Here is a 115,343-nt window from a genome sequence, read left to right on the forward strand (position 1 = left end):
AAGTGCGTCTATAAAAAAACAGGTGCATATTACGGTACTTGGTGAACGTCTGGATACAACAACCAATTCGGTTGAAGAAGTAAAAATGATGTATGCGATCCGGCAGAATGAACAAGGAGATTGGGACATCTATACCATTGATTAATGTCATTAAACTGATCAGTTGTCAAAATACATACTTATGCTTCCAATACGTAAAACCACGTTGATCTCACTTCCTTAACGAACAAATTCACGAAACTTATTTAAGTCACCGACAGCTCAACAAAAAAATGAGCAGGCTGCTAATCTGCAGATTGCTCATATCTTTTCAACTAACTTTTCCCTTTAGTTAAGGACTCTTTGCTCAACCAATTTGTATTGTTTTAAACATTACCCCTGGTTTAATTACAATATCAGCTGCTCTTTCACAGTTTCTGCGTTGCCTAATGCGGTAAAAGTACGATCAAGTCAAGTCTCCCATTTGTATTGCATTGTGCACAATTATATCCTACCCGTCAGTCTGAAATTTTGCTCTTGACTTGGAGTGTACTCCAAGATGTATCGTGATCTTCAGTAAGTAAATTTTACCTCAAGGAGACTTAATCATGAACCAAAAGACTGTTTTGATAACGGTTGGGAATAAAGGGATCGGGTTCGAGAGTGCCAGACAATTGGGCAAGTTGGGATTTACAGTTTTAATTGGTAATGAGACATAGTGAAAAAAGCTACCGCATCGCGTACGTGAAGGAATGCAGCCTTTCCCTCAGGCGATCAATAGTTACTCGCCTCTAATTGATCTACAATAGAAGCTATTTTAGAAAATGCATCCTCAATTCCTATATCTGCTGACGAAATCACATGCATATTGTAACACTCGCCTACCCTCCGATAGCTGGTCAAACTCTTCTCCAAGTGTTCGCGCTCAACGTAGGAATCTTCAAAGCTTTTACGTTGTTTTATCCGCGCTATACTAGTTTCTAAATCAACATCCATAAGAAATGAAGCATGGGGTTGACGGATGGATGGAAGTATCTCTTCTAACCATGGTTCTGGCGAATTCCCACGTGCTACCATTGTTGCAAGCATTGTAAAAATATAACGATCACTAATGACATAACCCCCTTTACGGAGAGCAGGCTCTATGACTTCTTTATAGTGTTGGATACGATCTGCTATCATATACATCTGCAGCGCATTATAGTCGACAAGATGTCGTTTGTCGGGTTCATAAATAAAAGTTTTGAAAATCTGCAGTTGCCTCATTTCTGGCGTTGGCTGCATAGTTATGAGAACTTCTTTACCTTCGTTTCGAAACTTATCTGCAAGCATCTCAATCATTGTGGTCTTTCCTGCGCCATCGACACCATCAAATACAAATAATCTACCTTGATATTCATTTGTTATTGGACTTAATGCTGGAAACATAACTTTCACTCCCTATACCAATCGATTGGGCCGTAATGCTAATATCCACAAGAACAGATGCCGAACCCTTTGCTAAAAAACACAAATTCAATGAGGCACACTCATAGCCCTATAACTCTTTATTCATTTTATTGAGCTATCGTTTCCCGTTAGCTTAATCATGTATCATACGAATTCAATTAACTTCCTATCTATTTCTGCAATATCACCAATCTCCGATGTACCATCCCAAAGGATAATTGAAGAAGCTTCATCGTTTTCAACAAAATCATCAAGTTGGTACAGTTCACCCATGAACAGAGCTCCATATTCTGTCCGTTCAGGTCCATGAAAACTTGGCTGGAGTCTAAACTTCATTAGCCCTTTGAATTCAGCCGTGTCAATATTTTGATTGGTTTCCTCAAACAATTCTCTAATTACACATTGCTCAGCATTCTCTCCAGCTTCAATAATACCTCCTGGAAGTTCCCAATTGTTTCTCCACTTATTATGCATGAATAGGCACTTTCCTTGGCACTTCACCACAATTAGAGCATGTGTTAGTGGAGCATCCAGTGTGCTTGTAATGACCTTATCATACTCGATACGAATAAATTCCAAAAAAATGTTACCTCTTGAATCTGTCACGATTGCCATTATTACTCCTCCATTTCTTTTGTAACAAAAATAAAAAACGCGCTAGACCTAAGTCCTGCGCGTTCATATATCGCAGGATGGGAAGCGCGAATAGCGTTAACCCATCCCAATTTTTTTAGGAATGGATTAACGCTTTCCATGATGGTGAGATTGTTTTAATTCTAAAATTAACATCGGCCATTCTCCTAATCATCAATATATGGAAATAATACCCATCATAGTACTTTAGAGTCAAGTATATAATTTGCTCATTTACAATAACATACCTGCCCGTTGTTGAATCCCCTGAAGTCAAATCAATAATCATTTTAAATTCTCATATAATTTCATTCTTTCATAAGGAAAATGACTGCATTCCTCATTCATAGAATTCATAAGCTCTTGCTTTTTCTCCACGAAAAGGTTCTCAAAATTATCATCTGATCCCCCTCCCATCTCACTCCAAGAGTAGGGATGAGTTAAAATTTGGATTCGTTTTACACCTTCAAGCCTCTCTGTGCTGGGATACCCGAATTTCCACTTATGTTGAGAATCCGATAGATAAAATATTTTTGACTTGTTGGTATTAATTAAATTATTGTCAGAGCAGTAGTTAAAATATCTGCTAGCATAGCTGTTTATTAAGTTGTCTATTTTTATATCCAAAGACAAAACCAACTTAGTCGGTCTATGGAACGAAAAACGGTCTACCGTGGTCTCAATAAAATTTGAGAAAATATCTATTTCTTTTTTTATTCCTTCTACAATGTTGTGGGTGCTATTCTTTGGTAAATGATAATGTAATCCAACTCGATGGCCCATACGAATGATATCCCTTATTATTTGTATGTTCTCTTCAGAAAAGGGGTTATAACAATTATTCGATATTTGAATAAAATATGAAGATTTAATCTCGAGGTGATTCGACTCAAAATAGGCTAGTTTATGTGCTCTAGATAATGAGAATTCAACATCATGTCTGAGAATAACAAATTTTTTTGTCTCTTCAGTAATCTCTTTATAATCTAAAAAAGGAAGCCCCGTATCTCTGAGTCTTTGTATTATCTCTCCATATTCTTTATAAGTGAACATTGTTACACCATCCAACGTATGTTATTTATTAATTCTAATCATTTTATGTAATTTCTTTAGTTCAACAAAATTCGTGGTTTAGAAAAAAATACCTTTATTTTCAAATAATAATTCAAAATGGTGAGGGATAAATGCGTTTCCTTTTAAGGCGCAAAGAAATTAGTCATCTTTATCTAACCTCTATTACTGATATCCAGTCCTCTTCAATATGGTTTGTAGAATCTTCATCTGTATTTCCATCTTCATAAAGAATCAATCCAAATGACTCACTACATTCATGCTGCTAAATCTCCAACCTTCCAATCCCTTCTCAATCGTATGAACACTGGTATGATCGATAGGATGAAAGCTCGATGTATTGCTCCATTCCCGCTTATCGAGCAGATAATAGAGGATGTTAATCACTCCGCCGTGTGTAACCAACAGAACGTTGGACTTTATCTTTTGCTCCTCAATATCTCTGCATAGCATTTCGAAAGATGTACAGATTCTGTTATAAAAGTTTCTTGGGCTTTCTCCTCCTGGAAAAGGGGAATCCATCTCAAGAGAGTTGAAATAAACTCCTGGGTAATTCATTTCAGCCTCCTCGTGGAGCATGCCTGCCAGAACCCCGTTATTCATCTCTCGCCAATCTTTCACAAAGCTGCCCGGAATATTTAACTTCCTCGCAATCTCCCTTGTAGTCTGTGCTGCACGAGGAAGATCACTGCTTAGAATCGTATCGATAGCATATTCCTCAGCATGCTGATGCAGATAATTGCCCAGTTTTCCTGATTGAATAATTCCTTGTTCCGTGAGTCCTCGCTGGCTCCATCCGCCTCGATATCCTTCCTCGTCCATACCATGCCTTACCAGAAAAATTTTCAAGATCATTCCTCCTTATTGAATTCATAAAACAAACCCCGACCTCAGATGGTTTTTATTCCAAGATCGGGGCGTATGGTTATCACAATTTATTTTACAAAAGTATTATGAACTCGTACTGACTTGATAAAGTATGGAATCCAGATCGCACAAGTGAGAACTGACTTCGCAATTTCTCTCATCGAGCTTCCATCTTCAAGATCTCTCGCCATCGGAATCTGAAGTAACAACAGATAATCAATGATGCCAACGACCAAACTGACACTGTAAAACATGATCATAAGACGTGGCAAAATCGCTTTTTTATTATAAAACGCAAAAACCGTATACAAACTAAACAATAGGAATAACACGTTATACACCATTTCAAAAATGAGGACTGGTCCCCATAACGGATGATAATAATCAGATTGTTTCGAAGTCAGCAATTCCCATGTTTCTGTCGTAAACATGGGCAGGATTTGTTGGATCAATTGCACTACGAGCAGAATAATCGTAAGAAAAAGACCAATCTGGATGAGAATCAGCCATCCTCCTAGTCCAGAAACGCCTAACGGTCGATAGTCCCTCTTCTGCTCTTCAATAGGTGGTTCCACAAGTAACACTTCCTTATAGGGTTTTGTCATTCTGAGATGAATCATTCCTCGTATTTCACAAAATCTACGGGTGCTTCTCTCCATTACTTCTCGTACGTTCTATGTATAGGCAGCTTTTCCATACAGCTACATATCTCACCTTCCTCAGCCGTAAAAATTTGCACATCTTCCTTATTATACTACGGGAGTAAACAATGGGATATAGAATTTAACAAACAGACTTCATATGCTGTTGGGGCAGAAAGGGACGTTTGTTCTCAAGAAAGAAGCCAGGACGACTGACGAAGGGGAAGAAGATTGAGTTGGTCAATGAGTTCGATAAGCCATTCAAGCAGGCACGGCAAGAACTCCCGCCATCACCGTCGCTCCTGAGTGAAGGGAATTTATTGTTTGAGGTGACCATCGAGGAGTTAGTTTCGGGTCTGGATTAGTGGTAATTTAGTGGAGAGGGAGAGTATTATCTCGTAAACGACAATCCCTCTTCCTCAAGTGCTTGTCTAAGCTTTGGCATTGCTGATGGCCCTATGCCGTGCAGCTTCAGGATCTCTTTCTCCGTATACTCCGAGAGTTTAGCCAACGTTGTGATCCCTTCATTCTCCAAGGCACGTCTGGCAGGAGCAGACAACAAGGTCAAAAATCCTTCTTTTGGTTTCCGTTCAGATTCGCAAGTTGGACAAGTTGGGCAGTCACTTTTTTTGTAATACGAATGTCCATGTTCACATGTTCTCAGTGTTCCTTTATCGTTTACCATGTGGGCAATCCTTTCTGAATTAGATATTCATCCAGTTCTCAACCTCTGGGATTATACATGTTTCTCTAACCACTCTTTTGCCTCTTGCAGCATACCCAACGTTATTTGATGATTTACGCCCTCATACTCGACGAATTTAAGTGATTTTTGATTACCTTTTCCAGACATGCGCTCCATAAAGTATCGCTGACTTTCAATAGAAATGGTTGTGTCTTCTCTTCCATGCAGCAAGAGTAATGCTTGGTCATCAGAAAAGTTAATATTAAATAATGGATCATACTTCATGATGTTTCCGACCTCAAGTGCACTCATCGGACTTCTCCCATCATTTTCACGGAAAATCTCCTCAGACCTTAACCAGGCACAAGAAGCATTCATTATCACTGTAGATTTTACATCTAAATTACTCGCGGAAACTCCACCTGCAATAAATCCACCTGCGGAATTCCCAATAATGCCTATAGGACTGTCTGCATTCAGGATTTCTGCGACAATGCTGCCTGCCTCTTCAACTGCTTGTATCACGACTGGCCAAAAGTATTGTTGTAAAATACCTTTATCATAATACACTAGATTGCCACGTTCACCGTGATGAGGCAGCTCAGGGATAATCACTCTGTATCCCCAATCGGAGATCATCGATCCAAAGAACTGGTAGTCTCGGACATGGGAACCCCAACCATGGTATAGCAGGATTGTACCTCGATGCGGTAAGTATGAATCTATCTTTAAACAGGGTACTCCAGCGATAATATGTTCATTTGTTCTCTTCATAATCCCCCGCCATGGTTGCTTATTAGGAAAAGCATATCGTAAATATGCTGCAAATTATTTTCCCACACTACGATTTAGTATGTTCATTACTTCTTCTTCGCTTTTGGATAATTGCCCCATCATGTTCTTAACCAAATCATCTGAAAAGGCGATCTTTCCATTAAAAGTCTCCATATGTTTTGTGTATGATTGAACCGCTTCATTGAGGTCAATGGGTTCCTTGAAGTGTATCTCGCCGACTTCCATATCTAGAAACTTGCGACAAAATAAGGTTACACATTCTTCTATAACGCCGATATCAATTCCTCGATTCGGATGCCACATCTCCAAACCTCTTGGTTTTACTCCTAATTCATTTGTAGGAAGATCGGTGTATGGTAACTCATAAAAGTCTTCATCCGATGGATTATCGTAGTAGTAATGAAAGTGAATTTGGTCATCTGCTAGATACGTTCTGATACTGTTCACAAAATCAAGCTCCTCCGGATCACTTTCCATATCCTCTAGTCCGTGTTCAAGATAATTCTTGGTACATATACATACAAATCCTATCCTATTCTCGCCGTTTGCATCACTGTAGATCCGAATATCCTCCCAGCCTGTAAGATGACTCAGTCCATATACTCCCCACCACAGGTCGTACGAATTTGTTCTCACATAAACTTTAGAATGTTTTTCCTGAATCGACTTCATCATATTCGTCCCCTTAATAGTTCTTGCTCCTCGTAAGTCAATAATTTATTCTCTACTAAATAGGTGGTTAGTGACGCCAGGTATTCTTTGCATGTCGTAATATAGTCTGGCTCGTTACCCTGAGATAGACCCATACATCTCCATCAACCATGCAGCGAACTGCTCCTTCTCCTCAAACTGCGGATAATGGGCCGAATGTTCAAATACCACAAAATCTTTGATTGGCGCCTCCAGTACAGCGAAATAGTTCCGCGCAGCATTTACCGATGTCATATAATCGTATTTCCCCATAACAAAGTAAGTCGGGATCTCCAGCCCTTCTACTATATCGGGTAAGTGTTGGCCGGATTCTTCATTCAAAAGAATTTCCTGTGTAGCCTGAATCCCCATGAAATAGCGAATGACATCAAGTGCATTGTATTCGGGACCAAACAGAAAACCGAGTATATAATCCGTGTTTTCATCGATCTGCCTGGCTGCACCGCCGTATTTGCGAACCATATTCCTTGGCGTATGCTCCTCCCCTCGCTCAATCGAACCTCGTAAACGCTCCAGACTTGCCGCGTCCTCTGAATGACCAGCCTGCTTCGCTTGTGCAATCGTATAATCCAGACTGTCCAACTCGCTCTGTGTGTTATCTGCTACTTGCCCAATACCGATGTAAGCATTGAATTTGTCCGGTGCCTTGGCGGCAGCCTTAGTCCCTATGTATGTACCAAATGAATGAGCAACCAAACTGACCTTCTCTTGTCCAAGCTCTGCAGTCACATAATCGGTTAAAGCCAATAGATCATCTACGAGCACATCCGTCGTCAACCCCGAATAATCCTCGAAAAAGTGATAAGACTTTCCACTCCCGCGTTGGTCATAATGTACAATGGTAAAATGCTCTTCCAGCTCCTCTTGATACTTCCTAACATAAGGAATTTCGGAGCAGCCCGGACCACCGTGTACAAAGATCAGGATGGGATTCCCCCGATCCCTTCCCCGAATCATCACCTCATGATCGGCACCGTTGATCTCGACTTGTCCTAATGTGCTGATGCTATTCTCACCTTTAATACCAGGAGTCCATGTCGGAAATATTAGAGAGAGTATTGCAATGAGCAGAACCACGACCATGAAGAGTTTAGTTACTTTAACGAGCTGCTTACGCACTGGGATGTCTCCTTTTGCACATTGATTCGTTTGAATTGAATTCAGTTGGTTAACTGTTATTCAGGTTTTCTTACTTTATAAAAATATGGGCCACACATGTCTTCGTGAGTATGTACGTAGGTCCAGGTAAACTCTCGGTCGAAGATATAGATATCTTGTTCCGAATCAAAGTCCGCTGCAACGACTGCATTCGCATTCTCATATGCCTGGATGAACGGCGTATGTTGATACATGACATATAAGTCATTTTTGAGTTCGGCATCAAAAGCCTCTCGTGCTGTATCGCCCATTAAACACTCTTGTTTCTTATAACTAAACATATGCCATTTATATTCGCTGTAGTAGATAGCTTCTTTTGCCTCGTCATCAACGTTGCTTGCAAATACATTATCCCACTGCTGGGCAATGCCCTCGGATTCCTCGCACAACTCTGTCACCTGGACGCGCTTATTCTCCAGATTTTGCTCAAACATATATCTACGGTATACAAGCTCGATCCGCGAGTACGCCACATTCAGTTCACTTTCAGGCAAAACGTCCAACATTTGATTGATTTGTTCTCGAATCACGTTGACCTCCGTTTGGAATTAAATTAGGTATCTTGGACCTGGACCATCATCCTGTTCCTTACCGTCTACCTTCTTCCCGCAATACATAAGCCAATTTGTACATCTCCGCAATATCATTTCTATTTTGTTCCTGGAATCTCCGAACGGCTTCATCGATCTCTACAGTCTCTACCGCAACAACCTGCTCTCCGTCCACCGGATTCAGCGGTTTGCCGGCAAGTTCAACCTCTCCATATCCAATCAGTCTCACAAAATGAGGATGCGGAATATGTGGTCTATACGGTTCCAAAGCACCTGATGTGCAATAAAATTGACCGAATATCTGATACGACTGCAGTTCTGCGCCCAGTTCCTCCATCACCTCTCGTTTTAACGCATCCGGATAGCGTTCTCCAGGTTCCAAGGTTCCACCCGGCAGCTCCCATTTTCCATTGTCCAGTTGAAAAACAACACATTGATTCCGGACGAACGGGATAATGCTAACGTTGCTCACCAGCGCTTCATTCACGATATCGTTCAACCTGAATTCCGCCTCAATAATTCCCCAATGAATTGACGTACTTAGCGCCGGAAATTGTTCTCTACTCAAACTTTTCATCCTCTATCCGACCTCTCTAGGAAAAAGTAAAATCTTCCAACTCATCCTTTCACTCATTATAGATGATAACGAAGAAAGAAGGCCACCTTCCCATGTTGGGAAACACGTACCTTCTGATTTTACCGAAAATAGGCTAACTCCATTTTTAAAAAAGACGACTTATTTGTGTACCAGTTTCCCGTTTTTCCAAAAAGAGAACCCATCCGCGGACGCCGCAGTCATGTTTATATCTTCTCAAATCTGGTTGACACTATTATTAGGCGCATCTATAATAAAACCATAACATATGAACAAGCGCTCATATATTCATTCTTTAAAATGGGATATGTACTTCAATCCTAATTCACAATAGAAATCATACTTACATAACGGAGCAATGCTCCAAAGGAGAGGATCTCGTATGTCCGGACATCACCACAATCACGACCATGGACACCATCATGCTCATCCCAATAATAAGAAAGTACTCTTGTTTTCCTTCATCATTATTACAGTTTATATGATCGTTGAAGCCGTTGGCGGTTTCATTACCAACAGTCTGGCTCTTATCTCCGATGCAGGCCATATGCTGTCCGATGCCGTTGCTCTGGGGATTGCGTTACTGGCGTTTACCTTTGGTGAGAAAGCGGTCAATACAGGCAAAACGTACGGGTACAGACGGTTTGAGATTTTGGCTGCTACCTTAAACGGAATCACCTTGATCGCCATCTCCCTGTACATCTTTTACGAAGCGATCGGTCGCTTCATCCATCCGCCGGAAGTTGCAACGTTAGGCATGCTGATCATCAGCATCATTGGATTGCTCGTGAACATTCTGGTCGCCTGGATCATGATGCGCGGCAGTGACACGGAGAATAACCTCAATATGCGAGGTGCCTACCTCCACGTCATCAGTGATATGCTGGGATCCATCGGTGCGATTATCGCTGCACTGCTGATGATGTTCTTCGGCTGGGGCTGGGCGGATCCACTCGCGAGCGTAATTGTGGCTGTGCTTGTGTTGCGAAGCGGTTTCTTCATAACGAAATCCTCCCTGCATATTTTGATGGAAGGCACCCCGGCGAATGTGGATGTCAACGACCTCGTGCAAACCATTAAAAAGGTAGACGGTGTCCATGGCGTTCACGATGTGCATGTGTGGTCCATTACAAGCAACCTGAATGCACTGACCGCTCATATCGTGGTTGATGGAACATTGAGTATTTATGAAGCCGAAACGCTCGTCCATAAGATCGAACATATGCTGGAGCATAAAGATATCAAGCATGTCACCTTGCAGGTGGAGTCAGAAAAGCATCTGCACGACAGCTCCGTATTATGTACTGTAAAAGGCGATGCACCAGACGCACATGCGCACCATCATCATTGAGATCAAGAAAACGTTAGCTGTATATGAAAACAGGACTGATTCCCAGTAGTGGAATAGTCCTGTTTTTCATTTTTGTAAATTAACTATCTTTTATCAGGTTGGTTAAATCTTTAACTTTCCGAAACTCCTGGATTACTTGTACTTAGAGAGCAGTTTCTGTTTCTTTTGATCAAATTCAAAGTCAGTAATGATATTTTTTTCCTTCAACTCACCTAATTGCAAAAGTTGTTCATGATAATTAACAGGCGGCTTCGTTAACTTATTAGCTCTAACCAAAACAACAATTGAAAAAGGTATTGCGTACAACATGGTTAATAACGCCAAGAATGCCGCGTTATCTGGATCTTCTGGCCCTAAACCGAGTATCATAAAAAACGTTAATGTGAACAACACGATCCCAATGGTCGATAATACTTTCAATACAATTCCTCCCAATGATTATGTAACTTTCCTATTTTGAAATCTTAAAGACTGGTAAGATAACTAAATATCTACTTCATTTCGGTTCATAATGACATAACCAAGCTGGAACAAGAGGATTTAATACAACTGATGTTAATCATGCAGCTTGTTTTTGAATCTCTTGGCTTGAGCCTACATTTAAGAAGGTCTCTAACTTCCATTGTTACATAAAATGCAGCCATGGCATGACAGGTACACTTCATGTTTTGCGCATTTCGGATATCCTGGCGGGATCGTCGGTCGATCATCATCCTCTTCAATCTCGGACCACTCCAGGTAGTTGCTCAGATTAACGTGTTGTTTCACGAAGGCTTGAATCATTATCCGAAATTGCTCCAAACAGTATAAAACCGACTCTTTGCGTGGTTCATAACTTAACTTCTCCCACCCTGCTTCAGCGATTGCATTTGCAATCATGCGCAGCATAAAATCTTTCTCTTCATCAAAGGTGTCTACGGTCCAAGGCATCTCATCGATGTCGAAACCAACCGTCCCGATCCCTACGATAGACTGATCCTCCTGCGCCAACCAGATCGTCATTTCTCTCTCCCGGTTCGTCTTGGCCAGCATCGAGCCACTGATGGATAGCACCTCTATAAAAACGGACGTTAACCCATTAGACATGCCTATGGATTCAATACAAGACTCTACATCATGAGGCATGGATATCGTGTTCGCCATGCTGTCTCACCCCTTAACTAACCTTACTCGTTTTCATCCGATTCAGTCCAGATTGCAAATGCGCCGTACCCCAAATACTCACGCACTTCAAGAACTTTATTACCATGTACCATGATTTCCATGCCATTTTCAGCGTCCCATTCGGTACCACCGCCCAGAATCGCTCCAAAAATATCATCGTTCTGATCATAAGGATTACGAAAAAGTTCAACTTCGCCAACTGACATGAACTCCAAAATGTCCCTGCCCTCAGCTTCAGCCAAACCAGTAGGATATTCTACTGTATCACTCGACATTTTCTCAGTTTTCCATTCATATGCTAGCTTGCATATGTCGTTAATCGTTTCATCCGGCAAGCGATTCAGCACATCCCGGATATATAGCTCTGCTTCTTCCAAACTCATGTCTTCCGTGTTAAACCGATACTCAACCTCGCATTGGAACAAATTAAGCAGACCATATCCGGACATCCGGTTCTCATCTGAGGGGTCTTCTGCGCCGATACGTTCCAAATGAAATCTCTCAGTCATACTTTATCCTCCTTCATTAATCTCCACCACCGCCACAGGACGAACAGCTGGATGAGCTGCAAGAAGAATCGGAAGATCCTGAGGATGATCCGGAATCTCCCGAAGAACCACTGCTGTCTGTACAAATATCCGCATAACAGCTGGAACTGCTCGAACAACTGCTGCTTGACGAAGCCCCAGAGGCTGTTTTTTCCTGTGGAAGAATTTCCTGCTCCAGACGACCCATGTGCACCCCGTATGTCGCTTCATGATGCATGGAGTGGTACACCATGGCACTCGCCATAATGAGAGCCACATCGACCGTACCCGAAGATTCGAGGGATAGCTCATTTTCGTTTAGACTTGCCGATCTTTGTAGTTTTTCAATTAAATAAGTAATAACCTGCGCAGCTTCAGGATTCTCCTGCATGCGTCTGGTATGAAAGAGTTGATTCACCAGTTCAGATTGATCCCCTTGTGTAATCAGCTTCTTCATATCACCGGATAACGGATAACTGAAGAAATCACCCCAGATCGCGGAACTATAGGGAGTGAATTCGAATAATTGACAGTACACCCAGTCAAACCACGCCCGTGCTCCTGGATTCTCACGGCGGGTAACTGCCGGCTCATGATGCACCGTGGAGCCCATAAATTCTGCACAAAAGTCAGTGTAGGATTTCGTAAACATCAGCATTTCATGCCAAAACTCGTCTACCTCCTCACTGAACATGGGTACCTGCTTAAGCAAAGAAGCCATAACGAAATATCTCTTTAACTCCAGCAGTTTCCATCGATACTCCAGCTTTTGGATGTGAGGATGTTCCTGCTCGATCCGGAGCTTAAGTTTATTTGAATAATGTTTATTAAAGCTCTTCTCCAATTGCTGAATGGTTTGCTCATAGGAAATTTCATCACGCAGTCCAAGATTCAAAGGTAACTTTTTGCGTCGATACGTAACTTTTGTGTTCCCCCTTCGGCTCCCTGCTGGACGAAAAATTCTGATTTTTCGCCGAATCAAATATACTGCAATAACCAATAAAACTGCTCCGATGTAGTAGTAGATAGGCATAGTTGAGCCTCTCCTCTCCGTTGATCGTTTCTATGTATGGGTTAAACTCCCATTAGTATAATTGACGACCGGCAATTATTAAAAGAGCCCTTAGGCATAAATGCCAGGGCTCTTGTTTTAAAGTTACTTCAAGAAGCACACGCCATGCAGCATGGATATATTACATATGCACGTTAAACTGTCTATCTTTGCTTTGACTGCAATCGTTGATCGTTAACAAACGCTTTTAAAAAGAACATCTCATTTTCATTGGGAGTCCGCTGATGATCTTTTTCAAAGGTTTCAATTGCGCTATCTAATGATGTGGATGTCACAGCTCTACAACAGGAGGTAAGTTCTCTCCAAAACACATCCATCTCATCCAAATCGCAAATGGATTCATGCCCAAGTAAGAAATGATCCGCATCATACTTTTGGATATCCTGTATCATTGGCAGCAAGAGAGCTTGCTTGAAATGAAATAGTGAATTTGTAGTTGTTCCATACGCACTATCTCCCAGGAAAATGGTCTTTTCATCTGGAATATACACAATGGTTGAGTCATCCGTATGAGTACTTCGAATCCTCTCAAGAATACAAACTTTATTCCCCAAATCAATTTGGAGAGAATCTTCAAAAATGATATCAGGAGCATTTAATTTAAACGAGTCTCTCATCGGTATTTCATTTTGTATGATCTCCATACATTGTGAACTCATCTTGTTTGACTTAACATACTCATTGAGTGAATAATCATCATACGAATAGTTTCTCCAAACATTGATCAATTGATTGGTTAGTCTATTAACAATGATCGTCGCATTAAATTCATTCATTCCTAAAAAATGATCCCAATGAGCATGTGTAATGGCCAAGTATTTAACGGGTGGTACATTTAAACGGCTTATTTCCTGCAAAAAGTCTTTAGCATGTTGAACCGAATTCCCGCCATCAATCACAAGACTGTGCTGATCCCCGCATACTAACCCTAATGTCGGTCTATCTTTATCATTTTGGTTAGATAAGTAATAGATCGATTCACTTAATTTATTTAACATGTCAATTCTCCCCTATTTATAATTTGGATAGTAAGAGAAAAATCGCATGTCATTATAGATTTAAACCATGGATTTTTCTCATTTTATTGTTTTACCAATGGAATCACCCCTTTAAATCAATGAATAGAATCGTTATTTATGACAAAGCAATAATTATACTTGTGATGAGCAGCAGTATCGTTACAGGTGCCCATATTCTTCGTTCCCATACACTTCTCGTAATAAGATTTAATATTGTCCCAAGCACCAAATACGCAACGATAATCCAAATCGCTGTATCTGTAAACGCAGACCAACCAGGTAGGAGCAGCCCCGATTTACTCAGGACAACTAAACCAATGAATACGAGGATGGTGATCTGGAGCAAACAGGCATAACGCATGGATGTGGGATATTTCCCGGGAAACTTGCCTCCCATGGCAGCCTCTCCCCACGGCATACCTGCAGCGAGTGCAATCTGAAATAGAATGACAATCAGAATCAGGACGGAAAACAATAGCGAAGACACTAATACCACCTATTCACATCCCCACATCTATAATGTAGTTTCTCCTTATACTTTATTGATGCAAACAGATTAGTATTCTTCAAACCAATATCGATAAAATTCTTCTGAAAACCAGAACCATGTGATCCCTAGTATCACCATGGTGCACCCTAATACTTTCAATATCACTTCTATAGACTTAGGGATTTCTGTGTTCGGCAAGTTTTCTTCAAATTCACTATTCGGTTTTATTCCTCTATATCTCATCACAACAAACAATTTATAGAGGATATCGGGAAAGAAATAAAACACAATACCCATAACAAACACCGGAATGGACAAATAACCAAAAGTACTGGTCGTCCATTCCATCTCGAAGCTTCCAAGTTTCTTCCCATATATGTACATTGGATTATTTGATAAAATGTGCACGTTCTTCTTGGTTGGAACTAAAAATATAATTCGGATACTTGTTTTCAATGGTTGGAAGATCACCCTCTTGGAAAAATTGAAGGTCCTTCATCTCTTCATTATTATTTGATGTTAGTTGCCCCGATTGGATCCTGCATTCAAATACAATGGTTAAGTATTCAACCTGATGACCATTATGATATGTAAAACGTTGATCTTCACCGCCGTAGACTCCAATAATCTTATCCGGTACAATTACAAGCCCCGTCTCCTCGAATGCTTCTCTGACCATCGCTTGAGCTGGTGTTTCTCCAATCTCAATTGCTCCTGCAATTAACCCCCAAGTTGATTCATTGTGTTTACGCCCGAACAGGATCTCTCCATGTTCATTTCGAATAATTGCAGCCACACCTGGCATAAATATGAGCTCGTTTCCGATCTTTTCCCTGAGGTTTTTATAGTAATCAGACATCCCCATTTAGTAGTACCTCCCTTTCAATAGAGTTAATAAAAATTACTGCTGCTTGCAACGATCACACTTCGTTCTGCCGGTCCCTCTTCTTCTACAACAATATCCTGGCACTGAATAATCAGTTCTGACATCTCTGCACAATCAAAAAGCATATGTACTTCATATCCATTCTCGATACAATAAAGTTCTTGATAAAGCCAGTAACTACCGACAATGTGCTCCTCTTGCTTGATGATCTCGGGTGCAACAAACGTGATTTTATTCAAATTCGTGAAGCCTCCACGTGTATCAAATCGAATGACCAAGTCCGTATCCGAGACCAACTCCGTCACAGTGCAATCATGGAAATGGACCTGATTGCGAATATGTTCGGGAATAGGTTCAGATAGCTGCGCCTCCCTATATTCCTTTGAGATAAGCTGCATTTGTACTTCATTTATTTTGCTCTGTTTTTTCAACTGGCGCATAACCTCTCTAGTGCAATAACCTAGGCCAAATACACGTATATCCGCAATTTGGTCATAGATCTCTTTCGGTAATCGTGCAATCTTGTTTTCGCAATTCCATTCCAGGTTACTTTTAAATTCTTGCCTGCTGCTCAACTCGTCAAAAGGCGGCCTCGCATCATAATCTGCAATTAATTTCTCTATATGCTCTCTTTCTTCAGGCGGCATATGATAAACCATCGTATCCTCTTCCAATACCTCATCCCCGCTAATAAATTTCTCCGCACGCACAAGAACCGCACCATCCTGCTCCAGCATGTAACGTGGGTCGACATTATAAACATCTCGTTGAAACTTCACATGCTCTTTTTCTTTTCTTTTATACAGTCGCAAATAAAGAGCTTCATCCAGTTGATGAGCTCCGCTATGTACTCTCATACCAAAGTGCAGGCTGATCTGTTGGCATAGTTCATACCATTCCTTTGTAAGATATTTCATGAGTACCCTCTCCTATTGCAAATTCTTCAGTTTGGTTTAAATATGTTCCTTCATTGCAGACTTACCTCCGTTGAAGTTCCTAGGGCAATCTTGTCGTTACATGCGATATCATTGTTGACTTACAAACTTCTGCTTCTATAAGTTCTGCCAATCCATCAGGTACCAGTTTTATATTCTCATTGTCTTTTATATCATTTAGAGATTTCCATACAGCGTAGTACGTTTTATCTCCTTCCGTGCCCTTGATTTCTTCCTGCTTATACAGACTTGTCTCCATAAGTGTTGCTTCATATATGAAGTCTATTTCATGCCCGATTTGATCTTGAACCTTAAATATATTCTCAATTACACCAAGTAATTTAGGTTCACTAATTTCTGCATTGATTTCTTCTTTCACCTCACGGATTACCGTTTGTCTGCTATTTTCACCAATTTCAACTGTACCGCCAACTGGACGATAATAGGTTGTACTCGTATTCTTATCAAACGTTTCTTCAAGCAATATTTCGTCTCCTCTTCGGATAACACAAAGCGAAACCGTCCTTATCATTCTGCTCCTCCACGATCTACCCAGAATAGTGAATATATTGTTATATGATGTCCTAACTTTATAAAGCCTTAAAGATTGCTTCCATTAATGATCCAGTGTACTGCATCTAAAATATCTTCTGCTATGTAGTCAGGTTCCGTCTCTATCCACTTATTTCTGTATGTTGTTAATGAGGATTCTCCCCAACCTGTTCTTACCATGATCTTTTTCGCTCCTACTGCGTTTGCAGCCAGCATGTCGGTATCCCCCACGTCACCAATAACGATACACCTCGATAAGTCTAAATGGTGCTGCTCTGCCGCTTCTAACAACATGCCAGGTTTCGGTTTTCTACAACCGCATTCTTGTTCATGGGGGCATATATAGGATTGGTCGAATCCATATTCACTAAATTGTTCTTCGAAATCTTGAACAGTAGCCTCTCCACGTGAAATTCTATACTGATTCGTAACTGCAAACACCTTGATTCCATTTTTCTTTAAAAGAGTTATAGCTTCCTGAGCATTCGGGTATAACTTGAAATCCCTGGGATGGATAAAGTGACCTGTACCCCCAATCGTCCCATCTCTATCCATAAAGACCGCTTGAATGTCCAAATTTTGTTTAGTCATGGCTTACTCCTTTCTGAGTAAATTCCTTATGGGTTGCTGATCATCCAGCTCTCACCGTACCACCCTGCACTATTTCATAATTCATACTTAAGGTATTCTATTTCGTTAAGACTCGTACCATACTTCGTAATCTTTCTATTGAAGATCTCATTCTCTATGATTTGAAATATTATGGTTTCTCCCCATTCATCTATTGCCTGAATACCCTTAGAATTTAGATATTTTAGTCCTTCATCTATACCAACAACTTCGCTTTTTAATCCGCCTTTTTTCAAGAAATCGAAATAATAATCTCTATATATGAGCTTCTCCGATATCCAAAACGTTTTAACTTTATACTGTTTTGATAACTGCAGCGGAAAACTCACGTCATTGATAAATCGACCTTGTGTATCTACAATTATTATCCAGGGCTGCTGTTCCCCAACCCCAAGAGCGTCTTCCATTAAAAAGGAAGTAACGTCTTCAAAATGTAACCCCTCTTCCGATTTGTAAAAGACATCTAGAATATCATCCACTTTATTTAATTCTGTTTTAATACAAAGTAATCCAATATTCCAAGCCATATCTTCACCTCATAAATATATATCTTCCGCTATACATGTTAGCTAATTAAAACCTTCGTTGATTTAACCCATTATTTAACGCACAATATAATCCTTCTTAATTAAAGCATAAATGGCCGTATCAACAAATCGATTTTTCCAATAATAGTGTTCTTTCAAAATCCCTTCTTCTCTGAAGCCTATTTTCCATGATCTTATTCAGTCGTATGGTAATACCCAATATTTTATATTGCAATGGGAGATTTTCATGGTAAACTAATTTTTATTACGAAATACTTCACCACTGTGAAGCGAACAAGTTTTTCCATTTTTAAATCCTGGAGGGAAATCATGCTTACATTGCTACACAAATGGAACCGGTTAAGTTTGGTTAAACGAATTCTAGTAGGAATTATAGTAGGGGTACTTCTTGCTTTGGTCTTTCCCCGTGCTGCCGGACTCAGCATTTTTGGTTCCGTGTTTGTATCTGCGCTAAAGGCAGTTGCACCCATATTAGTGTTCCTCCTCGTTATTGCGGCTATCTCACAGCATAAAAAGGGCAGTCCAACGAACATGAAATCAGTTATTCTTCTCTATGCTGTAAGTACCTTTTTGGCAGGTCTGACTGCTGTTGTGGCAAGCTTTCTCTTTCCAGTTAAGTTGTCACTTATAGAAGGTACCGAAGATCTGACTCCGCCTGGCGGGATTGCAGAAGTTCTTCAAACGTTGCTTCTTAATGTGGTCGATAATCCGATCAGTGCCCTGATGAATGCCAACTATATCGGGATTCTTGCCTGGGGGATTCTTCTAGGAGTTGCTTTGAAAAGTGCCAAGGACAGTACCAAAACCACCATATCCAATCTCTCGGATGCAGTGTCCATGATCGTCAAATGGGTCATTAACCTCGCACCGATTGGCATTATGGGATTGGTATATGAATCCATTACAGCTAATGGACTTCAATCACTGCTTGATTACGGAAAGTTACTTCTTGTTCTTATTGGATGCATGTTGTTTATTGCCCTAGTGGTAAACCCGGTGATTGTATACCTGGCCATTCGCCGCAATCCATATCCACTCGTCTTCAGCTGCCTGAGAGAAAGTGGGGTCACTGCATTCTTCACACGCAGTTCCGCTGCAAATATTCCGATTAACATGAAGATGTGTGAAAAGATGAAGCTGAATCCTGATACCTACTCTGTATCCATTCCTTTAGGCGCAACGATTAATATGGGTGGCGCTGCAGTGACCATTTCAGTTTTGACTTTGGCTGCCGTTCATACCCTTGGAATTGAAGTGGATTTTGGTACGGCGATTGTCCTCACTCTATTATCTGCTGTTTCCGCAGCAGGCGCCTCCGGCGTTGCCGGCGGCTCACTTTTGCTCATTCCGCTCGCATGCAGCTTGTTCGGTATTCCGAATGAAGTTGCGATCCAAGTCGTTGGAATTGGCTTTATCATCGGGGTGCTGCAGGACTCTGCCGAAACGGCTCTGAACTCCTCTTCAGATGTATTGTTTACGGCAACTGCCGAATATGCAAAGAACCGAAAGGAATTCGGAAATGCTTGAGATCATTGCTATCTATCGCAAACTAAATCTAATTCAGATAAACCCGTAATTAAGTGCTACAGCTGAACATCCTTTTGCAACTAAAACCTAAATTAAAATGTAGACCATTTCTAATGGTATCATCGTAGTAAAAACCAAATAAACCAAACTAGAGCATATGATATTCGCTTTAGCTTGGTTTTTTTTGTCCGAAAATTTCACCACTGCCAGCTATTAATGAAGATTTCTTATATTCTACTAAAGCTACTGCCCAACTCTTCTTTTTGCCGTTCCAAACACATTTTTATCAACGATCTAATCTTCATACGTTTGATTTCTGGATATTTAAAACCAATAATAAGCCAAAGGCAACTTCTACCAAACGTTTCCATCGCTAATTCCTCCCCTCCAAATGGATCTAAGTTTTTTACCCACCTCATCTCTTGAACGTTCAACAATGAAAGGGTTTTCAACATAACAAGTTCTTATCAAACACTAGCTCTTCTTCCTTACTATAGCCTGCTTTTTCATATGTCTTAATAGCATTTGTATTCCTTATTCCGGTCAAAATTTTTATGTGTTTCACTCCAGAATTTTTAAATATTCTTTCCAGTTGTTCGATCATCATTGTAGCCAAACCATTTCTTCGTGCAGATTCTTGTATGTACATTTCAGTAATCTCAGCCTGATGCTCTGCATAGCAGAACGATTTATAGATCTGTCCGCATGCGAATCCGACGACTCGCTCTTCCATTACAGCTACTACAATCGTTTCTCTTGTATTCAATAAATCCGTTTCCACCTCTTCTTTGCTTCGCTGAACCCCATTAAACTGGTGATTCAACTCTATCAAAGACGGCACATCCTCTTTCACGGCTACACGAACGAGCAAATTAGGAACTGACAATGTAATACCTCCTTATCATGTTAAGAACATAGTATCGACTCACCATGGATATTAGATAAAGTCTCTAATTACAGTTCAGATCCAACTCCTTTCATGAAATTTGTCATATATCTTTAATTAAGTTACTCTCTAACTAAGATCCGATAAGGAACATTCGAAAACATGAAAATAAGTACCTTTCCCATATCCATCCTTCACTTCATGCAAATGAATATGTTGAAAACCATTAGTTCTAAGAACGTCTTCAAACTCCTTCATATCATACAGACGAAGAGGAAAGTCCATAACCTCTATCTTTTCAATTATGTCGTCTTTAACCAACTGATACTTCAGCTCCGTTACGAGCATGGATTGGTCTTTGTGATATTGAACTTTTTTATACAAGACAATTAATTCATTGTTCACAACCTTTCGATCCGTTTCTCTCCATTCGGGGATGTCTTCAACGTCATTCCCTTTTAACATAATCGTTAATAAAAGTCTTCCTTCAACCTTAAGCGCAGCTTTTAGATTAGCCAGGCTTCGGTTAACCAATTCACTGGGCAGAAGCGAGAACGATCCAAACGGAATCATAATCAAATCGTATTTATTGGGACTAGTGAGATCTTCAATCTTTTGATAGTACACATGAGGCTTCAGATTTAATCGTTCGCCTTTTTCTCTACACACTTTAAGCATATCTTCGGATATATCGAATCCCTCTATTTGTATTTCATGCTGCATAAAAGGGATCAGCATCCTTCCGTTTCCACACATGGGCTCAAGCACATGCAAATCTTTTCTGTCACAAACGAAAGGTAAAAATCAAGCTCTTTGCCTTCTGCTAACGATTTATCGCTTTCATATATCTTCGTACAAAGTTCTCCATAATAACTGTTCACTGGGTATCCTCCCCATGGGGTTTTATAATAAAACCTACTTTTTCCGTTCGCCAGACTTTAAGTCAGAATCAGTTATCTTGCAATTGATCGTCAATCGCATGAACAGCCAGTTCCAATGCTTGAATTCTCCTTTTCAGAAGAGTTTTTTGAGGACCACCTTCCTTTGACTTAGCAAATGCATTTTCAATTGATGGGAATAAACCAGTAAGAACATTGCGAGCTTCGGTAAGATCTCCCTGGGTATATGAATGAGGCTTTTGATGCCACACATTCTCCAGCATCGATAAGCCAATATGAAGAGCCTTGAGTCTCTTCTCTATTAAGGTCTTCTTTGCACCTTTCTGCCTCATCGCGTCAAGGCATTCTCGATTTCCGGATTGTTGATTGGAGGGATTGTATGGATTGCAATTGAAGTGGTTCCGATACGTTTTCCATAAGTGAGCTGTCCTCCTTTGATCACTGGTTTTACACTTTTCATACGTAGGTAGATATCACCTTCAAATGTTATAGATCTTCCATGTATTTACTAACCAGGTTTCCAAATGTTTTAATATCCTCTAGATAATCATATCCTACTGGATTGGGTCCGGTTTGATTATACATTCTAACGGCTACAGTTCTATATTTAGGGATGACAAGACAGGCACAACCGGTGACACCCAAGGATTGAAAAGAACCGGTTGGAAGCTCATCACCTAATTCTGTCAAAACACGCGGCTCATCTTGCACAAACCAAAAGAAACCGTTTCTCGGTAATGGTTGTTCCAGATCTGGAGGACTAATGATTGTCGTCGCTTGTTCAAATACTTCTCTGGGCAGTATTTGCTTCCCGTGAATGGCTCCCCTATTCAAATGCAAATAACCCCAGTATGCCAATTCCTTGGTACTCACAAATAAGTTGGCTTCATCGCCTTGATCATCTTTATAATGTTCATTGAGCCATACTAACTTTTCATTCCGTTCTTTTCTCCATCCTGTTTGACTAAAACCCATAGGTGAGAATACACGTTCTTCGAGTAATTTGGATAACGGCATATGATATAATTTCCGAATGATTTTAATGAGCAAATTGACTCCAATATTATTGTATTTCCAGTTCGTCCCTGGAAGGAACAATCGATGATGCAGATCACCTAAACCATGAGTATGAGTTAGCAAATGCCGTATCGTTGTATCGCCTAATACCTCCATATCCACATCGTTCAAGTAGTCGGCAACAAAATCATCTATGCTGCTGATCTTCCCCTCATATAATGCAAGACTAATAGCAAGTCCTAAATAGGTCTTTCGAATCGATGCCACATGAAATTGCGATTCTTCATCCACTAATCGACTACCTTGAGAATTGTTATGTACTCCTGAATACCATTCATTCATGATACGATCATGATGAATAATACAGGTCGCAGATGCTGTAGCAGATAACACATTCTTAACCCGTAAAACATAATCATTCAGTTCATTGAGTGTTTTATTATTCGATTTTTGTAGGTTAAGCAAAGGGGATCACACCACCATTCTTCATTTTTATCAGTTAACTAGGTAAGGTTAGGATCTTGGTCTATCGCCTTCAATATGATTTCTACAATTTTGTTAGTCTCAAGATCGTCCGTAACAATGTGTATTCCAAACTTATCATCCTCCAGAGCATGAACAACCTTCGGCGCTTGCTGATACTGCCAGCCTCCAAATTCATCTCCGCGTTTAGCTAACCGCTTGTATATGGTCTCTTTTGTAGCCAAGAGAGAAAAATGATACACATCTTCGTCAATCGCTTTGAATCCGTTATAGATGTGATTAAAGTTCTCTTCTTTATAAATGGTCATGGGAACGATGAAGTGTTTATTATATTTTCGCTTAACTTCTAGAGCCGTCTTCACGGTTAAAATTCTCCATAGTTCAATATCTTGAAAATCATCTGTTCGCTCATTCTCATCCCTGCAATCCTCTGGAATGAGTTTTCTGATCATATAACCTATTTCTTCAGGGTCGTATATCATACTGTTGTTGATCAAGGGTTGGAGCATTTTTGCTGCCGACGTTTTTCCGGAGCCAAACGCTCCGTTAATCATTATGATCACATGATCACTCCATTTTCTAGAATAGTTAATTCGAGTTACATTCTCCCTTGATCATAATGAGGGATCTCGTTTCCTTCGATAAGACCTCGCACCCCATTTTTATAATAGGGCATTAGCTCATCGGCTCTGTCCAAATCCATCCAGGCAATTTCAGATATTTCATTAGGCCTTATAATCTCTAGCGTTCCTCCAATGACCTCGGATCTGAGGTGAATGCTCCATATAAGGGAAGTACAATAGCTTCTAATAAGTCTTTTCCTTGGGTATCCCAATAAAAGCTGTTTGTTTCATAAACACTGTGCTTGTTTAACTTGATGCCCTCCTCTAATATAAATTTTGTTACACTGGCAGTTATTTTCTTATGAGTTGTTTATGAATTTGTCCATAATAAAGGAACCCCAATAAGTAAAAGAGTAGAACCAGTTATACTGACTGCGCTTGCAAAATCAAATTATTTTAATAGCTCTTGAGCAGTTGTTTGTACTTCTTCAAGTTCTTCTCCTTTCGTTGGCCTGTATGCAATTCTCTCAATATCTTCTTGTAAGCTCTGTAATAATTCAGTTGGTAATTCCATTACAAAATATCTTAAACACCATTCTTTCCAGATATCATCCTCACCAGCAATAACATTTCTTATATACGGTATTGTTTCCTGAGGGACAGTTAATAGTAATTTTGATATTTCTATAGCAATTGGACAGTTGATATCCTGCAGCCACTCTAATAATTCTGGTATTAGTTTTATAAGGTCTAGTTGATCTATATTCTTTAAATCATTTACTCTTTCAAAATCATGTCTATCTCTTGGTAAGAGAGTATGGAGATCGCTCATGGTATTAGATCCTTTCATGTTCTCGGCTTAACAATACTACCCGCTGGACCACAGGCTTATGCCTAATGCGTTATGGATGCCTTTGCTCTTCGAAATACTCAATAATGCTCTTTAAATCTCTTAATCCACCAATCTCTCTTCAATAAATACTCCGTTTTAATTGGCATGATCATAAATTGTTCATTCACTTCAATCGGTTCTCTTAAACCTGTATATACTAAATCGATATCTAACTTAAATGGTTTAATCTTTCTTCCAACATGACTTTCGAATTCTTGCACAAAAGCTAAAAGATCTGGGGCACCTTCCCAATAGTGCATCGCAATTTGGCCGCCTGCAGGCATGTTCCACCATTTAATGAATGATGGCCACATATTAATTAGAACAGTCCTTACGTCCTTTTCTCTAATCATTGAAAATTCGGGGGGATCCATTAACAAACTTTTCATATCCCCCCTTTTACGAAGTCCCTTTTTATAGATGCATTGCTCCCATAGCTCTTTCCATTGCTCTTTGAATTTCTCATTGCTTCGTTCACCATTTAAAGATTGACTAGTAGGCCACGTACCTTCTTCGAATTCTTCTGTTAACAGTCCATGGGCACTAGCCACAAACATAAGAAAATTCAAGTCATAATCTCCTGATATACAAATGGACCATGAGTTGTTCATTGCAATGAAGTCCTTTCAATCTGTATTTAGAAAGCATGTGTCATTGAAATACTATGACTCGTTTGAATAATAAGTAGAAAAGTATGATTTTAGTAATCGTGAATCTGATTTTTCTCCATAAACTAAATCCATCAGCTCTCTCCACTGTTTTTTAATTTCATTATAATCAGCATCAACTATTCTCTGCTCACTAGTATTATTTTTAATAATCTCTAATATCTCTTCTAACTCCATCACGCTCTTAACTAGTACGGAGTAATCTTTTTCAGTGTTAATAATATCAAGTAAATTAGTGTGAATACTCTTATAAAAATGTGAAATTTCACTTACCGAATCATATCGATTTTGATCTCCTATGGTAGTATTCCAATGAGTAGCCGCAATCGATGATGTTTCTTCAGCTATTTTCATATTAGTGACAACTTCATTAAGCCAGACTCTTATCCCTTCTTCATCCATTGTTTCATTCTTGATTCTTTCATTAATTAAATGTGTGTAGTCATAACTAAGTAATATCCCATATGAATAAAATCGATTAACTAACAAACGATAGGTTTCTGTTTCTGCTTGTCTAACGTCCCTGTAATTCGTAAAGGTTAAAATATTCGTTAGAATTAGAATCAGTATGATAACTATACTGATTATTTTATATCTGTTTGTCATTCACTTCTCACCCTCTTTATGATTTTGATTCGTGTCTGTTCTTGAAACACACAAGCTCTTATTTGCTACCTTCTGAAAAATCCTCCAACACCTTAGATTTGTCTCCGTACACCTTTTCCAGATGCTCTTCCCCCCAGTAACACAAATGGTCTAGGGCAGGCTTTAATCCCCAGCCGTAGGCCGTCAGTTCATACTCCACTCTAGGGGGAACCTCCGAATACACCTTCCTTTGCACAATCTCGTCTTTTTCCAAACCTCTTAGCTGAGTCGTCAGCATCTTCTGCGTAATTTCAGGTATTAATTTTCTAAGCTCAGACGTGCGTTTCCGTCCAGTCATCAAGTGATAGATAATCAAAGGCTTCCATTTTCCGCCCATAACCTCCAAGGCCGCCTCCACACCTACTTTATATTTTTTGGGAGCGTTCGTTCCATGTTCCGACATTTTGTATCCCTCCATGATCAGGCTATGTCTGAGATAATACATACCCCTCTTACTTTTTATCATTCCTTTATTTAAGCCATTTTGAGGCATCAATATAGGGTACTTTCATGTTCCTATGGTACTTCATTCTTCCTATAGAACTTCAAAGTGCGTTCTTCCAAAATATTTCATACCTGTTTATAATAGCATCAGCCATGAAGCCATGGCTACCAAACAGCGCTGTAGAAAGGTAGTGAAATGCATTATGAACGTGTTAGTGGTTGTGTCGCATCCGAGAAAAAAATCCCTGACCTTTCAGGTTGCCGATCGTTTTGTGCAGGGTCTTACCGAGGCTGGTCACGGTTATGAGATATTGGATTTGCACGAGGTCAGCTTCGACCCTGTTCTTCGAGGCATGGATGAACCAGACTATACCCAAGAACATCAGGTGTTCTCCCCTGAGATTGAAACGGAGATGGAGCGATTGAAAAAGCATGATGCTGTGGCTTTTGTGTTTCCTCTCTGGTGGTGGCATCTGCCAGCCATGTTGAAAGGGTACGTGGATCGTGTCATGAACAACGGTTTTGCTTACGGTACGAACAAACTGCACCATCAGCAGATATTGTGGATCGCACTTGCCGGAGTTACCGAAGAACAGATGCAGAAGCGCAACTATGATGAATCGATCACGAATCTGCTTAATGTGGGTATTGCAGATTACTGCGGCGTGTCTAATTCCAGAGTTAAATTTATATATGAGACGTTGGATGCCAAGCCTGAGCATTATGAAACGCTGCTCAACCAAGCGCATCACTTGGGACTGAATTATGCCAAGAACCTTACGATCGAAGATGGAGTATCACGGGTCTGATTCGATTCCTGAGTGCTATTGAGAAAATGGATCAACCTTATATCATGCTAAACAATAACAAGTATGGCATGAGAATTGAACTTCCCATAATCCAAGCAAAAAAGGTCGCTCCGGAGAGCGACCCTGTTCTGTAAACTTAGAATTATTTTACTGTTGAGAGAAGAAACTTCTCCAGCATGGTGATGTCGGTGATGCTATGGTTGCAAGCATTGCTATCCATGCATACGTACTGGCCAATGGAAGAAAAGTTGTCCGGCGAATGGCCCTTGGTCTTCACGTTAAAGAATCCAAGTTCCTGATGCCGATTACAGAACATGCAGTATCCTTTTTTGTTCGTAGCCGTAATCCGTCCCTCAATTCCGAGGAACTTCCCATCGTACGGGTACACGATGAACAGGCGGCTCGTCGCAATGTCCGTCCATCTTAGATAGGTTGTATGTGCGTAATCGACCGTTTCCAGATCCGGCAGTTTGAGCTTCTTCGCCTTCGGAAACAGCTTCTGAATCTGCTTCGCAGACACTTGCGGAAATGGAATCAGATATTCCTCAAGCTGGTTCAGGTACAATTGCACGTCATGCGGCGTATCATACGTGGATAACTGCTCCAGCAGCTCCTTCTGTTCCGGAGTCAGTTCATTGAATATGCCAACCGCATTCGTTCCAACCGTATAACGGACGGTCTCCAGTACTTTTCGATCCACGACCGAGCGAAGCGTTTTAAGCAGGAAATCAGCTTGTTTTTGAATAAAATTAAATTGATGATTTTGAATAAATGGTGTTTGCATGGCGTTCAGCCCCTTATTTTTATTGGACAAACAAATAAGGTGCAAAGCCTGCAGGGTGAAACATGATGATGCTTTCAGGGCGATCGATTTTATTGTCGTCGCGCCCTACACAAAGTCCGCCCCTATTCAGGCTTTGCGTAAGGCATTTCTAGCGAACGAGCAATCCGGCACTGCCAATATTGCCACGGTATAACCCCCAATGCAGTAGATATACCGGAATTATAACAGGATTGGGAGTGTATGGGCAACGGGCTTCGTTTCAATCTCCACTTTTCAGAGATATAGCCTATAAATTATACTTTATCTTTATATACCTCATATTCAATAATCCCATATCGACTGATGTCTCTAAGTATCCAACGATCTGGTTAAACGTAAAAACATTAAGATTCTCATTCAATATTTCGTTATCATAATCCATATCCCCCAATACATATGGAACGAAATTTCCCACATCTTTTGGTTTAACCTCATCTAATTCAGGTATGGTAGGAAAGTATTTCAGCGATCTTCTTAATTCATCTGTGTATCCATAATGCTCTAATAACTTCCCATTCAACATTCTGAAATCATCATGATACAGTTTATATAATCCAGCGTCTGCATCCATTCTGTTTTTTAACCAAGGCAGATTGAAACCTTTCAACCAAATATCATCAGCAATCAAATGCGTAAAATAACCAAGTACATATAAGTCTTCTGCTTGCGATCTATATTTATGTATAAAGCCTTTGTAGTCAACGTTTCTTGAATAATCTTGCACTTCACCAGCAAAGAAATGTGACGAATCTTTAGATGAAACAGCATCCGGAGCGATACCTCCAAGTAAAAAAGACGTCTTATCTTTGATTGATAGGCTATCAGCAATTCTATTTGCTATGACCAGATGCATTATTCTTGAACCCATATATTCTCCTACCCTTCAACGAAATATTTGAGGTCGAGCCTGGATGTTTTCAGTTTAACGAAGTATCGCTTAATGTTCCTATATTAACGCCCCCAGCGAATGCTGGATGTGTTCGGTTGCTTCCTAGCTTCCCTGGAAATCATTCTTCCATACCAAAACATTACATCCATAAGACACTCCTATAAGTCCATTCTGCCCTCCCTTCAATTCTGTTCTTCAAAGTCTATTTGTCCGCATAAAAATTATGGCTAGTGATTTTTCGAAGTAATTTGAATCATGGTCTGACCAGTATTTGATTCCCAGTGAACCTCCATACCGTATGCTTCACTAATTGCTCTTAGCGGCAAATAAACTCTTCCATCTAGCATTACTACTTTACTCTTTAGATCAATTTGCTTGTCGAACTCGGTAAAATAGCTTTCTCCCACCTTAAAGGCTAACCTTGGCTTTGGGTAATCGTCTTTGTCGACATATGCAAATATTACACTTTTGGCCTCGTTATCCCACCATATCCCTTTTCCAGGCACATCGAAATCTAGTACATTCGTAATATAGCCTGGCGAAACAAGTATATGGCCTTCGGAAATGATAAAATCATTCCCCTCAACTAATTGAAAGGTTTCCAAGTCAATCGTAACTTCAATTGATTTCTTGTGAGCTTCAGAACCTGCTTGAGTCTTAACTATGTCGATCTTTTTCGGTGCACTTGTGGCTGTAAAAGCAATGGATGCACTTAATAACGTCAAAGCAAGGGTAACAACCATAATTTTCTTCACTTTGTCTCCATCTCCCTATTAACAAATGACTCACGCTCAGAATCATCTCCCATAGTACCATTTTATTCAAATAAAGGTAATATACTTCTTTTCCACAACAAAAAAGAGCCCCTCCCTGGCCTTCCCCAGTTCAGTGACTCCATTTTCACAACCTTATTCTACACCGCTATACTACAGCTACTCCTTCACAGCCCCCACCACAATCCCCGTTACAAAATAGCGTTGCAGGAACGGGTACACAAGCAGAATCGGCAGCGCGCTGATAAAGATCTGGGACGCCCGAATCGTCCGCTGCGACAGGTTCGCAATCGCTTCCGGATCAAGTTTCGTCATGTCGGCCTGCACGATGATCGTTTGCATAAACGTCGCGAGTGGCAGCTTTTCCGAATCACGGATATAGATGATCCCGTCAAAATATGCGTTCCAATGTCCAACCATCATGAACAGAGAGACGGTGGCGATAACAGGCACGGAGACGGGGAGATAGATTTTGATAAACGACTGAAAGTGTCCTGCTCCATCGATAAATGCGGCCTCCTCCAGATCCTTCGGCACCGTACGGAAGAAATTCAGCAGCAGAATAATGTTAAACACCGCCACTAGTCCCGGCAGAATGAGTGCCCATAAGGTATTCATCAGCCCCAGCTTCAGAATGAGGATATACCCCGGAATGAGCCCCCCGCTGAACAGCATCGTGACGACAAAATACCACAGATAGATGTTACGTGCGCGGAACACACGTGTCTCCTTGGAGAGCGCATAGGCAGCAATTGTATTCACGATGAGTGCAAGCCCGGTTCCCAGCACCGTCCGCTCCACAGATACCCACAGGGAGGACAGGAAATTGGCGTTATCAAACGTCTTGGCATATGCTTCGAGCGTAAATCCAATCGGCCAGAACGTCACCAGACCGGCATTCGCAGGTGCAGACGCGCTAAGCGATACCATCAGCAAGTGATATAAAGGCAGCAGACAGAGCAGCGAAAGGATGGTCAGGAACACATTGTTGAAGATGCTGAATATGCGATAGGGCAGCGTTTTATGATACATGGCTCGTCATCATCCTTTCTAGAAAATTCGGTATCCGGCGAATCGGTAGGCCAGTCGATAGGAGATCACGATGAGGATCAGACTGATGACCGATTTGAACAGATTCACCGCGGTAGCGAAGCTGAACTGCCCACTCAGCAGACCTTCCCGATACACGAACGTATCGATGATATCCGCTTGCTGGTAAATTAATGGACTATATAAGTTGAAGATTTGGTCGAAGTTGGCGTTAAGCACATTCCCCAGGGCCAGTGTCGCGATCACGATTCCGATGGGAATCAGCGCCGGGATCGTGATATAGATAGTCTGCTTCCAGCGTCCCGCCCCATCCACTTCAGCTGCTTCATACAGTGACGGGTTAATGCCGGACAATGCTGCAAGGAAGATAATTGTGTTGAAACCAAACTCTTTCCAAACATCACTCGCAATGATCGTAAACCGGAACCAGTTGCCATCTCCTAGGAAGAAAATCGGCTTGATACCAAATACCGAGACAAGGAACTGATTGAGAATACCCGTCTGTGCCAGAATGTCGATCAGAATGCCGGACAGCGTTACCCAGGACAAGAAGTGTGGCAGATACACGAGTGTCTGAATGGTTCTTTTGAGCGCCATCTTCCGTACCTCATTGAGCAATAACGCGAAGACAAACGGAATGATCAGATTCATGATGATTTTGGAGCAGGCAAAGAACAGCGTGTTCCACGTAATTTGCAGGAAATAATCATTTTCCCACATATACCTGAAGTGCTTCAGTCCCACCCATTCCGAACCCGCGAAACCGAGCGCAGGCTTGTAATCCTGAAATGCCATCAAAATTCCGGACATCGGAATATACGAAAAAATAAAAACCATAATGGCCGCCGGCAGCACCATGAAGTGCAGAACCCACGGCTGTTTGTAACGTTTCTTTCTCTTCTGTTCCAGCTTGTTCCCCACATTCGCCTGTGGGACCCGTTGACCCTCCAATTTAGCCTCCATAGTGCCTTCTCCTGTTCCCAAAAAAAGTTTTTGTGTGTAATGGGGTTCTCTGCTATAAATAGTATCAGGCCATTCTGAGCTCTGACTATATAACATTGTTAGGCCGGATAGGGTTTTGTTAGGAATCTCGTGTAAACCTGATTTTTCGAAAACGAAATTGAAGGAGACTTTTCATGCATATATGGAAGCGCTTTATATTATTCGAAAGAAGTGCCCGTTCCCGGTTTAGTCTGTTTGCCAAAATCAACTGCTTAATCGTGTTGTTGTTCATCCCCATTATCATCATGTACACCTACTCGAACAACGTCACCTATAACGTGGTCAGCAAAGAGCTGCAGATTTCGAATACGAAACAGCTCACGTTTCTAGCCAGTCAGATCGATTCCCGCATTAATCAGATGATGGATTTCAGTCTGATCCTTTCAAGAGATCCCAATGTCCGGGCATTTAACGGTTTGAACATATGGGATGATCGGTATGATCAGATGCAGACCCGCTATGCCATTCAGGAAAAAATGGTGCTCCAATCTGGCGTCACGGATATATGGAACACCCGGTATGCCGTATACTCGCAACAGAATCAAGATGTTATCGCCAACTACAACCGCTCTTCGGGGTATGACGAGGATTACTTGAAACGGAATATGAGCGGACAATGGACATACGGGGATCAAGGGGCGGAATCGCTGGAGGGCATGCAGTCCTTTTACTGGTTTTACACCGATTCCTTGGCTCAACCAGGCATGTTGACTGGCAGCAATCTCGTCATTGAGGCCAGCTTCAGTTATGAGAACATTCAGAACATGCTCGATACATACAAGGCAGGTGGGCAGGGTGATCCTTTCCTTTATCACAAGGGCAATGACCCCATTCTGAATCGCAGTGCAGACAAGCAGTTATCGGAGGAACTTATTCGTTATCTGGATACGCACTCCCCGGAGGATACTACACAGGATGTTGTGAAACTGAACGGGAAAAAGTATCTGGTCAGCGCGGTAAAATCCTCCTACCTGGACTGGCATTTGGTCGACGTGGTCCCGCTGTATCAGATTCTGCAGCCCATTTCACTCAGCCGCAATTTGTTCTATCTCTTTATGACCCTGCTGTTTGTGGTAGGCATTTCCGCTTCCATTTTACTGTACAGAAACATTCAATATCCGATTAAAAAGTTAATCCAGGGCTTACGCCGCGTACAGCGCGGAGACTATTCCGTACGTCTTCATAGCAAGGATCAGAATGAGTTCTCATTCCTATTCCATCGATTCAATGATATGTCCCACCAGATTCAAGACCTGATCGAGAATGTATTTCACGAGAAAATTAGAGCCAAAGAAGCTACGCTGAAGCAGCTGCAGGCCCAGATCAATCCCCATTTTCTATATAACTGTCTAGGCTATATCATCAACATGGCCCAGATGAAGGACGAACAAGCTGTTGTCTCCATGGCGCATAACCTAAGTGCATATTATCGCTACACCACCCGCATGGAACGGGAGACGTCTTCACTCCAGGAAGAGATTAAGCTGCTGATCAACTATCTGGATATCCAGAAGCTGCGCAATGGGCGAATTGAGTATCACATCGATATCCCTGAGGACATGCTTGCCCAGACTGTACCACGATTAATGCTTCAACCTATGGTCGAGAACTCCGTTATACATGGTGTCGCGAAGTCCTATTCATCCGGAGAGATTCGAATTACCGGGGAGAGCTCAGACGGTTTCGGCAGAATCTACATCGACGACGACGGCCCCGGCCTAAGCCCAGAACAATACGAAGCGCTGAACCTGAAAATGCAGGAGCCACTGCAGGAGGAAATGGGCTGTGGTCTCTGGAATACGAACCAACGAATCATGCATCTGTTCGGCAGCCGATCCTACCTTCTATTCGCACCATCCCCACTTGGCGGATTCCGAACCGAGATCATCTGGGAGTTGCCGAAGGACGATACAAATTCTGAGTGAGATACCGACATTAATAGAAGTTGAGCCATTTCATTGGAAAGAAACATGTACACGTGAACGTAGAGGAAAGAAAAAACCTGAAGAAGCGAAGCTAAAGGATTGCTACAGGAAAGCTTCATTGGAAGGAAGCATACGCTGTACTTTTATTACAATTCCATCTTTATATAAAGCCTTGTTTCAAATAAAGGGTTAGACGTTATGTGAACCAAAGCGAAGGATTGAAGGGATTCTGTAGAAACGAAGTGTTCGCCTTTCAAGCCCCATTTCAACCTTACCACCATCTAATCCGGAAACGGGGCTTGAACAGCGATCGAAAGAACCCTTCGAAGCCGTAGCGACTTCGTTCACAAGAAGTATCCATTGATTTTCATTCTAGGCCTTATATTTACACCACCAAGGGAGACGAAGAAGTATGCAAATGATAATCGTAGACGACGAAGCACACTGGGTCGATAACCTGTCCATGACCAAGCCCTGGCACACGCTGGGGATCGACCAGGTACATAGGGCGTACTCTGCTCATGAAGCCTTACAACTGATTGACACCCACCCCATTGATATCGTGATCTCGGACATTCAGATGCCGGAAATGACAGGTATAGAACTGATCGAACGCATCCGGATCCGGGACAAAAAAATAAAATGCATTCTGTTATCGGGTTATTCCGAATTCGATTACGCCAAAAAAGCCATCCAGTACGAGGCCGTGGACTACCTGCTCAAGCCGCCGACAGACGATGAATTAATGGGCGCCGTGCAGAAGGCCATCGACCAATTAAACAACGAATGGGAACTCATCAGTTCACTGAGTCGAACCCAGTTTACTTTACGAGAAAACCTGCCACACTTGCGCGGACGACTGCTTCTGGAGGCATTGCAGGGACATCGGTATTCAACCAGCGAATGGGATCGGAAACTCGCTAATTACGATCTTCCCTTTCACGCCGGGGACGCCGCACTTATGCTCGTTCGATTGGATGAAGAATTTGGACACTACGACAGCCATGATCAGACCCTGATCGAGTATGCCATCATCAACATGGCGGAGGAAATTATGGGTGAGTTTATGCACGTGTGGGGTGTGAAAGAGGAGCACGGGTATGTAGTGTTTTTACTGCAGTTGAAGGAACGGAATGACGATATTGGAAAAGAAACCATTCTGGAAAAGCTGTCCATTCAGCTTCAATCCAAAGTAAAACAGTTTCTGAAAGGCTCCCTCTCCATTGTCATGACCGAGTGGTTCACCTTTCCGGACCAGCTCTACGATCGCTTCCGTCAGGCCTCCGCGTATTTCCGGCAGATCGTTGGGGACGAGCGTGAATTCGTGATGCGGGTCAGCGATGTGGAGACCCCTACAGCTCAAGGTCCGCTGGACGTGCTGTACACTCCGCCCACCTTCATCCATCTGCTGGAAAGCGGACAATGGGATGCTGCCGAGGAGAAAATACTCGCCGTCTGCGCAGAGTTGGATGAGAAATGGTCCGAATCGTGGGAGCATTGCATGGAGGCTGGTTTTCTCATCACGGCTTCGTTCACTAACCTCGCCCACCGGAACAAGCTGACCCTGACGAGCCTCATGGGCAGCGATATTGAGTATCTTCAGAGCGGGGAGGCCTTCTCCACCATCGGAAAACTGCGTAAATGGTCACTTGGTGTACTCGCCAAACTCAAGGAAGGCACGTCCAATGAGGTCAAGGATACCCGGTCCGAATATGTGAAGAAGATTCAGGAGTTTACGGATAAAAATCTGCATCTGGATGTGTCTCTGCGTGTGCTCGCCGATCATGTGAACCTGCATCCGACCCATCTGTCCAAGATTTACAAGATCGAAACGGGCGAAGGTATCAGTGAATATATCTCGCGCCTGCGCATGGATCGGGCCTGCCACAAGCTGGTCACGACCACCAAAAAAGTATATGAAATCAGCATGGAGATTGGCTATATGGACCCGGCGTATTTTATCAAAGTGTTCAAGCGTCAGTTCGGTGTTACGCCCCAGGAATATCGAGACCAGCATTAAACAGCATAATAGAGTCCTATCGAAACTAACAAACTCATATAGATGCCCTCCCGCCCAACTTGGTACAGTTACACTTGTAAAGATCATACATCGTAGGGGGATTGAACAATGATCAAATTCAAAACATGGTGGTCCTTGCTCATGGTCATCGCACTCATCACCATCACTGCGTGCGGCAGTGGCGATTCAGCCAGTGAGAATGGTACGGACGATACGCCGGCGACAGTCGGGTCAGCCGAAGCAGAAGCTGCTTTTGCCAAAGGAAAATATGATCCGCCCATTGAGTTCAGTTCGGTTCGTATGCCGAAGAAATACGTTCAGGGCGATACCAAAGAAAATAACGTACACGACCGCTGGATGCTCGAAACGCTGGGCATGAAGCATAAGGATTCATGGTATCCGGCTAATGACGATCAATACAGACAGAAGCTGCAGCTGGCCATTGCTTCAGGCGAGAAATTGCCTGATTTCGTATCCGTTCCAACGAACGCGGTACTCACCAATCAGCTGATCGACTCCGGTCAATTCATCGCCATTGATGAACTGTTCGACAAGTACGCCAACAAAATTCTGAAGGATCACGCTGCAGCGCATCCCGAGCTGTGGTACCCGTTCACCAAGGATGGCAAGAGATACAACATGCCGATCCTGGAGTACACCGATAACGACGATACCCTGCTCTGGCTCAGAGAAGACTGGATGGAGAAGCTGAACCTGGAAGCACCTAAGACCATCGCAGATCTTGAGAATATCATGGACAAATTCAAAAACGAGAACCCGGACGGCCTGTCTCCGGATAAAGTATTCCCACTCGCGATCTCGCTGAAAAATAACACCAACACCTGGATGGGTTCGCTCGACTGGTTATTTGGCGCATACGGCACCATCCAAGAACAATGGAACAAAGACGCCAACGGCAATCTGGAGTACGGCTCCATTAATCCTGGTGCCAAACAAGCCCTTGCCAAGCTGAATGAATGGATGAACAAAGGGTATATCCATACCGACTCTGCCCTGTGGGACGAAGGCAAATCCGCCGAAAGCTGGACCGCTGGCACCGCTGGCATCCTGCCTGGAGCCAACTGGGTACCAGACTGGCCTGCACCAGACCTGCTCAAGAACGTACCTGGCGCGAAATACAAAGCCTACCCCATCCCTGCTGGTCCAGACGGCAAAATCGGTACGAAGTGGCAGAACTCCGGCGTCAACGCCAGTATCATGATCAACAAGGATGCCAAGCATCCGGAAGCCATTTTCCTATACTACAACTACCTGCTCGATAACCTGGCCAACCCGGCTGCGGGCAGTCCATATGAGTACGGCTTTGCCAAAGGATACGACTGGGATATCATTGACGGTAAACCGACCAGTGACAAAGAGAAGATCAAAGACTTCTCCAACGAGTTCCCGTTCCTGACTGGCCCGGCCCGTATCCCGGATCTGTACATGAAAACCCTCGTGAAGCTGGCTGACGGCGAGAAGCCCGAAACCCCATACGAGAAACAAATGGCCGAGTTCCGCAAACCCGAAAACTGGGCCGCAGCCAAAGTCGTGATGTCGCAGATCGACATTCGTAAACAAAACTACTTTACCGGTGCAGCCACACCAACCATGGTGTCCAAATGGAACCTGCTCCGCCAGTCCGAAATGGAAACCTTCAATAAAATCATCTACGGCAAACTGCCGATCGATGCCTTTGACCAATTCGTCGCCAACTGGAAATCTAACGGCGGAGATCAGATCACGCAAGAAGTGAATGATTGGTTTAAGTCGGTAAGTGCGAAGTAGGATTGGGTTAGAGTTTAGTTGAAAAGTAAACAAATAAAACAAGCCGAAGCGTACGTTAGACGCTTCGGCTTGCTTTTAGTTCAAGATTAAGTTAGCTTCCCTTTGTTTTCAGAGTTCGTGAGTGGATTGAAGAATGAAATTTATTATTTACCGGTCATTTCATACCAAGTCTCGTATCCCTCAATGTTTGTTCCTGAGTGATCACTAGCGTCCGACGTCTTAAAATAGCTAGCAAATCAAAGGCCGAACTGCCTGCAACGTAGACACTTTGTTATCAGATGCCTCATTCTTCCTGAAATACACTTTAATATCTTGGTATTCATTCATTATTCTCTTAATAAATTCTGTCTTTCCAGCAGTATAGGCTTGGCGATTGTTTCTGTATTTATTAGCTAGTTGGAACTTTAAATTCGCATACTCAGTTACTAATAAGGGATGCTTTCTTAGTATATCTCTAAACATTATATGTCTTTTCAATTCTTCACTTTCCCTATTGTATACGTATAGATGATGTTCGTGCTTCTCATTGCCTTCACTAGTGTAGGGTACATAAACGTCCTTTCTTGCAAATGCTTCTCTGTTTTTAATCCCCAAATCACCTTCATAAATATATCCCAATTCTTCTAGATTTCGGATTACCTGTGGCAGGCAGTTCATAGATTCAATTACTACATCTATATCAATAATTGGTTTGGCTGAAAGACTCGGGATTGATGTACTTCCAACGTGTTCAATTCGTAATGCCAGACTATTTAATTTGTTGGATATAACCGATTCTATTATATTGAACGCTCTTGGCCATTCATTATTGTATCCTTCTATAATTACTGGTTTTTGCTTCTTCATTGAAATGCTCCTTGCGTAAATTATTATTTACGAAGATTTCTCATAACGTTCTTGTATACACTAAACGACCCAGCTTTAGATAGCTCTTATCTTAGGCTGAGTCGTTTGTTGTCCGAGTGTTCTTCCATGATTATACATCTGAAAACCAAGGGGCGGTATCCCCACAGCGTGAATACATTGTGATGCGCCGTAACTGTCTTCGAAGTATCACCTAAAAACCTTTGATCAAGATTCCAACTTTATTTTTCACTTTGGTATACAAACTCAACTTCACCATCTAGCAAATATCGATATTCAAATAATTGCATTGTTCTTTCCCTAATTCTCTCCCGTATAACCGTGGTTAGGCTTACTGGTCCTTTTGATCCAAGATAACCATTATAAATAAATGTCTCCTCTACAAATTTTGTTTCCCTTAAGTGATATTGTAACCATTCTTTCTGCGATTCAATTAGTGCTTCTCTTGGTTCTCTATCCAACTTAGAAAGAAGCGTTTTATATATTTGATTCAACTCTTTATCCCAAATCTCTGTATATTTGCTTTCAAATGCCCCCCATTCCAATGTTGTAATAATCTCTTTGGAATTTTGAAATTCATTAAATTCCAATTCATAATCATGATCTATTGGATTACGAAGCATTTCATCATAAAATTCTCCTTTCGAATCAAGCTTTCCAATGCTCATGGGTAATACTTTATTGTTAGCAGTATCTGATCGACCTTCCGTTATTTCTTTTGATTCTGTTCCATCACCTGTACTCACTACATCAGAAGGCAGTTCAGAATTCTTTATTGAATTAGTTTCGCTGTTCAAAGTAGTCGATTGACTACTATTTTGACAAGAAGAACAAATTATCGTCATTAAAAATAATAAGAGTATCTTAGCTTTCATAAGTTATCTCCTTAAATATTATCTTTACTATACACCGGTAATGGTGCATAACTTTACTGTATCCACGGCGTCCCACCGACTTAAGGGATCATCGGGAGCGGCCTCGATGCGGTTAGTCGGTGCAGATGTGTCCGCCTGATTCCACTTCCCTGCTTATCCCTTCGAGCGGACCGAGGAGCCGTCAGGCTCCGATGCGTGGTTATAGTCGAACTGCCACCTGTTAACATGCGGATGTCAAAAGGGGAAAAGAGTATCCACTAATCGAAAAGAACCGGCGTATGTCGGTTCTCTCCATGCCCTATGCCCTTGAGATCCTGGTCTTCCTCTTTTCTCTTTCAAGAAGGTTTTACATTACCTATTTCTTGGATTTTGGCTCCGTGGCGGATGTTAAGCGACAGCCAGGAACGTAGAGCGCCTAAAACCGGGTGGAGTAATCCGACAGCGGTGCGTACCGGCTCTTTGAGGGCCGCTCTGGCCGCCTTAGAGCCGGTAGCATTAAGCCCCTGATGAAATAAAAAAAGACCTCTATAAGAAGGTCTCTATCCAGCAATACTGTGTTACGGTTAATCCGATTTTACGCCTATATTTAGCTGATTCTTTTGTTTACGCGAATCATACTAGAGAAAATCTCTCGGGTTCATTTGCTTCTTTTGACTTTAAAGTTGGCCAACTGTTAAGTCTGGAAGTGCCACTTATTCAATAGCATCGAAAAGCTCTGTCATCCGGTCTGCTAATTCCGATTGCGGCTCCATCCGCTGATGATTCATATCGGTAGGCGTCATATATAACATTTCTTTCCCCTGTTCAAACATAGTGACATGAAACAAAACCCCTGTTGCATCTTCTTGGTCCGGATCAAGTACGATTTTTAAGTGCCGCACCTTTTCAATCCATTCTTGAATTTGTGCTTGATCTGTAGTTGTTTTTTTTGTGCCATCACTGCCACTCATTATTTCAATAGAATCAACCTGTGTAATGTCGCCAGGATAGAAGGTTTCTAATTCCTTTGGTTCCTTGCTTACTCCCGCCTGATCGGACTGATTAGAATTTTGGCAGCTGCTAAGAATCAAGATCAATAATGAAGCACAAATTAAGGTGTAAAGTGAATATTTTTTCATCATATCCCCCCTTAATCTTTAAACGAAATTTACATTTGAATTGTTCCATCTTGTTTAATAAAAAAACGCTGGGTATGACCAGCGTTTAACTAACACAATTTCTTTAATCTTTGATCTTCCACATATCAGTAACCGAACCATACTGCCCTAGTAGAAGGTAAACATTTTCCCCAGTGCTTGCCCAATTGTCATGTACAATTGCATATTGAGGGTTCGACCAGTCACTGGTATCTGTGTATGTCTCATAACCAACCAAATTCACTAAATGACCTCCATCTGAACCTTCAGGAGTATATCCATAGTTCACTAGTCGTAAGAATGGAGGAGTTTTAGCATTAACTTCGGATTTCATTTTATTAAAAGTTGGTGATGAGTCCCATGTTGTAGTGAAGTTCGAGTAGCCTTTCTCGGAGGTATATGAGTTCATCCCTGGAGCAATTTTACTAGAATATACTCCGACTTTATCGGTGTGGCTCATTAGTACACCTAGACGATCAGCAACATTTTTCCATAAACCACTAGATGATAAGTTAGTATAACCTTGATTCCGCCAGTACATAATTGCATTGGCGCCAGCCGTTGGTACACAGTCGTTACTCATACTAGTATTATCATTTTGTTGATAATCAGGCACTCCATTAATAAAACCGTATTCATAATTTATGATTGTATTAATACCAACATCATTATTTAATGATTGGCTTTCAGTTGAAGGAGCTGCATCCAATATATCTGCTGCTTTCAACCTGTTAACTTTTATCTCTTGCAATGAATCAGCTTCAAAGGTTTGATCTGTACTTAATTCTTCGAATGTATTGCTATCAACTTTGTTTGCGTAAAAAAGTGGGCCAAAGTAATAAAGATTGTTTTCATCCTCGCCTTGGCCTGGATAGACATCTCCCGTAGCAAATTCAATGAGAAGTCCAGAGTTATTATCAATGATAAAATATCCTGCTATGCCGCTTTCCCTTTGTAAAATTACAAGAGATTTAGTGAGTTCTTCATTTTCATCTTTCATTCCAATAATTTTCTCGGCGGTAACTCCTTCAAATTCCGTATGTCCTAGCTGTATACGCTCTTCAATTTTTTGGTTTGCAATATTTAAAATGTCTTTACTCGCCGTTGTAGAATCCGCTGCAAACGCACTAGGTACAAGAAGGGTAAACGTTAGAACTGCTGAAAGTGTTAATCTCGCAATTTTTTTCAATTGAATTCCTCCGTATCTTATTATAATTGGCGTGTAGCTGGATACTCATAGAGTATCAATTGCAAACCCTGCCCACTTTCACAGAAATTGACGAGAGATCCGTCTTAAAATTACTTATAATTTCCATTATTGGTGTATATCTATATAAACGCAACAAAACACCAAAGGTTACAGTAATATTTTGAATTTAACGAGTAAAAAAGTTTCTGACCATACAAAGCGGCCAAGCTGAGAATCCCGTCACCTGCAGGCAGTACACCATACCAGGAACGCAGCAAAAAAAGACCTTCATCCAGAAGTGGTCAAGTCCCTATTTTGTAGACATTGAAAAAGACCCTAGGCGGTAAACTGGCGTCGGTACTCTACCGGCGTCAGTTTTTTTAGTTTCCGTTGTGGTCGTTCTCGGTTGTAAAAACGGATATATTTTTCAATATTAAACAGATCCTTAATGGCCGAAAGGTACACCCAGCGCTCTCCAACCCGGTACTGGGTAATGTCAGTTACCCATTTCTGATTTGGTTTTTCCGCAAAGAAGTCTCGCTTCAAGCGGTTCTTTGCTACACGTTGAGCAGGTGCATACGAACTACTGGAGCGTCGTTTACGACGAATTCGGGATTGAATACCGAGCGTTTGCATGAGGCGAAGCACCTTCTTGTGATTCATCCAAATCCCTTGGTCCTGCCAAAGGAACAACTGAAGCTGCCGATAGCCATATTTCCCTTCATATCGTTGATACGTTTGAAGTACCTGTCTCTTAGCCTTTGCATCGCGATCTATTCGTTTACGTTTTAAATAGGCATAGAATCCACTCCGGGACACACCAAACACGTGGCAGAGTTTCTGGATATCTCCGTATGCTGCTACCTTTTCCATGATCTGAAATCTTTCTTGTTTGCTTCCTCCTTCCAGGTTACCAAGCACTTTTTTAGCAACTCATTCTCCCGTTTCAGGTTTTGCACATACCGGTCTTGATCCATGTATTCTTTTCGTCGACCTCGCTGATCCAGCAGTCCGAACTCGCCTTGTTCCCGGTATTTTCGCATCCATCGCTTCATTCGTCCCGGGTCATTAATCCCCAAATGTTCATTAATCTTTCGGTAAGTCCACCCCTCAACAAGATGTAGACGAATTGCCTCTTTTTTAATCCTCTCCGAATACGATTTAAACTTTTGTCCCTTCATAGCCATACAAAAATGCACCCCCTAGAATTTCATCGGTTAAACCCAGGGGTTTTTCCAATGTCTATTCTAAGGGGTGCACTTCAGAAGGTCCTTTAGTCCTTTAAACTGTAGCATTATAGATTGTGTACGCGATCCACCACCGGCAATCTCATTTTGCCTGCAGCTGTCCATTCCCGAAAACGTACATCAACATATACACAGGGCCGTACATATGAAAACTGGCCAGATTGTTTCGTTATATTCTCTTTCAAGACGGGGTATACCTTTTTCCGGATATCCGGAGTAAGTCCGAATTTCACCATTCCTACGGGAATAAACTCACCATCCCGCTCAACGCCCAATAGCCAAGCAGCTTTTACATTGGAAAATCCAAGGATGACACAGGTTTCTCGCTTGTAGTTTACCACACGTTGCCATAGCTTTTTGGGTCGGCTGTTGGTGTAGTAAGCACTGTTTTTCTGCTTGATGACAATACCTTCAAGCTCCTGCTTCTGAATGAGCTCAAAAAACGGAATAAAGCTATGCTCAATGAATCGGCTTTTGCTTATCTTTTCGTTTTCTTGAACCGCTGTCTGCAGGAGCTCTTTTCGGCTCATCAGATCCAGCTTAGTTACATCCTTGCCTTTGTATTGCAGAATATCAAAAGCAACATACGTTAATCCTGGTGTACCCTGCTTTGGCGGCTTCATTTGGAACCGGCGACTGCAGGCTACAAAGTCTGGCTTTCCTGTGGCCAAATCACTGACTACAATCTCACCATCTATGATTGTTCCCGAATCCAGAGCAGCCTTACGGGCTTCTATTAATTCCGGATACCGTGCAGATATCTCATTTTGATGACGGGAATATAAGCGTGAATCTGGCCCGATCTCCAGGATGCCGCGGATCCCGTCTAATTTCAAATGTTTAGTAGCTCCGCTATATCCCGTTGTTTGAACCGATTTGGCCCATAGGCAAGGGTGTAAACTTCCCTTTGCTTCTTCAAGTTCAATAGATTATGCAATTGAAGGTCGACAATCCGCTCATGCATATCTTCAATGAGTTTACGAGGAACCCCTTTCAGATCCATATTTCAATCGCAGCTGTGATACTATCCGCATTCAATTCATTGACTACTTCCAGATCCGGGAGTTTGAAATCTTCCACCTCTTACTGCCCTTCTTCAAAGTACTTACACAAGCTTTTTAAGCTGAACCTTTTTTATTCTCAATGGTTCTTCTATATTAATTTCATGGATATCTCGTTTCTCATAATCTTTCAATATTTCATAAAAGATTCTTGATATCAGAATACTGTCCCCCAATGCATCATGACGTTTAATATCCGAATCATTGATTCCATAAAAATCAATTAGAAAATTGGTGGAAATCACCTCATTTGTCTCAGGATATAGAAATGTAAACAGTACTTTTGTATCCAGGATTATATTTTCTAACATTTGTATATTATGTCTTTTACATTCATTTACAAGCAACGGCCAGTCATATTCATATCCAGCTTGCGTAACCAAAATTGTTCCTTCACTGAATTTGATAAAATCTTGAAACGTTTCTGCTAAATCAGATGCCTGCTTAACATCTATATTCTTTATTCCAGTTAGTTCTTCTATGACTTCAGGTATTTGCTTTGAAGGTTTAACTAATTTTTTAAATTTTGATTTGACTCTTCCTGTTTCTCCCTCAAGTATTATTGCTCCAATTTGTGTTATCTGGTCTTCTTGTTCATTTGGTCCAGTTGCTTCAAAATCAAATATACAGAATTTCAAAGATTTTATATTTTTTATTGCAATATCAGTTACCGTATATTTCTATGTCTGAAATTTGCTCTATCTTCATCGAGACACCTTCCTTAAAGTAATGCAGTAATTTCAGCTAACGTTTGTGTATTCACGACGCTCGACGAAGTCGAGTGTGTCCGGCTGCCACTGCTTCCCTGCCAACTACATCTGCCGGACCGAGGGGCGAATGCCCCGATGCGTGAACATGGTGTTATGTGATTCCAACGACTTCCTCGAATTACTTATGGGTTTAACGTGAAGCAATCATATACAAATTATATAAATTAGTACATTGGTCAAAACATTCCAGATATAAAATTCTGATTTCATCATTAGAGCATAACTTTAGATAACTTTCTGAATTTATGATCTCTTTGATGGGTAACATCTCAAGATAATATTCCGGGCTATTCTCCTTCATTAAGATATCTTTATATCTACTAAGTACCTTTACATAAACATTATCAATAAGTCGATATTGACACTTACTGAGCTCCATCAGGAAGAATTTCTGTATTTCTCTCGCCAAAAACGAACCATTATTATAGGGAGGAGTACCGAAAAAGCAATTACTTACAGGAGACCTATACCAGTACTGATCTTTGTGCCAATGCTTTGTAACAATAAAAGAGTGCCACTTTCGAATTTCTTCATAACGAGATCCCAACACTTGATAGTGGCTTGAATACAGTCGCTCAGTGGATTGTGATAGCAAGTAATTGATTATTTCTTCATTAGTATTTAATTGTGTGACCTTGGTTATCGAACACCAGCGAATATAGTTATTATCTATTTTTCCCAATAGGCATACTTCTTCACTAGGGCTAACATATATCTCAAAATAAAAATCTTTATTGCTAATATCATAATTCGGCTTAACACTATTCTTTGTTGTAATAAGGTTGTATTCAATCATTATAATGACTCCTTTATCAGAGTTTTCGCTGGTTTCACATAACATCTAATTTATGTACTTCGTAGATACAACAAATTCCTTCCATAATCTGAACTACGTATACGATATCCCCATATTATTACATTAAGAAGAAAAGGTTCAAGAATAAAGGGGGACTTCGAGTAGCCTTAATCTCCCGAAGCCAACCGATCCAGGGACTTTGATTACGCTGGATATTTTTCGTACTACCAAGTTGTTCGCGCAGTCGTTGACCAAGTAGCTCCTTAATGTAGCGAAGATCTGTCCCGTTTTCTAGCAAATAGTGGCAAATGAATGCCTTAATAAATGAATACTAACCTTCTTCACAATTCCTGCGCGTTGTCTAGCTTTAGCTCATAAACCAAGCAATCAAATCGTCTCTTCATCTGCTTCGCTGCTCAGGCTTTTCCGCTCATCAACTTACACCTCGTCGATAACAAAAAAGAGCCCCACACAAGTTATATCAACTCATGTGAAGCCCTCTTTTACTTCATGTTTCCTACGACTTTCACTCGAAGTCTCGTCGCATTTCCTGGATGATAAGCGAGCGGGGTTTCTTCCACTTCCACGAGCTCAACCGTCGCCGGATCGGCGCCAGCAAGTACCGCCTGTTTCACGGCTTTTTCCCGAGCATCTCTTAACGCTGCCTCACGGGGCTCTGTAGAATAGATGTAAATCTGCTCATATTGTCCGCTGATTTGGGCAATACACGCACCAATGGCATTAGCCACGCCCCCGTTCTCAGGCTTAATCATATGGGATACCCCGCGAATGGTGTCCGGAATCACGACACTTCCTCCGCCTACCAACACAAGCTCAACATCACCTGAAGATGTCTTCATTTTATCAATGGTCTGTTCAATGATGGCTGCAATTTCGCCCTGTACCTGTTTAGCAAAGTCTTCATCCAGATGCGCTACCAGGCTCTGATCCCCGACATCTGCAAGACCCAGCCGAACGGCAATGTCCGTAGTTGTGAGCGTATTCCCGCCAAAGACAAGCGCCTCTTGTCCGATCCTGTATCCTACGCTGTCCGGGCCAACTGTAATTTTGCCATTCTCCGAGCGGACGATGCTTCCGCCGCCTAGTCCCACTGAGATAATATCCGGCATGCGGAAATTCGTGCGGATATCGCCAACCTCGACTGCAACCGACGATTCCCTCGGGAACCCGTCCTGCAAAACGCCGATATCCGATGTCGTGCCGCCCACGTCGAGAACCATCGTATCTTTGATTTTTGCCAAATAAGAGGCACCGCGTATGCTGTTCGTAGGTCCGCAGGCAATGGTCAGGATCGGAAACTGTTTAGCGTAATCTACTGACATTAAGGTACCGTCATTTTGGCATAAAAACACTGCTGCATCCGATATGCCTTCTTCTTCTAATGCCTGCACAAACCCCTCGGTTGTCGTTTCAATGACCTTGCACAATGCCGCATTGAGGATGGTCGCATTTTCCCGTTCGATTAAACCAACCGAACCAATCAATGAAGAACAAGAAACAGGAAATTCGGGTCCGTACATTTGATGGATGAGATCGCGAACGTGGAACTCCTGGTCATTTTTAAGGGATGAAAATACGCCGATGACCGCTATGGATTCAATACTACCGCGCCACTCCTCCAGGAGTGCTGTGATTTCGCCTTCATCGACTTCTCCAAGCAATTGGCCATCGTATTCGTATCCGCCCTGTACGAGAGCATATTTACCCGACAGCTTCTGAACCATATCCTCAGGCCAGGACGTGTACGGAGCAACGGAAGCCGTTGCCGGGTACCCCAGACGAATCACACCGACTTGGGCCAGCTTTTTTCGTTCAACAATGGCATTTGTGCATTGTGTTGTGCCTAACATGGCATGTGTGATTTGATTTTTATCAATATTCGCCCCCTGCAGCAGCTGCCGGAGCGAGGTTTCAATCCCTGTGCGAATATCCAGGCTTGTTGGGGATTTCACCGCATGGATCAACTGATAATCCTCGTTCAAAATGATGGCATCTGTGTTGGTGCCGCCTACATCGATCCCGATTCTATACATTCTCAGCCACCGCCTTTTTCACCATTTCCTCAAGTGGTACATAATCGTAATCATAGCCGAAGTATCTTGGACCTGCCGTCTGGATTCCCTTATCCGTTCTCCACTTTTCATGAGCGGGCAATCCAATAACCCGTACGCGTTTGCCGTATTTCAGGCTCTCTGTGGTCACAGGCAACAAGGTTTCGTAATCAACCAGACAGATCAGATCGGGCGTCATCGCTACCACCTGACCGTTCTTTTCAGCAATTAGGTTTTCATTTTGAAAATGAACCTTCATCTCTCCGGCTTTAAACGCCTCGATGCCTTCAAGATGCATGCAGCCGAGATTAAATCCGCCCTTGGTTTCACGAATGACATCCACAATTTTCCCTTGAAATAGCTCATAGCCGGATACCCGTTTCAACAGTTCCTGAAGCTTGTCCTTGGCATCTCTGTTCTTCGATGTAATGATTGCTCCGATCTGTTCGGACAGGGTTACGATATGATGAACGCCACTCTGCTTGATTTGTGCACCCGTTGCCGGATACAGGCTGACTAAAGAACTGGCCCCCATTTCGACTGTAGCCACCCTGGCGAGCCGTTCTGTCCATTTGTTGTCAATGGTCTCAAAGATGCCAATATTCCCTTTCTCATCCGTTATGGCCATGGGTGTCGCTGGAATGCCGTCCAGGTTAAACGTCACCATCTGAAGCTCCGGAAACGCCCGGCCCATACCGTCACAGTCGATCAGGGGCAATCCCAGCTGTGCCGCAACAACAATAGGAATCATGGAATTGACGCCCCCCGCTTCCATCGGAAACGTACCCGCAATCTTGTCTTTTCCTAAATAATTCGCTAATTTCTGAAAAACCTTCACAAACTCGTCCCCGCGAGGGAATTTCTCCACTAATACGGAAGGCGCCCCCATCATCGCGGCTGGAATGAAAAAGTCCTCATCCCCAATCTCGTCCACGGAATATAATTTGACAGGTCCAAACTTCTTAATGGCCGAGAGAGCCATCAATTTTCCGATATAAGGGTCTCCACCTCCACCCGTTCCCAGAAATGCTGCTCCGACGGCAATATGTTCAACAGCTGTTTCATCTAAATATCTCATTTATGATTCCTCCAATATAACAGTCTTCTGAGCAAATAAACGATAGCCGATATAATATATGACAAAAGAAATGACAATTCCGGTCAACGGCTGATTTGGTATCTGCGGCAGGCTTGGGAACAAGGATAACACGACAGGCGTGCAGGCAATGATCGCGCCCACAAGCCATGAGACAACGCCCAGCACGTTCACACCCTCAACCTCTTGCCAGCGTCTCTTATCCCCTTTGCCAAGCACCCAATACGAAGCAATCATCACGCCTGCCACTGGCGGAATCATAGCCGACAGAATGGACATGATCGGAGTAAAATAGTTAAGTATGCCAAGGACAGCGAGTACGGTCCCAAGGGTTCCCGCAATGCCGACAGCCCACTTTTCTTTCTCCTTCGAAACGTTGAACACGTTAATTAAGGCAAAACCACCTGAAATCACATTCACAAGATTCGTTTTCCATGTAGCCAAGATTAAAATCACACCGCCAACAAACGGCGTCATGATACTCAAAAAGGTGGCTGTGATATCGCTGGCTTGGTAAGCAATCGTCAGGACGGCTCCTGCACCAATCATCAGCAAGCCTGCCGGAACAATCCCGAATAGAGCGGCTTTCAGGACATCAGACCGTTTTCTCGAAAATTGCGAATAATCTCCCGCGATGACTGCCCCCAGCGCAAATGAACCTAGGGTTACTGCCAGTCCGTCGGTAAAATTCATAACGGCCGCAGGCTTATAATTTTGGATGATCTGCAGAGAGTCCCCAGTCAATGCTTCGATCAGACCGTACACGCTGATTCCGATTAATAAAGGGACGGCAATATAACTGATCACCCGCAGCACTTTAATGCCGTACATGGCCGAAACGACCATCACGAGACCGCAGATGAGTGATGCCAGCGGTACAGGAATATTAATACCGATCTCGGCTAGCAGATTGGCCAAAGCTTCCCCGCATACATTCGCCTGGATCCCGAACCATCCAAGACACGCAATAGCGAGGATAATGGACAAAATCGTTCGAGACCCTGTTTTGCCAAACACCTGACCTGCGACCTGAACCGTCGGCCTTCCCAAATCCGTGCTTTGAATCCCCTGCAAAATCATGAGCAGCACAATAATGGAGTAACCTGCTAACGTGACAAGCAATACATTCGATACTCCCATGCCAGCAATCAGCGCATTCCCTACCAACAAACTCGGGATGCTGATGACTGCGCCAGCCCAGATGATCCCGAGACTGAACCAGGATTGATGCTCTTTAACGGCTTTCATATGATCCCCCCAATCCTGTTCGTTCGAATATTGTTTTCTTATTGTAAAAGATGAAGTAGGTCAGCGTCTTTTTCAGAAAACAAAAAAAAATCCGATGTTTTTGTCTTATTGGACAAAACATCGGAACTTTTTAGTCATGAATGAGACGGTAGACCATGCAGGCGGTATAAACATCGTACGATTCGGAATTGATGGTCACATCATATCCGATGAGCTCGCAAATTTTTTTAATGCGATATTTCACCGTATTTTTGTGGACGAACAACAGCTTGCTGCAATCATCCATATTCCCCTTCGCATCCAGCAGAAAAGTCATCAGGGTTTTCAACGCGTCAGGGTCGTCCATAATTGGCTCCATGACAGACAAGCATTCTTCAGCGATTTCTTCCCCTTGTTTACTGAGGTCTATGGCTCGTTTCATGGAACGAACTTCAGCCGCGGTATATAGTTTGCGGTTATGATAAATGCGGTGAACCTCTTTAGAGACTCCGTTTACGAGCTGATACATTCGGCGTACGTCCTGTGTGTTGCGCATTCTCGGAGAATAAACGATGCTTGATATGTCAGCGATGAGGCTCGTCGTTTCGATATAATCCGCTGCGATTTCAAACTCATTGTATTTATAGGAACAATTCCCTAGCAACACGACAACGCAGTGATCGATCGTTTGAATGACCGCGGTTTTATAATATTGCAAGAGATGCACTTTTAAGTCTTCCCTTACCCTTCTTTCCTCCGACAAATCCCGAATGTACACGAGCCACATCATTTGAATCCCGGAAACGTCAATATGGAGCAAACTGGCCAATCTGCGCATTTTTTCGCTTTCATCATTCACGATGGCTTTAACCAAAGCGTACTCGCTGACCTCATTGTGCTTATCTCCCCACAAATTGATGGCCACTTGCACCACTTCGCTGATTTGATCCATCGTCTTCGGAGGCAGCTTTGTATTCTCTTTAATGAGAAACAGGTAAAGGATCTCTCCGTTTTTTTGATGAACACGTTTGTATTCAACAAAGCAGGACGAATCCAGCTCGCCTTCTCCCATTCTGCCGTTCAAAATGGAAGGAGCCATGGACCGGATCAGACTCGTCACATCAAGAGATGAATTGCGCGGCCACATGACACGATTGATGATATCCAGGTTGCTGTTTGTCAGAACGATGTTCGCTTTCATCCGGTCCGACAGCAGTTTAAGGGTAATTTCCACGCTCCGCAAATGTTCCGGCAGCAGCGAGACCTTTTCCAATGATTCATTCACGAAATGCTCATTCACCTTCTGATTGCTTACGATTGCCTCCATGGCTTCATAAATGACTTCATTATACCTAAGCGAGTAATCGTTTCTCGGCATGCAAATGATAATAAAATCCAGCGATTCTGCCAGCTCAAGCACTTCATCGGCGATATCCGGCAATACAATGCCAACATAATACAAAATCAATCCCATTTCACCAAGGTCATGCAAGTATTGAACTGTTTGACATTGCTGCTCCACGCTGTCCTTAATGGAATAAAAAGAGCTGATGACCAGCTCTTCAGCATACCATTCCTCTTGAACGGTTTGAATAATTTGCGAAAAGAAATTGACATCCGCCACTTCCAACACAGATAAAGAGGAAACGGTCTGATGAAGCCTGCTTGTGCCAGTGATCACCTGAGCTCCTCTAAATGAAGGAAGCTGCAGTAAATCTTTAACGGTTACCCCAATTCAACCACCACTTTTTTGTTCAATTCATGCTGCTATGTTTCAATCTGTACGTAATCTGTATCTATAATAGATCATTTCATCCAGAAGGAGTTTCTCTTCGTAAAAGCTTGTTAAAACCAGGCTATGATGCGTGGCTTAACGAAGCAGCCTAAGATAGCTCTCATTATATATTAGTATAACCCTCGCTATGATAAGTAACCAAGTGAGTTCCCTGGCCAACTATGAAATTTATTGCATACTCGGCTTAGTCCACTAAGATGCTGAGTCGGGTATCGAGCCGTATCGATAACGCAATTTGAAAACTGCTTTATGATTTTCTCATTGCATTTAGAGCGTTTTCAAAATAGCTATAGACTTCATCTGCAATTCCCAGAAACTCTTCAACAAGTACATCACTATCCAAGTAACAAGCATACAGATACTCAACTAAAGCGGAGTCAATCTCGCAATACTTTATTATGGCATTCTTCATCTCAATAATGTCATCTTGCCATACACCTGTATCTACTATTACCAAAGAGTATAATGCACGAATTAATCTCTTCGAATACCCTTTAATATATCTAGTTTTCAGCGTGTGATCACTAGCAGTAGAAAGTGAACGTCGTACACGATCTACTTCTTCCTTGGTCTCTGTATTTAAGTCTAGAATGAAATCTGGAGAAATAATGATCGGTGGTACTTTTTCACCAATGTCATCACCATATAGGCAAACACAGATGATCTTAACCCAAAAACCCCACTCATTCGGTTTATTTAATACATCTTCAATTGAGCAAATGATCGTATCAATCTTAGTGACTATTGGATATTCTTTCAAAAGCCTGTCTTTAATATTTGTCAATCTTTCGTAATCAATATCTTTGGGATTTACACAGACAATAGTAAAGTCCGCATCTGACTTAAAAGGTTTAGCCGTTCCTTTGGGAATCGAGCCACACATATAAATGCTATGAATCTTACCTTTAAATTCGGTAAGGATCTGATCTATATACTTATCAACAATATCCTTATATTCACTTTGTATTTCAATTCTATTTATAACTTTTTCTAGTATCATATAGACTCCTCCTAAACTAAGGTTTTCTTTTGGCAAACATTCCTGCATTCACGACCTAGCGAATGCTAAGTGTCCGGCCCAGGTTCATATTGGCGGAAGAATCCTCAACATAACATCTAATTTGTCATCATAATTTTGGTGCTTATGCCAAACTTTATTGGAAACAATTTTGCATGAGATCATAAAGTTATAACTAACATTCTCTTCCGAAATATGTATGATTAAAGAAGACATGTTATTATACTCTTGATTTATATTACCCATAACACTCCATGTAATTGTATAATCTTTAGCATCGAAAGTAGGATCAATTTCTATTTCAAGTCGATAAGTATCACCAGGTCTTAGATAATTTTTTATTTCACCCTGTAAATCCCAAATGACCCCAGTGCTTGATGAAATTAAGTCATTCCTATATTTTTCGTTTCCTAAAGAATCGGAAGCTTTAATAATCTGAGGCACATTATAATCCATCCCTATGTTCTCCCTTAAATAATAGTTCTTTAACGAGTCAATTACGTCATTAATATAACAAACCACCTGTTCAGCGTTTCTAATGGATATTGGATTAGCATGAGATAAATTATTTCTAGTCGGGGCTAGTCTGTTTAAAAATGTTCGTGCTTCCTCAAGTCCATCGGGATAAGCCTCTTGAAGCGGATCCTTAAAAAAAGTTTTATAAAATTTGGGGTTACATATAATATTTACAATGTCCTCTAGTAATAATGCATCAACTATTCTACTATATCTTCCTGGTCTACTCTGTATTCTACTTGTAACTTCTTCCCGTATAGACTTCTTGAACAGATAATTTCCATCGGAGTACATATAGTTAATATAATTAGCACCAAAATGTTTCATGAAAATTTCATGGATAAGCCTTCTAGTCCAAAATTCAAATATTTCAATTTGTTGCTTACATATTATTCTGAGTTCTTCATTTGTAAGTTTAAGAAATAGCATTTTATCATTCCTTATAAAGTAATTTCGCCTAACGTTCCTGTATTCACGACTCAGCGTATGCTGGGTGTCTAGCGAATGCCGGACCTAGAACGAATGTCCACAGCGTGAATATTATGTTATGTGACGTGCTATGCTTCTTAAATTCTCTACAATATATTCTCTGTCTTCTTTATGAATTCTTTAGTCACTACTCTGTATTCAGATACTAAATCTATAAGTAGTGGATCCTCTAAAATATCTGGACTGATAAAATCTCTTATCCATTCATCGTAAACAAGCGCAAGGTCATATGCTTTATCCAGATTAGGAACAGGTTCCAAGTAATTTAGATCCCTATGTGCAGAATAACTATTACGAAATTTAGTTACCTTCTGCCAGTATTCTTTCCATGTAGTTGAATCCATTTTTGCTTTGTTAATAATTTCATTTCTATCCTCATTATTTAATCCAATGTGTTTCCAATGTGTCGGATTACTTGTATCACTGCCAAAAACCATAAACCAATGGTTTAAGGATTGAAGATAATGGGCATTGATTGTGTAGTCAACAAATGATTTATATGTACCTGCCTTGCTACTTAATAAATGAAGTTCTTTATAGCTGATGTAGTAATAAAGAAAGTCTCTTATAACTGGCATTTGTCTTGAAAAAACATCAATGTTATAAGACATTCTGAACCCCTCCTCATTTGTATTGTGGCATTTCACATAACGTTCCTGTATTCATGAACCCCGAAGGGGTTGTCTGCTGAAATTCCTCTTCGAAATTCATCCAGCAGACTAAGGCTCCACAGGAGCCGCAACGTGAATATTATGTTATATGTTGTCGACACTTCAAAGAGCTACTCAAATAATTCTTCCATTTCAATATTCTTTAATGATTCAAAAAAACTCCTCGCGTCAAAAAATCCCACCTGAATTGAGGTGCCTTGAAAATGTCCTATTACCTCATGAATAATCCGTTCTTTATTACTCACATCATATATACCGTAAGCAATTTTTTGAATATCCGATTTTTTGATCGCATCAATTATATGTTTGTCACTCTCTTTATCAAGAGACTGTCCGTATATCGTTAAAGCTTTAGACGTTTTCATTAATGCTCGATAGCAAAAGCTTAAATATTTGTTGTTTAAAATCTTATTCAACTTTTGCTTCCAACTGCCTTCTGATATGTATAAAGGAAAGTATCCCGACTCGTACGTTTCCGTAATTGTATCTAGTAGAGGTAGATCAGTTCTTCCAACTGGATTTCGTTTAGTAGTTATTTTGATAATTTCCCCTTTATCCATATATAAATGTAGTGATCCATGAAGGTAATAAAGTCTTACTGGATTTTTATCTGACGAGACTCCTGGTCCAGCACCAAAAATTATCATTTCAGAGTCTTTGTCATACCCAAAGCTGTCTCCTACTGCTCTAACTTTATTAACTTTATTCAATGCCCAATAGGCTAATAAATCATAATTCGTGGTAAAGACCTTCTCTTGAAAAAGCCTAAATGTTGTTTTAAGATCATTATCTTGATCTATAGTAAGTTCATGCGGCTCAGGATGTACTTTTCGTACTGTTTCTATTAATGCACTTTTGATTCTCTCATAGCTCTCTGCAACACTTACAAAATCTATATTAAATATTTTGTTGGTATTGATTGAAGTACCTAAAACACGAAGAGCATGCTCAAAGTTTGTCGTATTTAATTCTCCAAACAAATTAATGTCTTCATCTATAAATAGTTCTTTTGCTTCTTCAAAAAGATTGCTATACATAAATCTACTACCAAAGTTAATGGAAAAGCCGTTTCCGAATAGTAGGTTAGAGAGATATGTTTTATCGTTCTCTACTAATTCCTCGAATGTTTTTAATTCCTCCATGTTTCTATCACTCCTGTATGATTTGTCGATTGCATATAACGTCTCTGTATCTGCGAACCCGAGAGGCTTAAAGGAGCGTAGTGACTGGGTCCGACGGACTTAGCCTCGCAGGGTTGTGAGCTGATTCCACTTCTCTGCTATTACTTCTTGCGAACCAAGGGCGTAGCCCCAGCGTAGATACTATGTTATAGGATGTCAGTGACTTCTTTGAATCATCTACATATCGAAGTTTATTTACTTAAGATACCAATTAATCATTGTATCTTCATTACATTCAATCGCTTCCCAACCTGCACTAAGAATTGTTTCCTTCGTGTTTATATCATTGGTTAACATGAGTGTAATAAATGAATCATAAACACTTAAAAATGCTGTATCATTAGTTTCGTCTGTTACAATAATTTCTGAAGGTGCCATTTCATAAAAGTTTTGAATTGTAATATCATCTATTAGTATTTCGCCACTTGTATCAAATATCGGCTCTGAGTATTGAATTTTTGTAATTCCCCTTGATTTAAACACTTCAATTATTGTTGGAATTAAGAACTGAGAGATCTTATCTTCGTTAGGCAAATATACGTCTTCTTGCAACCCTAGTTTAAGTTTCTCCATTAAATCAGACCTTGCATAGAATTTATTTAATGCTGATATGTATGTTTTCATCGCTAAAGCTAAACTTCTTAAATCTTCAAGTTCAGTTAGCTTTAATATTTGACTCCACAAAACAGGTTTACCATACTCAATTATTTCCTCATTTGTTGGGTATGTATATTCAAGGCCACTAATTTTTTTATTGTTGTACCAGCCTTGCGGCATTTGAATAAAAGGATTAGTAATGATTAAAGCGTATTTATATTGACCTTTGACCTGATTTAATATTGATGTTTCGTCATCAATCCATATGTAATCAAGCATTTAATTACATCCTTTATTTTTATTGATTTGCGCTGATTTCCTATAGCGTTCCTGTATTCATGAATCCCGAAGGGGTTGTCTGCTGAAATGCCTCTTCGAAATCCACCTCGCAGACCAAGGCTCCAAAGGAGCCGCTGCTTGAATATTATGTTATCCGATGCTGCTGACTTCTTTGAGTATTATAACAAATCATACTTTTCTTAATTAACTACTCTTTCTTTTATTTAACGGGTTTATAAATCCGATCTGTATCCGTGTCTATCACATAATCTATTTCAAGACTTTCGGTCTGTTGTACTTCTTTAAGGTTTAAATATTCTTTTAATTTCATTGGTATGTCTTTTGTTGTAGAACACCTTTCTTTTGCTTTTACATAGCTTTCCGATAGTTCTTGGTGACTAACATCCCGGTCACTAGCCAATACACACTGTATGTAGTAACCATCAATTTCAATGATCACGATAGATTCTCCCATATCACCATAATTTACATCTTAAAAGCTTTGATCTATTAAATATTTTCTTCTCCATATCTTTTTATGCACTCTGCTCTTAATCATTCATATTAAGGCTTTGGCGGTTTCGGATAACGTTCCTGTATTCATGAACCCCGTAGGGGTTGTCTGCTGTAATCCCTCTTCGAAATCCATCCAGCAGACCAAGGCTCTATCGGAGCCGCTGCTTGAATATTATGTTAGGTGAAGTTCATTGAAATCCTCTCAATTTGATTTAGAATTGTTATTCTCATAAGATACTTTTACAGTTTCAACTCGAAAATTATGAAATTCAGTTCTTATTTTCTTGAATTCTTCAAAAAAAGCCTTAACATCCGACAACTGATAATCTTCTAATTCTTTGCCTTGTTTATAAAATTCTATATCTTGTTTCAAATCTGTTAATTTAACGTAGTATTCGTGTTCTTGAACAGATTTAGAAGCGTGGTTATATAAGCTTTCAATCGCAGTAACCCCGGTAAGAAGAGCAGACAAAATAAATCCTACAGTGCTTCCCCAAGATATATCTTTTATTCCTAATATAATAGTTGTAAAAATACCTAATGAAATAATGAATACCTTCCATATTCTAGCTTTTCGACGTGTTTTCACAAATTTAGGTCTAATATTTTTTATCTTTTCCTTTAAATCCATTTCTATCTTTTCAATTTTTTTAACTGCTTCCATGTGACTGCCTCCAACTCATCACTTCGAATTTCACCTAACATCTAATTTATGTACTTCGTGAATACCACACATCCTGTACATTATCTGAACTACGTCTATGATAACCCAAAATGTTACATTTGCGTAGAAAAGGTTGGAGATAAAGGGAGACTTAGAGTAGCCCTCAATCCCCCAAATCCATCCGATCCAACGGGCTTTGAATACGCTGGATATTTTTCGTGCTAACATGCGTATAACGCTGAGTTGTTCGTGCACTCGTATGACCGAGTAGCTCCTGAATGTATCGTAGATCTGTCCCGTTTTCCAGCAAATGAGTGGCGAAGGAGTGTCTCAGAGCATGAATACTTACCTTTTTCTCAATTCCTGCACGTCGCCTTGCTTCTTCAAACACCTTCTGCACGCTCCGCTCGGTAAGATGTCGTTCAGAAGATTGCCCCGGAAACAGCCAACGATTGGGTCTATATTCAGCTATGTATTTCTGCACCATATCCCAGGCGAGATTTGAAAGAAGCGTCCTCCGATCCTTGTGCCCCTTCCCCTGTCTCACGATGATTGTTTTTCTTTCAATATCCAGATCGCTGCAACGCAGACGCACAACTTCGCCTACACGAAGCCCGGAAGAATAGGTCAGAAACAATATGGCCTTATGTTTAGGGTTGGTTACGGATTTGAGTAATTGAGCAACTTCCTTTTCGGACAGCACTTGTGGAAGCTTGGTCTGCTTCTTGGGACGAATATACTGGATATCCGTAGGTTGAAGGAGCACATGTTTGCAATAGAAGCGGAGCGCGCTAATCGTCTGATTCACACTTGAATGAGAGATCCCTCGCTCAAGCAAACCTAAACAATACGTCTGAACATTGGATTTAGTCACATCCGTACTTTTAAGTGGAAAGCTACTCAGAAAACGTTCGACCTGATTACAATACGCTTTAATCGTTTTGCGGCTGTATCCTCGTAACTTTAGCGCCTTCTGCAACTGTTCTTTGCTCCATGACTTGTTGTTTCCTCTACTAGCTTTCCATTGCTGTAGATCTTCGTTCTCAACCCATAACTCCGGGGTAATCTGAACATCATTTGGATCGAACTGATTCATGAACTCCTGAACAGCAGCGATAGTGTAGGGAATGATCCATACTTTCAGTTTGGATTCCCACTTTCTTCCCGTAATCTGGCAAATGCGCTGAATATATGCTGGGTTGTATGGGATGCGAATGTGCAGTGAGTCTGTGGAACCTTTCGTTATAGTAATCTTCTCTTCATATTTAGCATGTTCATTCATCGGAAACTCTCCCTTATTTGCATAGTTATGTTTTCTCCGAAATTCTGAGAAATAAAAAAAGGAAGGATCTCTTCATCCCCAATAGGGAATCAGATGACCTTCCGATGCTTTCGGACAGTTATGATATATAAAAGTAAAGATGAGCACAGCAAGTTCAATAGCAAATCGCCAATCCATTTTAAAAATTATTTATGTAGTTCTAATCTCTTTAAGTCAATAATAAAATTTTGTTGTTTTAAAATATCCAATCCGAGCAGCCCTTTGATCTTTAGGTAATATGCCTACATCTATCTCTATATTCTGAATGCTGTCTGTGCCTATTTCAATGCTATCCATAATTTTGGTGTAGAAAGGATTACTCCCTCCAATTCCGTATGCTTCATATATGGAATCCCCTGCTTCGTAGGTCACGCCAATCTCCTCTAAAACATCAGGACTAATGATCTTATGTGATGAACCTGTATCTATAATTACATCATCTATTTTCAGTGTTTTTCCTCTATACGTAACGGCAAGTGACGTTGTAATTAACTGACCATCATAGTTCATTTTCATTCGTATTACGTCTCACTCTCATTAATGGATCTCTGCGGAGGTGGATCACAAAGTCTTGATTCGAAGTATGATACACGATGTTCCCGGGCTCTACCTGAAAAAACTCTTTATTCGCATCTTTTTCTGATACAGTGCGAATGGGTGCAACTTCATCAACTATTTTTTTGTTGTCTTCCTCATGATAATCAATGATGGAAACCAGAACATATTGGTCAGGGAACAGTTCTCTAACTTCTTCCCACTTCATGTATCTAACCTCCAGCTTTTAGTATTGGTCCTACCTTCTTTATTTTAACATAACCCCGATCATATAACGTTCGGTCATTCGTGACATCCCCAACATAGACCGATGTGTCTGCTGATCCGGCTCACCTAGGTATGTTGAATGTACAAAGAAACCGTCCCTTTGGTATGTGGTTGCGCACACTTCCATTTTACAAGGAACGGTTTCTTTTGTTTTATATTTTTGATGATGGAGCTGTACCTATTTTTTTACCACTTACAGGACAGCTCGCAAATAACTGGATGCTTCTCCTCAAAAATAAACCACCTCTCAAGCCAACAAAGCCTGAGCGATCTGATCGATAATGCCATTGATGCCTGTGGGTCCATAACAACCAATCCATGTCGCGGCATCTACCGAGTATATATGCTGTCGCTCATTCGTATCCAGCATCCCCCAGACACTTTGCTCTGTCGCTGACATTCCCTCCTGCATCATTTCACTGCTAAGCAAAAAGTAGTGGCTGGCATGTACAGCCGGTAGTCTATCGACTGAAATATGATAAGCCGTGTCGGAAGGATCGGCTACAAATAACGGAGCAGGCAGACCCAGGTCGCGATACAGCACAGCACCTGTACGGTGAGAGGCTGTATGTACCCGTACCATGGACTCAAACGGACGAATCAATGCCACGCTCTTGCCTGCCAGTACTGGAGCAAGTTCTTCTGACAGCAATGCAGTTCGTCGATGATAATCCGCAAGTATCCGCTTGGCCTCCGCTCGCTTGCCTGTCAGTTCACCGAACAGGCTCAGAATGGTCTGCCAGCTCTCATTGCGCTTAAACATGAGAACTGGAGCGATCCGGATTAACCGTTCATAATGTGGTTCATGCACCTCGGTACATATAATCAGATCCGGAGACAGTCGTTCCACCGCTGGCAGATCGGGGTACTCATACGTTCCGAGCAATTCGGTATTCTGAAGTCTTGCCCGAATATATTGAGGGAAATGGAACGCCGCACTTCCCGCTCCTACACTTCCTGCCGGGGGCATCCCAAGCGCGAGCAAATGATCCGCGTATTGAACATCAAGTACGGCGATACGCCTTGGAGATGTGGTGACATTATATTGACCTCGCATATGGCAAATTACGGGGCCATGTGACGACTCATACCAAGATGCCATGCGGTTCTGCGGCAAGGAATACACAGAGAGAGCGCTGGCTCTCGAAGCAGCAGTTTGTCTATAGAACTGCGGAGGTACTCCATGATATTTCTTAAACGCCCTGCTGAAATAATACATATCACGATAGCCCATTCTGTCAGCAATTTCGCCGATGGGAGCATCCGTATGACGCAGCATCCGCGATGCACTCTCCATCCGCAGCTGGATGACGTACTCCATCGGTCCGAGCTGCTTCTCTTGTTTGAACCGTCGCTGCAGCTGTCTTACGCTGCATCCCGCAAGTGCGGCCAGCTGTTTCAGCTCCAGATTCTGGCGATAATGCCCCGCTATATACGCAGCGACAACATCCACCATGTCTGATGCTGTCCCGCCCTGACCACGTTCATACTCCATAATGAGTTCGTAGAGCATCCCCTGCAGCAGTGCATTGGCGTGAAAACGTTCCAGCCCTTCGCCCCTACTCCATTTCGCTGCAATTTTCTCAGCCATTTGAACCCATTCCGCCTGAGTTCCCGGGTGCTCAACAAACGAAGTACGCAGCGGGTGATTGCGGTGCGAGGGCAAAACAAGGGAGACTCCTTCCATGGAGACTGCCTTATACATGATCAAGATATAATCCATGTTGTCTAAGGTGGCTGTCAGTGTAAAGGAGGATCCCTCTATCACATGAACAGCAAAAGAAGAAGCTCCAATGTGGCAAACCTCACCATTCATTGCAAGCTCCCCTTCTCCGCCGCCTGCCAGTAGCAACAGATTTGATGTTAATTCGGTTTTGCTAAGACTACTGCCTGGCTGCAACGTACCGCTATGCACGTCAAGCATCTTGATCGTCGTATTACTCCATAGACTTGTCTGTTCTTGCAGCGGCATTTCTCTCATCTCCTGACAATAGCAAAGGTAAGGTTGTTGCTGCTGTCATTTTAATTGAGATTCATTCTCATTGTCAATTTTCGGACATTTTCTGCAATATTCCCCGGACATCTGATAGTAAAGACAACACGTGATGCGTTTGCTCTTCACAACAGGAACGTTGTTCTTGGTTTCTGTAAATCGGGTAAACGGATTACGTTTTACACCGAACACCTGCCCTGGCGCACCTTGCGTCAGATATGAAAAATCATGTTGGATGTGCTGGCTTTCCTGCCCAGCATCGTCTGCATCAGACGTATACAGCGGGCCAATGCGTACCATGATATTCTCCCAGAGAATACTCATCGAAAGAGGCGCAATCGCAGCAAGTGTCTTTAACAGCGGTGTAAGCTGTACCGCAAACATCTCCTCTACCACCTTTTCCCGCCACAGTTCCCTGTCTCCTGTCAGTGCTTCTGCCTGAAGCCCGTTCACCGCTAGAAAAGGAAATCGTGTACCGCCCTCATTAGCTGAGAGCGTCGGATGATAGAGGAAGCTGTTCTCCAGCTGAAAAGAAACATGCCGATGATGAAAAGTCATCGCGGTCACTAGCGGCGCTGTCCATAGAAAGCCAATCCGCTTGGCTAACATCGAAGCGGCTACCTTCATGTCAGGCGCATTGATATACTCTTGTAACCAACTGATGTACTCTCGGCATGCCGCTTCGTCATGCAGCTCACTTAGAGCAATGGTACGGACACTATGTTCAGGCGGCTCACCGAGCAAGATCGAATGATCTTTCACTGACTCTTTCCATAAGTCTGTCGAGAGATACTGATCCATATTAATTCGTTCCCAGCAGGGCTTCCGATGCCTGATCTACAATAAGATTAATCGCAAGAGGTCCGTAGTATGCAATCCAAAGTGTTGAGTTTACGTCATACGTGCGGTTATTTTTAACAGCATCAAGGGACGTCCATACTGGATTACTCACCATAGCCTCTGCCTCTGCCGCAAACAGCTCATCCGACAGCACAAAATAACGATCTGCCCCGATCTCAGGAACCTTCTCCATCGAGATTTCAACGGAGGTATCGTCCTTGATTTCCTTAACGAGTTCAGGCATGTTTAAGCCCAAATCCTGATACAGAATGCCGCCCGTGCGATGCTCGATCCCATGAACACGAATGCCTTCTTTTCTCGGACGAATCAGCGCTACCGTTTCATCTCCCATTTTCTCTGACAGCTTTGTCTTCAGACCAGCGACTTTGTCCTCATACGCTTTACGTACCGTCTCTGCCTCGTCCTGCTTGTCTGTAATCTTAGCGACCGTGGCTAACGTATCGCGCCAATCCTCGTAGAAGTCGAGTACGAGGGTAGGTGCAATTTTGCTTACATTCTCATACTGCTTCTCCTGGAAATCCGTCATGATAATCAGATCCGGGTCCAAGGCTACAATTGCTTCCAGATTGGGCTCGTCCCGTGTACCCAGAACCTGTACCTCCCCCAACTGATCGCCTAAGTATTCTGGAAATGTGGTGTTGCCTTCAGCGATAACACTGCCCGCCGGCTTCTCACCAACAGCTAACATTTGATCCAGAAACTTAACATCAAGCACCGCAATTTTCTTTGGTTTTTCGTTTAGCGTAAGCTCACCCTTCATATGTTTGATCGTAACAGGGTAAGCTCCGGCAGTCTGGGTTTCTTCATTCGCAGGTGTCTCTGCTGGCGTTGCCGCAGACGGCTTGCCGCTATCTGTACCTGCTCCGGCACCGCAAGCCGTCAGGACAAGAATCAGGGCCAGCATCAAGCCCGTTAATAATCGTGATTTGTAGGCAGCATAGACCTTGCTTCCAGCCGCTTGCCCCTTTGTTCCTTGATTCATGATGAATCCCCCTTATGCATAATACTGATAATGATTTTCATTATCGAAACATAAGGAGAGTATAAACGATCTCCGCATCGCGTTACCATGTACTTTTGCGACATTTCAGCCGGACTAATGCGACATCATGTGCCGCTTATCCGCCCTTTACATTTTCAGCAATATACGCTTGCAGTCGGTAGATGTCTGAAAGAAGCTCTTCTTCCTCCGGCGTATTCCCATACTCCCCAAACCAGCGCGGTGTACGGATATGCCACTCGTTTGACGTGTATTGACGTTCATCCCGATACTCTATAATGTGCTCCAAGAGATATTCCAAAGAGCCGAAGGATTGCTTATGACTATCGTTCATGATAGATTGCGTTTTTTCAATGATCACCTGTAGCATGTGTTGGATATGATCTTCTGAATTCATAACGTTGCCTCCCCTCTGTAGCCATTTCAACCTGTACAAAAAAAGGAAGGCCCTTCTCTATTCCATAGAGAATCAGACAACCTTCCCTTCTTCTTTTCGAAACGTGAAACATGTATTAACACATCTGATATAGAACTCATCATTTCGAAGCTACTCTGGATATTCCCTTGAGGCCTCGATCAATTCATCTTCCTCATCAAAAACGTTTAGGACTCTCTCAATGTCATTCACATCATAGCTTCTAACAACAATCAGCTGCTGCATATGAAGACCTGGTGGGTCAATGTCCGGTCGTGACAAGTTATTTAGTAGACGTTCTGGTGTATATAAGATGCTCCACCTTCTGGAACCGTCTGTGAAAACAATTGTGATCTCTATCCAATTCCATTCTCCCGGTTGATCCGATCTCACCTCATCATCAAAATGCCAGCTTACCAGCCTTGGTCTGGAATTCAATTCTATTACGAAGTTTTAACCTCTTTTCTGCTTAACTTTTTAAATGCCGAGTATTCCTGACCAGACTTCATATAATCTAATATTTTATCCGCACATGCTGCTGAACTTAGTTCTTCCGAATTCACTTCCAGATCATATTCATCATAGGAGTATATATAGTCGAATTGGGAATGAGCAAGTCCAATTGCGCGATCTCCCCTGCTCTGCTCTCTTCTGGTGAGCTCTTCTTTGGAGCAATGTACGCCTACAAACATTATCGGATAATCTGAAAGCAAATCATAAAAACCGTTAAACCACTTGTCATTGGTGATGACCGTATCCACGATGACATTCAAACCCATCTCCGAAAACAGTTTAATGGTTGAATAGTACAATGAGACAATCGGATCGAAAAGGATATCTGTCATCACATTCGCTTCTAATTCTCTTGTTGGTTTCATATCTGGATATGTATTGTCAATAAACTGGTCATAATTTTGGAAAAATTGATCTACAGACAAATGATGTAACGGAATGTCTCCCTGCTTTTTCATTTCCACCGCGATACTCGTCTTTCCCGAACTTGACGTACCGTTCAAAAATACAATGAGTCCTTGCTTCATATGAATCACCCTTATCTATAAGATTGGCAGTACGTTTACCGGCATTCTGTCTATAATGTATCAATGAATCTCTTCATCATTCCGTATATTTCTTACTCGTCCATTCCTCTATATTTCGGTTAACCCCAGAACATTCCGTTGTGACCTTCGTCCACGATCTTTAGCTGTGTTTCAAAATCTTCATTCGGTTCAATATCATCAATAAAATGCCATCTGCCCTTACTGTCCTGCCAATAGATTTTCCATGCCTTCTCATCTAATCTAAACTGTGCTACCGGCATCTCTACCCATTGCTCGCTTCGAAAGGCTTGTCTTTCTTCAATCAACGTCACATGATTTCCTCTGATTTTATAATTAACCTTCATCTGACTTTTCACGTGCTCGGGTACTGCATTTTGGGTGTAATTATCCATAATCTTTTGAATCCGCTTCTTAGTAAAATCATCCATATCCATAGCTCTCCTGCCCTAATCTGCCGCTGCACCTACATGGCAGCGGCTTCTTCTCCCAGCGGCAGCATGTAGAACTGCGCCTGCTGCCCTTCATGCTGCATATGATCCATCCCCATAGAACAGCGGCTTTACGCTCCCCGTGATACCGCAGGGATTGACCGTTTCCGCAGCCGATCTTCAAGCATCTTTTCCCTAAAACATGGCCTCAGCGTAAAGCTGATTTCTATATACATCCTTCATTCTATCTGACCGTTATTGCCACATTGCCTTTCTTACGCCCAGTATCCACATATCGGTGGGCCTCCACAATTTCATCCAAAGCATAGGTTCGATCGATGATCGGTTTTAGTTTGTTTTCCTCGATCAACTCTTTGAGGAAGAGTAAATCGGCTTCTTCCATTTTCGGAAGTCGACTGTTGTTTAGAAAAACACCATTTGGTGTTAGGATTTTTTGGCATTTTGAGGGTTGGGCTTTTATTACAGCATCATAAACGATATCGTATTTCGTTTCTGATTGCGTAAAATCTTCTTCGGTATAATCGATTACTTTATCCGCTCCTATTGATTCTACCAATCCAAAATTACTTTTACTGCACACCGCTGTGACTTCTGCTCCATAGTATCTCGCAAGTTGAATCGCATACGTCCCAAGGCTGCCGGATGCTCCATTGATCAATATTTTCTGACCTGGTCTGATTTTTGCTTTTTGCAAATTTTTCAAAGCTGTAAGTGCTCCGGATGGAACGACTGCAGCTTCTTCGTAGGATAAATGGTTGGGCTTTATTGCAACCATTCCTTTTTTTTCGCCGGTTCCGCTTTTCACTTTTTCAGGTAAACAAATGTATTCGGCATAACCTCCACGAAACCCTGTAAGCCCAAAAACCTTGTCTCCTTCCTTAAAGGTTTGTACGTTTTTTCCTACCGACTCAATCACACCGGATATTTCCAGGCCAAGTATTAAATTTTTCCTTGGCTTGAGCATGCCGAATACAAGTCTCACCAAGAATGGATCAGCTCTTCGAATACGGGTATCGCCAATATGTGCAGTGGCTGCATAAACTTTAATTAAAACCTCATGGTCTTTCGGTTTAGGCTTTTCCATCTCTTTCATCTGTAGCACTTCTGGCGGTCCGTAATTGGTGCAAATCACAGCTTTCATATGAACCCTCCTTAGTGTTTCTCTGCCTGGTTCCATGATCGTTGTTTATACATCAGCAGCCATACCTTTGAGCCTCTTTTAACGTTCTAATTGGTTGAGCCATGTTTTGGATTGATGGCGACTTCAATAAATATTCTTCTGGGCCTGCTTTTAGTGCTATTTTAATCCCGTTCATCTTCAAATGTTGTTACATCATCATATCCCTTAAGATCACATCCCTAAGTAACAGCCGTCAAGCTTTGATAAAACTGATCATTTTTTCAACTGTACCATTTTCTCGAACCGATAACCGTATCATTGATGCAGTAATATGTAAATCAACTTCATATCCACTTATGCTTATCCGGGGACCGAAGTCTCTTCGGCACAGACTTAATACCCGCTGAATCCTTGCGAATCCCGGCTTCGATAAACCTTATAAAATCTAATCATTCCACATTCTTGTTACTTCTTCTAATTCTAAGTTCTCGAATTGCATTTTGTATACATCTGGTTTCTTTAAATGATTCAAAAACTCCAAACCAAAAGCTGGATCAAAATGATTCATCATCAAAGTCATTACAAGACCATGAGTTCCGATTGCTATTGTCTTCCCTCTGTGCTCTTTTAATATGGGTTCTAGAACTGAGATTGCTCTTTTTTGACAATCAGCATTAGACTCTCCACCCTGCATCGTATAATCAGGGTCTTTAAAACTCTCTCTGATACTAGACATTAACTCTGCATTTTCAATCATATAAGATGCAAAATGACGTTCTCTAAGATCTTCATATACTTTAATATCTAACTTTAAGTGCGCGGCCAATCCCTCAACACTAAGAATTGCTCGAGTATAAGGACTTGATATAATTATGTCTATTCCTTCACCTATAAGTAATTTCGTTACTTTTTCAATATCAATCTTTCCTTTTGGGGTAAGCCCTCTTGTTCTTTCATTTCCTTCATTGTATGGTGATTCTGCATGCCTAACCATATAGATAATTGTCTTCATACAGGCCTCCTTTAGATGCTTTCATTCAATATGGATATTTTTTAGGAGCTAACGAATTTTTCGGACATTCATATTATATTTGTATCATTTTTATACACGCTAATGTAAATTCACAGTGTTGATCTCCTGTAATATTCACGGATTTTTTGCGGGTAACATTGGAGATCCAACCCAAAAGTGGACATTAAGGCGTAGACCCAACGATCAATACCAAATGCTGCACAACCAGAGTGCAGGTGTTTTTTATCCATTGAGGACGTTATATCAAATTCCCTACATAGCGTATCTTTGACATTATTAAATGAGGCGATGGAAAAGGAAATATCTGAATTGGGGATCTCCACAACTAATTCATATTTCATATCTGCAAGCATTTGATGTTGGGCTCGTGAGGAATCCTGAGGAAAATAAAACGGGTCGTGTGCAGTTTCTATTCTACCGCAAAAACCTAATTCATTGAACAGCTCCCAGATCTCCTCTAAAATTTCATTTCGTATTTGAGAAACAAATTCGGGTTGTCCAAAATAAATAATTTCTCTCATTGAAAATTCGTTCATTCGATGTTGGCCAACTCTCCAGGCTGCTTCGTGTCTAAAACAGCTTCCTTCAGCCGTAAAAACGATCGAATCCTTTATTTCTTGATTTTTTAGCTCCTGGTAACAATGAAAACATACAGCAGGCGAAAGCATAAATTCATTCAGCCTAACAAAATTTTGAATATCATTTTCAATTTTAACTTGTTTGAGTGCGTAATAGTCATGAGGCAGTTCAGCTACAAAGTATGCATTTTGAGGGAAGTAATTTACATATTTACATACATCCATTACCTCACGTTGAATAAGAGCGGAATATTTTCTGTTTTTTGCGTTGTAGTTTTGGCTGATGTTTTGAAAAATCAAATCAAATATGGAATATAGTTCTACTGCAAGTTCTTTTTTCATTGTTCCATTCAAATCAAAATAATTCGCTATCTCAGTTTGATCAATTTTAGGATAGGTTTGCTTTTGTTGATTTTGCGTTTTAATCAAGCGAGATCCCATTGCTCTTATTTCTTTTTCTTCAAGGATCATTTTGTGGACAATACCAAGCAAATATTCCGTATTGGATTCGTTCTCACTTTCAATAATGATCTCACTATTGATTTCGTCGTATGTACATGCACATATTCCCTCCATACTATAGGCCAATTTTAAAGTGAGTGCGTGTGCTTGTTTTTCATTTAGCACCCCTGTAACAGGAACCCGTATAGACATGACTAATTACCTCCTTCGGATTGGAACTATATCAAGCATTTAAGAGCGTAACATAAGGAATCAAAACAAAATCAAGCAGGACTCTCAGAATGATCTAGGGAAGTCCTGCTCCTAATTCAATACATACTATATTTCATTGATTTGTCTACGACGCTCATAAATTGCGGGCATAATCATATATAACAATAGGATCGCGATCACGCCAGATAAACCAACAAAAATGGTAATACCTATTGGTGATAAAACATGTGCTAAATAAACCCCTATCGCACCAATCAAACTAGCACCTTTAGTGGCAATTTTGTTAAGCGCCAAATAAGAACCTCGCAAATGATCAGGGGCAAGATCTCCTAGAAGGGATTCATAAATAGGCACAAACAGCACTTCTCCTAGAACCGCTATTACCATTATTCCGAATAAAATCCACGCTTGATTGCTGTATGATAAAATCACATAACCAAAAATATACATTGAAAACCCTATAAACATCGTTCTTTTTTCAGGCCATGTTTTTATTAATTGCGTGAAAATAATTGAAAGAATAATGACAAGTATCGTGTTCTCTGTTCTCAAATAACCGTAAACCTGTATTCCATCTAACGTCCAATTTAGAGGTGACAGTACAAAATCCTGAATGTTATTTTCTAAGCGAATGGCTATAAAATTTGCCAAATGGCTTTCAATCGAAAATAACAACATACTAGCTAGGATGAAAAGGATAAACAGAGAATCTTTCATTACAGTCCTATAATTAAGAAATAGATCCTTAAATACATTTTTCTTTTTGTTTTGCTCCTCTTGGGGCATGTTTGTTTCTACAATAAATTTGTAAGTAATGATGAACGAGCATATGGAAGAGAATAATAACAACATGAATAAAAAGAATAAATGGTTATTGAATAATAACGCTCCAAGCGTGCCCCCCAAAGCTATAGACAGGTTGGTTGCCCAATATAATATACTGTACATTAATTTTCTCTGTGCTGAATTAGTTACATCAAGAAGCATGGCTTCTGAGGCGGGACCATATAATCCGGAGCATATACTATTCATCACAAAAAAAACGATGGTTATATAAGGAAAAGCGTTGCCGGGTAAGTTTGATAACAATAACATGAGATACGTGAATACACGTAAGCCCTCCGATAAAATCATCAATTTCTTACGTCCGATTCGATCCGAGAAATATCCTCCCAACATACCTGCAGCCATGTTACACAAAATGGCAATGGAGAGAATTAAACTTGTTGCACTAATTCCGATAAATCTGGCGAAATAGATAGACATAAAAGGAAAGATCATGTTGGATGTGAGGGTACTAAAAAAAATAATAATAACCCTCAGTCTCACATTTCGATGCAATTGAAAAAATTCACTCATGAGAATTTCCTATGATTACGGGTTCAGTGTGGTATTCCCACACGGTGTTTTCCTGGAACCATAAATACAACATATGCAGTCGATCTTCTATCTCTGTCTGACTATCTCCATATATTAATAGTGAAGCAATGGCATCTACGCTTGATTCGGCACCATTAAATGATTTTCCGATGTTTTCTTCTTTTATGGTGCACTTTAGTACCCATTCAAAGGGCAGATTAGAATCTACAGATAACAACTTTCCGTTTTGAGGAGGTACCAACATCCAACCCGTTAGTCTATTTGAGGTCTGGTTTAATTTTATGGTTTGACCGCATTGGGATCTTATAGATTCTTGCAATATATCAATTCCGGTCGCAAACTTTACACCGTCATTAATTTCCCCTCCACCCACACGACAGGCGACTTCACATAATAATATTTGATCATTAGCAGTATGAAAAAACTCTGCATGAAATGCAATAGGATGGTCGGGTACGGGGAGTGCATTTAATACGGTTAGCAATGTTTGCTGAAGTCTTTCATAGAGCGAGTCTTCTTTATCCAACATCACGGAGCCCAAAAAGTTATTATCCTGAAAAGCCAGGCATCCATTGATATAGCGGGAAGGGCTATACAATAAAATCTCATTTTTCTCGTATAATCCATCGATATGATACATATCTCCATCAACAAAACATTCAGCCTCTAGATTCTTGTCGAGACCGTTAGCTAGAAGTCGCTCAAAATCGATTTCATCATGGACGATTTTTACACCTACAGAAGCTGCGCTATCCACCGGCTTGATCACGATAGGAAGACCATGTTTCTTTTTGAACTCTATTAAATCAAATACATGATTTATTCTTACGAACGCAGGTACATTAGCTACTTCGGAAACCTTTTCTTTCATAACAACTTTATCCCTGAAAGCAAGTGCACTTTCCGCAGTTTGCCCTTTAATGTTTAGATATTCTCTAAGCTGTCCAGCTTTCAATAAATCAAATTCGTGAGCAGCAATGATCCAATCAATTTTCTTTGTTTGATGAAGCTGGACAATTTCGGAATAGACTCTTTCATCAGTATCGACATTCTCATATCCAATTTTCTCATCGAAGAAATCACCAAAATGCTCAATATGTTTATGCTTCGAAAAGATTATGAATTCACTATTAATACCACTGAGCCACTCTTCGTAATTGACTGTATTCGGAGAAAACCTATTTATGATAACCGTTCGCACAAGCTCCACTCCATTTCACTAATAATTGCAATCCAATATGAATTCTAATATGCCACTTATATTGGAGTGACTGCCTGCTCACTAATTGTATTTATTACTTTTCTTCATATCCAAATGTTTTGGATAAGTAATAGAATTGGTTGTTTACCAAGATGTAAAAAGAGAACAAGTAAACACCTTGCATTAATTCCGAGCTTGGCTTCAACTTAATAAATATGGATGAACTTTCACCTGGCTGAATTTCCAATTTATCCTGATCAATTTCCACATCAATAAGTTCGCTATCAATGCTAATCCCTGCAATGTTTATTTCGAGAGGCACATTTTGCTGATTACTTATCTCATACAATTTCGCCTCTAAACCCTCTCTCCCAAAACGGAGATATGGATTCCCTTTGATCGACAATGCAGCCTCAGGAAAATCAGATATGCATCCACACTGAAAACATTTATAACTTATTCGTTTCACTGACTTCCCTGGTCCTGTCATAATCGAAGATTCAAATCTTGCACTTGCATAACCACAATCATAACAAGTAGAAGTAAAGGCAAGCGCAGTGATATTCGTACGCTTTTCGCTTATCTTTTCAAAAAATATATCCCTTTTGCTGCTTGTATAGGAAATCATCTGACTATATATTTCATGACTCACATTCGAATACTTCTGTTCCAATTTGTGCATCATCTTTTCCAGCTTGTTTCTCGATTGTAAACAATAACGATATCGACGATATAAATAAGGGACTGATTTCCAATAGTTATGAATATCCTCTATTCTCCCTTTTAAATTGCTGCCTATGGAAACACATTCCTTAAAAAAATCCAGACTTTCTTGATAGATTTCAATTCGCTTCATCGCTTCTTCCACATGATTTCGTACGGTTATGACCACATGAATCTCATCACTTTCAAACGGTTGGTTTGAGAACAAAAGCAATTTCACACTGGAAGCATTACTTTTAATAAAAGCGAAGTAAAGTTTCTTCTGATGTAAAGATATTTGTCTATGATCAGAGTCCATAAGGAATATCTCCGCAATATCCAACCCATGCAAACTCGATTCTTCCACCTGAATATCAACCTCAGCATATGTTTCTTGAGCTATATCAGACAGGGTAACTTCGACCTTTGATGCATCAGTCATGGACACACAAGTCTTCTTGACTTTAAGACCCCCATAGATCAAGTTTGGATCACCAATTTGAGAGTAATAGTTGTTTTCAATACCGCTATACCTAAGGAATTCATTGATATACTGTGTTTTGACCCCCTCGGAATACCCGTATTTCGATAAGTTATGGGCCAGAATATTCTCAGTAATATCACCAATTTTAATACTCGGTGTTGTTATGACACTTAATGCATGCCCTTCAATAAGATTCCTAAGTATCGTATGACGATATGGAATAAAACTTTGAGCTCCATCACCAAGATTACAGCCATTCAAAAACAGGAACTTCGCATACAGGTCCTTGATGGAAAGCCGTTTGCGATTCTCAATGCAGCATTGATCTGTGTGTAACAGGCAACGTGGTGAGAATTGGTTACATTTTTCAGTAACGTTATCGTTATCGGGCTCATCTGCCTGCACACTACAAAACAAATAATCATTCATGACGATTGCACATTCGCGACAATGAGACATATAGTTAAACTCAAGCAGCCTGCTTTGGCGAAATACTAGGTCTGATGTGCTTTCCAGGGAACAATGATCTCGAGGTAGGTAATGGGTTTCCATCTGACCTGCGACGGCCTGTATGGCCTCATCCTCTCGGAGTTTAATCCGATTGGCCAGCACAGAATTCATCCGAATACTGCTATTTAACTTGTCCTCTAGCACGATACGCTTCAACAAATACAAACTTAAAGTAGTGTAATCGGTAAAAGGAAGAAATCCCATGGGCTTTGCAAAATGAGCTAGTTTAAGATTACTTTCTCCATTTAGGAGTGAGTAAGGCATAATAAAAAACCAAGAGTCATCGTGGTCTCTGACACTTAGCCCTTTATTTTGGGTGAACTCATCCAAGCTATTCAGGCTTACCACTTTCTTGCTAAAATAAATAGCATATAATAACGCAAAAAGGGATTCTTCCACCCCCCACGTTGAACTCTCCACCCACAGACAAACTTCGCGGCAGGTAGAGGGCAGAGCAGCATTATGCTGTGCAATCAATTCTTCGATGGAGTCTGTACAATGGATCTCAGAAGCAACAGGTATGTATGGGCTTTCCGAGAATAGATGTGCGCAATCTTCTTTTTCCAGAAAAGCAAAGATGCTTTCTTGATTTTCTTCGAAAACAGGCACCATCTTTGGTGAACCCACTGTTCCAATCCGATCTTTAACAAAAAAACGCAGCTGATTTTTAGATGACAATGAACGAAGTATGACTGAAGGATTATGCATGTTGAATGATTTCTCCATTGTCCCATTTCATTGACGTTTGAAACCAATCCACTGCTGCCAGTAATCGTTCTTCTATATCCTGTTCACTATTGGCAATTAATACAAAGGAAGCCAGACAATCATTGCAGTTACGACCATAGTTAAAGTGTTGGTTAGAGGATGCAAGAAGCTCAAAATCGATTATCTCATCCGGGTACTCCGTTTCTGGGGGGCCCAAAAACGTACCTTTCCCTGGATGGACAAGCACATTACCACTGATCGTCCGCGGCTCTCTCTCAACGGATTCCCAGGATATCGGGATACCACATTGCATTTGAACCCATGTTTTCATTAAATCAATATTAAAGGCCGTTTTTAATGTTATACCGATCTTCGAACCACCTACACGACTGGCAATCTCACACAATATTAATTCATCATCCTCTGTGTGGAAAACCTCCGCGTGGAATGCAATAATCTCCGGGCATGGTAGATAGGATAAAATCTGGTTTACCATCTCATTCAACCGCTTAACAAGTGGATTATCAGCTTCTAGAATGTAACTTCCTGATGGTTTCGCATCCATATAAGCGAGACAAGAATTAATGTATACAGAAGGCCAGCAAAATAAAAGCTCCCCCTTCATGGCAAGACCATCAATATGATAAATTCGTCCCGATACAAATTTCTCCGCGATCCATTCTCCCTTGAAGCCTTCTTCTAATCTGTGCTCCAGTTCTGATTCTGTATGAATAATCGCTACTTCTTTGGAGCCTGTCCCGTCTACTTTCTTCACTGCGATTGGATAGGAATGAGATGCAACAAACTTCAATAAGTCCAGACTAGAAGTTACCTTGCAATAAGGCGACAGCTGGATGTCTGAATGTTTTAGTTTGTCTTTCATCATCACTTTATTGCGAAATGCTAAAGCACTCTCCATCGTTTGGCCTGGAATGCCTAAATAGTCCCGTAATTCCGCTGCACGAATCAGATCTGATTCAGAAATAGCAATAATGGCAGTGAACTTGTATATTTTATGTAGAGCAATAGCTCGCTTCTCGACATTACCATTGACCGAAAAATGATCGAACCATTCCATGTGTTCATAGTTATTTACAACGTGATTATAACTTAACTGGTATTCGGAGGAAGACAACATCACTAGTTTTTGTTTTGTTGAGATTAACCAGCTTTCATAGGGTGTGATGGCATGATCTCTTCGATTGATTATTAAAATAGCCACAATGAGATACTCCTCTCTATACTTTGGCAGGGGATAACTCATAAAAGGTTATGGTATCCGCATCACTACAATAGATCGCCCATTTTGAAGGTGTGCTCTTTATATCTCCAACATTAATAAGGTATTTTTCATACTTGTCCAAAGGTATCGGACTCCCCAACTGAATGGGAATTTCTTCATAAAGCATCTCTCCATCGACCTGATTGACACCAAATAATCTTTGATCATGATTATGACCATAAAAAAAAAGCCGATAAGTTAACATTGCATTTTCAATTAACGGATGGAACACATCGGGGTCCCTCTCTACCCATGACAGCTGATGACCATGGATAAAGAGCAGATCCCCTTTGGTAATTTCTCTTGGATAACCTAAAAAGATAGCGATATTTTCAGGTATTTGCGTTGAAGGCATGAGCTTCATCAGTTTTTCTTCCTGATTACCGATAACGCCTGGAAACGTATTAAGTGTATGGATAAATGAATGCGTTGAATCCATAACATAGTCGGATAATGGCATCGGTTCTATCGCAGTTTCATCCGCTGAATATACGGGTGTTTTCTCCACTTCAAAAACATCACCCATACATATGATTTCCGCTTCAGTTTGATCTGTACGTATTTTGGTTACCACTTGTTCCGCTTGAGCAAACCGACTATGAATATCGCCAATTAAAGCAATCTTCATTTCGCACTAACGTCCTGTTCTACTTTGGAAAAATGCTGTTGGATGTATTCAAGAATATGCTGGTTATCTTCTAAGCGGCCCGCAAGAATATGATCTCCATCATGCAGAGCCGGGACAAAAGGTACACCCGTAAGCTCAATCAGTTCTGTTCTTTCGGATCTTTCTTTCGTAACATTGATATTGATGTAAGAAACACCCAGGTCGGTTAACAGTTCCCTCACAGGCTTACAATAGGGACATTTTTCTCTTTGGTATAACTTAAACATAGACTGATTCCTCCGCTAATGAATTTTGAATGGCTTGCAGACTACTTCCTCGATCAAAGGTATAGCCCATTTCGCTTAAACTCATTTCAATAGCACCGAAAATACCCATTATGTCGATTACATCAACTGCACCGACATGACCAATTCGAATACCGGTATCTTTTAATTCACCTTGTCCGCCTGTTACGGTAAGCCCAAATTTGTTACTGAGGATTTGAAGTAACATTTTTGCTGACATACCACCAGGTGCTTTAGCAACGGTAACCGTATTACTTCTTACCTTCGGATCCTGAACGAACAATTCAAAACCTAATGCTTCAAGTGCAGCTCCTGCCGCCTTAGCAATCCCTTGATGCCTCCGTACACAAGCATCGTAACCTTCATGATTTAATAATTGTAAAGATACCTGCAGAGCTTGAAGCAGAGATACACCAGGGCTTGAAGGAGCCATCGGATAAAATTTGCGATAACGTGCAAAAGAGAAATAATAACTGCGCGGCTTCACCCGATCAATGACATTCCATGCTTTTGCGGACACACTAACAAAAGCGAGTCCAGGTGGCATCATAAATCCTTTATGTGACGCAGCGAGTACGATATCCAGCCCCCACTCGTCCATCTCTAGCGCATGAGATAACAAACCACTGATTGCATCCACAATAACGAGCGTATCTTTATCCTTAAAATACTGCCCAATACTTTGGATATCGTTCTTAACTCCTGTAGAAGTCTCACTATAGACGACTAAGATGGCCTTCGCATCCGGGTGCAGTTCGTACGTTGCCGCAATGGATTCCATTGAGGCAGATGTTCCCCATGGAGTGCGGATCTCTACCACTTCGACACCCTGAATGCGGCAAATATCTACAAATCGCTCACCGAAATACCCATTGGACACTACGATTGCCTTATCGCCAATATTTAAGCTATTAGAAATTGCCGCCTCCATCGCCCCGGTCCCTGATGAAAGTAAAATGTAAACATCGTTTTGTGTCCGAAACCATTTGGGAAGCTCCTGATTAATTTCCTCAATCAATGTCTGCATTTGTGGCGAACGATGATGAATGACTTCCTTTGCACCAGCCATTAAAATTTCATTGGGAACCTGCGTCGGTCCCGGAGTTGCCATACGAAGTTTCATAGTTATATTTTCCTCTCTATAAATCAATAAAAAGGGTACGGGTTGCTTCCTGCAAATCAAAATCAAATAAGACAACACGATGGGTGGGAGACATTGCTAATTTATAATTGCTTACAGGAAGCGAAAGACTTGTTCCTAAAATGGAACTCTTGATGTGGGAACTTCCATTCATATCACCAGTCGTACGAAAATGTTGGTATTCATATTTTTTTTCATGGGGGGCTATTTCATTTAACATCTGTAACAGATCTTGAACCGCACCGGGCTCATAACGCATGACGGTTAAGCCAATCGTACTTCCAACTGCACATACATGTACGATCCCACTGCCTTTTTCCATGTCTCCCAGGCAGCATTCAATTTGCTCTGTAATATCATAGGAATGATCAGAGCCTTTCGAAGATATTTTTATTTCTTTTAACATCGCGCGCTCCTACGTTCCTAAATTTAGCTAACTAATGATTTCTTTTCAGTCACCATGTTGACAATGGAGCCGATTGATAAAAAGTTATCAAGAACTAGATCCTTGTCTTCAAACATTATGCTAAAATCATCCTCCAATTTAACAATAATGGCTACGGATGCAAAGGAATCAATCGGCAAAATCTCTTGCTCCGCAGGTGTTTTTTCGAGCTTTGTCACTGTCATGACAATATCGATTACTTTTTGCTTCAACTCATTATCCATAATTCCACCTACTTTTCATGTCATTTTTTCTTTAAATTGTTCCAGTCTTGAAGTTCCTTCTAATTCATCCGCATTAGAAAGGGAGAAAAAGCGCTCGACAAATGATTTCTTCCATTTCACGGCGCTGCCATAATCCAGCTCTCCGTACTTTTCCAGAAATGTTTCATCTCTAATATTTAAAATCGGTTGGAGCTCGTCTGAATAATGTTCATCATACAAGTAATCTAAATAGTAAAAAGAGTAGAACAACGCTTCAGTTGCAAGCAGGTCCTTAGCTCGTTTTGCGAGTAAATTCCAATCCAATCGCCCGCTTTCCAACAGGTTCAGCGTACATTCTCGCAAATCACAAAACTTAATCAAATTTAAATCGGCATGCAGTAGTACCCATTGAACGTTGGTTGCTTCTTTATATAAATGGATGGCGATATGAATCAAAAAATCCATTTCTTCAAGTAAATAAGCAGGTGTATCTTCTAAATTAGTTTGTACTGCATTCTCTAGTAATTCTTTTGATGCTTGATAATTTTTCTTTAGATCAACATCGTAAGAAAAATCGATATCGATATGCCTTACGAGTGGGTCCTCAGAAAGTTTTACATGCGGATAAATGTTGCCAATATGCATTTTCCAAAGCATTTCCTCTTGTCTCGATACTTGGTTTATCGTGTTACTGGACCAATCATAATCACCAATCACATACCCAAGTGATTTAAGCACCTGAGAAACTTTGTTTCGATCCGATAAATCAATCAAGAAGTCCAAATCATTACAAATTCGAAGACCCATATCTTTATATACTTTTGGAAGAAGCACAAAGCCTTTGAGGGGGATCGCTTTGATCGATTCTTGATCAAATGCTTGTAAGACCTGCAACCCTTCGGCAAACATCAGTTCATTACGATGTTTGTTACTGATATAGTAGGAATTGAATAATCGCTTATACATGTTTTTAATTTTTCCTGTTTGATCTAATCGCAGTAAGTGGCCGCCGATCAGCTGAAGCACCTTGTGACGATTCGCCAAAGAAACCAATGTATCGATATCAAATCCCTTATCAATAATTACTTTAGCTTCTTCTTCGTTTTCTACTGTCATCTCAATACGTGAGCAGAGCAGTAGAAGCCTTTCATGATCTTGAAGCTGTATATTTTCGTTCATTTTATCCTCCTAAATGCAGTGGTAATGAAATACTCTCATGTTCCGGCAGTACCCCTGAACCGATGATTCGGAACGCTTGCACTTGCTCTAACATTTCTGTAATTTTGCTGACAGATAATTGAAGCTTGTCATGATTAACTTTTATATAATGATTCCAGGAACTGTCGCTGTTCTCGGGTATCGTTTCAATATTTTCTCCTATTCTATCTTGATGATTGGATAACGATTCAATGAAGCAATGGGGAGAAGATGAAACGGTTGGATAAAAAATATACGCCACCGGGCAATGTACTCCTGGTTCAGATGATGGCATTAGTTCTCTGAATAGCTGGGGATCAACGGCTACCTTATGTTTAGGCGACCAAATATCCTTAATTTCTTCCGCATTCATGTTTATATTTACTTTCTTGATCACTTCCGGGTATTTGGTAAGTGTTCCTATGCCGATATGGGGGTAATCTGGCCAACCACTCGCCATCAGAACACCATTTTCTTCAAATAGAAACGTCTTGTCTCCGCTCATTAATTGATAGCCGAACCGATGTACCAATTCCATGATTGTCGTTGTTTTCCCAGATCCTTTCGGCCCTGTAATCAAGTAGGCTAAGCCATTACGGAAAGCACACGAAGCATGAAGAATTACGGTTCCTTCATTTTCTTCATTCTTAATCACGACATCTCTAATCAGCTCAATTAAAATCAAATTAAATGCTTCAGAGGTTATGTCGCCACTTGTAATGTCAATGAATTTATTAGAAGCATCAAACGTTAAGAGCGTATTTGTATGCTCGCAGAATAAATACTCTTTTTCTCCAATTTGCTGACGTACAGCCGGAATCGTAAAAAATGCAGATGCACTTTTTCGAATATATACAGATTCCCAACCCTGATTATCAGCATAATTTGCAAGATCTGCTGCTCCCTTTTGTATAAGAATGGTTGCTATACACGAAGAAGTATCATCCAATGGTTCATGGATAACAAAATGTGTGCTGAAGAAGTCAATCACCCTGTCTATTTGAACTCCATCCTCAACCAACATAACAACGTTTGAATTCAGAAAATGAAGTGTAATCGTTTTGATCTCAAACACCTCTATTCAGATATTTAGAAATTACTTGGTAATGTGATTATGATCCCTATAGGCTCTTCGCATTCCGGCCAAAGATTTCTTTATCGGATGCGCATCCTCCCATTCAATTAAGGAAGTAATGAGTTCTTGGGTTACAGGGTGAAGACTTTCTCTATATGCTTCATCCTTCATCCAAGGACGTGACGTATATCCGCCCTTCTCTTCGTCCTTGGCTTGCAAGCTAAAATGGACAGTCCGTCTTTCACTACCCGCTTTAGTAGATCCACGGTGAAGAATTAAAGCATTAAATAGTACGAGATCACCAGGTTCACAATACAGTGTGACTTCATTAGGGAGAGGGGACGATTCTCTGTTTAAAATCGCTTGCAGTTCTTGTTCATTCAATGCTCTGATATGCGTACCAGGAACAGCTTTAAAAGCTTCATCTTCATATAAAGAAAGATTGGCTAGCAGAAACGTAGTTTGTCCCTGTTGATCAAAATCATAGGGATCTTGCTGATCACGGTGCCAAACCAGATTGTAATCCACTTTTTGAGGAGCCCAGAAAGAATGCATTGTCCAAAATCGAAGTTGATCACCAATGATTTGAGATATAGAAGACATAATTTTCGGATTAGCCAACAACTCGTCAAAAGAAGGATGACGAAGTTCCGGAGACAAGATGTCCGCAACGCCCCATGTATCATAGTCCTCAACCTTTTGGGTATACCTGGCCTTGAACTGTAAAGGATCACTGTTAACTTTTTGATAAACCAATTCTATTGCCGATCTTAACCTTTCTAAATCCTCGGCTGATATTACATTCTTCAATAAAATGAATCCATCCTGATGATAGGATTTCAGCTGATCAAGGGTTAACAAGGCAAACAGCTCCTTTATCGTTATTTACTTATAACCGGCACTTCCACCTTTTTATATCTTTGTTCTGTATAGTAGTCTTCGGCATCAAGCATTTCTTGAAGGCCTTGCAATTTAAAAACATCTTGAACCGATGCGATTTTATCTTCGATCTGTAAGGTATTCCCTGCTAATTTGATTTGCTGGAATGTTTGTCTGATCGCGTGGATGGAAGTTCTGAGTCCATGATTTGCATAAATAACCATTTTCACTCCATACTCTTGCAGTTCTGAGGCACTAATCTGAGGATAGGTTGTGGGTACCAGGATGATGGGTAATCTATTGGAATAGAGACTTAAAAAATGTAAAATTTCAGACGGATCATTTTTCTTAGAATGAATTAATATAGCGTCTGCTCCTGATTCTTCATAAGCCTCCGCTCTCGCTACAGCCTCATCCATTCCAGCACCCGCAATGAGTGCTTCAATTCGAGCAATTACCATAAAATCAGGGTTACGCTGTGTATCCTTAGCAGCTCGTATTTTTCCGGAAAACTCTTCAATGGTAGCGAGCTTTTGTTCTCCCCCAGCAAAACTATTTAACTTGGGAAACAATTTATCTTCCATGCAGACAGCAGCAATACCATTACGTTCGTATTCACGTACCAAATGCATTACATTATTTACATTTCCATAACCCGAATCACAATCTGCGATCACCGGAATGTTGGTTACAGCATCCATTGAAGCAGCGGCTTGTAAATATTGCGTCATCGTGAGGATATTCGCATCCGGCACAGCATTTACTGCGGAAATTTCCAGACCACTTGCCCATATTCCGTCAAAACCCGCTTCCTCTACTAGCTTTGCACTTAATCCATCATGCGCTCCAACGATTTGGATAATTTGATCACCGGCGAACAAACTTCTGAGTTTTTGTGCTTTCACAATAAATCTCCTCACTTTTTGGGAATGGTACTTCCTTGTTCCAACTGAATTATTTCTCCTGTCTTTTCCACGATATCCGCGTCGACTCCAAGCGGCATCAGCTGACCAATTCGGTAGCCAAGGTACATGGGATCAAGAGCATTCGCTTTGCTGACACGATCAATGTGCTGATAGTAATAGTAATGTAAGTTATTTAGTCCACAGATTATTTCCGGCTGGGCAATTTTCATCGGCACCGTTAATACCTTCTCAAGGAAATACTCGGAAAGCTGTAATATAGGCGTTAAATCATATTCCACTTCATACCGCTTCCACTTATTCATGACCGCTGCGAATTGCTCAGTAGCCAGATTACCTGCTCCTCTAGCCATTCCGCATATGGATGTGTCAATGTAAGACACCCCTAAATCCAAAGCTCTCAGCGTATTAGCAAAAGACAACCCAAGATTGTTATGTCCATGAAACCCAAGTGGTATCTCTGTCTTATTCTTTAATGTACTTACAATGGTTGTAATATCGTCAGGATGAAAAGCACCGTAAGAATCTGCAAAATAAAAGACGTCAGCGCCTGCGTGTTCGGCCTCTTGAGCAATCATGGCTAATTCACCAGCACCAATATAACTCGCTGACATCAAGTTCAAACAAACTTTAAATCCCCAGTCTTTCAGTACAGAGACATAGGTTAATGCATTTTGCACATGTTGGGGGTATGCAGCAATACGAATCCAAGTCACACATGAGTCTCGCAAGTCTTCTAGTTGACGAAGTGCACAGACTTCAGGAATTACCATGACAGCATACTGTGAATACCTGAGTTGTTGCGGAAGGGAAAGAATCAATTCAGCATCGCACTTGGCAACGCTTCCAACCTGAGTGGATCGATTGCTCCCCGATCCACCGCGATATCCAATTTCTATAATCTCAACGCCTGCATGATCCAATTGATGGATCAGCAGTTTAATCTCTTCAGGTGTAAACATCCACATGTTCAGATTTCCGCCATCTCTCAATGTGCAATCCAACAACGATATTTGGCTAATGGTTCAAACCTCCGTTTCACAGGTACAAATCAAGAGACACTCACAGCCAAAGTAGACGTAAAGCGTTTTACAATTTCTTGTGGTGTCCACTCTACACGTTTTCCAATTTTCCCTGAATTAGCTTCTACCTTGCAATGAATCATAACGGGGCCTTCTTCCACGATCTCCGGGAATTGATCCAGAGATTCAATAACATGCACCTTGTTATACCCTATATTTTCCATGATTGATTTTGAGTTTGAGATGGGAACGGTGTGTTGTCCCCCTGTACTTTCATGCATTTCGTTATCTAAAACAATATGGATAAGATTGGAGGGTTTGTGCTCGGCAATCATAAGCGTAATACCAAAATTCATTACAAACGACCCATCCCCATCCAGAACAATAAATGTGTTTTGAGGATTCGTTTTGGCCAATCCTAAGGCAATAGGTGCCGCCATTCCCATCGAACCAACCATATAAAAGTGTTCTGGCCTATCACTGGCATTATACAAATCTCGCGTAATGTATCCACAAGTTGATATGATATGAGCATCTGGATAATCTGTAATCAATTTTTCTATAACTTCTATTTTCCTCATATGGCCTCCTTAAATCGCCTCTTTAATTAACAAAGCAACCGGCATGCTATTCTTTTCAATAAGCTCAGTACAAGCTTTAACAGAAGCTGCACTATGTTCTTTGTCAAATTCCACATAAGGTATTTTAATAGCATCTAGTACATGAAGAAGCCTCTCGCCAATGAGATCATGTTCGACTGCATCATTCTCAAAGGCCCCTCTCCAACTGATGATTAACAAAGCTGGAATATGATAGATTGAATATAATGATGTCAGGACATTCATCGAATAGCCCAGACCTGAATTTTGCATTAAAATTGCACATTTCCTGCCACCTAAATGCATACCTACGGCAACTCCTAATGCAGAATCCTCCCGAATTGCGGGCATATAGACAATCTCTTTCTTTTCAACATACTCCTTATCTTCTAAAATCCTAAATAGTCCTTTTAATAATGAACATGGCACTCCAGTATACGCATTGTAGCCTTGTTCATATAATTCATTTGTGATGCTTAACGCTTCATTACTCATTCACAATATCTCCATCTCTACGTTAGTTTGTATAAACCGTTATCTTACTTTCTCAATAATGCTTTCCATAGAAAGAGAAGATGAAATAATTTTATTGGAATAGGGGTGGTCCTTTTCGATGTGATACATACGAAGCGCGTCCGTATCCTTCAAAATATGGCCTGTCAAGATGCATGCAACCGTTTCGTCCTTATCGATTATGCTTGCTTGTATTAACTTTTTGACACCGGCTACCGTTGCTGCTGAAGCAGGTTCACAACCGATTCCAGAAGCATCTACCACGGCCTTAGCATTTAAAATTTCCTCATCCGTGACAGACATTGCTACACCGTTGGTCTCCTCGAGCGTACGCATCGCTTTACGCCAACTTGGTGGGTCACCAATATTAAGGGCTGAAGCTAAGGTGTATGGGTGCGGCTCAGGTTCAAGCACTTGTTTTTGTGCAGTGATCATCTTGTAGAATGGGCTGGCTCCTTCCGCCTGAATAACAGCAACTCTAGGCAATTTATCAATAAAACCTAAGGCGAACAGATCGGAAAGACCTTTTCCTAAAGCCGATACATTACTCAGAGCTCCACCTGGCACCACAATCCAATCTGGCAGTTCCCAGTTCAGGTCTTGTGCAAGTTCATACACAATGCTTTTCTGACCTTCAATCCGAAAAGGGTTAATCGAATTACAAATATATAGGCCCAGCGATTCGCTATGTTCTTCTAAAAATTTAATTCCGTTATCATATGTACCTTCGAAGGAGAAAATATTCGCACCATACGCCAAGGTCTGCAGTACTTTATTTAAAGAAATATTTTTATTAGGCACAAAAACATAGGACTTTGTTTGTGCGATTGCTGCATACATTGCTAATGAAGAGGATGTATTTCCTGTGGAGGTACAAGTGAATCTGCTGTATCCCATGGATTTACCATGTGTAACCGCAACGGTCATGCCATTATCTTTGAAGGAACCACTTGGGTTTTCACTTTGCGCTTTTAACCATACGGATCTTGCCCCCACATATCGCTCCACGGTTTCCGGACTGTACAACCCTGTATTCCCTTCATATTTCGAAACAACCATCTCTTCTTCCACATCCGGAAAAATAAGCTCCTTATACCTCCATACACCACTGGCATATATGGACCGGCGGTCAGACAAACGTTGATGAAAAAGATGTTTTAGTTCGTCCGTATCGACTGCACTAAAGTCTTGTTGAATATCCAGCATCCCATTGCACGTACATGTATAACGGAATTCGCTATACTCCGTCTCACAATTTATACAGATATATTTCATGTTTTATCGATAGACTTCCCTGGTCTATCCTATCCCCCTCTTATTCTGACTTCATGTCGTCCTGGTAGGTTATTTAAAAATAGTTTTACAAAAAAATGATAGTTTCTGTTCCATTGCATAAACTTCGTCATTTAGACTTAATTCTTGTTTAATATTCAAAAAAAGGTTTTATTTTCCACTATGTTACACTAAGACGTTACTCTTGAAAAGCACTTTTTTCATATTTTTAAATTTAAAAGAAAAAGATAGTTTTTATCACATATTATTCTAAATAATGACAAATTTTGAGCGAAACATATACAGGAATGAACTATTTCAGAACAACGATAAAAGTCAAATCAAATTAAAAAAAAAACTTGTATAAGGAGGAGGAAGGCCAGCTATAAACACCAACTGGTAAAAGGAACACAAGCTATGAACGAGCTAAAGAGCAGCGAACGAATGGATCAATATCTGGGCATGTAGAACGAGAATGGGGCCACCGTTACTCGCTCAGAGGAATCTCCAAAACAAAAGAAAGGCCTTCTTCTTCCCAGATGGGGAATTAGACGACCTTCCGATGGTTTTGAAACATATAAATTTGGTAAAAGGTAGAGCGGGGCGCGGCTTGTGTAGTGGCAAGCCGCGTAAGGATGAGGTACAGCACCCAATGGGTGCTGTACCTCATGGGTAAGCGCCACGACCGCGAAGCCGTGACGCTTCTCCCGCTGCATGCCGCCAATCGGCCTATGCAGCTTCCTCCTTGCCGCTGCACCTACATGGCAGCGGCTTCTTCTCCCAGCGGCAGCGTGTAATACTGCGCCTGCTGCCCTTCATGCTGCTGGTACACCACGACCAGCAGCGTCCGGCCTTTCGCGGCAAGCGGGCTGGCGCCAGCTAGCACACGCTCAAGCCGGAACGGAAGCACGTCCAGTACGGCGTGCTTCTGCAGTTCCTTTTCGCCGAGACGAAGGTCGGCGAAAGCACGGGCACCCATGACCGTCTGTGCGGTCATGGCCGAGGTCATCGGCAGCGCACGCGAAGCGTTGCCGTCCACCCCGTCCGCCGCTCCATCCGCGGCGGACCCACCTGCGTCGCCCGCAGGGAGCGACGCTGCACCCCCGGCTTCGCTGCCGATCACACCCGCCGCATCTGCGGCAGAGTCTTCCCCGGCAGCAGCCGAACTTTCCGCAGCGGCAGTCGCACTCGTGCCGCTGCTTTCAAGCCATGCCGAGCCTGAGGCACCGGCAACGCGCGGCAGACGAACGTCTTCCGGACGTTCAGCCAACGTTTTCATATACAGAGCCCACTGATCCTTCTCCAGCGCATCGTCCCACCAGATTTTGCGCGGTTTGTACTTGTGGCCGAGGAAATAGTCCAGCTTCATCAGGCCGAGCACGATATCCATATGCGGCGTATTCCGCGATTCCAGGAAGCTGTGCAAACGGGTGAACAAATCCTCCAGCTGGTGGCCGATCTTCTGCCAGCCCTGACCTTCCCAGTAATCCCCGAACGCCTGGAAGAAATCAAACGGCGAATCAAATTCCTGCTCCATCAGATACTTCAGCGTATGGTCCATCCGGTGAGCGTTCCAGTATTTCTCCAGCACATCCTCCAGCCGTTTCAGGCGCACGATGTCGCTAAACGGCAGCACGTCGCTGCCCAGAATCTCATATGGTGCGTGATCCATATACGTATAATTGTACTTCTCCGCATCCAAACGCAGACCCGTACCCCGCAGCATTTTGAGGAATCCGAGCTGAAGCTCTTCCGGCCCCAGGGCAAATACATCGTTGAACGTTTTGCGGAACGTATTATAATCTTCCTCGGGCAGTCCGGCAATGAGATCCAGATGCTGGTCGATTTTACCGCTGGCTTTGACCTTGTTGACCGTACGGCTCAGCTTGGCAAAGTTCTGGCGGCGTTTCACCAGTTCATTCGTCGGATCATTCGTGGACTGTACACCAATTTCGAATCGGAAAGTCCCCGGCGGCGCATTCTCTGCCAGATAGTCGAGGACTTCAGGGCGCATGATGTCCGCCGTAATTTCAAACTGGAACACCGTCCCCTGATGGTTTTCAATCAGGAATTTGAACATTTCCATCGCGTAATCGCGCTTGATATTGAATGTCCGGTCCACGAACTTGATCAGCTTCGCACCCTTCTCAATCAGATACAGAATATCCGACTTCGTCCGCTCAATATCGTAATACCGCACGCCGACCTCAATACTGGACAGACAGAACTGACAACTGAACGGACAGCCCCGGCTCGTCTCAAAATAAACAACCCGTTTCCCGAGATCCGGGATATCCTCTTCAAAACGGTGCGGTGACGGCAGATCGTTCAGATCCGCCTTCGGCCGTCCTGGCATGAGAATGACCTCTTCCCCTTTGCGATACGCGAGTCCATACACAAAGTGGTACTTCTTACTTCCCTCCAACTCCGTCAGGAGCTGATGCAGCGTCTCTTCCCCTTCACCCATCACGATGAAATCGACATTGGGAATCCGGTTCATCCAATATTCCGTGTCGTAGGACACTTCCGGCCCGCCCAGCAAAATTTTCACGTCAGGCATAACCTTTTTCAGGTTATCAATGACCTTGATCGTCTCTTCGATGTTCCAGATGTAACACGAAAACCCAATCACGTCCGCGCCGCGCTGGTACAGATCAGACACAATATTCATGACCGGGTCCTTGATCGTATACTCCGCCAGATCAATATCAAAATCCTTCTCACTGTACGCCTTCAGACACCGCAAGGCCAGCGAGGTATGGATGTATTTTGCATTCAAAGTAGAGAGAATAACCTTCATGTTTCACAACCTTTGCCTGGACACCCAGACCATATTTTTTTTGGTAAAAGTAAAGCTCCACAGCCATCCTGACCCGGATGCTGTTCATGTAAACCTATATCGACACCAGTTCTGGATACTGTTCTTGTTATATCCCTATAAAAATCCATTCCATGTCTCATGGACATATCCTACATTTGTCTTTCAAAGGGTGGACACCCTTTTCAAAAAGACATCCACTTCCCGGCACCCTCTGATCTACTACATATAGGCCCAGGAACACTCATCGACTCCATATCCTGTACAAACCAACAATTGCTTTATCCAAAGCAATGTCCACCTTTTGAAAGACAATTCAGCTCATTCCGTCCACCATACAGAGACGCTTGCCCAACTTAGATCTGCAAAAGACTGCATTCAAGTTCCATCCAGGATCCACGATTCGCAATACACGATTCATAATCCATATTTCAAACGCCACTTTGTGGAATTTGAATCTCAGACCTGTGCCGAAGGCTTCTCCCGGTTCCATCAATAACCGCAAACTATCCCTAACACGTTCAACTTATTTTTCACCTATGCAAACAACCGAACATTACACATAAGTACCCTATACATATAAAATTCGATCACATCGGCCTTAAAACAAGAACAATAGCTTTACGTACAACAATCTGTACATTATCGAGAGCACGAATCCACCGACCGATAATCACTTCCACTCCTAATCATTTCCCTCTGGCTCACTCATACTCGTAAAACGCATCATCATCCGTATCCACTTCTTCGCCCGATTGTTTCTGGAAAAACTCCAGGAATGGCAGTCCATACTTGCGGTACTTGACCTCACCGACCCCTTTGATACTCAGCATGTCACGTTCCGTCTGCGGACATACCACACTCATCTCGCGAAGCGTCGCATCATTGAAGATGATGTACGATGGCACATGCTCTTTCGCCGCCAGATCGCGCCGGATCAGACGCAGCTGCTCAAATACCGTCTCGTTGACCGCCGATGGCATCGCATCGCGACCGCGTCGTCCACCGTAGTTCGTACCCGTAGCCGTTGCTGCCGTCTTGCGCACCACCCGCTGCATCACTTCACGCTGGCCTTTGAGCACTTCCACCGCCAGAGGCTGCAAACGCACAACCGGATACTGTCCCTCGGACAGCATCAGATAGCCTTCCGATACCATCACGTTAATGATCTCCGCAATTTCCCGTTCTGTGCGGTTGCCCATCACACCGTAGGTCGGCAAGGAATCGAAGCCGTATTCCAGCACTTTTTTGGCACGCGAGCCCTTGAGCACCGAAGCCACCAGGGATACGCCGTACCGTTCGCGCATGCGGTGAATGCAGCTGAATATTTTCTGCGCATCAATCGTCATATCCACCAGCTCGCGGTCGTCCGTACAGGAACTGCAGATGCCGCACGGCTTGTCCTCATGTACCTCACCGAAGTAATCCAGCTGTGCACTGCGCAGACAACGCGTCGTGTAACAGTAATCGACCATCTGCTGCAGCTTCCGATAATCGTTCTGTTTGCGGTCGCCCTCCATCGGGTTCTGCTCGATCAGGAATTTCTGGGTGATAATGTCCTGCGCTCCAAACAGCAGAATGCATTGACTCGGCTCTCCGTCCCGTCCCGCACGTCCGGCTTCCTGCACATACGCCTCCATGTTCTTCGGCATGCTGTAATGCAGCACATAACGCACGTTGGATTTATCGATCCCCATCCCGAACGCATTGGTCGCCACCATCACCCGGATATCATCGTACAAAAAAGCTTCCTGGCTCTGGGCCCGTTCATCGTCCGTCATTCCCGCATGGTAGCGTCCTGCGGGCAATCCCGCATGCAGCAAACGCTGATGCAGATCGTCCACATCCTTGCGGGTTGCGGCGTACACAATACCTGGCTCGCTGGCATGCTCGCGCGCATAGTTCAGGACAAAGTCCTTTTTGCTCTCGCCGCGCAGCACGCTAAACGCCAGATTATCCCGCCCAAGTCCGGTCACATACGTCTGCGGATCCTGCAAACGCAGCAGCCGCAGAATATCGCCCATGACCTCGGGCGTCGCCGTCGCCGTGAAGGCCGCAACCACCGGCCGCTCCGGCAAACTGTCCACAAACGGCGCTACCGCAAGGTAGCTTGTCCGAAAATCATGCCCCCACTGCGACACACAGTGGGCCTCATCCACGGCCACGCAGGAGATGGGCAGCTGCCCCATCTCATCGCGGAACCAGTCCAGCTCCAGTCGCTCCGGCGCGACGTAGAGCAGCTTCAGCTCACCGCGCTGCGCCGCGCGGATGCGATCATTCACTTCTTTGCCGCTTAACGTACTATTGATATAAGCGGCAGCAATGCCGGCGGTCGTGAGCGCATCGACCTGATCCTTCATTAATGAGATGAGCGGGGAGACGACCAGCGTCAGCCCCGGATATAACAGAGCGGGAATCTGGTAACAGATTGACTTCCCGCCCCCGGTAGGCATGATGCCCAGCGTATCCTCATATTCGAGCAGGCTGGACACGATCTTTTTCTGACCCTCGCGAAAGTCGGGGTAGCCATAATATTTTTGCAGGAGACCCTGCGCTTCTTCTAAAGTAGGTGCTTGCACACTCATGTAAAGACTCCTTACTTGTCACTGGTGTTCCTCCACCAGCTTGGTCCCATCCGATTCTGACATCCGAACACGGCACCATTGCCGCATCCTTGACAACAAAATGGCGTTCTCATGACTTGTCCGTCAAGCAAAACGCCGCTCCCTTTAGTTTAACGGGCCAGCCCCGAATGAGCAACCGCGTTTTATCGTAAAACGTTTGAAGCTGCTTCATCAAAATAAAAACAACCGTTCATCCCTGTTTGGACAAACGGTTGTTTCTCGTTTTTTTAAGTTACCACACTATATCCCGGCAGTATAATTGTACTGATCATCTCGTGGATTTTTGTCACTTCACTTCTATTCTTTCAGCGCCTCAACTTCAGAACTAAGTTGCTTTTTTTAGCTCATCTATTTATTGAATTCATTAACTGGAAGAAGTGTTCAGGTTTGTGAGTCTTATTTAGGTTATACCATGAATGTAATGTATCTGGTGCAAATACATCTAATTTTTTCAGTACTTCCATCGCAAATTCCAGAGGAGCTATTCCTGATGCAGTAACTAAATTCGTATCAGATACCGCAGATCTCTCCTCATAGAACTTTTCTCCTTTATAGTTAGGACATACCATTTTAGTGTATTCTAAATTATTACTTGTATGCTTTCTGGTATCTAAGTATCCCATATTCGCAAGGGCCTCAGTTGCACCACAAATTGCAGCAACAATAGTGCCAAGCTTTAAAGCTTCTCCAATTCTTTCCAAGATAGGTTGATGAATTTCTTCATTCCAAGTAGTCCCTCCTGGTAAAATTAAAAGATCTTTACTCTCAAGAGTACATTCATCAAGGGAAATATCTGGTTTTATTCTCAGTCCTCCCATCGTAGTAATCATTTCGTTATTAGCTCCTACTGTAATTACCTTTAAAGGTGCTAAATCTTTTTTGAAATATCTTCCGGAGTTTAGTTCAGCAATTAAATATCCATATTCCCAGTCCGACATTGTATTAAATACATATAGAAAAACTTTTTTTGTTTGCATCCAATAACACTCCAATCACAATTAATATAGCCAACTATAACATTACTTCCCTGACACCTAGCGTCAGGGGAGTAATCAAATTTGATGAAATTTTATTAATTCCGACAAAACTTCAATCATTCTTTTCTTAAGGCTGATTGGCTCAATAACTCGAATAGATTTACCGTACGTTAAAAGGAAATAAGGTACATATGTATGTATCATATCTTTCTCAAGAAGAAATACTGCTTGATTTGAAGTGCACTCTTGTAAATAATGTCCTAAAAACCAATGTTGGCAAATATCAGTCAATACACTTTTATCCCCATGAATAACCAAAGAAATAATCCCTTCCTTATCTTCTATAGTTGGAAGAAGATTTTTCATAAAAAAGACACGTGCTGAAAAATTTTCTGGCCGGTTAAACTTATTTTCGGTTAGCATTAGACTTTCAATTCGATCTACTCTAAAACTACGGATATCATTCCTAAGATGACAAAATCCAATCACATACCACTTATTATTCCAATAGATAATTCTGTACGGATCGACCAATCTATAATTTAATTGCTTTTCGCCACTTTTATGGTAAAGAATTTTTACTGAGTACCCGTCAGCTACGGCCTGCTCCAACTCCTTCAAAAAAGGTTTCATAGAGAGTGAACTTAATCGACTTATTACTTCAAGACTAGTTAAATGTTGGTTTATCTTTGTTTCCTGCTCTTGATTTGAGTATTTACTTAGTTTTGAAATGGCCCTATTTAGTGCTTCACCTCCATAATATCCGGCTTCTTCTGCAAAAACAGCAGCGTGAAATAGTGAAGTTTGCTCCTGAAAATCAAAAAAAAGAGGAGCCTCAATGAAATTGTTCAATAAAGTGTATCCACCGTTATGTCCTGGTTCTGAAATTATAGGTACGCCACTTGTTGAAATTGTATCAATATAACGATACACAGTTCTTATATTCATCTCTAACTTTTCTGAAATTTGTTTTGCAGTAATTTTTTCACCTGAACGAAGCATCCATAGAATTGCTAACATATTGTCAATTTTAGGCATACACTTCCACCTCTATATGAAATTTATTTTCTATTATATATTTCCGATTTTTGGTATAACTCATCAACTGTTCCTTTCCGATAGCTTCCTATATAATGAGGCTCATTTTTGAGACAAGTCTTATGAGACGCTCTTAACTATGATTTTATCAGCCTCCTACACTCTATTGATATACAATTGAACTAATTAACTGAATAATTACAGAAATGAGATAATACTGTATGAAAGCAGTACTGGTTACATGCGGCCCAAGGATTCAAGTTATGCCAATCAGTGCAGCATAGAAACAAGCCCCGCTCACCGACTTTATCGGTCAAGCGGGGCTGCTCTGTTTTCGATACCATTGAATAAGCGTTGATTCCAAAATGAGTACCTAGATTTTTCTCTCTACTTTCAAGGCTATCCTTCATTCTGCTCTTTCCGGTTCCGAATCTCTTTGCGTAAAATGACTTCCAGCTTCTGCCGATTATCAAGCAGGCCGGGATCGTTTGGCAGGTACTCCCTGGCTTTGCTGTTATGCATCAGTGCCTGCTCCCAGTTGCCCAGATGGGCATAACAGAGGGATAGACGGGCATGCGGCAGCCAGGTGCGGCATGCTGCGGGAACCGGACGCAGACCCGTGTCTCGGCTGCTCACGTCCACTGCCTGCATATACCAGTAGATCGCAGAGACCAGCTCCTGCCGCTCATGGAAGCAGGCTGCGATCGCACAGCAGAAGTCTGCATGCGGCAGATCATACTGGAACGATTGCAGCAGTGCGCCCAGTTTACGTCCCGGCTGACCAAGCCGCTCATAACATTCCGCCAGCCTCGCGCAGGCAATGAGCCGATCCTCGCGATAACCGCTGGGCTGCTCCAGCAGCTTCGCGTACCCCCGAGCCGCCGCCGCATACCGCTGGCGGTCATAACATTCGCCTGCATAATAGAACAGCAGGCGACCCTGGGCTGCGCCCTCTTCGGCGATCCATTTGCGCAGGATGCGCACGTTTCGCGCCGAATGATGGCCCGCCTCGCGGCGGTGCGTGACGGCAATATCTGCCGTAATGACCCCGCTTGGCGGGAAGCTGAGCTGCTCGTGCAGCCGGCCATGCCAGCGGCACCCGGCAGCCCGCTTGACCAGGCGCAACCGACGGTCCGTCACGAGCGGACTTCCCTCCTGCCCCTCGGCCAGCGTATAGTTCAAGATCACAGCCGCCGTCTCCCCCTCAGACGGCAGCTGCTGCTTCAACTGCTCCAGCTTCGCCCGTTCCGCAGGCAGCAGGACATCATCCGCATCCAGCCAGAGGATATACTCCTGCGTGGCCTTGTCGAATGAGTAGTTCCGCGCCGCGGCAAAATCATCTGCCCACTCATACGTGTAGACCCGGTCGGTATATTGCGCAGCAATGTCCAGCGTACGGTCCGATGAACCCGTATCGACAATGACAATCTCGTCTGCGATTCCGGCAACCGATTCGAGACAGCGCGCAAGCGTGCGTTCCTCGTTCTTCACAATCATGCACAGACTGATGGTGATCACGTTGTGTGCCCCTTCCTGTCATACGCGTATTGCAGCCTAATAGCTATGCTATTTTTCCCTACACATGGTTTGCCTTAACTTCCCACCGAATTATCGTACAAACTGCCAATACTCCCATTTCTCGGATGGAGCATCTTTCGTATCCCGTTACCCTTCAACATTCTCCTGACGCCGAAGCCGTTTCACCTGCTCCACCGCTTGGTCCAGCGCTTTCTTGCGTAGTTTCATCAATCGAAGGTGGTTCTGCTCGACTTCGGCAAAATGCAGATGATCCAGCTGCATCCACTCCGTCACTTGTTTCAAGGTTGGCGACATATGCAGCTGCGTTTTCCGCCGCTTGCGGGCCACGCAACATAAATATTTATGATGAACTTCCAGTTTCAAGACTTCAAAATACGGCATCAGACACATCGCCAGGTTTCCTGCATAGAACGTCTGCTTGTGATCATAGAACGGATGATATCCATAGGGCACAGTCACAATCAGCGTCCCTTCCTCCTGCAGCAAACGGTGAATTTGGATCAATAACGTCTCCGGATGGGCAAAATGCTCCAGCACTTCTCCGAGCAGCACCGTGTCAAAGAGGGTCTTTACTTTCCACTGCGTAATGTCCAACATGCGAAAATCCACATTGTTTCGGACAGGTTTGGATTCTTTGGCAAGCTCTCCTTGTGCATACCGGATACTCTCTTCCTCCAAATCAACTCCTGTGACACGAAACCCTTCCCGCGCCAGCAAAATGGAAGTGATACCCTGACTGCACCCGACATCCAAAATTCGTTTACCTGTCGCTTCGCGGCACATCCAGTGGATGCGGGTCCGGGTTGCTTCATGGGATTCTTCCGAGTTGATCTCGCCATAATAACGTTCGCTCACCCGATCATGATTCGCCATGGGTATCCCCCGATTTCTCTTGATGTTTGACTTCTTCTACTTCTACTTCTACTTCTTTTGCTACCTCATGAGCTTCCTCTACGTTCTGCATCACCTGTTCATGTTGTTCCTCTTGTTCCACTAACACATCATTCACTTCTTGGACACTTTGCACAGCTGCTGCATCACGTCGATTAGGCTGCCCAAGCACCACGATGTTCCCCCCATGGCATCCGGCAGTTGCATTGCGGGTATCAAAAATAAGCTTCGCATGGTCCGCCATCTCCTGATAATCAAAGCCCGAGTGGTCGGTTGTAATAATCACCAGATCAGCCCACGTCCACAAGCCCGGTACTGCTGGCTGAGACTGAAGCACTGTACCGTCATCCTTGCGGAAGACCGGCACCATCGGATCCGTGAAAACGACCTCTGCACCCGCTGTGTTCAGCTGCCGGAAGACGTCCAATGCTGGCGATTCGCGCAGGTCGTCGATATCCTTTTTGTAAGCCAGGCCTGCCAGTACAATGCGTGCACCCTGAATCGGCGTTCCGCTCTGTTCCAGCAGTGCTGCTGCACGCTGGACCACACGCTCCGGCATTTGCCGATTGGTCGCATCCGCCAGCGTGATGAATTGCAGATCCGATCCCTGACGGCTTGCGGCCCAGGACAGATAGATCGGATCAATAGGAATACAGTGTCCGCCAATGCCTGGACCGGGATAGAATGGCATATACCCAAACGGCTTGGTCGCAGCCGCATTCAGCACTTCCCAGATGCTCACGCCCATTTGTTCACAGGCAGGAGTCAGCTCATTTACCAGCGCAATGTTCACACTGCGAAACGTGTTCTCGAACAACTTTGCCGTTTCAGCCACGGTCGTTGAACTGACCGGAACGATCTCGCTCAGGAACGAGCCGTAGAACTCTTTACCATAGGATAGGCAGGCAGGCGTCGAGCCTCCGATAATTTTGGGGGTGTTTTTTACACCGTAGTTGACACTGCCTGGATCCACCCGCTCGGGAGAATAACAGACATAAAACTGCTCGCCTGCAGTCCACCCCGTAGCCGCTTCGATCGGCTGCTTCACGCGCTCCTCGGTTGTGCCGGGGTATGTCGTGCTTTCCAAAATAACCAGGCTTCCCTCCTGCAAATAAGGAGTCATGCCATCCACCGCCGCCGCAATATAGGAAATGTCCGGCTGCTGATCCACCGTCAGCGGCGTGGGTACACAGATGACAATGACATTTGCCTGCGCTACTGCGGCGTAATCTGTACCTGCTGCAAACAAGCCGGCTTCGGTTAGCGTTTGTATGGCCTCATCTTCGATCCCTATGATATACGAATCACCCTTGCGCAACCTCGCCACCTTGGATTCATCAATATCGATCCCATGAACACGATAACCCGCCTGTGCCATCTCCACCGCCATGGGCAGTCCGACATAGCCGAGACCAATCACGACGGCTTTCAGGGAGCGGCTGTTTATCCTGTCTTGCATATATTCCACCTCCAAACGCTCCGCCTCCCTTTGATTAGTCGATATAGCCGCCTGCACGCAAAAACTGGGCAATCGCTTGCCGGTTCATCATGGCACTGTCTGAACGATATTCCGAGAAGGTCACACGTGGCAGGCTGCTGTACGGATCTGCCAGGCGCTTGTCCGGTTCCTGTGGCAGAATCACATAATATTGTTCATCATACTTGTATGTGCGCGGCGCCTCGAAGGGCGAGATCAGCACTTCATGCAATTTTTCGCCTGGGCGTATCCCTGTTATCTTGTAATCCCCTGCCGGGCGTCCGGCCTGTTCCAGCATGACCGCTGCCAGATCCGTCATTTTGCAGGCTTTCATTTTCATCACAAACGTCTCTCCGCCCACCGCAGCCTCAGCCGCCTTGAGCAGCAAGTGAATGGCTTCCGTACGGGTCAGGAAAAAACGGGTCATGCCCTTATCCGTAATCGTCAGCATCTTGCCCTGATCAATCTGGCGCCGAAATAATGGCACCACACTGCCGCTTGTACCCAGCACGTTGCCGCCGCGGATACAGACAAACCGGGTATGTTCACTCAGCCAATTGGCACGGATCATCATTTTTTCACCCAGAGCCTTCGTCATACCGTATACGTTAATCGGATCAACCGCCTTGTCGGTCGAGACGTCGATGACTTTGGGAATCTGCATGCGAATTGCAGCCCGAATAATATTCTGCGTGCCGATGACATTTGTTTTAAATGCTTCGTCCGGCTGGTCCTCGCATACCGGAACATGTTTCAATGCAGCCAGATGAAAGAGGACATCCACTCCCCTGCACGCATCCTCCACTGCCCGGTAATCCCGAATATCCCCGATGAGAAAACGCAGACGCGCATCATGGCCGAAATCCCGCTCCATGGCAATCTGGGCGTATTCATTACGGGACAGGATACGAATCTCGGCCGGGTCCTGTTCCAACAGCACCTCAGTCAGCTTTTGACCCCAGGAGCCTGTTCCTCCGGTGATCAAAATTGTTTGTCCTTTAATCATGGATGAATCCCTCCCTGATCAGATCATGAATTCGCGTAAGACCTGTGCCATCTGGTCCCGGCTTAACCGGTCTTTTGGCGGTACCTTTTTAGTCGAAGTATTGTTCGAATGAACAATATTGACATAATTGCGCGGAGCAAGGAGCTCATGGGGCAAGTCAATGACATTGCCATGTGTGCCTCTGCCTGGTAGCTTCACGCGGTATCCTGCTGCGTACTCTGCCGTTTTGTATAAATAGACATAGAATTGCGGCGAACGATGAAACGTCGGTGCCATCTCGTTATTAACGCTGTCCAACAGATATCCGTACTGGTTGATCAGTGCCATCGTCTGCGGCTGCGGCTGCACATCATAGAGCTGCTGGACAAAGGTCCGGTGGTACAGATCATCCGAATCCAGACGGGCAATATAGATGTGCTCTGCTCCTTCGGCAAATGCCAAAATCGCCCGCACGCTCTCGATATTCGTCCCAAAACGAATGTTGGCAGGCAGCGGCTCCTGTTCCGCCAGAATCTCCTGCATCAGTTCTCCCGACTCTTTGGACAGCTTCACCACCGTCAGGAAATCCTGATTCGTTTGTGCTTTAAGACAGTGCAATGTAAAGGTTCGAAAAATGCCCATCCGCCGCTCCAGCCATTCTCTCGTCAATCGCTGCGGGTCCATCCCATAGTTGTTGAAATTGATTTCAATCACGACTTTCCTGGACATAACATTCCTCCTCATCTGAATCTGCCAATCTTCTTTCGCAGGAGCTCAGATTTGCATTCATAGTTTTTTGGCAGTCGACTCTATATCGTATGAATGGAAGATAGAACCGGTACGGACGCTTGCACTGGTTCTTATATAAATAGATTGATATACATCCCAAGATTGGCCCTGCGGGTTGAACGTACAACACGCTGACAAAACACGAACATAGAATAGAGAAGCTTGATTTTTAAAAGGAGGTCCGCATGCTGCTATGAATTCAAACTATCTTGAAATCGATGGCGTGTTAGATCAACTGGAAGCGGCGTTAAGAGAACAGCGCCCCTTCTCTCTTGTCCGAGTGGGCGATGGCGAAAATATTGTCATGTCCCAAGAAACCGTTTGGACGACGGAGCAGGTTCTTCAGGAACGGTGGGCCATCAAGGCCAATCTTGGGCAAAAGGGACTTCGCCTCCCCAATCTGCAGCTGCGGGATGAGGTGGCCGCCTCCTTGCAGCGGGCCGATATCGTAGGCGTTCTTCCGTACGGGGACAGCTCGATCAAAGCCCCCGATCATCTCAAACGGCCGTTGACCGATGTGCTGTTCGCCCATTTCGGTATCTCTCCACCCCTCACTTGCCACGCTTGTGTGAATCGGGAACTGGCCCAAACGCCACGCTTCTGGGGAATGCTCGCAGGCAAACGGGTCCTGCTGGTCACCCGGGAGCTTGAGGCGCTGCATAACATGCTCGTGCAGGAGCCCTATCATCTGAACATTGCAGCCACATTGCCCTTTGACAGCTGGGATCAGATGAACGAAACCCTTCAGTGGATTCAAACGAATCGGGATGCCTTCGATGTGGCTCTTTTCTGTTGTGGGGTCAACGCGGTTGTGCTTGCTGAACGTACAGCTGCTCTGGCCGGGAAAGTCGCCATTGACTTTGGCAAAGCCAATAACATCATTCTCAAAGGCCGTGCCAACTGATCTGTCGGAGAATGGCACCTGACGGATCAACATGTTAAACTCATACGCTTCTACAGCAAAAATCCCGGACTCATGGAGCCGGGATTTTTTGCTTCTCACTGTACAACTGAATCGGAGGAACCCTTCCTGGAGCGCCAAACCTGTTTCTCAACACTTGTCTGTTCCGGGTATGCCGCAAACTTTGCTGGTTCAGCAAATCATGCTTCTGACGCTCTGCTTTCGGATGAATGAATGCCAATAAATCTATGTCGTTGCTGCAATGCCATAGAACATTTCTGGTCCGGTACGTACTGCCGTAGACACCCCGGAAATAAACGAAGTATATACACTTTCCAGAGCAGGTGGCGGTGATAGATCCTGTGCTGTGAACGTATGGAATTCAGCCCCGCCGTTCTGCCCAATCGTGCCTTCAGCCCGATAGATTACAAAGAATGGATCGTAAAAGTGACCGCGTACGATTTCTACAACGAATGTATCTCCAAGTTCTCCGGTTACGCCAACCGTGCCATTCAAGGTGATAATGGGATTCGGAACACCAAGAGTCTGAAGGCCAATCGATCCGAACGCATCTGGGGATGGACCCAGAGATAAACCGGGCTGTCCTACAGTTCCCGAGTTCATCGAAGTTCTCATATCCAGGAATACACCCATGAGTAACACCTCCAATGCTATGGGATACGTTATTCTATGAAACTCGATTCTCGCTGGCTTGGATGCATAACAGATTCGTTGCACCTATTTTTATTTGCACCCGGTTAATGGTATATTGAACTGCATAACGAAATGAACGGATCGTATGCACACAAGCGGTACAGGCTGTTCAGAAGGAGATTAATATTCATGAATAAACGTAAACGATCAACAGGCCGTCCCGCGGCCAAGGGTAAAGGGCAAGCTGGTGCTTCGGGAGCACGCTCTCAGAAGCCAGAATCAGATTTTTCAACCAAGTCTGCAGGGGCTGCCAAACCCAAGCATTCAGGCGGTGCACCCAAACGCGCAGGCAATGCCCATTACCGCAAGCAGGAGCCACTCCGCCAATATAAAGTAACGGAACCGGATGAACTGTTGAACTTTCTGCTCGAACATTTGAAATCAGGCCGGAATGCCGTCAAGTCCATTTTGGGCCGCGGACAAGTTTCCGTGGATCAGAAGGTGGTTACCAAGTTCAACCACGCGCTGACACCAGGGCAGATCGTATCAATTAGCAAGGAAGGCGCCGTAGCCGCCCCTACTCTGACAGGAATTACGATTTTGCATGAAGACGATGATATCATTGTTATTCGCAAGGAAGCCGGACTGTTGTCCGTTGCTGCCGATCGCAGTGATGAGCTTACCGCGTATCGTCAGCTGACCGAACATGTACGCCGCACGGATTCGCGGAACCGGATCTTTGTTGTGCACAGACTCGACCGCGATACATCCGGTGTCATGATGTTTGCGAAGAGTGAGGAAGTGAAGCATCACCTGCAGGACAATTGGAAAGATAAGGTGCAGGAGCGTGTTTACGTGGCGCTCGTCGAAGGCCAGGTAGCCAAGCCCGTGGGCACCATCTCTTCGTGGCTCAAGGAAAGCAAAACCATGAAGATGTATTCCAGTCCACGCCCCAATGATGGTCAGCATGCTATTACACACTACAAACGACTGCAATCAAATCGTGAATTCTCCCTGCTCGAAGTTCGTCTGGAGACCGGCCGCAAAAACCAGATTCGTGTGCACATGGAGGATCTCGGTCATCCAATTGCAGGTGACAAAAAATATGGTTCACGCACCAAAACACTTGGACGTCTTGGACTCCATGCACGTGTGCTATCGTTCATTCATCCCACAACGGATGAACTCATGAAATTCGAGACCGATATACCGATACAATTCCTGTACCCTTTCCGCTCGGATGCGCAGCCGGCGAAGTAATCTTGTTTCTTGGATCTATTCAGGAAGACAAGCCCTGCTGAAAGGAGGAACCCACATTGAAAAACCTGTTGATTACCGGATATCGTGCACATGAACTGCAGATTTTCGGACAGAAACATGAAGGAATTCCTTTCATCAAAAAGGCCATTTCCTCCCGCCTCACGCCGCTTGTGGAGGATGGGCTGGAATGGGTGCTAACGCCTGGGCAATATGGCGTGGACCTGTGGGCTTGCGAAGTGGTACTTGAGCTGAAGAAGACGTATCCACATCTGAAGCTGTCCATTATTACGGCTTTCCAGAACCCCGAGGAACAGTGGAAGGAAGATAAGCAGGAATATTACCGTACCATTCTCCAGGGTGTGGATTACTACGGCGCGGTAAGCCGGCAGCCTTATATCGGCCCATGGCAATTCACTGCCCGGGATGACCTGCTGCTGCGCAAAAGCGATGGCATCCTGCTGGTTTACGATGAAGACGCCGCAGAAGGCAGTCCCCGTTTTATGAAGGAGAAAGCCGTAAAAAAACAGCAAAATGAGGATTACACCATCATCAGCGTCACTTCAGAGGATATTCAGTCAATCGCCGAAGACGAGCGGATGAACAGTGTAAGCGAATATGAAGACTCCTCGTTCTAACGGCACGGCTAAATAAGCCGAATCCGGACTTATGTTTTTTTTCGAGTCAGGTTGGGTATAAGTAGTATTAAAACTGCGATTACCATGTCGTATGGATAAAGGGGAACTGCAGCCATGACATTAACGCCAGAGCAGCGCATTCAACTGCATGGATTCAACAACCTGACCAAGTCGCTGAGCTTCAACATGTACGATATCTGCTATACCAAAACCAAAGAAGAACGCGAAGCTTATATTGAATATATCGATGAACAGTACAACGCGGACCGGTTGAGCAAAATTCTGAAAAATGTGGCCGATATCATCGGTGCCCATGTGCTGAATATTGCGCAGCAGGATTATGTGCCCCAAGGAGCAAGCGTAACGATGCTCGTCTCGGAAGGACCGATTGTAGAGGTACCTGAGGAATCCTTCGAGGAATCCCCAGGCCCGCTCCCGGACAACGTCGTCATGCAGCTCGACAAAAGCCATATCACCGTGCATACGTATCCCGAATTTCACCCCAGTGAAGGGATCAGCACTTTTCGTGCGGATATCGATGTCTCTACCTGCGGGGAAATCTCACCGCTTAAGGCGCTGAATTACCTGATTCATTCGTTTGATACGGATATCATGATCATGGACTATCGGGTACGCGGATTCACGCGGGACACGAGCGGACGCAAGCTGTTTATTGACCACGAGATCGGTTCGATTCAGAATTATATTCCGGATGAGATCAAGAACGGCTTCGACATGATTGATGTGAACGTGTATCAGGAGAATATTTTCCATACGAAATGCAAGCTGAAGGCGTTTGACCTCGACAACTATCTCTTTGGATATACCAAGGATAAATTGAGCAAAGCTGAACAGCATGAAATTACGGAGTGGCTGAAGCTGGAGATGGACGAAATTTATTATGGTAAAAATATAAACCGCCCATCTGTACAGGATACCAATACGTTGTAATCCAATAACCGGGCTTTGTGCCCCATCAACAGGGCTTTGCTGACACTCTGGTCGGCAGAGCCTTTTTGCTGTCTTTCGGCAGATGGCCGGTATCCATAGTATAATGACAGTACGAGACATTTTCAGATCAAACAACCAAAAAATAAATGATAAATCAAAAGAGGTGCACGCAGCATGGCTCCACGTCATTTCAATGCTTTTCACGGCTCCAAAGTCCGGCTCGCCGCCCCATGCCCGGAAGATTGCATGCGTCTGGCACGTTACACGGACAATTACGAATATTTGCGCAACCTGGATACAGACATTGCGGTTCCGCTAACCCCGGATGAGACAGGTTCATCTGCTGTCCGAAGAGACAATGGGTTTGAATTTGCGCTGCGAACGCTGGAGGATAATCGATTTATTGGTTTTACCGCTCTATACCGGATTGAATGGAATAACCGTTCGGCTCGTCTTGCCATTGGGATTGGTGAAGATAAGGATCGTGGGCAGGGATACGGGAGTGATGCGCTCGCCCTCATTATTCGGTATGGCTTTCATGAGCTAAACCTGAACCGGATTGCCCTGGATGTGATTGAATACAATGAATCTGCCAGACGGGCTTATCTGAAAGCCGGATTTCGGGAGGAAGGCCGGCAGCGGTCAGCTGTATTGCGGGATGGGACTCATTATGACCTGATCTCAATGAGCATCCTTGCTGAGGAATGGGCGGCTCAGACCGGACTTCCCCTGTCGTTTCAATCCACTCCAGCGAAGGAGAAATCGGAAAATGCTTTGCCTGCTCTGCCTGTCGAAGCTGCCTCCGTTCAACCTCGGATTGGTGTAGGGGCCGTCATCCTGAATGAACGTAACGAGGTGCTTCTGGTGTGGCGCAATCGCGAGCCGGAACAGTACACATGGAGCATTCCTGGGGGGAAAGTCGATCCTTACGAATCACTGGAGACGGCAGTCATTCGGGAGATTAAGGAAGAAGTCGATTTGGACATTGCCATCGACAACCTGCTATGCACTGCAGAGACGATTCGCCCGGAACGAGACGAGCACTGGATCTCGGTCCTCTACTCGGCCAAGATTATTCGGGGCATCGCCCGAAACCTGGAAGAAGGCGGAGCGATTGGCGAGATCGGCTGGTTCCCGCTGGATGATCTGCCTTCTCCCCTTGCCTGTTTTGCCGTTCCCGCCCTAGAAGCAGCCAAGCGACTTTATTTTAAGGATTAGAATGGAGGTCATTCGTATGAATCAATCCGAATCAATCCAGGCATTATTTCAGGCAGCACAGCATGGAGACGCGGCGAATACGCAATCTCTACTTGCTTCCTTGCCCGAGCTGGCAAACACTGAAAATGAAGATGGGCTGACCCCGCTGGGGTATGCCTCACATTATGGACAAGCAGACGTGGTACGTGTTCTTCTGGAGCATGGAGCCGAAGTAAACGCCATTTCCCATTCCAGAGTTTCTTTTATTCCTTCCAACACGGCACTCCATGCTTCGCTCGCAGGAGAGCGTTCTCCAGAGGTGATCCGCCTGTTGCTGGAACATGGAGCATCCACGACTATTCTGGATAGTGATGGGCAGAATGCACTCCACTCCGCAGCATTCCATACGGATCAGGCTGAACTGATCCACCTGCTGCTCCAGAACGATGCAGACCCGAACGCACTGAATTCGGCGGGTCAGACCGCACTGGAGATTGCACTTGAACGTGGCAACACTTCTACAGCTTCATGCCTGCGAGAAGCGGCTGCAGCGAAACAGCAATAATGAATGGATAGATTGTGAAGCAACATGGACAACCGTCAGGATTCTTCTTGGAGTACAAGAGACGCCCTGACGGTTGTTTGGTGTTCGCTTAAATGCCTCTGCACGAGAATGGGGCAATTGCATACAACATTTTTAAAAAGACAAGAACCGATCGGCCTCTTACACGGTCTAATACGAAACGCAGCCATGAAAGGAGGCGCCATGTGACCCCTACTCAACTCACCGTTGCCGCACAAAAAGGGGATGCCGAGGCTTTCGCAGCCTTGATGGAGATGCATCAGAGCCGACTATATCGGATCGCTTACGCCTATCTCCACAACGAAGGCGATGCGCTGGAAGCCATACAGGAGATTACCTATAGAGCATACCGCAAACTAAAAAAACTTAAAGAGCCCTCATACTTCGGCACCTGGCTTATCCGCATCCTGCTTAACTACTGTGCAGACGAACGCAAACGCAAGAATCGGTATAGCCCCGTCACGGAGATGCATGAACCGGGCAGTTGGGATCGACCCGCGGACCCGGATCTTGCCGCCGCTGTCTCTGCGCTTGACCGGGATTGCAAGCAGATTATCATTCTGAGCTATTTCGAGGGTTTCTCCTTGACTGAAACCGCTGAGATTCTCGAAATCCCGGCCGGTACGGTGAAATCCCGACTTCACCGGGCGCTTGGGCAGCTTCGTGACCAACTAATATCGAAAGGAGATGCATGAATCATGACCGATGAACAGAAGCCATTTGTAGAACTGGAACAACGTCTGAATGGACGTAAAGCGGAATACGATGCCATCCCGGTACCGGACGCTGCTGTGCATCAGTCTGTGCAGACCGGAATCCGCCAAGCTGCCCGCAGGCGCAAATCGCGGGTGCGCTGGTACATGAGCTCCATCTCGGCAGCGGCCATTATCCTGCTGTTTACCGGATGTATCCGCGTTTCCCCCGCCTTCGCGTCCTTTGTGGAACAATGGCCTGGGATGGAAGGTATCGTCAGTATGATTCGCCAGGATAAAGGCTTACAGATGGCGATCGATCAGTCCCTGCTGCAAAAGGTTGGTATCACCGACGAGCATGACGGTGCTTCCGTGACCATTGACGGTATTATCACCGACGAGTCACGCATGGTTATTTTTTATACAATGAAAGGCATGGAAGATCCCGAGAAGGCTGAGTATGATATCGATTTGCTTGATGAGAATGGTAAAAATCTTCCTGTCGCATTTAGTTATTTTTCTCCTGGAGAGACTTCTGACAAGAATATCTATGAAAATTATATCGATGTTATCTTTACCGATGAAGCTTCGCCTCCTGAAGAGTTGAGCGTAGTGTTCAAACCCAGAGATAAAGCACAGTCTGGTGCGTGGAAGGTGACATTACCGGTAGATAAAAGTTTAACGAAAGGCATGAAAAAAGTGCTTCCGGTGAATCAAACCTTAACGGTAGATGGACAGCGTATTGAGGTGAAACAGGCTACGCTTTATCCAACTCGTCTCGTGCTTGATGTGGAATTCGATCCAACTAACACCAAAAAGGTATTTGGGCTGAGTGACCTTCAACTGGTCGATGAACAAGGTCGCGCATGGAGAACAAACACCTCGACAGGTGAGGATGAACGTTCCATCTACTTCGAGAGTATGTATTTCTCCATTCCGAAGAAGCTGACTTTACAGGGTTCTGGCCTTTCCGGATTGGAAAAAGATGAACTGGATTTCACCCTTAATTTGGAATCCGGCCGCATAACGGGAGGTCCTTCTACAATAAAGTTTCTGGGAAGCGAGGTTGTGGGCAAAGACCGAATTCTGGAGTTCTCTGTTCCAGACATCAATGGCGGGTTCACTCTAGCTTTTATGGAAATAAAGGATGAGGCCGGCAAGACTTATGATGTTCCAGCCTCCAGTTGGCGTACTGAAGATGGGGATTCTTCAGGGATCACAAGCGTCCACTCTACTGTCGAAAACGGAGCCAAAATGAAAGGCGATCTGCAAATGAAGTTGAGCACGTATCCGATGAAAATCAAAGCACCTTTTTCCCTTGAGATTCCGTTAGACAATTAATCGCTAAATAGTGACTGTGATAAACAGAAGTATTCTATATAATGGAAATTACCTTTCAAAGAACAAAGATTAACAGAAACGGAGGCTTACACAATGAATACCCGTTCAATCCGTTACCCTCGGCCGCTTGCTCCTGGAGACACCATTGGGGTGGCTGCACCGTCCAGTGGTGTGGAGGAATCCCTGCATCATTATCTGGAGGAGAGCAAGCGCAATATGGAGCAGCTTGGTTTCCACGTTCAGGAGAGCCGCTGGCTGCGGCAAAATATGAAATGTGTAAGTTCATCCAAAGAGAACCGTGCCGAAGAGATGAATGCCCTTTTCCATAATCCGGGGATCCAAGCCATCATCCCGCCGTGGGGTGGGGAGTTCCTGATGGATATCCTGCCCCTGCTGGATTGGGAAGCCCTTCGGACGTTACCGCCGAAATGGGTTTTGGGCTATTCGGACATCAGCACCTTTTTATTCGCCTATACCCTGCTCACGGGAACGGCTACAGCACATGGCACCAATTACGTGGATCTCAGATCCAACAAGCTTGACCCTGTGACCGCCCGCTGGATTGATGTATTACAGACAGGGCAAGGAGGGCAACTCACGCAATCCTCCTCCACTCATTACCAATCGGCATGGAAAAGAGAGTTACCCGGCTTTAACCTGGATACCCCTTCCCGATGGAAACAACTCGGTCAACCCGATGATGCGAACTTCCCTGTTACATGCTCGGGGCGACTCATCGGTGGCTGCATGGATACGATCACCAGCCTGATTGGCACCCCTTACGCCCCGGTTGCCTCGTACCTGGATCAGTATTGTGCGGATGAAAGCACCATCTGGTATCTGGAGAGTTGTGAGATGAATGCTGGGGATATCTATCGCCATCTGTGGCAGATGAGGCAGGCCGGCTGGTTTGCGGGAGTGCAAGGCTTCTTGTTCGGCAGACCAGCGGGTTATTCAGATACCGGGGATTTCAACTTCACCGATGCCCTGTCCTCCGCACTGGGCGATCTGGATGTCCCTGTATTGTACGATGTGGACCTCGGCCACATTCCGCCGCAGCTCACTTTTGTGAATGGAGCACTGGGCAGAGTCGGTTATCAGGCCGGACGTGGAACACTTCAGATGTCGTTTGTGTAATCATTTTTTTGTGGGCAGATGCTGATCTTGAAAGAAAGCATTTATTTCGAGTAAGGAATATACACCTTGTCTGAATCAACATTCACACAGGTCATTGACCGCATACTCCATGCCGTCAATGGCCTTAATTTTATATTTAAGCAGAAGTAACCAGGTAAGGTCCAGTTGGCCAACAAAATAGGTTGAATACAGATTGTTATATGAAATTTAGACAAAAACATTAAAGATTCGACAAATTATGACGATAATATTTTTGTGTTTTTGTGATCCTTTATTACTCCATGCTCACAGATCACTACTATAAAAATTTTGAAGGGGAAATCATGTACATGTTCTTAAAGTTCAAGAAAAAGGTCAGCGCTTTGCTAGTAACCGCCTTGATGGTTACTTCTGCCACTGCTGCTTACGCAGATGAAGGCACAACTCCTCCTGGCGAAAGTGCATCACTTGTTAGTACCTCCATTACTATTCAAAGCACACGTAACCCTGCCGCAGAAAACGATCCTGTTACGTTTATGGCGCTGGTATTTAAGGAGGGCACTTCTACTGTTAATGCCGATCCGACAGGTACGGTAACATTCAAGGATGGAGATAACGTCATTGGTAGTGCAAATGTAGTAACTGATTCGATTCCTAGTAGAGCGCTTATTTCCGTAAAAAACCTTAGTGCTGGAGAACATCAAATTACAGCTGAGTACAGTGGGGACAGCAATTATAGCGGCAGTATTTCTGACCCAATTACACAGACGGTATCCACTACAGCAGCATCTCCTTCAGAACATCCAAGTGTAACGGTCGTTACCAGTTACCTGAATCCATCTCAATTTGGAAGATCGGTGACTTTTGACGTAAGTACAAAAACAGATCCACAGATATACAAAGATATTTCAGGCACCGTAGTCCTCATGGATGGTGAGACTGAATTAGCTACGCTTCCAATGTCGCCAAAAGGGGTTTCTAACGGTCACGCAAGAGCATCATACACAACAAGTGATCTAAGTGTTGGAAGTCACCCCATTACCGCTAAATATTACGGTGACACCAGACACGGTGTAGCTGATAGTATCTCTGAGATTATGATCCAAGTTGTAGAAGGAACTGGCACGAGTACACCAACACCGCCAAATGGTGAAGGTACAACCCCTTCAGACGGTAGTGAAAATCTAGTTAATACGTCCATTAACGTTGAGAGTACACGTAACCCGGCCTCAGAAGGAGAGCCTGTGTCGTTTATGGCAACAGTAAGTAGAAATTATATGGATACTTACGACACTCCGACAGGCACGGTAACATTTAAGGAAGGCGATACTGTATTAGGTACCGCCACACTAGGCACAGACGTAACTAAACCTGATCTAGCATTTTTCTCAGTAAGAAGCCTTAGTGCGGGAGACCATCAGATTACCGCGGAGTATAATGGGGACAGTAAATTTAAGAGCAGTACCTCAGCCCCGCTAACTCAAACGATATCCACTACGGCAACGTCTCCATCAGAACATCCAACGGTAACGAAGGTTACAAGTTACCTGAATCCATCTCAATTTGGAAACGCGGTGACTTTTTACGTTAAGACAGAAACAAACCCGCAAATATCCCGGGATATTGCTGGATCCGTAATCCTTATGGATGGAGATACAGAATTAGCTACACTTGCCATGTGGCCGGATGGTGTGGCTAACGGTGTGGCAAAAGCATATTTCACAACAAGCGATCTAAGTGTCGGAGATCACCCCATTACAGCCAAATACTTCGGTGATGCTAGACACGGTGTAGCTGATAGTACCTCTGAAGTTATGGTCCAAGTTGTAAAAGGAAGCAATGGAAATGGCACTGGTACTGATAGTGATAGTGGTAGTACAACACCATCCAATCCGCCATCCGTTCCTAGCAGTGACAGTAGTACATCATCCGGTTCACCGACGGGTACGGTAACAACGCCAACGGTGCCTGTTGATCCAAAACCGGAAGATACCACTACACCAGAGTCACCAACATCGGAGCAACCAAGTACGCCAGAAAAGTCCGAGGATTACCAAGACCCTAACGATATTTTCAGAACCCGGGTTGTTAATGCAGATAGCAATGTAATTGCTGGTGTAGAGGCTAAGACGGCTGAGATCATCAGCAAAGGTGATGCCTTCGAAACACTACATTTTGGTGATGTTCAACAACACTGGGCGTTTCCGTCCATTGAAAAATTGACCAAACTAGGCGTTATCAAAGGATACCCTAATGGCGGATTTGAGCCTGATGAACAAATCACTCGTGCAGAATTTGCAGCAATGATTGATCGTGCTTTTGTTGATATGGCATCACGCAAAGTAACACTTAATGAAGAAGATTTCGCAGGATTCAGTGATATTAATCATCGCTGGTCCACAAATAATCTCAAAAAGCTGGTAGCTGTTGGAGTACTGAACGGATACGAGGACGGTACGCTCCGTCCGGAACAAACCATTTCCCGTCAGGAGATGGCCCTTATCATCACACGTGTTTTGAATTCACTCATCCTAAACATCGATACATCCAATGTACAATTCACGGATTTGGATGGAGCATTTGGTGCAGATGCCATCAAGAAGGCAACTGCTCTGGGAATCTTCGAGGGTAAAAATGAGCAGACGTTTGACCCGAACAGCGGAGCAACACGTGCAGAAGCAATCGAAACCATTTTAAAGACGTATAGTCTGAGTCCAGCTATTAAAGAGTCATTAGAGAAATTGAAGTAATTCTTCATTGTAGACATATATTCCAGATAACTCATATTTCTATTGTATAATTACTTAACCGCTAGCGAATTATCGTTAGCGGTTTTTTTCTCAGGCGCAAGATTGTGGAACACTTCAGAGTCATTGGTGAATCACCTTTTGTAGGCAAATGCATACCTTGAAGTAAGAACTTATTTCGAGGAAGGGTTGTGCACCATGTCTGAATCCACATCCACACCGTCCGCACGCATCGTTTACCAGGCCAATCAACCGATGCTCCAATCCGTACAAAGTGTGCGGAATATGCTTCATCATACAGCCCGGCAGTATGTGGGCCAGAAAGTACAGGTCCAAAATATCGATGGTCAGGTATGGGAAGGTGTCATCATCAGCGCAGATCGGGGAATTCTGTATCTTCAGGTTACGCCGATGCATGGATATCCTGAGCCACGCGCGTTGTTTGGACCGACCATTCTGCCCCTTGTGCTGTATGAGCTGCTGGTCATTACCCTGTTAATGTAACCTGGATCGTATATCATGCCAAAGGCTTCGCTCCTGCACTCTTCGGGGATTGGGAACGTGGCCTTTTTGGTGCTGGAATAAACTATTTCCGGAAATGAATGGAGTAAACGGTGTATGACTTTATGTGCTCTTGCGGTATGTTTCCGTGTTAACGTGTGAAATATGATACAATGGTGTCGGCCCTAGGCCTTATCTCATATGAAACGGAGCAGGATCCCGTTGAAATACATCCCTCATGATCCTCCACCCCCAGTTCAGAACGGGAAGGAGATCACTGAAAAGAATACGACAGAACAGTCCCGCGTGATTGCCATCTGCTTGTTGGCAGGTAAAATCATGCTGCAAAGCGGTGGTGAAACCTACCGTGTGGAGGATACGATGAAACGAATGGCCGCCGCCCTCGGGCTCCCCCATTCACATAGCTATGTTGTGCCGACAGGCATCTTTTTCTCGGTGGATGCCACCGAACCGGCCAAGCTGATCCGCATCTCAGAGCGCACAACAGATCTGGATAAGGTGTCCGAGGTGAACGCCGTCTCCCGTCGTATAGGACAAGGGGAATTAACCGTCCAGGAAGCGCACGACCTGTTATTGCGGATTGAAGGCAAGCCCTCTTCCTATTCTGCACGTGTAAAACTCCTTGCTGCGGCACTTTCGAGCGGCTGTTTTACCATTATGTTCGGCGGGGGCTGGGGCGACTTCCTGCCTGCCGTGATCTGCGGGGGTATCGGTTATGCCGCAGTCATTGTTTTTCACCGACTTGTGCTGGTCAAGTTTTTCGCGGAGCTGAGCGCAGCCTTTGTCATTGGTTTGCTGGCCTTTCTACTTGTCGCGATTGGTGCAGGACATGAACGCGACAAGATCATTATCGGCTCGGTCATGCCGCTGGTGCCAGGACTCCTGATTACCAACGCTGTGCGTGACCTGATGGCCGGGCATCTGGTGTCCGGGTTATCCAAGGGAGCCGAGGCGTTTCTGACTGCGTTTGCCATTGGTACAGGCATTGCGGTTGTATTTTCACTTTTTACGTAAGACGGAGGAATGCAGGTTATGCTTCATTTTATAGAACAGGCTCTGACCAGCTTTGTCGCTTCGGCTGCGTTTGGAATTATATTTAATGCACCACGCCGCATGCTGCTTCACGGCGGCTTCGTTGGCATGATCGGCTGGCTTATCTATGTTGTGCTCGAATACGCGGCAGATGCCGTTCCCGCTACGCTTGCAGCTACCATTGCGGTGGGTGTCATCAGCCAGATGTTCTCCCGCCTGTTCCGGGCACCGGTCATTATCTTCAGCGTTGCTGGCATCATTCCACTGGTCCCTGGTGGTCTCGCGTACAACGCCATGCGCAGCTTTGTGCAAAATGACTACAGTGCAGCCATGGAGATGGCTGCCAAGGCGTTAATGTTATCCGGGGCCATCGCTGTCGGGCTGGTGTTGTCTGAAGTTCTGAACCAGATGATACGCCGCTTGCCTGATGCGTTAAGGGCAAAATCATAATCGAATTGCGTTCTTATTCATACATCAGACGTTGATTAAGAAAGCCCGTTACTTACAGGATAAACCTGAACGTAACGGGCCTTTTAGCATGCCATTGTTTATGGCTATATGTCCTGTGCTAATCATATTACTTTACGAATGTATTCTTCACCCGCACTGATTTCAGAAAATACGGAATAAAGATACAGCATGTCAGTATGGATCGTATGGTTAAATTCCGTGCTGGTGTGGTATCAAACCCGTTCAGCGCTCCTGGAATCTCGGCCTGTCCAATCATGATCCATGTACCGATTCCCGCCAGCACGTTAGCAATGTACAGCGTGATCATCATGCGGGGAAACTGCCTTTTTTTCATATACAACAGAACCAGATTTACAATGACAATGATCAGAAGAATGACGTTACTTATGATGCCAAACCACAGGAGCGGGTTCATGACTTGATAATACAGATCCTTTTCCGTATCGCTGTTTAGTCCCCATTTTGCCGGATTCATAATAACAGCGACCTGCGACAAATCCACGATCAGAAGCAGCAGAGAAGCAAACAAGCCAATCTGAATTAAAATAAGCCATCCACCCAATCCGGAAATCCCAGGCAGCTCCATTCTGGTTCCCGGTTCAGAAAACAGTGAACTTGTATCGACCTTGGTCATTCTTTCTCTGTCTCCCATCTCATCCTCCTTTCAAACATGTAAGGTGTATATTATACCTTATAATCCATATTTTGTATTGTTAAGCGTGAAAAACAGAAAAATCTAATGTTATCGACTTCGGCCCTATTGGTCATTCGCTGTACTGCTGGCTGTGCCACGGCATAATTCCTTTCGATTCCATGAATCATTGATTCTTCAGACTATACCACCGGGGAATGAATCTGCGAAAATCATCATGATCTTCCCGGACACGCTCAATCTTGTCCATCATATCATCCGTCTCTTCCGGCTTCACCTGCTGAATCCACACCACGGAAGACACAAGTGCCATTGCAGTGTACAGAGAATACAATTTCCAGAACAGCTCGCCCGGCTCGCCACCACCAAAGTAACCCTGGATCTGTCCCATCGAATATGGGATGCTTGCCTCAGATGCAAATAGGCCCAGCTTCAGAAATTCATGAACCGGATCACCTTGGTCAGAACGGTTAAAATCAATAACCCCTGCAAGTTTTCCTTCCTTAACCACAAGGTTGCCGGGGTGAAAATCATCATGCTGAAATCCATCCGGCCGATGTTTCATCCAGTCCAGATTATCTTCAATAAATGAAAGAAGCTTCTGATCATGTTTCATTTTAATAGGACACTGCCTGTACTTCTCTATATAACGCTGATGTTTCCTGCCCTTGCGTATGTACCATGACTCCGCTTGGTTCTCCACCTTGAATTGGTGAATTTTCCGCAGTTCAGCACCTGCTTCCATGCCGATAGCCCATTGACTCTGTTGGTTCATCCGAGGAAGAGCCTCCGATGCATCTTCACCCTCTATATAGCTAAGAAGCATGTAACCATTTTCTTCGTCCAGTCGCCCCATGCTTATTGGTAATGGGCAGCGAACCCCCAGCTTCTTCATCTCTACCACGCATTGATACTCATTCATTTTCAAAGGTTTCTGGGACAAGTCAAATGTGCGCAGCAAAAAATGCCCCTGACCAGGGATGAAGACTCTGAACTTTAGGTCAGATGAATATCCCTTCAAAATAGGCTCGATCTCCGTTGCCTGATGCAACTCAGGAACGTTATGAAGCATTTCTTTTAACGCATGATATGTAAGATTCTGTTTCAACCCTGAGCCTCCGTTGTTAACGCATAGTATCGTCAGTCAGTTGCTCCTCTAACCTTTGCCTGAACCGGATTGCACGCTTCTATGTATTCTATCAGATCGATACTCCTTCAGGCAGCACCGAAATATCACTATATGATGCGACCTTGGTCTCTCTTCCCGTTAAGGTCAGCATCGTATACAATTGTCCTCTGTCATGATAAACATGCCCCATAATTTCGAGCAGCCACTCCAGACGACTATAGGATGCTCCCCAGTAGGAATCAGTCACCTTAAGCAGCTCCTCTGTATTGAACTGCCTGTATCGTTGATACAGATACATCTGATTCTCAATCAGTGCCTGCTTGATCTCACTTAAGGTTTGGGGTTGATTTTCTTCGTAAAACGCAGCCATCTCCTCTTCCGATGCCCCTTCCGATATGTACACATCCGCACGACAGATCATCGACAGATGAGAGAGAAGTTCACCAACCGGGGGCTGGCCCTCAATTGGAGTCAACGTCAAATCCTGTTCGGATAGCTGATCACAGATATCTATCAATGACGTCACTGCCACATCAATATGTTTGAATGCGGATTGAATCACCCGATATCACTTCCTTTTCATCCCATTATATAGAACGTATGATCGTATTTCAACCACGATCATACCCCATATATATATAAACAACCTATGCACCAAAACCAACATTCACGAACAAAAAAAGTCCCTCCTCCATCATATAGACGGAATCAGGGACGTTTTGTTGCTTATATACGTTCAAACCGGGTCTCAGCTCGAGTATAACGAACAATACGTTTGATCGAACCTTCCGGCAAACAAGTCAGATTTACGAATGAAGAATTGCAGTTCTCCGCAATCCCACCATTGAAAACCGATGGCATCGTGAGTATCTATTTTCAGAAGCAGCAAAGTGTCATCAAGTTCCTGCCGGGTACGTTTTGGATCTCCACCATAATGTGCGGTGAGTTTGTTTTCGCACTTTTGTTCATCATACTCGTATTCCTCTCCGAGCACGATCTGTAACAGGGCCTGATGCTCTGCATCCGGGTGTTGACCGTCAGGGTATCCAAACATACCACCCCAGTTTTGGGTACT

122 protein-coding genes and 4 pseudogenes (2 of these 126 running past the window's edge) are annotated in these 115,343 nt (G+C 43.2%); 22 read left to right on the forward strand and 104 right to left on the reverse strand.

The annotated features are described in order from the left end of the window. On the forward strand, nucleotides 1–145 hold the 3' end of the coding sequence (locus AB3N00_RS10435; RefSeq protein ID WP_413034462.1) for a hypothetical protein. Its footprint begins 404 nt before the window's first position; only the last 145 of its 549 coding nucleotides appear in the window; the start codon falls outside the window, past its left edge; its stop codon occupies nucleotides 143–145. A gap of 608 nt (nucleotides 146–753) precedes the next feature. Here the strand turns inward: AB3N00_RS10435 and tmk are convergent. The 5 genes from tmk to AB3N00_RS10460 all read right to left on the reverse strand — a co-directional run bounded on the left by tmk (nucleotide 754) and on the right by AB3N00_RS10460 (nucleotide 4,574). Further along, the gene (gene tmk, locus AB3N00_RS10440; protein ID WP_413034463.1) at nucleotides 754–1,407 is read right to left on the reverse strand and encodes a dTMP kinase; all 654 of its coding nucleotides are present in this window, start codon (nucleotides 1,405–1,407) and stop codon (nucleotides 754–756) included. A gap of 165 nt (nucleotides 1,408–1,572) precedes the next feature. Then, nucleotides 1,573–2,043, reverse strand: coding sequence for an NUDIX domain-containing protein (locus AB3N00_RS10445; RefSeq protein WP_413034464.1), 471 nt, complete (start codon nucleotides 2,041–2,043; stop codon nucleotides 1,573–1,575). Nucleotides 2,044–2,346: 303 nt separating this feature from the next. Next, the gene (locus AB3N00_RS10450) at nucleotides 2,347–3,114 is read right to left on the reverse strand and encodes a hypothetical protein (RefSeq protein ID WP_413034465.1); all 768 of its coding nucleotides are present in this window, start codon (nucleotides 3,112–3,114) and stop codon (nucleotides 2,347–2,349) included. A 252-nt stretch (nucleotides 3,115–3,366) separates the two neighbouring features. After that, nucleotides 3,367–3,981: a histidine phosphatase family protein gene (locus AB3N00_RS10455; RefSeq protein ID WP_413034466.1), complete on the reverse strand. Its 615-nt coding sequence runs from the start codon at nucleotides 3,979–3,981 to the stop codon at nucleotides 3,367–3,369. An 86-nt stretch (nucleotides 3,982–4,067) separates the two neighbouring features. Next, entirely contained in the window at nucleotides 4,068–4,574 is a 507-nt protein-coding gene (locus AB3N00_RS10460) for a DUF2569 domain-containing protein (RefSeq protein ID WP_413034467.1), read from the reverse strand. 251 nt (nucleotides 4,575–4,825) lie between these two features. Between AB3N00_RS10460 and AB3N00_RS10465 the strand changes: the two genes are divergently transcribed. Continuing rightward, nucleotides 4,826–5,005: a hypothetical protein gene (locus AB3N00_RS10465; RefSeq protein ID WP_413034468.1), complete on the forward strand. Its 180-nt coding sequence runs from the start codon at nucleotides 4,826–4,828 to the stop codon at nucleotides 5,003–5,005. A gap of 26 nt (nucleotides 5,006–5,031) precedes the next feature. Here the strand turns inward: AB3N00_RS10465 and AB3N00_RS10470 are convergent, their stop codons facing one another. The 6 genes from AB3N00_RS10470 to AB3N00_RS10495 form a co-directional block, all read right to left on the reverse strand. Next, nucleotides 5,032–5,325, reverse strand: coding sequence for an RNA polymerase alpha subunit C-terminal domain-containing protein (locus AB3N00_RS10470; RefSeq protein WP_413034469.1), 294 nt, complete (start codon nucleotides 5,323–5,325; stop codon nucleotides 5,032–5,034). 51 nt (nucleotides 5,326–5,376) lie between these two features. Next, a complete protein-coding gene (locus AB3N00_RS10475; protein ID WP_413034470.1) occupies nucleotides 5,377–6,099 on the reverse strand; it encodes an alpha/beta fold hydrolase in 723 nt (240 codons plus the stop codon). Nucleotides 6,100–6,153: 54 nt separating this feature from the next. Continuing rightward, nucleotides 6,154–6,792, reverse strand: coding sequence for a hypothetical protein (locus AB3N00_RS10480; protein ID WP_413034471.1), 639 nt, complete (start codon nucleotides 6,790–6,792; stop codon nucleotides 6,154–6,156). 114 nt (nucleotides 6,793–6,906) lie between these two features. Further along, nucleotides 6,907–7,914 (reverse strand): alpha/beta fold hydrolase, encoded by a 1,008-nt coding sequence (locus AB3N00_RS10485; protein ID WP_413035243.1) that lies wholly within the window; start codon nucleotides 7,912–7,914, stop codon nucleotides 6,907–6,909. Between the two features lie 92 nt (nucleotides 7,915–8,006). Further along, nucleotides 8,007–8,519 (reverse strand): DUF4275 family protein, encoded by a 513-nt coding sequence (locus tag AB3N00_RS10490; RefSeq protein WP_413034472.1) that lies wholly within the window; start codon nucleotides 8,517–8,519, stop codon nucleotides 8,007–8,009. 58 nt (nucleotides 8,520–8,577) lie between these two features. Next, on the reverse strand, nucleotides 8,578–9,117 hold the full coding sequence (locus tag AB3N00_RS10495) for an NUDIX hydrolase (RefSeq protein ID WP_413034473.1): 540 nt from the start codon (nucleotides 9,115–9,117) through the stop codon (nucleotides 8,578–8,580). 400 nt (nucleotides 9,118–9,517) lie between these two features. Between AB3N00_RS10495 and AB3N00_RS10500 the strand changes: the two genes are divergently transcribed. After that, complete coding sequence (locus AB3N00_RS10500; RefSeq protein WP_413034474.1) at nucleotides 9,518–10,486, forward strand: cation diffusion facilitator family transporter; 969 nt, start codon at nucleotides 9,518–9,520, stop codon at nucleotides 10,484–10,486. A 132-nt stretch (nucleotides 10,487–10,618) separates the two neighbouring features. Here AB3N00_RS10500 and AB3N00_RS10505 read toward each other — a convergent pair whose 3' ends face one another. The 12 genes from AB3N00_RS10505 to AB3N00_RS10560 form a co-directional block, all read right to left on the reverse strand. Then, nucleotides 10,619–10,906, reverse strand: a complete 288-nt coding sequence (locus AB3N00_RS10505; RefSeq protein ID WP_413034475.1) for an SHOCT domain-containing protein — start codon at nucleotides 10,904–10,906, stop codon at nucleotides 10,619–10,621. Nucleotides 10,907–11,098: 192 nt separating this feature from the next. Further along, nucleotides 11,099–11,629, reverse strand: a complete 531-nt coding sequence (locus AB3N00_RS10510) for a hypothetical protein (RefSeq protein WP_413034476.1) — start codon at nucleotides 11,627–11,629, stop codon at nucleotides 11,099–11,101. 23 nt (nucleotides 11,630–11,652) lie between these two features. After that, nucleotides 11,653–12,159, reverse strand: a complete 507-nt coding sequence (locus AB3N00_RS10515; protein WP_413034477.1) for a DUF6985 domain-containing protein — start codon at nucleotides 12,157–12,159, stop codon at nucleotides 11,653–11,655. A gap of 16 nt (nucleotides 12,160–12,175) precedes the next feature. Continuing rightward, on the reverse strand, nucleotides 12,176–13,210 hold the full coding sequence (locus tag AB3N00_RS10520) for a hypothetical protein (protein WP_413034478.1): 1,035 nt from the start codon (nucleotides 13,208–13,210) through the stop codon (nucleotides 12,176–12,178). 182 nt (nucleotides 13,211–13,392) lie between these two features. Continuing rightward, nucleotides 13,393–14,247, reverse strand: a complete 855-nt coding sequence (locus tag AB3N00_RS10525; RefSeq protein ID WP_413034479.1) for an MBL fold metallo-hydrolase — start codon at nucleotides 14,245–14,247, stop codon at nucleotides 13,393–13,395. A gap of 136 nt (nucleotides 14,248–14,383) precedes the next feature. After that, nucleotides 14,384–14,755, reverse strand: coding sequence for a hypothetical protein (locus tag AB3N00_RS10530; RefSeq protein ID WP_413034480.1), 372 nt, complete (start codon nucleotides 14,753–14,755; stop codon nucleotides 14,384–14,386). 69 nt (nucleotides 14,756–14,824) lie between these two features. Then, the gene (locus AB3N00_RS10535) at nucleotides 14,825–15,106 is read right to left on the reverse strand and encodes a hypothetical protein (RefSeq protein ID WP_413034481.1); all 282 of its coding nucleotides are present in this window, start codon (nucleotides 15,104–15,106) and stop codon (nucleotides 14,825–14,827) included. Nucleotides 15,107–15,146: 40 nt separating this feature from the next. Then, nucleotides 15,147–15,623 carry an NUDIX domain-containing protein gene (locus AB3N00_RS10540; protein ID WP_413034482.1) on the reverse strand — a complete coding sequence of 159 codons (477 nt, stop codon included), beginning with the start codon at nucleotides 15,621–15,623 and terminating at the stop codon, nucleotides 15,147–15,149. Nucleotides 15,624–15,649: 26 nt separating this feature from the next. Further along, nucleotides 15,650–16,561 carry a DUF4085 family protein gene (locus AB3N00_RS10545; protein ID WP_413034483.1) on the reverse strand — a complete coding sequence of 304 codons (912 nt, stop codon included), beginning with the start codon at nucleotides 16,559–16,561 and terminating at the stop codon, nucleotides 15,650–15,652. A gap of 79 nt (nucleotides 16,562–16,640) precedes the next feature. Next, nucleotides 16,641–17,111 carry an NUDIX hydrolase gene (locus AB3N00_RS10550; RefSeq protein ID WP_413034484.1) on the reverse strand — a complete coding sequence of 157 codons (471 nt, stop codon included), beginning with the start codon at nucleotides 17,109–17,111 and terminating at the stop codon, nucleotides 16,641–16,643. Between the two features lie 68 nt (nucleotides 17,112–17,179). Further along, nucleotides 17,180–17,722 carry an HAD-IIIA family hydrolase gene (locus tag AB3N00_RS10555; RefSeq protein ID WP_413034485.1) on the reverse strand — a complete coding sequence of 181 codons (543 nt, stop codon included), beginning with the start codon at nucleotides 17,720–17,722 and terminating at the stop codon, nucleotides 17,180–17,182. A gap of 74 nt (nucleotides 17,723–17,796) precedes the next feature. Continuing rightward, complete coding sequence (locus tag AB3N00_RS10560) at nucleotides 17,797–18,288, reverse strand: hypothetical protein (protein WP_413034486.1); 492 nt, start codon at nucleotides 18,286–18,288, stop codon at nucleotides 17,797–17,799. A gap of 330 nt (nucleotides 18,289–18,618) precedes the next feature. Here AB3N00_RS10560 and sstT point away from each other — a divergent pair, with 330 nt between their 5' ends. Continuing rightward, nucleotides 18,619–19,836, forward strand: coding sequence for a serine/threonine transporter SstT (gene sstT / locus AB3N00_RS10565; RefSeq protein WP_413034487.1), 1,218 nt, complete (start codon nucleotides 18,619–18,621; stop codon nucleotides 19,834–19,836). Between the two features lie 227 nt (nucleotides 19,837–20,063). Here sstT and AB3N00_RS10570 read toward each other — a convergent pair whose 3' ends face one another. The 10 genes and pseudogenes from AB3N00_RS10570 to AB3N00_RS10615 form a co-directional block, all read right to left on the reverse strand. Further along, nucleotides 20,064–20,291 (reverse strand): hypothetical protein, encoded by a 228-nt coding sequence (locus tag AB3N00_RS10570; RefSeq protein WP_413034488.1) that lies wholly within the window; start codon nucleotides 20,289–20,291, stop codon nucleotides 20,064–20,066. After that, a complete protein-coding gene (locus AB3N00_RS10575; RefSeq protein ID WP_413034489.1) occupies nucleotides 20,285–20,722 on the reverse strand; it encodes an N-acetyltransferase family protein in 438 nt (145 codons plus the stop codon). Before AB3N00_RS10575 ends, AB3N00_RS10570 begins: the two co-directional genes overlap by 7 nt. A gap of 129 nt (nucleotides 20,723–20,851) precedes the next feature. Beyond that, nucleotides 20,852–21,603, reverse strand: a pseudogene (locus AB3N00_RS10580) (methyltransferase domain-containing protein). Nucleotides 21,604–21,671: 68 nt separating this feature from the next. Further along, nucleotides 21,672–22,038: pseudogene (locus AB3N00_RS10585) on the reverse strand (hypothetical protein). 69 nt (nucleotides 22,039–22,107) lie between these two features. Then, a complete protein-coding gene (locus AB3N00_RS10590) occupies nucleotides 22,108–23,103 on the reverse strand; it encodes a serine hydrolase domain-containing protein (RefSeq protein WP_413034490.1) in 996 nt (331 codons plus the stop codon). 38 nt (nucleotides 23,104–23,141) lie between these two features. Then, complete coding sequence (locus tag AB3N00_RS10595; protein ID WP_413034491.1) at nucleotides 23,142–23,675, reverse strand: AAA family ATPase; 534 nt, start codon at nucleotides 23,673–23,675, stop codon at nucleotides 23,142–23,144. 460 nt (nucleotides 23,676–24,135) lie between these two features. Further along, a complete protein-coding gene (locus tag AB3N00_RS10600; RefSeq protein ID WP_413034492.1) occupies nucleotides 24,136–24,516 on the reverse strand; it encodes a DUF5071 domain-containing protein in 381 nt (126 codons plus the stop codon). 98 nt (nucleotides 24,517–24,614) lie between these two features. Then, on the reverse strand, nucleotides 24,615–25,145 hold the full coding sequence (locus tag AB3N00_RS10605) for a hypothetical protein (protein WP_413034493.1): 531 nt from the start codon (nucleotides 25,143–25,145) through the stop codon (nucleotides 24,615–24,617). Nucleotides 25,146–25,238: 93 nt separating this feature from the next. After that, the gene (locus tag AB3N00_RS10610) at nucleotides 25,239–25,850 is read right to left on the reverse strand and encodes a hypothetical protein (protein ID WP_413034494.1); all 612 of its coding nucleotides are present in this window, start codon (nucleotides 25,848–25,850) and stop codon (nucleotides 25,239–25,241) included. Nucleotides 25,851–25,908: 58 nt separating this feature from the next. Beyond that, on the reverse strand, nucleotides 25,909–26,292 hold the full coding sequence (locus tag AB3N00_RS10615; protein WP_413034495.1) for a winged helix-turn-helix transcriptional regulator: 384 nt from the start codon (nucleotides 26,290–26,292) through the stop codon (nucleotides 25,909–25,911). A 244-nt stretch (nucleotides 26,293–26,536) separates the two neighbouring features. Between AB3N00_RS10615 and AB3N00_RS10620 the strand changes: the two genes are divergently transcribed. After that, nucleotides 26,537–27,142, forward strand: coding sequence for an NAD(P)H oxidoreductase (locus AB3N00_RS10620; protein ID WP_413034496.1), 606 nt, complete (start codon nucleotides 26,537–26,539; stop codon nucleotides 27,140–27,142). A 142-nt stretch (nucleotides 27,143–27,284) separates the two neighbouring features. Here the strand turns inward: AB3N00_RS10620 and AB3N00_RS10625 are convergent, their stop codons facing one another. The 5 genes from AB3N00_RS10625 to AB3N00_RS10645 form a co-directional block, all read right to left on the reverse strand. Then, nucleotides 27,285–27,926 (reverse strand): FusB/FusC family EF-G-binding protein, encoded by a 642-nt coding sequence (locus tag AB3N00_RS10625; RefSeq protein ID WP_413034497.1) that lies wholly within the window; start codon nucleotides 27,924–27,926, stop codon nucleotides 27,285–27,287. Between the two features lie 286 nt (nucleotides 27,927–28,212). Then, nucleotides 28,213–28,833, reverse strand: a complete 621-nt coding sequence (locus tag AB3N00_RS10630) for a zinc dependent phospholipase C family protein (RefSeq protein WP_413034498.1) — start codon at nucleotides 28,831–28,833, stop codon at nucleotides 28,213–28,215. Between the two features lie 248 nt (nucleotides 28,834–29,081). Beyond that, nucleotides 29,082–29,609, reverse strand: a complete 528-nt coding sequence (locus tag AB3N00_RS10635) for a stalk domain-containing protein (protein WP_413034499.1) — start codon at nucleotides 29,607–29,609, stop codon at nucleotides 29,082–29,084. Between the two features lie 177 nt (nucleotides 29,610–29,786). Continuing rightward, nucleotides 29,787–30,659: a carbohydrate ABC transporter permease gene (locus AB3N00_RS10640; protein WP_095360436.1), complete on the reverse strand. Its 873-nt coding sequence runs from the start codon at nucleotides 30,657–30,659 to the stop codon at nucleotides 29,787–29,789. A gap of 18 nt (nucleotides 30,660–30,677) precedes the next feature. Continuing rightward, on the reverse strand, nucleotides 30,678–31,535 hold the full coding sequence (locus AB3N00_RS10645) for an ABC transporter permease (RefSeq protein WP_236146791.1): 858 nt from the start codon (nucleotides 31,533–31,535) through the stop codon (nucleotides 30,678–30,680). A gap of 278 nt (nucleotides 31,536–31,813) precedes the next feature. Between AB3N00_RS10645 and AB3N00_RS10650 the strand changes: the two genes are divergently transcribed. The 3 genes from AB3N00_RS10650 to AB3N00_RS10660 all read left to right on the forward strand — a co-directional run bounded on the left by AB3N00_RS10650 (nucleotide 31,814) and on the right by AB3N00_RS10660 (nucleotide 37,412). Further along, nucleotides 31,814–33,604 carry a cache domain-containing sensor histidine kinase gene (locus AB3N00_RS10650; RefSeq protein WP_413034500.1) on the forward strand — a complete coding sequence of 597 codons (1,791 nt, stop codon included), beginning with the start codon at nucleotides 31,814–31,816 and terminating at the stop codon, nucleotides 33,602–33,604. 412 nt (nucleotides 33,605–34,016) lie between these two features. Next, on the forward strand, nucleotides 34,017–35,624 hold the full coding sequence (locus AB3N00_RS10655) for a response regulator transcription factor (RefSeq protein WP_413034501.1): 1,608 nt from the start codon (nucleotides 34,017–34,019) through the stop codon (nucleotides 35,622–35,624). 108 nt (nucleotides 35,625–35,732) lie between these two features. Beyond that, nucleotides 35,733–37,412, forward strand: a complete 1,680-nt coding sequence (locus AB3N00_RS10660; protein ID WP_413034502.1) for an ABC transporter substrate-binding protein — start codon at nucleotides 35,733–35,735, stop codon at nucleotides 37,410–37,412. Nucleotides 37,413–37,640: 228 nt separating this feature from the next. Here AB3N00_RS10660 and AB3N00_RS10665 read toward each other — a convergent pair whose 3' ends face one another. From AB3N00_RS10665 to AB3N00_RS10965, 61 genes and pseudogenes are all read right to left on the reverse strand, one after another. Beyond that, nucleotides 37,641–38,258, reverse strand: coding sequence for a GrpB family protein (locus AB3N00_RS10665; protein ID WP_413034503.1), 618 nt, complete (start codon nucleotides 38,256–38,258; stop codon nucleotides 37,641–37,643). Between the two features lie 239 nt (nucleotides 38,259–38,497). Then, entirely contained in the window at nucleotides 38,498–39,151 is a 654-nt protein-coding gene (locus AB3N00_RS10670; RefSeq protein ID WP_413034504.1) for a lysozyme inhibitor LprI family protein, read from the reverse strand. Nucleotides 39,152–39,843: 692 nt separating this feature from the next. After that, a complete protein-coding gene (locus tag AB3N00_RS10675) occupies nucleotides 39,844–40,269 on the reverse strand; it encodes a hypothetical protein (protein WP_413034505.1) in 426 nt (141 codons plus the stop codon). Nucleotides 40,270–40,372: 103 nt separating this feature from the next. After that, entirely contained in the window at nucleotides 40,373–41,476 is a 1,104-nt protein-coding gene (locus tag AB3N00_RS10680) for a hypothetical protein (protein ID WP_413034506.1), read from the reverse strand. A 336-nt stretch (nucleotides 41,477–41,812) separates the two neighbouring features. Beyond that, nucleotides 41,813–42,349 carry an IS3 family transposase gene (locus AB3N00_RS10685; protein ID WP_413034507.1) on the reverse strand — a complete coding sequence of 179 codons (537 nt, stop codon included), beginning with the start codon at nucleotides 42,347–42,349 and terminating at the stop codon, nucleotides 41,813–41,815. Beyond that, nucleotides 42,337–42,663, reverse strand: coding sequence for a helix-turn-helix domain-containing protein (locus tag AB3N00_RS10690; protein WP_413034508.1), 327 nt, complete (start codon nucleotides 42,661–42,663; stop codon nucleotides 42,337–42,339). The genes AB3N00_RS10685 and AB3N00_RS10690 overlap by 13 nt, the downstream gene beginning before the upstream one ends. Nucleotides 42,664–42,770: 107 nt before the next feature. Next, complete coding sequence (locus AB3N00_RS10695; protein WP_413035244.1) at nucleotides 42,771–43,649, reverse strand: hypothetical protein; 879 nt, start codon at nucleotides 43,647–43,649, stop codon at nucleotides 42,771–42,773. 179 nt (nucleotides 43,650–43,828) lie between these two features. After that, nucleotides 43,829–44,422: a PolC-type DNA polymerase III gene (locus AB3N00_RS10700; RefSeq protein WP_413034509.1), complete on the reverse strand. Its 594-nt coding sequence runs from the start codon at nucleotides 44,420–44,422 to the stop codon at nucleotides 43,829–43,831. 262 nt (nucleotides 44,423–44,684) lie between these two features. Further along, nucleotides 44,685–45,350 (reverse strand): hypothetical protein, encoded by a 666-nt coding sequence (locus AB3N00_RS10705; RefSeq protein ID WP_413034510.1) that lies wholly within the window; start codon nucleotides 45,348–45,350, stop codon nucleotides 44,685–44,687. A 503-nt stretch (nucleotides 45,351–45,853) separates the two neighbouring features. Continuing rightward, nucleotides 45,854–47,404: a hydantoinase/oxoprolinase family protein gene (locus AB3N00_RS10710; protein ID WP_413034511.1), complete on the reverse strand. Its 1,551-nt coding sequence runs from the start codon at nucleotides 47,402–47,404 to the stop codon at nucleotides 45,854–45,856. Then, complete coding sequence (locus AB3N00_RS10715) at nucleotides 47,397–48,500, reverse strand: DUF917 domain-containing protein (protein ID WP_413034512.1); 1,104 nt, start codon at nucleotides 48,498–48,500, stop codon at nucleotides 47,397–47,399. The genes AB3N00_RS10710 and AB3N00_RS10715 overlap by 8 nt, the downstream gene beginning before the upstream one ends. Further along, nucleotides 48,501–49,766, reverse strand: a complete 1,266-nt coding sequence (locus AB3N00_RS10720; RefSeq protein WP_413034513.1) for a cytosine permease — start codon at nucleotides 49,764–49,766, stop codon at nucleotides 48,501–48,503. Between the two features lie 130 nt (nucleotides 49,767–49,896). Continuing rightward, on the reverse strand, nucleotides 49,897–51,426 hold the full coding sequence (locus AB3N00_RS10725; RefSeq protein ID WP_413034514.1) for a PucR family transcriptional regulator: 1,530 nt from the start codon (nucleotides 51,424–51,426) through the stop codon (nucleotides 49,897–49,899). Between the two features lie 361 nt (nucleotides 51,427–51,787). After that, nucleotides 51,788–52,540, reverse strand: a complete 753-nt coding sequence (locus AB3N00_RS10730) for a nucleotidyltransferase domain-containing protein (protein WP_413034515.1) — start codon at nucleotides 52,538–52,540, stop codon at nucleotides 51,788–51,790. Between the two features lie 84 nt (nucleotides 52,541–52,624). After that, nucleotides 52,625–53,503, reverse strand: a complete 879-nt coding sequence (locus AB3N00_RS10735; RefSeq protein WP_413034516.1) for a hypothetical protein — start codon at nucleotides 53,501–53,503, stop codon at nucleotides 52,625–52,627. Between the two features lie 146 nt (nucleotides 53,504–53,649). Then, nucleotides 53,650–54,174 (reverse strand): hypothetical protein, encoded by a 525-nt coding sequence (locus AB3N00_RS10740; protein ID WP_413034517.1) that lies wholly within the window; start codon nucleotides 54,172–54,174, stop codon nucleotides 53,650–53,652. Between the two features lie 170 nt (nucleotides 54,175–54,344). Beyond that, entirely contained in the window at nucleotides 54,345–55,376 is a 1,032-nt protein-coding gene (locus AB3N00_RS10745) for a DUF4917 family protein (RefSeq protein WP_413034518.1), read from the reverse strand. 234 nt (nucleotides 55,377–55,610) lie between these two features. Continuing rightward, nucleotides 55,611–56,291 carry a DUF2711 family protein gene (locus tag AB3N00_RS10750; protein ID WP_413034519.1) on the reverse strand — a complete coding sequence of 227 codons (681 nt, stop codon included), beginning with the start codon at nucleotides 56,289–56,291 and terminating at the stop codon, nucleotides 55,611–55,613. Between the two features lie 220 nt (nucleotides 56,292–56,511). Then, a complete protein-coding gene (locus AB3N00_RS10755) occupies nucleotides 56,512–56,751 on the reverse strand; it encodes a hypothetical protein (protein WP_413034520.1) in 240 nt (79 codons plus the stop codon). A gap of 258 nt (nucleotides 56,752–57,009) precedes the next feature. Next, entirely contained in the window at nucleotides 57,010–57,471 is a 462-nt protein-coding gene (locus AB3N00_RS10760) for an SLATT domain-containing protein (RefSeq protein WP_413034521.1), read from the reverse strand. A gap of 163 nt (nucleotides 57,472–57,634) precedes the next feature. Continuing rightward, nucleotides 57,635–58,753, reverse strand: a complete 1,119-nt coding sequence (xerA, locus tag AB3N00_RS10765) for a site-specific tyrosine recombinase/integron integrase (protein ID WP_413034522.1) — start codon at nucleotides 58,751–58,753, stop codon at nucleotides 57,635–57,637. 213 nt (nucleotides 58,754–58,966) lie between these two features. Next, the gene (locus AB3N00_RS10770; protein WP_413034523.1) at nucleotides 58,967–59,302 is read right to left on the reverse strand and encodes a retropepsin-like aspartic protease; all 336 of its coding nucleotides are present in this window, start codon (nucleotides 59,300–59,302) and stop codon (nucleotides 58,967–58,969) included. Then, nucleotides 59,292–59,555 (reverse strand): hypothetical protein, encoded by a 264-nt coding sequence (locus AB3N00_RS10775; protein WP_413034524.1) that lies wholly within the window; start codon nucleotides 59,553–59,555, stop codon nucleotides 59,292–59,294. Before AB3N00_RS10775 ends, AB3N00_RS10770 begins: the two co-directional genes overlap by 11 nt. A 306-nt stretch (nucleotides 59,556–59,861) precedes the next feature. Continuing rightward, nucleotides 59,862–61,586 carry a helix-turn-helix domain-containing protein gene (locus tag AB3N00_RS10780; RefSeq protein WP_413034525.1) on the reverse strand — a complete coding sequence of 575 codons (1,725 nt, stop codon included), beginning with the start codon at nucleotides 61,584–61,586 and terminating at the stop codon, nucleotides 59,862–59,864. 45 nt (nucleotides 61,587–61,631) lie between these two features. Next, a complete protein-coding gene (locus AB3N00_RS10785; protein WP_413034526.1) occupies nucleotides 61,632–62,408 on the reverse strand; it encodes a (2Fe-2S)-binding protein in 777 nt (258 codons plus the stop codon). A 1-nt stretch (nucleotide 62,409) separates the two neighbouring features. Then, complete coding sequence (locus AB3N00_RS10790; RefSeq protein WP_413034527.1) at nucleotides 62,410–63,450, reverse strand: ABC transporter substrate-binding protein; 1,041 nt, start codon at nucleotides 63,448–63,450, stop codon at nucleotides 62,410–62,412. 136 nt (nucleotides 63,451–63,586) lie between these two features. Next, the gene (locus AB3N00_RS10795; RefSeq protein WP_413034528.1) at nucleotides 63,587–63,865 is read right to left on the reverse strand and encodes a hypothetical protein; all 279 of its coding nucleotides are present in this window, start codon (nucleotides 63,863–63,865) and stop codon (nucleotides 63,587–63,589) included. A 150-nt stretch (nucleotides 63,866–64,015) separates the two neighbouring features. Beyond that, the gene (locus tag AB3N00_RS10800) at nucleotides 64,016–64,321 is read right to left on the reverse strand and encodes a hypothetical protein (protein WP_413034529.1); all 306 of its coding nucleotides are present in this window, start codon (nucleotides 64,319–64,321) and stop codon (nucleotides 64,016–64,018) included. A gap of 5 nt (nucleotides 64,322–64,326) precedes the next feature. Further along, nucleotides 64,327–64,923 carry a chloramphenicol phosphotransferase CPT family protein gene (locus AB3N00_RS10805; protein ID WP_413034530.1) on the reverse strand — a complete coding sequence of 199 codons (597 nt, stop codon included), beginning with the start codon at nucleotides 64,921–64,923 and terminating at the stop codon, nucleotides 64,327–64,329. 119 nt (nucleotides 64,924–65,042) lie between these two features. Further along, entirely contained in the window at nucleotides 65,043–65,372 is a 330-nt protein-coding gene (locus AB3N00_RS10810; protein WP_413034531.1) for a DUF3024 domain-containing protein, read from the reverse strand. Next, nucleotides 65,365–65,556, reverse strand: coding sequence for a hypothetical protein (locus tag AB3N00_RS10815; protein WP_413034532.1), 192 nt, complete (start codon nucleotides 65,554–65,556; stop codon nucleotides 65,365–65,367). The genes AB3N00_RS10810 and AB3N00_RS10815 overlap by 8 nt, the downstream gene beginning before the upstream one ends. 60 nt (nucleotides 65,557–65,616) lie before the next feature. Then, nucleotides 65,617–66,534 (reverse strand): NAD(P)-dependent alcohol dehydrogenase, encoded by a 918-nt coding sequence (locus AB3N00_RS10820; RefSeq protein WP_413034533.1) that lies wholly within the window; start codon nucleotides 66,532–66,534, stop codon nucleotides 65,617–65,619. Nucleotides 66,535–66,958: 424 nt separating this feature from the next. Next, nucleotides 66,959–67,525 carry a histidine phosphatase family protein gene (locus tag AB3N00_RS10825; protein WP_413034534.1) on the reverse strand — a complete coding sequence of 189 codons (567 nt, stop codon included), beginning with the start codon at nucleotides 67,523–67,525 and terminating at the stop codon, nucleotides 66,959–66,961. A gap of 110 nt (nucleotides 67,526–67,635) precedes the next feature. Continuing rightward, nucleotides 67,636–68,778, reverse strand: coding sequence for an aminoacyl--tRNA ligase-related protein (locus AB3N00_RS10830; protein ID WP_413034535.1), 1,143 nt, complete (start codon nucleotides 68,776–68,778; stop codon nucleotides 67,636–67,638). A gap of 126 nt (nucleotides 68,779–68,904) precedes the next feature. Then, a complete protein-coding gene (locus AB3N00_RS10835) occupies nucleotides 68,905–70,158 on the reverse strand; it encodes an MFS transporter (protein WP_413034536.1) in 1,254 nt (417 codons plus the stop codon). After that, nucleotides 70,151–71,380: an ATP-grasp domain-containing protein gene (locus AB3N00_RS10840; RefSeq protein WP_413034537.1), complete on the reverse strand. Its 1,230-nt coding sequence runs from the start codon at nucleotides 71,378–71,380 to the stop codon at nucleotides 70,151–70,153. Before AB3N00_RS10840 ends, AB3N00_RS10835 begins: the two co-directional genes overlap by 8 nt. 94 nt (nucleotides 71,381–71,474) lie before the next feature. Beyond that, nucleotides 71,475–73,802: a hypothetical protein gene (locus AB3N00_RS10845; protein WP_413034538.1), complete on the reverse strand. Its 2,328-nt coding sequence runs from the start codon at nucleotides 73,800–73,802 to the stop codon at nucleotides 71,475–71,477. After that, nucleotides 73,777–75,006: an ATP-grasp domain-containing protein gene (locus tag AB3N00_RS10850; RefSeq protein ID WP_413034539.1), complete on the reverse strand. Its 1,230-nt coding sequence runs from the start codon at nucleotides 75,004–75,006 to the stop codon at nucleotides 73,777–73,779. The genes AB3N00_RS10845 and AB3N00_RS10850 overlap by 26 nt, the downstream gene beginning before the upstream one ends. Before the next feature lie 16 nt (nucleotides 75,007–75,022). Then, nucleotides 75,023–75,694, reverse strand: coding sequence for a metallophosphoesterase family protein (locus AB3N00_RS10855; RefSeq protein ID WP_413034540.1), 672 nt, complete (start codon nucleotides 75,692–75,694; stop codon nucleotides 75,023–75,025). Next, complete coding sequence (locus AB3N00_RS10860; protein WP_175398350.1) at nucleotides 75,691–75,960, reverse strand: glutaredoxin family protein; 270 nt, start codon at nucleotides 75,958–75,960, stop codon at nucleotides 75,691–75,693. The genes AB3N00_RS10855 and AB3N00_RS10860 overlap by 4 nt, the downstream gene beginning before the upstream one ends. Next, nucleotides 75,953–77,101 carry a pyridoxal-phosphate-dependent aminotransferase family protein gene (locus AB3N00_RS10865; RefSeq protein ID WP_413034541.1) on the reverse strand — a complete coding sequence of 383 codons (1,149 nt, stop codon included), beginning with the start codon at nucleotides 77,099–77,101 and terminating at the stop codon, nucleotides 75,953–75,955. Before AB3N00_RS10865 ends, AB3N00_RS10860 begins: the two co-directional genes overlap by 8 nt. A 16-nt stretch (nucleotides 77,102–77,117) precedes the next feature. Next, the gene (locus AB3N00_RS10870; protein ID WP_413034542.1) at nucleotides 77,118–77,525 is read right to left on the reverse strand and encodes a YjbQ family protein; all 408 of its coding nucleotides are present in this window, start codon (nucleotides 77,523–77,525) and stop codon (nucleotides 77,118–77,120) included. 23 nt (nucleotides 77,526–77,548) lie between these two features. Then, the gene (locus AB3N00_RS10875; protein ID WP_163756664.1) at nucleotides 77,549–77,788 is read right to left on the reverse strand and encodes a hypothetical protein; all 240 of its coding nucleotides are present in this window, start codon (nucleotides 77,786–77,788) and stop codon (nucleotides 77,549–77,551) included. Between the two features lie 15 nt (nucleotides 77,789–77,803). Further along, complete coding sequence (locus AB3N00_RS10880) at nucleotides 77,804–78,946, reverse strand: nucleotidyltransferase family protein (RefSeq protein WP_413034543.1); 1,143 nt, start codon at nucleotides 78,944–78,946, stop codon at nucleotides 77,804–77,806. A gap of 1 nt (nucleotide 78,947) precedes the next feature. Continuing rightward, the gene (locus AB3N00_RS10885; RefSeq protein WP_413034544.1) at nucleotides 78,948–79,988 is read right to left on the reverse strand and encodes a hypothetical protein; all 1,041 of its coding nucleotides are present in this window, start codon (nucleotides 79,986–79,988) and stop codon (nucleotides 78,948–78,950) included. Between the two features lie 72 nt (nucleotides 79,989–80,060). Continuing rightward, entirely contained in the window at nucleotides 80,061–80,900 is an 840-nt protein-coding gene (locus tag AB3N00_RS10890) for a phytanoyl-CoA dioxygenase family protein (RefSeq protein WP_413034545.1), read from the reverse strand. A gap of 20 nt (nucleotides 80,901–80,920) precedes the next feature. After that, nucleotides 80,921–81,823: a phosphoenolpyruvate mutase gene (gene aepX, locus AB3N00_RS10895; RefSeq protein ID WP_175398345.1), complete on the reverse strand. Its 903-nt coding sequence runs from the start codon at nucleotides 81,821–81,823 to the stop codon at nucleotides 80,921–80,923. Between the two features lie 11 nt (nucleotides 81,824–81,834). Then, entirely contained in the window at nucleotides 81,835–82,848 is a 1,014-nt protein-coding gene (locus tag AB3N00_RS10900) for an aldolase (RefSeq protein ID WP_413034546.1), read from the reverse strand. A gap of 44 nt (nucleotides 82,849–82,892) precedes the next feature. Further along, entirely contained in the window at nucleotides 82,893–83,444 is a 552-nt protein-coding gene (locus AB3N00_RS10905; protein ID WP_413034547.1) for a thiamine pyrophosphate-dependent enzyme, read from the reverse strand. A gap of 9 nt (nucleotides 83,445–83,453) precedes the next feature. After that, nucleotides 83,454–83,957, reverse strand: a complete 504-nt coding sequence (locus AB3N00_RS10910; protein WP_413034548.1) for a hypothetical protein — start codon at nucleotides 83,955–83,957, stop codon at nucleotides 83,454–83,456. A gap of 39 nt (nucleotides 83,958–83,996) precedes the next feature. Beyond that, nucleotides 83,997–85,250 (reverse strand): threonine synthase, encoded by a 1,254-nt coding sequence (gene thrC / locus AB3N00_RS10915; RefSeq protein ID WP_413034549.1) that lies wholly within the window; start codon nucleotides 85,248–85,250, stop codon nucleotides 83,997–83,999. A 754-nt stretch (nucleotides 85,251–86,004) separates the two neighbouring features. Then, nucleotides 86,005–88,047, reverse strand: coding sequence for a B12-binding domain-containing radical SAM protein (locus AB3N00_RS10920; RefSeq protein ID WP_413034550.1), 2,043 nt, complete (start codon nucleotides 88,045–88,047; stop codon nucleotides 86,005–86,007). 722 nt (nucleotides 88,048–88,769) lie between these two features. Next, on the reverse strand, nucleotides 88,770–90,650 hold the full coding sequence (recQ, locus tag AB3N00_RS10925) for a DNA helicase RecQ (protein ID WP_413034551.1): 1,881 nt from the start codon (nucleotides 90,648–90,650) through the stop codon (nucleotides 88,770–88,772). 383 nt (nucleotides 90,651–91,033) lie between these two features. After that, the gene (locus AB3N00_RS10930) at nucleotides 91,034–91,666 is read right to left on the reverse strand and encodes a type 1 glutamine amidotransferase family protein (protein ID WP_413034552.1); all 633 of its coding nucleotides are present in this window, start codon (nucleotides 91,664–91,666) and stop codon (nucleotides 91,034–91,036) included. Between the two features lie 75 nt (nucleotides 91,667–91,741). Beyond that, entirely contained in the window at nucleotides 91,742–92,704 is a 963-nt protein-coding gene (locus AB3N00_RS10935) for a helix-turn-helix transcriptional regulator (protein WP_413034553.1), read from the reverse strand. 399 nt (nucleotides 92,705–93,103) lie between these two features. After that, entirely contained in the window at nucleotides 93,104–93,688 is a 585-nt protein-coding gene (locus AB3N00_RS10940) for a hypothetical protein (RefSeq protein WP_413035287.1), read from the reverse strand. Nucleotides 93,689–94,009: 321 nt separating this feature from the next. Further along, nucleotides 94,010–94,201 (reverse strand): annotated as a pseudogene (locus AB3N00_RS10945) (glycosyltransferase); the annotation flags it as partial. A gap of 168 nt (nucleotides 94,202–94,369) precedes the next feature. Continuing rightward, nucleotides 94,370–95,116, reverse strand: coding sequence for a class I SAM-dependent methyltransferase (locus AB3N00_RS10950; RefSeq protein WP_413034554.1), 747 nt, complete (start codon nucleotides 95,114–95,116; stop codon nucleotides 94,370–94,372). Then, nucleotides 95,103–96,593, reverse strand: a complete 1,491-nt coding sequence (locus AB3N00_RS10955; protein WP_413034555.1) for a nucleotide sugar dehydrogenase — start codon at nucleotides 96,591–96,593, stop codon at nucleotides 95,103–95,105. Before AB3N00_RS10955 ends, AB3N00_RS10950 begins: the two co-directional genes overlap by 14 nt. A gap of 34 nt (nucleotides 96,594–96,627) precedes the next feature. Then, nucleotides 96,628–97,617 carry a polysaccharide biosynthesis protein gene (locus tag AB3N00_RS10960; RefSeq protein ID WP_413034556.1) on the reverse strand — a complete coding sequence of 330 codons (990 nt, stop codon included), beginning with the start codon at nucleotides 97,615–97,617 and terminating at the stop codon, nucleotides 96,628–96,630. A gap of 18 nt (nucleotides 97,618–97,635) precedes the next feature. Beyond that, nucleotides 97,636–98,325 (reverse strand): glycosyltransferase, encoded by a 690-nt coding sequence (locus AB3N00_RS10965; RefSeq protein WP_413034557.1) that lies wholly within the window; start codon nucleotides 98,323–98,325, stop codon nucleotides 97,636–97,638. A 253-nt stretch (nucleotides 98,326–98,578) separates the two neighbouring features. On the opposite strand from AB3N00_RS10965, the gene AB3N00_RS10970 reads away from it, so the two are divergent. Next, on the forward strand, nucleotides 98,579–99,289 hold the full coding sequence (locus AB3N00_RS10970) for a GT-D fold domain-containing glycosyltransferase (protein WP_413034558.1): 711 nt from the start codon (nucleotides 98,579–98,581) through the stop codon (nucleotides 99,287–99,289). A gap of 243 nt (nucleotides 99,290–99,532) precedes the next feature. Here the strand turns inward: AB3N00_RS10970 and AB3N00_RS10975 are convergent, their stop codons facing one another. Next, nucleotides 99,533–99,940, reverse strand: a complete 408-nt coding sequence (locus tag AB3N00_RS10975; protein WP_175398334.1) for a hypothetical protein — start codon at nucleotides 99,938–99,940, stop codon at nucleotides 99,533–99,535. A 189-nt stretch (nucleotides 99,941–100,129) separates the two neighbouring features. On the opposite strand from AB3N00_RS10975, the gene AB3N00_RS10980 reads away from it, so the two are divergent. The 13 genes and pseudogenes from AB3N00_RS10980 (at nucleotide 100,130) to AB3N00_RS11040 (ending at nucleotide 112,466) form a co-directional block, all read left to right on the forward strand. Further along, the gene (locus AB3N00_RS10980; protein ID WP_413034559.1) at nucleotides 100,130–101,200 is read left to right on the forward strand and encodes an RluA family pseudouridine synthase; all 1,071 of its coding nucleotides are present in this window, start codon (nucleotides 100,130–100,132) and stop codon (nucleotides 101,198–101,200) included. A 56-nt stretch (nucleotides 101,201–101,256) separates the two neighbouring features. Further along, nucleotides 101,257–101,835, forward strand: coding sequence for a DUF1273 domain-containing protein (locus tag AB3N00_RS10985; protein WP_175398332.1), 579 nt, complete (start codon nucleotides 101,257–101,259; stop codon nucleotides 101,833–101,835). A gap of 114 nt (nucleotides 101,836–101,949) precedes the next feature. After that, entirely contained in the window at nucleotides 101,950–102,786 is an 837-nt protein-coding gene (gene speD / locus AB3N00_RS10990; RefSeq protein ID WP_413034560.1) for an adenosylmethionine decarboxylase, read from the forward strand. Between the two features lie 174 nt (nucleotides 102,787–102,960). Continuing rightward, nucleotides 102,961–103,452: pseudogene (locus AB3N00_RS10995) on the forward strand (GNAT family N-acetyltransferase); the annotation flags it as partial. 117 nt (nucleotides 103,453–103,569) lie between these two features. Continuing rightward, nucleotides 103,570–104,004: an NUDIX domain-containing protein gene (locus AB3N00_RS11000; protein WP_413035245.1), complete on the forward strand. Its 435-nt coding sequence runs from the start codon at nucleotides 103,570–103,572 to the stop codon at nucleotides 104,002–104,004. Nucleotides 104,005–104,020: 16 nt separating this feature from the next. Continuing rightward, nucleotides 104,021–104,548 (forward strand): ankyrin repeat domain-containing protein, encoded by a 528-nt coding sequence (locus AB3N00_RS11005; protein WP_413034561.1) that lies wholly within the window; start codon nucleotides 104,021–104,023, stop codon nucleotides 104,546–104,548. 203 nt (nucleotides 104,549–104,751) lie between these two features. Next, nucleotides 104,752–105,261: an RNA polymerase sigma factor gene (locus AB3N00_RS11010; RefSeq protein WP_413034562.1), complete on the forward strand. Its 510-nt coding sequence runs from the start codon at nucleotides 104,752–104,754 to the stop codon at nucleotides 105,259–105,261. A gap of 3 nt (nucleotides 105,262–105,264) precedes the next feature. After that, on the forward strand, nucleotides 105,265–106,599 hold the full coding sequence (locus tag AB3N00_RS11015; RefSeq protein ID WP_413034563.1) for a DUF4179 domain-containing protein: 1,335 nt from the start codon (nucleotides 105,265–105,267) through the stop codon (nucleotides 106,597–106,599). A 93-nt stretch (nucleotides 106,600–106,692) separates the two neighbouring features. Beyond that, nucleotides 106,693–107,736, forward strand: a complete 1,044-nt coding sequence (locus AB3N00_RS11020) for a S66 peptidase family protein (protein ID WP_413034564.1) — start codon at nucleotides 106,693–106,695, stop codon at nucleotides 107,734–107,736. A 329-nt stretch (nucleotides 107,737–108,065) separates the two neighbouring features. Then, nucleotides 108,066–110,465: an Ig-like domain repeat protein gene (locus tag AB3N00_RS11025; RefSeq protein WP_413034565.1), complete on the forward strand. Its 2,400-nt coding sequence runs from the start codon at nucleotides 108,066–108,068 to the stop codon at nucleotides 110,463–110,465. Between the two features lie 195 nt (nucleotides 110,466–110,660). After that, nucleotides 110,661–110,966 (forward strand): hypothetical protein, encoded by a 306-nt coding sequence (locus tag AB3N00_RS11030; RefSeq protein WP_413034566.1) that lies wholly within the window; start codon nucleotides 110,661–110,663, stop codon nucleotides 110,964–110,966. 270 nt (nucleotides 110,967–111,236) lie between these two features. Then, nucleotides 111,237–111,998, forward strand: a complete 762-nt coding sequence (locus tag AB3N00_RS11035) for a threonine/serine exporter family protein (RefSeq protein ID WP_413035246.1) — start codon at nucleotides 111,237–111,239, stop codon at nucleotides 111,996–111,998. A gap of 18 nt (nucleotides 111,999–112,016) precedes the next feature. Then, nucleotides 112,017–112,466 (forward strand): threonine/serine exporter family protein, encoded by a 450-nt coding sequence (locus AB3N00_RS11040; RefSeq protein ID WP_413034567.1) that lies wholly within the window; start codon nucleotides 112,017–112,019, stop codon nucleotides 112,464–112,466. A gap of 127 nt (nucleotides 112,467–112,593) precedes the next feature. Here the strand turns inward: AB3N00_RS11040 and AB3N00_RS11045 are convergent, their stop codons facing one another. The 4 genes from AB3N00_RS11045 to AB3N00_RS11060 all read right to left on the reverse strand — a co-directional run. Then, nucleotides 112,594–113,139 (reverse strand): DUF2569 domain-containing protein, encoded by a 546-nt coding sequence (locus AB3N00_RS11045; RefSeq protein WP_413034568.1) that lies wholly within the window; start codon nucleotides 113,137–113,139, stop codon nucleotides 112,594–112,596. A gap of 166 nt (nucleotides 113,140–113,305) precedes the next feature. Then, on the reverse strand, nucleotides 113,306–114,247 hold the full coding sequence (locus AB3N00_RS11050; protein ID WP_413034569.1) for an aminoglycoside phosphotransferase family protein: 942 nt from the start codon (nucleotides 114,245–114,247) through the stop codon (nucleotides 113,306–113,308). 91 nt (nucleotides 114,248–114,338) lie between these two features. Continuing rightward, nucleotides 114,339–114,830: a DinB family protein gene (locus AB3N00_RS11055; RefSeq protein ID WP_413034570.1), complete on the reverse strand. Its 492-nt coding sequence runs from the start codon at nucleotides 114,828–114,830 to the stop codon at nucleotides 114,339–114,341. A 186-nt stretch (nucleotides 114,831–115,016) separates the two neighbouring features. Continuing rightward, nucleotides 115,017–115,343, reverse strand: partial view of a DUF1963 domain-containing protein gene (locus AB3N00_RS11060; RefSeq protein ID WP_413034571.1) — the final stretch only. 615 nt of this gene lie beyond the right edge of the window; only the last 327 of its 942 coding nucleotides appear in the window; its start codon lies off the right edge, out of view — the gene reads right to left on this strand; the stop codon is at nucleotides 115,017–115,019.

This window comes from Paenibacillus xylanilyticus (assembly GCF_047246825.1).
Classification (GTDB): domain Bacteria; phylum Bacillota; class Bacilli; order Paenibacillales; family Paenibacillaceae; genus Paenibacillus; species Paenibacillus xylanilyticus_B.

What these genes read in the sequence shown, in the direction of transcription:
- AB3N00_RS10570 (WP_413034488.1), bottom strand. Translation starts at nt 20,291, where the DNA reads ATGTTGAAAACCCTTTCATTGTTGAACGTTCAAGAGATGAGGTGGGTA.
- AB3N00_RS10855 (WP_413034540.1), bottom strand. Translation starts at nt 75,694, where the DNA reads ATGAAGATTGCTTTAATTGGCGATATTCATAGTCGGTTTGCTCAAGCG.
- AB3N00_RS10775 (WP_413034524.1), bottom strand. Translation starts at nt 59,555, where the DNA reads ATGAAGTGGGAAGAAGTTAGAGAACTGTTCCCTGACCAATATGTTCTG.
- AB3N00_RS11030 (WP_413034566.1), top strand. Translation starts at nt 110,661, where the DNA reads ATGTCTGAATCCACATCCACACCGTCCGCACGCATCGTTTACCAGGCC.
- AB3N00_RS10615 (WP_413034495.1), bottom strand. Translation starts at nt 26,292, where the DNA reads ATGTCGGAACATGGAACGAACGCTCCCAAAAAATATAAAGTAGGTGTG.
- AB3N00_RS10670 (WP_413034504.1), bottom strand. Translation starts at nt 39,151, where the DNA reads ATGAAAGCTAAGATACTCTTATTATTTTTAATGACGATAATTTGTTCT.
- AB3N00_RS10485 (WP_413035243.1), bottom strand. Translation starts at nt 7,914, where the DNA reads ATGGTCGTGGTTCTGCTCATTGCAATACTCTCTCTAATATTTCCGACA.
- AB3N00_RS10525 (WP_413034479.1), bottom strand. Translation starts at nt 14,247, where the DNA reads ATGTTAAATAAATTAAGTGAATCGATCTATTACTTATCTAACCAAAAT.
- AB3N00_RS10750 (WP_413034519.1), bottom strand. Translation starts at nt 56,291, where the DNA reads ATGCTTGATTACATATGGATTGATGACGAAACATCAATATTAAATCAG.
- recQ (WP_413034551.1), bottom strand. Translation starts at nt 90,650, where the DNA reads ATGAGTGTGCAAGCACCTACTTTAGAAGAAGCGCAGGGTCTCCTGCAA.
- AB3N00_RS10955 (WP_413034555.1), bottom strand. Translation starts at nt 96,593, where the DNA reads ATGCAAGACAGGATAAACAGCCGCTCCCTGAAAGCCGTCGTGATTGGT.
- AB3N00_RS10540 (WP_413034482.1), bottom strand. Translation starts at nt 15,623, where the DNA reads ATGGGGATGTCTGATTACTATAAAAACCTCAGGGAAAAGATCGGAAAC.
- AB3N00_RS11045 (WP_413034568.1), bottom strand. Translation starts at nt 113,139, where the DNA reads ATGGGAGACAGAGAAAGAATGACCAAGGTCGATACAAGTTCACTGTTT.
- AB3N00_RS10665 (WP_413034503.1), bottom strand. Translation starts at nt 38,258, where the DNA reads ATGAAGAAGCAAAAACCAGTAATTATAGAAGGATACAATAATGAATGG.
- AB3N00_RS10980 (WP_413034559.1), top strand. Translation starts at nt 100,130, where the DNA reads ATGAATAAACGTAAACGATCAACAGGCCGTCCCGCGGCCAAGGGTAAA.
- sstT (WP_413034487.1), top strand. Translation starts at nt 18,619, where the DNA reads ATGCTTACATTGCTACACAAATGGAACCGGTTAAGTTTGGTTAAACGA.
- AB3N00_RS11020 (WP_413034564.1), top strand. Translation starts at nt 106,693, where the DNA reads ATGAATACCCGTTCAATCCGTTACCCTCGGCCGCTTGCTCCTGGAGAC.
- AB3N00_RS10835 (WP_413034536.1), bottom strand. Translation starts at nt 70,158, where the DNA reads ATGAGTGAATTTTTTCAATTGCATCGAAATGTGAGACTGAGGGTTATT.
- AB3N00_RS11040 (WP_413034567.1), top strand. Translation starts at nt 112,017, where the DNA reads ATGCTTCATTTTATAGAACAGGCTCTGACCAGCTTTGTCGCTTCGGCT.
- AB3N00_RS10595 (WP_413034491.1), bottom strand. Translation starts at nt 23,675, where the DNA reads ATGATTAACGGAGCGTTTGGCTCCGGAAAAACGTCGGCAGCAAAAATG.
- AB3N00_RS10555 (WP_413034485.1), bottom strand. Translation starts at nt 17,722, where the DNA reads ATGACTAAACAAAATTTGGACATTCAAGCGGTCTTTATGGATAGAGAT.
- AB3N00_RS10735 (WP_413034516.1), bottom strand. Translation starts at nt 53,503, where the DNA reads ATGCTATTTCTTAAACTTACAAATGAAGAACTCAGAATAATATGTAAG.
- tmk (WP_413034463.1), bottom strand. Translation starts at nt 1,407, where the DNA reads ATGTTTCCAGCATTAAGTCCAATAACAAATGAATATCAAGGTAGATTA.
- AB3N00_RS10625 (WP_413034497.1), bottom strand. Translation starts at nt 27,926, where the DNA reads ATGCAAACACCATTTATTCAAAATCATCAATTTAATTTTATTCAAAAA.
- AB3N00_RS10535 (WP_413034481.1), bottom strand. Translation starts at nt 15,106, where the DNA reads ATGGAATGGACGACCAGTACTTTTGGTTATTTGTCCATTCCGGTGTTT.
- AB3N00_RS10560 (WP_413034486.1), bottom strand. Translation starts at nt 18,288, where the DNA reads ATGGCTTGGAATATTGGATTACTTTGTATTAAAACAGAATTAAATAAA.
- AB3N00_RS10885 (WP_413034544.1), bottom strand. Translation starts at nt 79,988, where the DNA reads ATGTTGGTTGAGGATGGAGTTCAAATAGACAGGGTGATTGACTTCTTC.
- AB3N00_RS10475 (WP_413034470.1), bottom strand. Translation starts at nt 6,099, where the DNA reads ATGAAGAGAACAAATGAACATATTATCGCTGGAGTACCCTGTTTAAAG.
- AB3N00_RS10715 (WP_413034512.1), bottom strand. Translation starts at nt 48,500, where the DNA reads ATGAGATATTTAGATGAAACAGCTGTTGAACATATTGCCGTCGGAGCA.
- AB3N00_RS10740 (WP_413034517.1), bottom strand. Translation starts at nt 54,174, where the DNA reads ATGTCTTATAACATTGATGTTTTTTCAAGACAAATGCCAGTTATAAGA.
- AB3N00_RS10520 (WP_413034478.1), bottom strand. Translation starts at nt 13,210, where the DNA reads ATGCCTATCTACTACTACATCGGAGCAGTTTTATTGGTTATTGCAGTA.
- AB3N00_RS10790 (WP_413034527.1), bottom strand. Translation starts at nt 63,450, where the DNA reads ATGAATCAAGGAACAAAGGGGCAAGCGGCTGGAAGCAAGGTCTATGCT.
- AB3N00_RS11025 (WP_413034565.1), top strand. Translation starts at nt 108,066, where the DNA reads ATGTTCTTAAAGTTCAAGAAAAAGGTCAGCGCTTTGCTAGTAACCGCC.
- AB3N00_RS10860 (WP_175398350.1), bottom strand. Translation starts at nt 75,960, where the DNA reads ATGTTTAAGTTATACCAAAGAGAAAAATGTCCCTATTGTAAGCCTGTG.
- AB3N00_RS10480 (WP_413034471.1), bottom strand. Translation starts at nt 6,792, where the DNA reads ATGAAGTCGATTCAGGAAAAACATTCTAAAGTTTATGTGAGAACAAAT.
- AB3N00_RS10685 (WP_413034507.1), bottom strand. Translation starts at nt 42,349, where the DNA reads ATGGAAAAGGTAGCAGCATACGGAGATATCCAGAAACTCTGCCACGTG.
- AB3N00_RS10825 (WP_413034534.1), bottom strand. Translation starts at nt 67,525, where the DNA reads ATGAAGACAATTATCTATATGGTTAGGCATGCAGAATCACCATACAAT.
- AB3N00_RS10510 (WP_413034476.1), bottom strand. Translation starts at nt 11,629, where the DNA reads ATGGCGAACACGATATCCATGCCTCATGATGTAGAGTCTTGTATTGAA.
- AB3N00_RS10845 (WP_413034538.1), bottom strand. Translation starts at nt 73,802, where the DNA reads ATGGAGAAATCATTCAACATGCATAATCCTTCAGTCATACTTCGTTCA.
- AB3N00_RS10770 (WP_413034523.1), bottom strand. Translation starts at nt 59,302, where the DNA reads ATGAACTATGATGGTCAGTTAATTACAACGTCACTTGCCGTTACGTAT.
- AB3N00_RS11015 (WP_413034563.1), top strand. Translation starts at nt 105,265, where the DNA reads ATGACCGATGAACAGAAGCCATTTGTAGAACTGGAACAACGTCTGAAT.
- AB3N00_RS10470 (WP_413034469.1), bottom strand. Translation starts at nt 5,325, where the DNA reads ATGGTAAACGATAAAGGAACACTGAGAACATGTGAACATGGACATTCG.
- AB3N00_RS10495 (WP_413034473.1), bottom strand. Translation starts at nt 9,117, where the DNA reads ATGAAAAGTTTGAGTAGAGAACAATTTCCGGCGCTAAGTACGTCAATT.
- AB3N00_RS10865 (WP_413034541.1), bottom strand. Translation starts at nt 77,101, where the DNA reads ATGAAACTTCGTATGGCAACTCCGGGACCGACGCAGGTTCCCAATGAA.
- AB3N00_RS10500 (WP_413034474.1), top strand. Translation starts at nt 9,518, where the DNA reads ATGTCCGGACATCACCACAATCACGACCATGGACACCATCATGCTCAT.
- AB3N00_RS10640 (WP_095360436.1), bottom strand. Translation starts at nt 30,659, where the DNA reads ATGTATCATAAAACGCTGCCCTATCGCATATTCAGCATCTTCAACAAT.
- AB3N00_RS10910 (WP_413034548.1), bottom strand. Translation starts at nt 83,957, where the DNA reads ATGAGTAATGAAGCGTTAAGCATCACAAATGAATTATATGAACAAGGC.
- AB3N00_RS10780 (WP_413034525.1), bottom strand. Translation starts at nt 61,586, where the DNA reads ATGCCGCTGCAAGAACAGACAAGTCTATGGAGTAATACGACGATCAAG.
- AB3N00_RS10710 (WP_413034511.1), bottom strand. Translation starts at nt 47,404, where the DNA reads ATGTATAGAATCGGGATCGATGTAGGCGGCACCAACACAGATGCCATC.
- AB3N00_RS10690 (WP_413034508.1), bottom strand. Translation starts at nt 42,663, where the DNA reads ATGGCTATGAAGGGACAAAAGTTTAAATCGTATTCGGAGAGGATTAAA.
- AB3N00_RS10610 (WP_413034494.1), bottom strand. Translation starts at nt 25,850, where the DNA reads ATGACAAACAGATATAAAATAATCAGTATAGTTATCATACTGATTCTA.
- AB3N00_RS10795 (WP_413034528.1), bottom strand. Translation starts at nt 63,865, where the DNA reads ATGAATTCAGAAGATCATATCCAACACATGCTACAGGTGATCATTGAA.
- AB3N00_RS10965 (WP_413034557.1), bottom strand. Translation starts at nt 98,325, where the DNA reads ATGTCCAGGAAAGTCGTGATTGAAATCAATTTCAACAACTATGGGATG.
- AB3N00_RS10675 (WP_413034505.1), bottom strand. Translation starts at nt 40,269, where the DNA reads ATGAAAAAATATTCACTTTACACCTTAATTTGTGCTTCATTATTGATC.
- AB3N00_RS10655 (WP_413034501.1), top strand. Translation starts at nt 34,017, where the DNA reads ATGCAAATGATAATCGTAGACGACGAAGCACACTGGGTCGATAACCTG.
- AB3N00_RS10760 (WP_413034521.1), bottom strand. Translation starts at nt 57,471, where the DNA reads ATGGAAGCAGTTAAAAAAATTGAAAAGATAGAAATGGATTTAAAGGAA.
- AB3N00_RS10975 (WP_175398334.1), bottom strand. Translation starts at nt 99,940, where the DNA reads ATGGGTGTATTCCTGGATATGAGAACTTCGATGAACTCGGGAACTGTA.
- AB3N00_RS10705 (WP_413034510.1), bottom strand. Translation starts at nt 45,350, where the DNA reads ATGATTGAATACAACCTTATTACAACAAAGAATAGTGTTAAGCCGAAT.
- AB3N00_RS10785 (WP_413034526.1), bottom strand. Translation starts at nt 62,408, where the DNA reads ATGGATCAGTATCTCTCGACAGACTTATGGAAAGAGTCAGTGAAAGAT.
- AB3N00_RS10445 (WP_413034464.1), bottom strand. Translation starts at nt 2,043, where the DNA reads ATGGCAATCGTGACAGATTCAAGAGGTAACATTTTTTTGGAATTTATT.
- speD (WP_413034560.1), top strand. Translation starts at nt 101,950, where the DNA reads ATGACATTAACGCCAGAGCAGCGCATTCAACTGCATGGATTCAACAAC.
- AB3N00_RS10805 (WP_413034530.1), bottom strand. Translation starts at nt 64,923, where the DNA reads ATGAAGCAAGGACTCATTGTATTTTTGAACGGTACGTCAAGTTCGGGA.
- AB3N00_RS10545 (WP_413034483.1), bottom strand. Translation starts at nt 16,561, where the DNA reads ATGAAATATCTTACAAAGGAATGGTATGAACTATGCCAACAGATCAGC.
- AB3N00_RS10830 (WP_413034535.1), bottom strand. Translation starts at nt 68,778, where the DNA reads ATGTCTATACGGGTTCCTGTTACAGGGGTGCTAAATGAAAAACAAGCA.
- AB3N00_RS10810 (WP_413034531.1), bottom strand. Translation starts at nt 65,372, where the DNA reads ATGGATGATTTTACTAAGAAGCGGATTCAAAAGATTATGGATAATTAC.
- AB3N00_RS10620 (WP_413034496.1), top strand. Translation starts at nt 26,537, where the DNA reads ATGAACGTGTTAGTGGTTGTGTCGCATCCGAGAAAAAAATCCCTGACC.
- AB3N00_RS10515 (WP_413034477.1), bottom strand. Translation starts at nt 12,159, where the DNA reads ATGACTGAGAGATTTCATTTGGAACGTATCGGCGCAGAAGACCCCTCA.
- AB3N00_RS10905 (WP_413034547.1), bottom strand. Translation starts at nt 83,444, where the DNA reads ATGAGGAAAATAGAAGTTATAGAAAAATTGATTACAGATTATCCAGAT.
- AB3N00_RS10970 (WP_413034558.1), top strand. Translation starts at nt 98,579, where the DNA reads ATGAATTCAAACTATCTTGAAATCGATGGCGTGTTAGATCAACTGGAA.
- AB3N00_RS10745 (WP_413034518.1), bottom strand. Translation starts at nt 55,376, where the DNA reads ATGGAGGAATTAAAAACATTCGAGGAATTAGTAGAGAACGATAAAACA.
- AB3N00_RS10645 (WP_236146791.1), bottom strand. Translation starts at nt 31,535, where the DNA reads ATGGTGCTGCCGGCGGCCATTATGGTTTTTATTTTTTCGTATATTCCG.
- AB3N00_RS10550 (WP_413034484.1), bottom strand. Translation starts at nt 17,111, where the DNA reads ATGATAAGGACGGTTTCGCTTTGTGTTATCCGAAGAGGAGACGAAATA.
- AB3N00_RS10935 (WP_413034553.1), bottom strand. Translation starts at nt 92,704, where the DNA reads ATGCCTAAAATTGACAATATGTTAGCAATTCTATGGATGCTTCGTTCA.
- AB3N00_RS10875 (WP_163756664.1), bottom strand. Translation starts at nt 77,788, where the DNA reads ATGGATAATGAGTTGAAGCAAAAAGTAATCGATATTGTCATGACAGTG.
- thrC (WP_413034549.1), bottom strand. Translation starts at nt 85,250, where the DNA reads ATGAAATATATCTGTATAAATTGTGAGACGGAGTATAGCGAATTCCGT.
- AB3N00_RS11005 (WP_413034561.1), top strand. Translation starts at nt 104,021, where the DNA reads ATGAATCAATCCGAATCAATCCAGGCATTATTTCAGGCAGCACAGCAT.
- AB3N00_RS10600 (WP_413034492.1), bottom strand. Translation starts at nt 24,516, where the DNA reads ATGAGCGATCTCCATACTCTCTTACCAAGAGATAGACATGATTTTGAA.
- xerA (WP_413034522.1), bottom strand. Translation starts at nt 58,753, where the DNA reads ATGAATGAACATGCTAAATATGAAGAGAAGATTACTATAACGAAAGGT.
- AB3N00_RS10450 (WP_413034465.1), bottom strand. Translation starts at nt 3,114, where the DNA reads ATGTTCACTTATAAAGAATATGGAGAGATAATACAAAGACTCAGAGAT.
- AB3N00_RS10730 (WP_413034515.1), bottom strand. Translation starts at nt 52,540, where the DNA reads ATGATACTAGAAAAAGTTATAAATAGAATTGAAATACAAAGTGAATAT.
- AB3N00_RS10630 (WP_413034498.1), bottom strand. Translation starts at nt 28,833, where the DNA reads ATGGGTTCAAGAATAATGCATCTGGTCATAGCAAATAGAATTGCTGAT.
- AB3N00_RS10880 (WP_413034543.1), bottom strand. Translation starts at nt 78,946, where the DNA reads ATGAACGAAAATATACAGCTTCAAGATCATGAAAGGCTTCTACTGCTC.
- AB3N00_RS10720 (WP_413034513.1), bottom strand. Translation starts at nt 49,766, where the DNA reads ATGAAAGCCGTTAAAGAGCATCAATCCTGGTTCAGTCTCGGGATCATC.
- AB3N00_RS10950 (WP_413034554.1), bottom strand. Translation starts at nt 95,116, where the DNA reads ATGGCGAATCATGATCGGGTGAGCGAACGTTATTATGGCGAGATCAAC.
- AB3N00_RS10820 (WP_413034533.1), bottom strand. Translation starts at nt 66,534, where the DNA reads ATGAAAGCTGTGATTTGCACCAATTACGGACCGCCAGAAGTGCTACAG.
- AB3N00_RS10650 (WP_413034500.1), top strand. Translation starts at nt 31,814, where the DNA reads ATGCATATATGGAAGCGCTTTATATTATTCGAAAGAAGTGCCCGTTCC.
- AB3N00_RS10930 (WP_413034552.1), bottom strand. Translation starts at nt 91,666, where the DNA reads ATGCAAACAAAAAAAGTTTTTCTATATGTATTTAATACAATGTCGGAC.
- AB3N00_RS10920 (WP_413034550.1), bottom strand. Translation starts at nt 88,047, where the DNA reads ATGAAGGTTATTCTCTCTACTTTGAATGCAAAATACATCCATACCTCG.
- AB3N00_RS10960 (WP_413034556.1), bottom strand. Translation starts at nt 97,617, where the DNA reads ATGATTAAAGGACAAACAATTTTGATCACCGGAGGAACAGGCTCCTGG.
- AB3N00_RS10870 (WP_413034542.1), bottom strand. Translation starts at nt 77,525, where the DNA reads ATGTTAAAAGAAATAAAAATATCTTCGAAAGGCTCTGATCATTCCTAT.
- AB3N00_RS10660 (WP_413034502.1), top strand. Translation starts at nt 35,733, where the DNA reads ATGATCAAATTCAAAACATGGTGGTCCTTGCTCATGGTCATCGCACTC.